This is a genomic window from Pseudomonas coronafaciens pv. oryzae str. 1_6 (assembly GCF_000156995.2).
Taxonomy (GTDB): domain Bacteria; phylum Pseudomonadota; class Gammaproteobacteria; order Pseudomonadales; family Pseudomonadaceae; genus Aquipseudomonas; species Aquipseudomonas tremae.
In genome coordinates this window covers 3,512,047-3,627,389 of the sequence record NZ_CP046035.1, presented here as the reverse complement: position 1 = coordinate 3,627,389, position 115,343 = coordinate 3,512,047, and the positions used below count along the sequence as shown (strand labels likewise).

Here is a 115,343-nt window from a genome sequence, read left to right as displayed (position 1 = left end):
CTGGAACACGAAACTGCCGGTTTCGGGACGGTAGATTTCCGTGCCGGTGATGTCGGCGGGCAGCAGGTCGGGGGTGAACTGGATGCGGTGGAACTGCGCTTCGATGCCTTCCGCCAGTTCCTTGATGGCCTTGGTCTTGGCCAGACCAGGGGCGCCTTCGACCAGCATGTGGCCGTCCGCGAGCAGGGCAATGAGCAGGCGTTCGATCAGCTTTTCCTGGCCCAGGATCTGCGTTGAAAGAAATGTTCGCAGCGCTATCAGCGCTTCACGATGCTCCATCGGTGACGGTTCCTGGCAGGATTATCAGCTGTGTCGGGTGACCGCTGAGCTGGGGGCGATACTTTAATCCATCCAGGCAGGTATCGACTAACGGCTCCAGCGTTTTTTATCGCATTTAGAGACTGGTACGTCACTTATTTAAGAATTGTCCTACGTGTTTTGTCGACATCGCGTAGGGCTGGCAGCGCTTTCACCCCAGACGATAGAAGTTTGCCGCGTTTTCCCAAAGAGCCTGCTGGGCGCCATTTTCGCCTAATGCATCTGTCAGCAACTCGATATCGTCGGCCTGGAAAGGACGCGGCGCCCGGGTCGATGGCAGGTCGGTGCCAAACATCAGGGCGCAGGGGTTGGCGGCATGAATGTCTCTGAGCGCGTCTCGAACAGGGAAGTCCACGCGACCGAAGCCGCAGGCCTTGACGCGCACGCCGCGTTCAGCCAATCGCAGCACGATGGGCAGTCCTTCGGCGCTCAATCCAAGATGATCAATGCTGATTGCCGGCAGTCTCAGCAAGCGCGCTTCTATTTCAGCCAGCTCACGAGAGTCTATGTACAGTTCCGAATGCCAGCCAACGCGCTCATGAACGCGCAGGGCGAGGGCTTCAAGCTGGTCGAGTTGTTCAGAACCGCCACGTTTCAGGTTGAAGCGCAGCGCACGCACCCCGGCCGCATTCAGGGTATCCAGTTCGGTATCGGTCACGCTGGCCGGCAACTGGGTAACGCCGACGAAGGCTGGGCCGAGGCTGTTCAGCGCGGCGAGCAGATAGCCTTGATCGAAGCCTTGAAAGGAGCCGGACACCACCGCGCCACCCTGAACACCCAGCGGTTTGACGCTCGCCAGGTAGTCGCTGACCCCGAACGAGTCCGGTAGATAGCCGTTATTGGCGATCAGGGGGAAGCGTGGGTCAATGATGTGGCAGTGGGCATCGAAGATCATGGTCAGCTCCTTGATGTAGAAGTCCTCACTCTAGCGGCTTTTCCTCGTCAATCGACTTCGCTGACGTATTCACCTACGTTGGTCATGATGATGTGTAACGTTCTGTGAACCTCTGCCAGTTCGTCCGCGTCTGTACCGTGGATGATTTCGAATTGTTCGTGGCCCTTCAGTTGCCTGGCGTCTGCGGGTGCGATTTCCACCAGCAGACGCTGGGCGCCGAAGGTGACTTTCAGGTTGGAGACGTTGTGCGATGTGTCATCGCCGACGGTTATTTCCACTTTATTTTCATCCGGGAAACGAGTCAGGGAGAACAGATCGCCGCCTTCTCCGTGGCAGCACAGCAGTGCCATGTTGTCGTATTCGTCGTCGCAGGCATTGGCGATGAGGGTGACCGTCTTGATTTGCATGTGTTTTCCAGTGCTGTTGAGCGGGCGTAAGGTGGGTTTTGCCAGCACCGGCCCAGAATTGTCGGCCTGTGTTGGCACTGCTGCGCGTATCTTAGCGTGGGTCGATGACCGAATATGTCGCAGCTTCGTAAGCAGTGTGCGGTCAGCTCTCGTTAAGCTGCATGGCAGACGAGTGGTGTACGGTGTCCGCCATGTGTACGTTTTTTTATCCCCGCATTCAAATGTGACTACCCTGACACAGCGGGCGTTAGTACTTTAGCCTTACACTCGACCAGGAGGGTCCACGCAATTGAGTGCGCAGAAACCCCCGGTCTCAACACCTTCTTCAAGCCTCCCCAATAAAAGCCAAAGCGGAGTACCACAGATGGCGTTCTTCACCGCAGCCAGCAAGGCCGACTTCCAGCATCAACTGCAAGCGGCACTGGCTCAGCACATCAGCGAACAGGCACTGCCACAAGTGGCGCTGTTTGCCGAGCAATTCTTCGGCATCATTTCCCTTGACGAGCTCACCCAGCGGCGCTTGTCCGACCTGGCAGGCTGCACCTTGTCTGCGTGGCGTCTGCTCGAGCGTTTCGAACATGCTCATCCGCAGGTACGCGTCTACAACCCTGATTACGAGCGCCATGGCTGGCAATCGACTCACACCGCCGTCGAAGTGCTGCATCATGACCTGCCGTTTCTGGTCGACTCCGTCCGCACCGAGCTGAACCGTCGCGGCTACAGCATTCATACCCTGCAGACAACTGTGCTGAGCGTGCGCCGTGGTGCTGGCGGCGAGCTGATCGAGCTGCTGCCCAAAGGCACTACAGGCGAGGACGTGCTGCAGGAGTCTCTGATGTATCTGGAGATCGACCGCTGCTCCAACGCCAGCGAGTTGAACGTGCTGGCTCGCGAGCTTGAGCAGGTGCTGGGCGAGGTGCGTGCTGCCGTTGAAGACTTCGGCCCGATGAAGGCGCGTTTGCACGATTTGCTGGCAAGTATCGATGCCAATGAGTCGAATACTGACGTCGAAGAGAAGGCCGAGATCAAGGTTTTCCTGGATTGGCTGGTGGACAACCACTTCACCTTTCTGGGTTACGAAGAGTTCGAAGTGCGCACCGACGCCAATGGCGGCCAGCTGGTGTATGACGAATCCTCTTTCCTGGGCCTCACCAAGCTGCTGCGTCCCGGGCTGAGTCAAGAAGAGCTGCACATCGAAGACTACGCGGTGAAATACCTGCAGGAGCCGGTGTTGCTGTCGTTTGCCAAGGCTGCGCACCCGAGCCGTGTTCATCGTCCGGCATACCCTGACTTCGTCTCGATCCGGCAGATCGACGCCTCTGGCAAAGTCGTCAAGGAATGTCGCTTCATGGGCCTCTACACCTCGTCGGTGTACGGCGAAAGCGTGCGGCAGATCCCGTATATCCGCCGCAAGGTTGCCGAGGTCGAGCGTCGCTCCGGCTTCGATGCCAAGGCGCATCTGGGCAAGGAGCTGGCGCAGGTGGTCGAAGTGTTGCCACGCGACGACCTGTTCCAGACACCTGTGGACGAGCTGTTCACCACGGTCATGTCCATCGTGCAGATTCAGGAGCGCAACAAGATCCGCGTGTTCCTGCGCAAAGACCCGTACGGTCGTTTCTGCTACTGCCTGGCCTACGTACCGCGCGACGTCTATTCCACCGAAGTGCGTCAGAAGATCCAGCAGGTATTGATGGATCGTCTGAAGGCCAGCGACTGCGAGTTCTGGACGTTCTTCTCCGAGTCGGTGCTGGCGCGGGTGCAGTTGATCCTGCGTGTAGACCCGAAGATCAATCTGGAAATCGACGTTGCCCAACTGGAAAACGAAGTCATCCAGGCCTGCCGTTCGTGGAAAGACGACTACGCCAGCCTGGTCATAGAGAGCTTCGGCGAAGCCCACGGCACCAACGTACTGGCTGATTTTCCGAAAGGCTTCCCCGCCGGCTACCGCGAGCGCTTTGCGGCGCATTCGGCGGTGGTCGACATGCAGCATGTGCTTAGCCTCAGCGAAACCAACCCGCTGGTGATGAGTTTCTACCAGCCGCTGGCCGGTGGTCGTCAGCAGCTGCATTGCAAGCTGTATCACGCCGACACGCCGCTAGCGCTGTCCGACGTGTTGCCGATTCTTGAAAACCTCGGCCTGCGCGTGCTGGGCGAGTTTCCTTACCGTCTGCACCATGCCAACGGGCGTGAGTTCTGGATTCATGACTTCGCCTTCACCTACGGCGAAGGTTTGAGCCTCGATATCCAGCAGCTTAATGACACCCTGCAGGACGCATTTGTGCACATCGTGAGCGGCGACGCCGAAAACGATGCGTTCAACCGACTGGTTCTGACTGCCGGCCTGCCATGGCGTGATGTGGCTCTGCTGCGCGCCTATGCGCGTTACCTGAAGCAGATTCGCCTGGGCTTCGACCTGGGCTACATTGCGACCACGCTCAATAACCACACTGACATCGCCCGCGAGCTGACGCGTCTGTTCAAGACCCGTTTCTACCTGGCCCGCAAGCTGGGTTCGGACGATCTGGACGACAAGCAATTGCGTCTGGAACAAGCCATTCTGACCGCACTGGACGATGTTCAGGTGCTCAACGAAGACCGCATACTGCGTCGCTATCTGGACCTGATCAAGGCAACGCTGCGGACCAACTTCTATCAAGCGGACGCAAACGGGCAGAGCAAAAGCTATTTCAGCTTCAAGTTCAACCCGCGCCTGATCCCCGAGCTGCCAAAGCCTGTACCCAAATTCGAGATTTTCGTCTACTCGCCGCGCGTCGAGGGCGTGCATCTGCGCTTCGGCAATGTGGCCCGTGGCGGCCTGCGCTGGTCGGACCGCGAGGAAGACTTCCGCACCGAGGTGCTTGGTCTGGTGAAAGCCCAGCAGGTGAAAAACTCGGTCATCGTGCCGGTCGGCGCCAAGGGCGGTTTCGTGCCGCGTCGCCTGCCGACCACTGGCAACCGTGATGAAATTCAGGCCGAAGCGATCGCCTGCTACCGCATCTTTATTTCCGGCTTGCTGGACATCACCGACAACCTCAAGGAAGGCGTGCTGGTACCGCCGGTCAACGTGGTGCGCCACGATGACGACGATCCGTATCTGGTGGTGGCTGCCGACAAGGGCACCGCGACCTTCTCGGACATTGCCAATGGCATTGCCATCGATTACGGATTCTGGCTGGGTGATGCATTCGCGTCCGGCGGTTCGGCGGGTTACGACCACAAGAAGATGGGCATCACTGCCAAGGGCGCGTGGGTCGGTGTGCAGCGTCACTTCCGTGAACGCGACATCAATGTCCAGCAGGACAGCATCAGTGTGATCGGCATCGGCGACATGGCCGGTGACGTATTCGGCAACGGCTTGCTGATGTCCGACAAGCTGCAACTGGTTGCAGCGTTCAACCATCTGCACATCTTCATCGACCCGAACCCGGACCCGGCCACCAGCTTCGCCGAGCGCGAGCGCCTGTTCAATCTGCCGCGTTCGTCCTGGACCGATTACGACACCAGCATCATGTCTGCCGGCGGCGGGATCTTCCCGCGCAGCCTCAAGAGCATCGCCATCACCGAGCAGATGAAGGCGCGTTTTGACATCAAGGCTGACAAGCTGACCCCGACCGAACTGCTGCACGCGCTGCTCAAGGCGCCAGTCGATCTGTTGTGGAACGGCGGTATCGGTACTTACGTCAAGTCCAGCGAAGAGTCGCATGCCGATGTGGGCGACAAGGCCAACGACGCGCTGCGTGTCGACGGCAACGAGCTGCGCTGCAAGGTAGTGGGTGAGGGCGGCAACCTGGGCATGACCCAACTGGGCCGTGTCGAGTTCGGTCTGAACGGCGGCGCGACCAACACCGACTTCATCGATAACGCCGGTGGTGTGGACTGCTCCGACCACGAAGTGAACATCAAGATCCTGCTCAACGAAGTGGTGCAGGCTGGTGACATGACCGAGAAGCAGCGTAACCAGCTGCTCGAAAGCATGACCGACGAAGTGGGCCACCTGGTACTTGGCAACAACTACAAGCAGACGCAGGCGTTGTCGCTGGCTGCACGCCGGGCCTATGAGCGGATTGCCGAATACAAGCGTCTGATGAATGACCTTGAAGCGCGTGGCAAGCTGGACCGTGCCATCGAGTTTTTGCCCGCCGAAGACCAGATAGCCGAGCGCATTGCGGCCGGTCAGGGGCTGAGCCGCGCCGAGCTGTCGGTGCTGATTTCCTACAGCAAGATCGATCTCAAGGAAGCGCTGCTGGAATCCCGCGTGCCGGATGATGACTATCTGACGCGTGACATGGAAACCGCGTTCCCGCCGTCACTGGGCGCCAGGTTTTCCACTGCCATGCGTGGGCATCGCCTGAAGCGCGAAATCGTCAGCACCCAGATTGCCAACGATCTGGTCAACCACATGGGCATCACCTTCGTGCAGCGGCTCAAAGAGTCGACCGGCATGAGCGCGGCGTCTGTGGCGGGTGCTTACGTGATCGTGCGGGACATCTTCCACCTGCCGCACTGGTTCCGTCAGATCGAGGCGCTGGACTACAAGGTTCCGGCTGAAATCCAGCTGGCGCTGATGGACGAGCTGATGCGTCTCGGGCGTCGTGCCACTCGCTGGTTCTTGCGCAGCCGTCGCAACGAACTGGATGCCGGACGTGACGTCGCGCACTTCGGTCCGCACCTCGCCGCGCTGGGTCTCAAGCTTGACGAACTGCTGGAAGGTCCGACACGTGAGGTCTGGCAGGCGCGTTATCAGGCTTATGTCGAGGCCGGTGTGCCGGAATTGCTGGCGCGCATGGTTGCCGGTACGACTCACCTGTACACGCTGTTGCCGATCATCGAAGCCTCCGACGTCACCGGGCAGAACGCTGCCGATGTGGCCAAGGCTTACTTCGCCGTAGGCAGCGCGCTGGACATTACCTGGTACTTGCAGCAGATCAGCAGCCTGCCCGTGGAAAACAACTGGCAGGCACTGGCACGTGAAGCGTTCCGCGACGATGTCGACTGGCAGCAACGGGCGATCACTGTTTCGGTTCTGCAAATGGCGGAAGGTCCATCGGAAATCGATGCGCGTCTGGCCCTGTGGCTGGAACAGCATTCGCTGATGGTCGACCGCTGGCGTGCCATGCTGGTCGAGCTTCGTGCCGCGAGTGGCACGGACTACGCCATGTATGCTGTCGCTAACCGCGAACTGCTGGACCTGGCCATGAGCGGGCAGAGCCTCACGGTCTGATCCGCTTGTAACGGGTAGGCCCCTAAAAAACCGCATCGAGAGATGCGGTTTTTTTGTGGGTGCGCCAAGCATGGCGCGTTGCCCTGAGCGCAACCAGCTTGGCTGTGGTGGACACGCAAGTCCTCTACGCACCCGGCAAGGGGAAGTGTTAGCCGGAGGCAAGGGTGTCGCGGGTGACTGCGAATCTGAAGGAAGCCCGAGGCAAAATGCTGGCCTGACGAACAGGAGGCGGATGAGGCGGCACAGCGGGGTAAGGCGGCCGCAATCGTCAAAGCCCAATACTTGCACGGAACGCTGTGAAGTTCTGACAGGCACAAGCAGGAAGGTCGTGCGAATTACCTTGAGATATCTGCACGCTTGCCATTGTGCTACCGAGCGTCGAGAGGCGACGGGATGAGCGTGCAGGAGTCAGCTGAAGCCGTAGTAAGTGACGAATAACCCCGTCCAAGGGGCTGAACAGGTTATGCCGCCAGTAGGCTTTCACCCCATGTCCGGGGCGGTACTGTAAGCACTTCGTCCATGATCATCTTGGCCGTGATGCTTCCTTCAGGATGTCGTCTGCGTTCTACTTGGTGGCTGTGATGGGTGTTTTTTGGTGACGCTGGTAGGCAACCTTAGGACCTAAAAGGATCAGGTTCCTCGGCACACTGTTTTAAACGAGCAGTAACATCATGGTCAGTCGCAGCAGTGTCGATTCCACCTTTATCATCAAGGTAGATGTCTATCGTTGCCCAGCGCTTAGGTGTGATGTCGATGCATTTTCGTAAACCTCTGTCGGTCCACCAAAAGAACACCATGAAGAAGTTCTCATCAGGAAATACATGACCAAACTCCGATGTCGCTTCCCCCGGTAGCATTCGCTGCCGTGTGATCTGGTCGTGAGTGTTCCAAATTAAGCGCAGTTCGTCCGTGGCTTCTTTAGGGTAGTAAACAATTACGCCGGGTGCAGCAAAATACCAAGCCACCAGCGGAGCTATTAATAGAAAAATGAACAAATAAGGGACCTTAATTTTCTTTGCAATTGTGCTCAATGACGCCTGCTCCCCCCCATTCTTGGGGGGCTGGTTGGCAACTTAAAACCGGAAAGGATCAGCGTCACCCTCACATCGCTTCAAACGAGCAATAACGTCAGGGCCAGTTTTAGCAGTTTCGATGCGGCCACTGCCATCGAGGTAGATGTCTATCGCGTCACCCCATTTTGGCATAATTGCTATACACCTCCGCAGACTCTTTTCATTCCACCAATCAAAGTTCATAAAGAATTTATCATTGGGGAAGATATGCCCGATATCGTATGTGCCCTGACCCGGAAGCATTCCTTCTTTATGAATGTTGTGCTGGATATTCCAGATCACACGAAGCTCGTCTGTAGCTTCTTTAGAATAATGGACACGAACGACAGGGATCGCCACGTACCAGAACAGCGCTGGAAGAATTATGAATGCCCCAATAAGATACCGGGCCTTAATATGTTTCACAGATATGGACACTGACGCCATCTCCCCATGTTGACGGTGTGATCGCGAGTACTTCGTCCATGATCATCCTTGCAGTAACGACTTCGTTTGGATTTTCATGGAAGAGTTTCACGCCAATGCTAATAGAAATCCGATCTGGGACGTCATCCCATGCGCGCATCCCTTCTACGCCCTCAGTGGCATGAGGTCCTTTGAGTCTCTGATCTTCTTTGGCTTCGAATATCTGCTCTCTCCACCGTCGTAATTGATCTGAAACAAGCTGCTCGATACCTGCGCCGTCTAAAAGTGCGCTCTCACTGAGTCCTCCGGCCATACCCACATAGCCGTAATGAATGTTGGACCAAATATCGTAGTAGTCGTACTTGCCTTGCCTATGGCGATACCTGCCAAACTTCGCGTGGATCTTTGGTTTGTGGTCCCAATCACGACCCTGGCCTACTCGGTCAGTCCAAAGGATCATGGCTGCCGCCACGTTTGAGGCGCCGATAGCTTGAGGGCTGGTGTTCCCTATTTGGGCGTACCAAGGCAGGTCCATTTTTTACGAGTCTCTTCCGCAACGTCATAGCTGAGCAGCTCTTTAATCTACAAGACGGAGGAGTGGTGGATATTGTTATTTATCTCGTCTGCGATGTAGGTCGCCAGCTTCTCCATCATGTTCGGATGCGTGCAGCCTTCAGGTCCATCATTTGGTACGGCTTCCTCTTCAGGCTTCTCACGGGCTGCATTTGGATTCACCAAAGCGTTTGCCGCCAAGGCTTTCTCCTCAAGCTTCGGGTCAGCCAAAAAAGTCGCTATCTTCTCGTCATCCACGGAACCGTCTGGCCGGAAGGCCCCCAGCGCCATGAAGTTAATAATGGTCGCGCCACCAGCGTCACCCATGACGAAGCCGCCACCGACATTACTGGAGCCCGTGATGATTGTCCCGCCGTGGCTGGTTGGGCTTCCCAGGTGGGCCATGGGACGGCCATTCACTTGAATAGAGGGGAAACCTGAAGTGATGACCGCCCCGCACCCGCAGGTATCACCCACACGTGCCGCGCCCATGCTGTTGATGTTGACGTCACCGGATGCAGAAGCGATAGGGGTTGTACCGTGACCCGGCAGTGGGCAGGCGTGCTTGTCGCCCAATCGAGCTGAAGAAATCATTGCAGGCCGGCCTTATGTCTTTGATCCGTAAATAATAACCAGCGTTTAGTTGACGCATGGGAGGCTATTGGAAACGTGAAAGGCGGTCTGTAGGAGAAGTCTTAACTTTCGCGTAGTGCCCTGAGAATCTGATCGGGATGTTATCTATATTTCTGCCTGTGGAGGGTGACATCGTCGTAGTGGTAACAAATCTTAGTGCCTGAAAGGGTCTGGCTGACCGGGGCAGGACTCCAACCGGGCAATGACGTCAGGGTCTGTTTTGGCTGTGTCGATCCTGCCGATATCATCAAGATAGATGTCTATCGTACTTCCCCATTCAGGCGTGATGTCGATGCACCTCTGAAAACCCTTGTCGGTCCACCAATCGAACATCATGAAAAAGTCCTTGTCAGGGAATATGTAGCTGAACTCTACGGCTGAGCCGCCGTGCCTGATATCACCCCTGTGGATTCTGTCTTGAGTGTTCCAAACGTATCGAAACTCCTCCTTGCTATTCGGAGAAAAATTGACCGCTACGACCGGGGAGGAAAAATACCAAAAAGCCACAGGAAGGATGACGAGTAGAAGAAGCATCCAGCGGCCATATCGGATCTTGGGTTTATTGACAGACATGTAGTTGGACCCCTTTAACCCATGCCTGGAGCGGTACTGCAAGCACTTCGTCCATGATCATCTTGGCCGTGATGCTTCCGTTGGGATTGAGAATCTGATCGGGATGTTATCTATATTTCTGCCTGTGGAGGGTAACATCGTCGTAGTGGTAACAAATCTTAGTGCCTGAAAGGGTCTGGCTGGCCGGGGCAGGACTTCAACCGGGCAATGACGTCAGGGTCTGTCTTGGCAATATCAATCTTACCGCTCCCATCAAGATAAATGTCCAACGTGCTCCACCGTTTGGGTGTGATGTCGATGCACCGTGGCGGGGTCTTATCAGCCCACCAATTGAACATCATAAAGAAATCTTCGTCGGGCAAAATATGACCGGCGTCACCGGTTGTATCACCTGGCATCAAGTCTCGTCGCAAGATCGAATGCTGCGTATTGAGCACGTAATGAAATCCATTTGAACCATCGGCTGAGTAATAAATGACGACCTTTGGCAGTGCCAAATACCATCCTGCGATCAGTAAGCAAGCGAAGCCTGTAATCCACCTTGCCAAGTAGGCCTTTTTCTCACTTGCAGACATGTGGTTGGACCCCTGTCGCCCAGTCGCCTATAGGTACGGCCAACACTTTGTCCATAACGATCTTTCCGGTAAGGCCGCCGTTTGGATATTCCTTGTAAAGATTCATCCCTATAATTATCGAAACCCTATCGGGGGTGTCATCCCATGCACGCATACCCTTAACTCCCTCAGTCTTTCGCGGGCCATCAAATCTCTTAGGGTTTTTTATGAGCCGCCAAGTGTCTGACCCAATCTGCTCAACGCCCGCACCGTCCAGTAAGACACTTTCAGAAAACCTACCTGCCACGCCAACGTAACCGTAGTGAACGTTTGACCAGATATCATAGAAATATTCATACCCTCCTTGCTTGTGCCATATCCCACCGAAAAGCTTCGTCAGTATCGGTTTATGGTCCCATGGCCTGTCTTGGCCGACACGCTCAGCCCAAATGGCAAACGCTTTGGTCTTTTTCACCAGTGCCATAGTGTAAAAATCCGGCCCTTGACCGAGTCGCAGGTAAAATGGCAGTGCAGCGTATCCACGTGTTTCCTCATCAGGATCAAAGCTGTTCAGTTCTTGCATCTGCCGAACTTCAAGACTATTGATGTTGGCGTTCATCTCGCCAGCTATATAGCTCGCCAGCTCCTCCATTTTGTCAGGATCTTTGCAAACAACAGATTCCGCTGTTAACTCCGGCTTCACCTCTGACTCCCTACCGGCTGCCCTAGGGTCAACCAAAGCGTTTGCCGCCAAGGCTTTCTCCTCAAGCTTCGGGTCAGCCAACAAGGTCGTCATCTTCTCGTCGTCCACGGAACCGTCTGGCCGGAAGGCCCCCAGCGCCATGAAGTTAATAATGGTCGCGCCACCAGCGTCACCCATGACGAAGCCGCCACCGACATTACTGGAGCCCGTGATGATTGTCCCGCCGTGGCTGGTTGGGCTTCCCAGGTGGGCCATGGGACGGCCATTCACTTGAATAGAGGGGAAACCTGAAGTGATGATCGCCCCGCACCCGCAGGTATCACCCACACGTGCCGCGCCCATGCTGTTGATGTTGACGTCACCGGATGCAGAAGCGATAGGAGTTGTACCGTGACCCGGCAGTGGGCAGGCGTGCTTGTCGCCCAATCGAGCTGAAAAAATCATTGCAGGCCGGCCTTATGTCTTTGATCCGTAAATAATAACCAGCGTTTAGTTGACGCATGGGAGGCTATTGGAAACGTGAAAGGCGGTCTGTAGGAGAAGTCTTAATTTTCGCGTAGTGCCCTGAGAATCTGATCGGGATGTCATTTATATTTCTGGCTGTGGAGGGTGACATCGTCGTAGTGGTAACAAATCTTAGTGCCTGGAAGGGGCGGGCTGGCCGGGGGGACGGTGGTGTGAGAGGGCGGCGGGTGTGAACCCGCCCCCTTAATCGATTCTGCGTTTATAGGTCTCGGGCCGTCAATCAGGCGGCCGCAGACAAGTGCTCGTAAAGAATTGTCGCGCCGACCACGATCAGTACGATGCCGCCAACGATTTCAGCTCGTTTGCCGACCATGGTGCCGAGCACGCGGCCCAGCATCACACCGATAGTGACCATTACGGTGGTTGCCAGACCGATCGCCAGGGCAGCGACCATGATATTGACGTCGACAAACGCCAGGCCGACGCCGACCGCCAGGGCATCGATGCTGGTGGCGAACGCCGTGACGGCAAGAATCCAGAAAGAGTGTGAGCCGGGTTTTTCCTGCTCCTCATCATCATCGTGCTTGAGGCCGTTGTAGATCATGTGCAGACCCAGCACCAGAAGCAGCGTGAAGGCGATCCAGTGGTCCCAGCTTTCAGCGAAGCGGGCGGCCACCTGACCAATGCCCCAGCCGATCACCGGGGTAATGGTTTCGATAGCACCGAATATCAGGCCTGTGCGCAACGCTTCGATAAAACGCGGCTTATGCAGGCTTGCTCCTTTACCAAGGGCCGCAGCAAAGGCGTCCGTGGACATGGCAAGCGCGAGAAAGAGGAGGGAAATCGGGTTCACGGTTATATCCAGTCGGGCTATGAGTCAACGACGCAACCACACGCCCGACTTTAGGCATGGATGCATCGTTGGTCTCGCCAACCAGAAGGTGTTCGCACCACGGCATGCTGCCGAGAATGTTGATACGAACGCTCTGTGACCGGAGTCAAGAGCAGGCTACTCCCCAACAAGGGCGGCCACTATAGCCATGTAAATGTGAAAAATATATGTACAGAATTGCACGACGGCAAAAAGAACCCCATCACGAGGATGGGGTTCTTTTAATGCTTCGTCTCGTGCTTACACTTGCAACGCCGGGATGTTGGCGTTTGCAGCGGCTTCACGGAACTCTGCGATCTGATCGAAGCTCAGGTAGCGATACACGTCCGCCGCCATGGTGTCGATCTGATTGGCGTAGCCCATGTACTCTTCCACAGTCGGCAGGCGACCCAGAATCGAAGCTACGGACGCCAGCTCGGCCGAGGCCAGGTAGACGTTCGCGCCGTCACCCAGACGGTTTGGGAAGTTACGGGTTGATGTCGACACCACGGTCGAGTTCGGCTCAACGCGTGCCTGGTTACCCATGCACAGCGAGCAGCCCGGCATTTCCATGCGCGCGCCAGCCTTGCCGTAGATGCCGTAGTAGCCTTCTTCGGTCAGTTGGTGAGCGTCCATCTTGGTAGGCGGCGACAGCCACAGACGCGTTGGCAACTGGCCCTTGACCTGCTCCAGCAACTTGCCCGCTGCGCGGAAGTGGCCGATGTTGGTCATGCACGAACCGATGAACACTTCGTCGATCTTCTCGCCCTGTACCGAAGACAGCAGGCGCGCATCGTCCGGGTCGTTCGGCGCGCAGAGCACAGGCTCCTTGACGTCGGCCAGATCGATTTCGATGATTTCAGCGTACTCGGCGTCAGCGTCGGCTTCGAGCAGTTCAGGGTTGGCAACCCAGGCTTCCATCGCCTGAGCACGACGCTCCAGGGTGCGCGGATCACCGTAACCCTGTTCGATCATCCAGCGCAGCAGGGTGATGTTCGAGTTGAGGTATTCGATGATCGGCTCTTTGGCCAGCTTGATGGTGCAACCGGCAGCCGAACGCTCGGCAGAGGCGTCAGACAGCTCGAACGCCTGTTCGATGCTCAGGTTATCGAGGCCTTCGATTTCCAGGATGCGGCCGGAGAACGCGTTCTTCTTGCCTTTCTTCTCTACGGTCAGCAGGCCAGCCTGGATCGCGTAGTAAGGAATGGCGTGAACCAGGTCGCGCAGGGTGATGCCAGGTTGCATCTTGCCCTTGAAGCGAACCAGGATCGATTCAGGCATGTCCAGTGGCATGACGCCAGTGGCAGCGGCGAACGCCACCAGGCCGGAGCCGGCCGGGAACGAGATGCCGATCGGGAAGCGGGTGTGCGAGTCACCACCGGTGCCGACGGTGTCTGGCAGCAGCATGCGGTTCAGCCAGCTGTGGATGATGCCGTCGCCCGGACGCAGCGAAACACCGCCGCGGGTCATGATGAAGTCAGGCAGCGTGTGGTGCGTCTTGACGTCGATCGGCTTCGGGTAGGCTGCCGTGTGGCAGAACGACTGCATGACCAGGTCGGTCGAGAAGCCCAGGCACGCCAGGTCTTTCAGCTCGTCGCGAGTCATCGGGCCAGTAGTGTCCTGGGAGCCGACGGTGGTCATCTTCGGCTCGCAGTAGGTGCCAGGACGCACGCCTGTTACGCCGCATGCCTTGCCAACCATCTTCTGCGCCAGGGTATAACCCTTGGTGCTTTCAGCTGGCTGGTCAGGGGTCTTGAACAGGTCGAATTCCGGCAGGCCCAGTTCGGCGCGAGCCTTGCTGGTCAGGCCGCGACCGATGATCAGCGGGATACGGCCGCCAGCGCGGACTTCATCGAGCAGCACCGGGGTCTTCATTTCAAAGGTGGTGATGACTTCGTCGCTGTCGTGCTTGCAGACCTTGCCGGCATAAGGGTAAACGTCGATCACGTCGCCCATGTTGATGTTCGAGACATCGAATTCAATCGGCAAAGCGCCGGCATCTTCCATGGTGTTGTAGAAGATCGGAGCGATCTTGCTGCCGAAGCAGAAACCACCGGCACGCTTGTTCGGTACATAAGGAACGTCGTCGCCGAAGAACCACAGCACCGAGTTGGTGGCCGATTTACGCGAAGAACCTGTACCGACCACATCGCCGACGTAGGCGATAGGGAAGCCCTGGCCGCGCATTTCTTCGATCTGCTTCATCGGGCCGATAGAGCCCTGAACGTCAGGAACGATACCTTCACGGGCCATTTTCAGCATGGCGAGTGCGTGCAGCGGGATGTCCGGGCGGGACCATGCATCAGGTGCCGGGGACAGGTCGTCGGTGTTGGTTTCGCCGGTGACCTTGAAGACGCGCAGGCTGATCTTGTCGGCCAGCGTCGGGCGCTTTTTGAACCACTCGCCGTCAGCCCAGGACTGAAGGACAGCCTTGGCGTGGGCATTGCCGCTCTTGGCTTTTTCGGCCACGTCGTGGAAGGCGTCGAACATCAGCAGGGTGTGCTTGAGTTGTTCGGCAGCGACTGGCGCGAGGGTGGCGTCGTCGAGCAGTTCGACCAGGGTGACGATGTTGTAGCCACCTTGCATGGTGCCCAACAGTTCGGTCGCGCGTTTTTTGTCAATCAGGGGGGAAGTGGCTTCGCCCTTGGCCAGGGCAGACAGGAAACCGGCCTTGACGTAGGCGGCTTCGTCAACGCCTGGCGGAACGCGATTGGTGATCAGGTCGACAAGGAAAGCTTCTTCGCCAGCCGGGGGATTTTTCAGCAGCTCGACCAGGCCTGCAGTTTGCTCGGCGTTAAGCGGCTGGGGCACGATACCCTGGGCGGCACGCTCTTCGATGTGTTTACGGTAGGCTTCAAGCACAGTATTAACCCTCATCAGTGGTCCCAAATGGGTGTCCGGGACGCTCATCCAGAAACCGTCCGCGCCCACGCAAGGCTTATTGAACCTTGTTGGCAGGGTGTCGGCGGTTCCTAACAGAAGCTGTTTTCAAAGTTTTACGCCTGCAGAACGGGGGGAGTGACGGTCGACACGGCCATTCTTGATGAGGGAATGGCCTGTCGACGCCGCGATGCGGGGTTAACCTGACTGTGCTCGTGACGCTTTGAAAACAGCTTCCAACGGACATTGGCGCCTTAAAAGGCTCGCTGATTCTACGCCAAAACTTCGTTAAAGGTAAGTTAGACCCTACATCTTCGGGGGTGAACTTGCTTAGACAAAGGGCTAACATACCTGCCTGTTTTGCCTTCCGCAGTCCTGCCTGCCATGCCCGATTACATCATCAAAACCCCCTGCGTCGGCCTTTGCTCCACTGTTTACGGGGACCTGGTGTGCCGTGGCTGTAAACGGTTCCATCATGAGGTCATCCACTGGAACGGCTACAACGAGGACGAAAAAAGAGCCGTCTGGCTGCGTCTGGAGCAATTGCTGGTTCAGGTCATGACCGCCAAGCTCGAAGTCTTCGATGTCGACAAGCTGCGCACGCAGCTCACCCAGCGCAAGATCCGTTTCGTGCCGCACCAGTCCGAGTATTGCTGGGCCTACCAATTGATCGCACGTGGCGCACGGGTCATCAGTCAGGTCGAGGCCTACGGTTTCGTGCTGTTGCCGGAGTTCCGCGACTGGACGTTGCCCGAGCTGCGCGACGCGATCGACCGGGAATTCTTCCTTTTGTCAGAGGCGCACTATCAGCGCTACATCGCTCCGGGCTTTCTGCGTGACGCATTCGGAGCCTGACCCTCTGCCGCATGCATTTGTGTCGCGAGTCCCCGGTCCTGCTCGTATAATGTCGGGCCGTGCCTTTCTGTCATTCTGTGAGCTTATGTACCCGATCCCTGAAATCGAAGCCTTTCTGCTCTGCCGCACTCCCGACAGCTGGGTTCAGGCCGCATTGAACAACCTGGATATCCTGTTGATCGATCATGCGAACAACGAGAAGAAAGCCGCCGGTGCAGCGTTTCAGTTCATGTTCCAGTACAACGACAAGTTCGACCTGTTGAGCAAGATGTCGCGTCTGGCCCGTGAAGAGCTGCGCCATTTCGAGCAGGTGATCAGCATCATTCGCAAGCGCCAGATCCCGATGGCCAATATCAGTTCAGCACGCTATGCCGGGGCGCTGCGCAAACTGGTGCGCAATCACAACCCATACCGATTGACCGATGCCCTGATCGTGGGTGCCATTGTCGAAGCCCGCTCTTGCGAACGCTTTGCTGCGCTGGTGCCGCACCTCGATGAAGAACTGGCCAAATTCTATGGCGGTCTGCTGAAGTCCGAAGCCCGGCATTTTCAGGATTACCTGAAGCTCGCCTACAGCTATGGCGACAAGGCGGATGTGGACGCCAAGATCGAAGAGATCCGTCTTGCCGAGCGCGAACTGATCGAAAGCCCGGATGAAGAGTTCCGCTTTCACAGTGGCGTACCTGTCGCCGCCTGAACCTGCCCGCACTCCAAAAAACGACCGTCTTGCCAACGGTCGTTTTTTTATGGGTATTTAGTAAGCAAGCTAATAAATGCTTTGACAACGGCTGTCTAGGCAGTAATATTTCGCAATCACTGCCTAAGCAGCTATCAAGGTGTTTCCTTGAAACATTTCACTCCTGAAAATTTCGATTCCACGCTGATCGGCTTGTTGGTCGGACGTACCAATGCGCTCAAAGACCGCGCGCTCGACAAATACCTGCTGCCTTATGACGTGACGTTTGCGCAGTTCAAGGTGTTGATCATCATTGCTCAGTTCGCCACTGATACGCCGGTGGAGTTGTGTCGGCACCTGTCGCTGGACAGTGGCTCAATGACGCGCATGCTGGATCGTCTGGAGCAGAAAGAGCTGATCGTGCGGACGCGTTCGGCGACGGATCGTCGTCAGGTTCGCCTTGCGCTGACCGAGCAGGGGCAAAAGCTCTCCGACCTGTTGCCACAGATCGGTGCCGATGCCATGAACGAGATCTTCGCCACGCTCGACGCGGAGGAGGTTGCGACCCTGCAGCGGATCCTCACCAAAGTGCTGGTGGCCGCTGATGACCACATCACTCTCACTCGTTTGAGCTTCAATCCCAAAGCCAAAAGCTGAACGGCACGACAGGGCGAGCACGCGCAAGCCTGTTCGCAGCCACAGCCCTGACCGGGCGCTGGCCACTGTCACGCCGTCGCTGACTACAAGGTAATCGTCATGGCTACTGCCGCCACCGAAAACACATCAGAATCGTCGCAAGAGAAAGATGCGCATCCTGGCAAGCGCAAGTTCCTGTTGATCGGGCTTGCAATCATTGTCGTGCTTTGCGGGCTGGGCATCTGGGCCTGGTACGAGGTCTATGGACAATGGAGCGAAGAGACCGACGACGCCTACGTGAACGGTAACGTGGTCGAAATCACACCGCTGGTGACCGGCACCGTTATCAGTATTGGTGCCGATGATGGCGATCTTGTGCGCGAAGGGCAGGTTTTGCTCAAGTTCGACCCTAGTGATGCCCAGGTCTCACTGCAAAGCGCCGAGGCCAACCTGGGCAAGGTGGTGCGTCAGGTGCGTGGTCTGTACAGCAACGTCGATGGCATGAAAGCCCAGATGGCCGCGCAACGTGCCGCCGTGCAGACCGCTCAGGACAACTACAACCGTCGCCGCAGTCTGGCAGCGGGCGGCGCGATTTCTCAGGAAGAACTGTCCCACGCCAGAGACAGCCTGACCAGCGCGCAAAGTGCGTTGAACAACCTTCAGCAGCAGTTGAGCACCAGTGTGGCTCTGGTCGATGACACGGTTGTTTCTTCGCATCCCGATGTGAAGGCTGCTGCAGCCCAGTTGCGCCAGGCCTTTCTGGCCAATGAACGTTCGACGCTGGTGGCGCCAGTGACCGGTTATGTGGCCAAGCGGTCTGTGCAGTTGGGGCAACGCATCCAGCCGGGCACCGCGACGATGGCAGTCATCCCGCTGGATCAGTTGTGGATCGATGCCAACTTCAAGGAAACCCAGCTGGGCAAGATGCGTATCGGTCAGCCGGTGGAAATAAGCTCTGACCTGTACGGCAGCGATGTGAAGTACAGCGGCACCATCGACAGCCTGGGCGCAGGCACCGGCAGTGCCTTCGCGCTGTTGCCCGCACAGAACGCAACCGGTAACTGGATCAAGATCGTCCAGCGCGTACCGGTGCGGGTGCATATTAACCCTGAAGAGCTGGTGCAGCACCCGCTGCGCATCGGTCTGTCGACTACCGTCGAGGTCAATCTGCACGATCAGAGCGGCCCGGTGCTGGCGCAACAGCCGCGTAAACAAGCGGCTTTCAGCACCCAGGTGTATGCCGAGCAACTGGCCGACGCCGACGCGCTGATCACTCGTCTGATTCATGAGAACAGTGCTTCCGGCGGCAAGAACTCCGCGCAGCGCTGAACCGCCAATCCGTGAACTCCGGCCGGCTGGCCGGGGAGACGCACTTGCTTCCAGGGATTCGCGATGAGCAACAACGCCCCCGCTTCTTTTACGCCGCCGAGCCTGTTGATGTGTACCATCGGCTTGTCGCTGGCGACCTTCATGCAGGTGCTCGACACCACCATTGCCAACGTGGCGCTGCCGACCATCGCAGGCAACCTCGGGGTCAGCTCGGAGCAGAGCACCTGGGTCATCACCTCGTTTGCTGTCAGCAACGCAATCGCACTGCCGCTGACCGGCTGGCTGAGCCGTCGGTTTGGTGAGGTCAAACTGTTTCTGTGGGCCACCATCCTGTTCGTGATCGCGTCGTTCCTGTGCGGTATTTCCCAGTCGATGCCTGAACTGGTAGGTTTTCGCGCGTTACAGGGCATGGTGGCCGGGCCGCTGTATCCGATGAGCCAGACACTGCTGATCGCGGTATACCCACCTGCGAAGAGGGGGATGGCATTGGCGTTGCTGGCGATGGTGACGGTGGTTGCGCCAATCGCCGGGCCGATTCTGGGCGGCTGGATTACCGACAGTTACAGCTGGCCGTGGATCTTCTTCATCAATATCCCGATCGGCCTGTTCGCTGTGATAGTGGTGCGTACGCAAATGGCCAAAAGACCGGTCAGCACAGCCCGCCAGCCACTCGATTATATCGGCTTGCTGGCGTTGATAGTGGGCGTCGGTGCGTTGCAGGTCATCCTCGACAAGGGCAATGACCTGGACTGGTTCGAATCGAATTTCATCCTGTGTGGTTCATTGATTTCCGTGGTCGCGCTGACGTTCTTCGTGATCTGGGAAATGACCGACAAGCACCCCATCGTCAACCTGAGGCTGTTTGCCTACCGCAACTTTCGCATCGGTACGCTGGTGATGATCGGTGGCTATTCCGGTTTCTTCGGCATCAACCTGATATTGCCGCAGTGGCTGCAGACCCAAATGGGCTACACCGCTACCTGGGCCGGATTGGCGGTGGCACCGATCGGCATCCTGCCGGTGCTGATGTCACCCTTTGTCGGCAAGTACGCGCACAAATTCGATCTGCGCTTGCTGGCAGGGCTGGCGTTTCTGGCGATGGGGCTGAGTTGCTTCATGCGTGCAGGCTTTAATACCGACGTGGATTTTGAGCACGTGGCGATGGTGCAGCTGTTCATGGGCATCGGTGTGGCACTGTTCTTCATGCCGACCCTGACCATCATGCTGTCCGATTTACCGCCTGATCAGATCGCCGATGGCTCGGGGCTGGCGACGTTTCTGCGGACTCTGGGCGGAAGCTTCGCAGCCTCTCTGACCACCTGGATCTGGATCCGTCGCGCCAACCAGCACCATGCCTACCTGAGTGAAAATATCAGCACTTTCGACCCGGCCACCCGCCACGCCCTCGACAGCCTGGGCGGCGCCAGCCCGCAGGCCTATGCGCAACTGGAACGGACTCTCAATGCGCAGGCTTACATGATGTCCACGGTGGATTACTTCTACCTGTTGGGCTGGATCTTTGCCGGTCTTATGCTGCTGGTCTGGCTGGCCAAGCCACCGTTCGCCGCCAAGGCCGGACCCGCGACTGCGGGAGGGCACTAGTTTTTTATGCGTTACGTGCAGCCGCTGCCAAAGAAGTGCTTTTCGACCACGATGGTACTGGCGACGCAGAACCGCCGTGTGACGCAGAGCGTGACGAAAGGCGCTGCAACGCGGGGCTTGGGAGCGAGAACCTGAGCCGAGCACCAATCCACCTCAGTTCAGCAGCGCAACCGTCTCGGGCACAAAATCGAATGAGCTGAGGTTCATGCCCTGTTCATCGACCTGCAGCACCCAGCCCTGACGGTCCCAGTCACCCAGCACGATGCGTTTGGCGGCCTGGTCGCCGATCTGCAATTTATGAATTGCCGGGCGGTGGGTATGCCCATGTATCAGAGTGCGCACGCCAAACTGTTGCATGATCCTCGGCACCTCGTCCGGGGTCACGTCAACGATATCGTTGGCTTTCATGCTGGTTTTGGCGCGGCTTTCGTTACGCAGCTTGCGCGCCAGCTTGTGGCGAGTACCCAGCGGCAGATGGCGCAGTATGAACAGCGTCAGCGGATGGCGCAGGTAGCGGCGCATCCGGATGTAACCTTCGTCGCGAGTGCACAGGCTGTCGCCGTGCATCAACAGCACCGGCTCGCCGTTCAACTGCACAACACTGGGATCGCTCAGCAGGGTGCAACCCGCTGCCTTGCAGAACCCCTTGCCGATCATGAAGTCACGGTTGCCATGCATCAGAAAAATTCGTGTGCCGCTGTCGCTCAAGTCGCGCAGGGCCTTGCATATTAAAAGCTGAAACGGCGACATTGCATCGTCACCGATCCAGACTTCAAAAAAATCCCCAAGGATGTACAGCGCCTCGGCAATGCGGGCGCGGTCAGCAAGGAGATCCAGAAACGCCCGGGTAATGTCCGGGCGCTCCTGTTCAAGATGCAGATCGGAGATCAGCAGTATCACTCAACGATCTCGGCTTTCTCGATGATCACGTCTTCTAACGGTACATCTTGGTGACCGACTTTGCTGGTGGTGGAGACGCCTTTGATCTTGTCGACAACTTCTGTGCCTTCGATCACTTCGGCGAAAACAGCGTAACCCCAGCCCTGATTGGTCTTGGCGCTGTGGTTCAGGAAGGCGTTGTCAGCCACGTTGATGAAGAACTGCGCAGAGGCCGAATGCGGCTCCATGGTGCGGGCCATGGCGACGGTGTACTTCTTGTTCGGCAGGCCGTTGTCGGCTTCGTTCTGGATGCTTGGGCGCTTGTCTTTCTTCTCTTTCATGCCAGGCTCGAAACCGCCACCCTGGATCATGAAATTGCCGATCACGCGGTGAAAAACGGTGTTTTCGTAGTGGCCAGCGTTAACGTACTCGAGGAAGTTGGCTACGGTCAGTGGCGCCTTTTCTGCGTTCAGTTGCAGAACGATGTCGCCGTGGTTGGTGGTCAGCTTTACTTTGGACATTTGGAAAGTCGCTCTCTAGTCATGCATGAATGGGCACATTATGACCCTGACGCGCAGTTTACAGACGAGGTTACATTTTTCAGCGCTTTTGCAGCTTTTATGCCGTCAAATACGCAGTCTGTTGTCAGGGACTTGACAGCTTCGGCTATGATAAGCGCTTTGATTTAGTCGGCCTACCCTGGCCGCGCACGTATGCCCAAGGATCTTATGAGCAAGCCCACTCCAGAACCCGCTGCCAATTCAAAGGCAGGCCCCGCCGTACCGACCAATTTCCTGCGTCCGATCGTGCAGGCCGACCTGGATTCGGGCAAGCACAGCAAAATCGTGACGCGCTTTCCGCCGGAGCCCAATGGTTACCTGCACATTGGCCATGCCAAGTCGATCTGCGTGAATTTCGGTCTGGCACAGGAGTTCGGTGGCGATACGCACCTGCGTTTTGACGACACCAACCCGGCCAAGGAAGACCAGGAATACATCGACGCCATCATGAGTGACGTCAAGTGGCTGGGTTTCGAGTGGGCCGGCGAAGTGCGCTACGCCTCGCAGTATTTCGATCAACTGCACGACTGGGCGGTCGAGCTGATCAAGTCCGGCAAGGCCTATGTCGATGATCTGACCCCGGAGCAGGCTCGCGAATACCGCGGCACTCTGACTGAGCCAGGCAAGAACAGCCCGTTCCGCGAGCGCAGCGTCGAAGAAAACATCGACCTGTTCGCGCGCATGAAAGCTGGGGAATTCGAAGACGGTGCTCGTGTATTGCGCGCCAAAATCGACATGGCCTCGCCAAACATGAACCTGCGCGACCCGATCATCTACCGCATTCGTCATGCGCATCACCACCAGACCGGTGACAAGTGGTGCATCTATCCGATCTATGACTTCACCCACGGTCAGTCGGATGCCCTTGAAGGGATCACCCATTCGATCTGCACCCTGGAGTTCGAAAGCCATCGTCCGCTGTATGACTGGTTCCTCGATAACCTGCCGGTGCCGTGCAAGCCGCGTCAGTACGAATTCTCGCGTCTGAACCTGAACTACACCATCACCAGCAAGCGCAAGCTCAAGCAACTGGTCGACGAGAAACACGTCAATGGCTGGGATGATCCTCGCATGTCGACGTTGTCGGGCTTCCGTCGTCGTGGTTACACGCCGAAGTCGATTCGCAACTTCTGCGAAATGATCGGCACCAACCGCTCCGACGGCGTGGTCGATTTCGGCATGCTCGAGTTCAGCATCCGTGATGACCTGGACCACAGCGCCCCGCGCGCCATGTGCGTGTTGCGACCGCTGAAGGTCGTGATCACCAACTACCCGGAAGGCCAGGTCGAGAAGCTGGAGCTGCCGCGTCACCCGAAAGAAGATCTGGGCATGCGCGAGCTGCCGTTTTCCCGGGAGATCTACATTGATCGCGACGATTACATGGAAGAGCCACCTAAAGGCTACAAGCGCCTCGAGCCCAATGGTGAAGTGCGTTTGCGCGGCAGTTATGTGATTCGTGCCGACGAGGCAATCAAGGACGCTGACGGCAACATCGTCGAGCTGCGTTGCTCCTACGACCCTGACACCCTGGGCAAGAACCCCGAAGGCCGCAAGGTCAAAGGCGTGGTTCACTGGGTGCCAGCGGCAGAGAGCGTTGAATGCGAAGTGCGTCTGTACGATCGCCTGTTCCGTTCCCCGAACCCGGAAAAAGCCGAAGACGGGGCGAGCTTCCTGGACAATATCAATCCGGATTCCCTGCAAGTACTGACCGGTTGTCGTGCCGAGCCTTCACTTGGGCAAGCGCAACCGGAAGACCGTTTCCAGTTTGAACGCGAGGGTTATTTCTGCGCGGACATCAAGGACTCGAAGCCTGGTCGACCTGTCTTCAACCGCACGGTGACGTTGCGGGATTCCTGGACCTGATGCTGTACGTTTGAGGGGGAGCCAGTGCTTTCTATCTACAACACGCTCACCAAGAGCAAAGAAGTTTTCAAACCGCTGGATGGCAACAAGGTACGCATGTATGTCTGCGGGATGACCGTGTATGACTACTGCCACCTGGGCCACGGGCGCAGCATGGTCGCGTTCGATCTGGTCACCCGCTGGTTGCGTTTCAGCGGTTATGAGCTGACCTATGTACGCAACATCACCGACATTGACGACAAGATCATCAACCGTGCGCGTGATAACGGTGAGTCGTTCGATACCCTGACGGCGCGCATGATCGATGCGATGCATGAGGACGAGGCGCGCCTCAACATCCTCAAGCCGGACATGGAACCGCGTGCCACCGACCATATTCCCGGCATGCACGCCATGATCCAGACCCTGATCGACAAGGGCTATGCCTACGCGCCGGGTAACGGCGACGTGTATTACAGGGTTGGCAAGTTTCAGGGTTACGGCAAGCTGTCGCGCAAAAAGATCGAAGACCTGCGCATCGGTGCGCGTATCGAAGTGGACGAGTCCAAGGAAGATCCTCTGGACTTCGTGCTCTGGAAAGGCGTCAAGCCCGGCGAGCCTAGCTGGGAATCGCCATGGGGCGCCGGGCGTCCGGGCTGGCATATCGAATGCTCGGTGATGTCCACCTGCTGCCTGGGTGACACCTTTGACATTCATGGCGGCGGCAGCGACCTCGAGTTTCCGCACCATGAAAACGAAATCGCCCAGAGTGAAGCGGCTACCGGCAAGCCTTACGCCAATGCCTGGTTGCACTGCGGCATGATTCGTATCAATGGCGAGAAGATGTCCAAGTCCTTGAACAACTTCTTCACCATTCGCGACGTGCTGGAGAAGTATCACCCGGAGGTGGTGCGCTACCTGCTGGTGTCGAGCCATTACCGCAGCGCGATCAACTATTCCGAAGACAGTCTGCGTGAATCTAAAGCAGCGCTGGAGCGCTTCTATCACGCGCTCAGGGGCTTGCCGGTAGCCGCCCCTGCGGGTGGCGAGGCGTTCGTCGAGCGTTTTAGTACTGCCATGAACGATGACTTTGGTACGCCTGAAGCCTGTGCAGTGCTGTTCGAGATGGTCCGCGAGATCAACCGCCTGCGCGAATCCGATGTGCCTGCAGCAGCGGGGCTTGCAGCGCGTTTGAAGCAACTGGCCAGCGTGTTGGGGGTCTTGCAACTGGAAGCCGACGACTTTTTGCGTGCCGGTGCAGAAGGGCGTGTCGATGCGGCAGAAGTAGAGGCGCTGATTCAGGCGCGTCTGGCGGCGCGTGCAGCCAAGGACTGGGCCGAATCTGACCGAATCCGCGACCAGATCACCGCCATGGGCGTGCTGCTGGAAGATGGCAAGGGCGGCACGACCTGGCGTCTGGCGGACTGATCGAGGCAGGCCGAGCCCGGAAAGGAACTCTGCCTGCCGGGTAATAATTTATCTTCGGTCTTACAACTCCCACGCTCAGCGCTGTACACAAGTCCTGAAGTGCCTGGACTATAGGGATTTCAGGCTTCTGCGCGGCGTGGGAGCGAACTTTTCCGCGAAAGCGGTAGTTCAGCGATGTATTTTTGGAGGATGTAGCGGCTTTTTCGTGGACAAGTCCCGCTCCCACAAAAGCCCTCTTTTCGCTGTCCTCCATATTTTTGTATGTTTTGTATGACGCAAAACATTGGCACGAGCGCCAAAAACTAAACGATCCTCTGTTCACGCAACCGCTTGTACAGCGTATTGCGACTGACTCCCAGACGTTTGGCCAGCTGTGAAATGTTCCCGCCTGCCGCTTGAAACAGTTGGCCGAGGTCTGGCGTCGAGTGAAGGCGCACGGCGGATTCCTGGGTACTGGCCAGGTCACTGCATTCTTCATCCGCTCGTGCATCAAGCAGAAAGTCTTCTGGCAAATGTTCGGCACTGATCGGCTGCTCGTCCGCCAGCGCAAGTGCTACCTGAATCACGCTGTTGAGCTGGCGCAGGTTGCCCGGCCAGGGGTGGCGCTCAAACAGCTCGAGGACATCTCTGGAAAAACCCGCCCGCTGATGCGGCTCTCGGTGTCGTTCCCAGATACGCTGGATCAACGCCTGTTGATCGGTGCGTTCGCGCAAGGGCGGCAGCTCGATGCTCAGGCCGCTTATCCGGTAATACAGATCCTGACGAAAGTGCCCCGCCAGTACCTGTTCGCGCAGGCTGCGATTGGTGGCAGAAATCAGTCTGACGTCAACCGGATACAACTCGCTGCTGCCCAACGGCTGAACACAGCGTTCCTGCAACACGCGCAGCAGACGCGCTTGCACCGACAGAGGCATGTCGCCGACTTCATCGAGAAACAGCGTGCCTTTGTCGGCCTTGCGAATCAGCCCGATGCTGCCTTTCTGATTGGCGCCGGTGAACGCGCCTCGCTCGTAGCCAAACAGCTCGGCCTCGACCAACTCAGCCGGAATGGCCGCGCAGTTGACGGCGATCAACGGTTGGCTGGCCCTTGAGCCTGCCTGATGCAGCGCTTTGACGAAGACTTCCTTGCCGACCCCGGTTTCGCCATGGATCAGCAGCGGGATGTCTTTTTCCTGCAGGCGCAGGGCTTGAAACACGGCTTTCTCGACTTTTGCATCACCCAGGCTGATCGCCTCGAGGTCCAGGCTTCTTGGCGCAACAGGCGCCTGAGCTTGCTGAACGCTATGCAGTTTGAGCGGCTTGCGGGATGGGCGCTTGAGCAAACATTGAAACCGATTGTTGCCAAATGCATGCAGCGCGAACGGCCGAGCTTCTGTTTCGCTGAGCAGTTGCAGAATAGGGCACTTGAACAGCGTTTCGATATTGACCCCTGACAGCCTGGCGCCCAGCAAATTGTCAGCGCGACGATTGGCACAGAGAATCCGGCCGCTTTCATCGAAGATCAGCAGGCCCGCCCACTGACTGTCGAGATTGTTCAGGCCGGTGTTGAAAATCAACTGGAAATGGGTGTCGCGAAACTGATCGAGGATCAGACGGTTTTCCACTGACTGGCTCATCATCTTGACCATGCCCAGTGTGTGCGAGGGCGGCAGGAAGCTGTCGCTGGATACATCCAGCACGGCAATGATTCTGCGTTCGGCATCGAAGATCGGTGACGCAGACCCAGTCATGAAGCGATTGGCTTTTAGAAAGTGTTCGTCAGGCTCTATATGGATGGCCTGCTCGCAGGCAAGTGCGGTGCCGATCGCGTTGGTGCCCGTGCCGCGTTCGCTCCAGCTGGCGCCAGCCATGAACCCTTGGGTCTGCGAGGGCTCGACGAAGCGCTGAGTGCCCCATGACTTGAGCAATTGACCTTGGGCGTCTGCCAGCAGGATCAGGCAGTTGGAGTTGCTGAGGATGTTTTCATAGACCGGCAGCACCTCTTGATGGGTGGTTTGCACCAACGCGTGATGGCGCTCCAGCAGGCGTGAAACATCAGCGCCCGGCAGTTGGCCGAACGATGGGCGCGTCTGATGGCTGAGACCGAAGTCCAGACAGCGGGTCCATGAATCCTGAATGATGATGTCGTGGGCAATCGAAGCGCTGGATTGAGACATGAGGATGCCTGCGAATATGACGTGTTGTTTTTGTTTTTAGTCCCGTCAGCGTGACCATCCTTGCCCGCAACGTTCGTCCAGTGTCGTTCAGAACTGTTCAAAGTCAATGTTCATTTTGTTCAGTTGTTCATTATTTACTGTTCATTTTTGTTCAGCTACGAAGTTGCTTTCACGCCGTGAACATCCCGTAAATACGGGTGATCGCTCTGTTTCGCGCCTCGGCGGGAGAGTTGCTGACCTGGCACGAATGTCGCTATCTGCAATCAGTCACGCATTCACCCTTACAAAAAAACAACAAAAGGGCACGCCATGTCACTCACGCTGGAGCATGTCAGTCGCGCGGTCGATGGTCAGGTATGGATCGACAACGCTTCCCTGAGCTTCGAGCCAGGATCATTCAACGTTTTGCTGGGGCGAACCTTGTCCGGCAAGACCAGCCTGATGCGCCTTATGGCCGGGCTTGACAAGCCTGACAGCGGGCGGGTGCTGATGAACGGTGTCGATGTCACAAACCGCCCGGTTCGTCTGCGCAATGTCTCGATGGTCTATCAGCAATTCATCAATTACCCCAGCATGACGGTGTTCGAAAACATCGCATCTCCCCTGCGTCAGGCCGGCCTTTCCAAAGAGGTGATACACAGCCGCGTGCAGGAAACCGCGAAGATGCTGCGCATCGAGAAATTCCTGCAACGCCACCCCCTGGAACTGTCCGGCGGCCAGCAGCAGCGCACCGCAATGGCCAGGGCGCTGGTCAAGGATGCCGAGCTGATCCTGTTCGACGAGCCCCTGGTCAACCTTGACTACAAGTTGCGCGAAGAGCTGCGTCAGGAGATGCGCGAGCTGTTTGCGGCCCGTCATACCATCGCTATCTACGCCACCACCGAGCCCAATGAAGCGCTTGCGCTGGGCGGTACGACCACCATTCTTCATGAAGGTCGAGTGGTACAAAGCGGCAAGACCCCTGAGGTTTACCATCGCCCGGCAACAGTGCTGGCCGCCGAATTGTTCTCCGAGCCACCTATCAACCTGATGCCGGGGCGCATAGAAGGCAATGAAGTCAGCTTCGCCAATTTTGTGCATTTCCCGCTCAACGTCGATTTGCGCGCAGTCGGCGATGGCGACTACCGCTTCGGGGTACGCCCCAGTCATTTGAGCCTGGTGCCCTCCAACGACGACGATCTGGAACTGGCCGTGACGGTCGAACTGGCAGAAATCAGCGGCTCGGAAACCTTCCTGCATGTGCGCAACGAACTGTTTTCGCTGGTCCTGCACCTGCCTGGCGTGCATGCCTACGACGTTGATGCGTCGATCCGGGTGTACATCCCGACCCACAAACTATTTGTATTCGATCTGCAGGGCGGCCTGATTCAGGCGCCGGGCCTGCGCATGGCGAGGGTTGCCTGATGGCCGAGATCCGTTTGCAGAACCTGGCGCACAGCTACAGCGCCAAACCCGGTCCGGATGACTATGCGATTCGGGAAATGAGCCATGTCTGGGAGCAGGGCGGGGCTTACGCGCTGCTGGGCCCTTCCGGATGTGGCAAATCGACATTGCTCAACATCATTTCGGGCTTGCTCAGTCCGTCCCAAGGGCAAGTGCTGTTCGACTCCAAGGTAGTCAACGAGCTGCCGCCGGAGCGGCGCAATATCGCTCAGGTTTTCCAGTTTCCGGTGATCTACGACACCATGACTGTGTTCGACAATCTGGCCTTTCCCTTGCGCAATCAGGGCATGGACGAAGCAAGAATTCTCACCAAGGTCAACGAAATCGCTGACGTGCTGGACTTGCAATTGCTGCTGAAGAAAAAGGCACGCAACCTGTCGGCGGACGAGAAGCAGAAGGTTTCCATGGGGCGCGGGCTGGTCCGCGATGACGTTTCGGCGATCCTTTTCGACGAGCCGCTGACAGTCATCGACCCGCACCTGAAGTGGAAGCTGCGGCGCAAGCTCAAACAGATTCATGAGCAGTTCAACATCACTATGGTCTACGTCACCCACGATCAACTGGAAGCGTCGACCTTCGCCGACAAGATCGCAGTGATGTATGGCGGGCAGATCGTCCAGTTTGGCACTCCCCGCGAGCTGTTTGAAAAGCCTTCCCACACCTTTGTCGGTTATTTCATCGGCAGCCCCGGCATGAATCTGATTGACGTCACGCCTCAACCAGGTGGGGTCGGTTTTGCCGATATTCATTTGCCGCTGCCTGAGTCGCTGCAGCAAAAGCTCGCCAATACCTCTTGGAAAATCCTGAAAGTGGGCATTCGTCCAGAGTTCGTGCATGTCTGGGACGGGCCTTACGACGATGCGATGTGCGCTGACGTGACTTACGTCGAGGACCTTGGCACCTACAAGATCATCACCCTGAAGCTGGCCGGTCAGTTACTGAAAGTTCGTCTGCAGGAAGACAAACCGGTGCCGCAAGGTCAAGCCTGGATCAGTTTTCCGGGGCAGTGGCTGATGCTGTATGCCGATGATTACCTGCTTGAAGCTGGTCCTGCGAGTGAGGTGCCTCATGCGTAAAGTGCAGAACAACAAAGCCTGGTGGCTGGTGATGCCGGTGTTTCTGCTGGTTGCATTCAGCGCCATCATTCCGATGATGACCGTGGTCAACTATTCGGTGCAGGACATCTTCGACCAGTCCAGCCGCTATTTCGTCGGCACCGACTGGTTCAGACAGGTCCTACAGGACCCGCGCCTGCACGATTCGCTGTTGCGCCAGTTCATTTACTCGGGCTGCGTGTTGCTGATCGAAATTCCGCTGGGCATTGCGATCGCCCTGACCATGCCCACCAAAGGCCGCTGGTCGTCGTTATGTTTGATCGTGATGACCATCCCGCTGCTGATTCCGTGGAACGTGGTCGGCACCATCTGGCAGATATTCGGGCGTGGCGACATCGGTCTGTTGGGCTACACGTTGAACAACGTGCTGGGCATCAACTACAACTACGCCGCCAATGCGTCTGATGCCTGGGTGACAGTGCTGATCATTGATGTCTGGCACTGGACCTCGCTGGTCGCGCTGCTGTGCTATTCAGGCCTGCGTGCCATCCCGGATGTGTACTACCAGGCGGCGCGTATTGATCGTGCTTCCGGCTGGGCAATCTTCCGACACATTCAGTTGCCAAAGATGAAAAGTGTCCTGCTGATCGCAGTGATGCTGCGTTTCATGGACAGCTTCATGATCTACACCGAGCCGTTCGTGCTGACCGGTGGCGGTCCGGGCAACTCCACCACGTTCCTCAGCCAGACCCTGACCACGATGGCGCTTGGTCAGTTCGACCTGGGGCCTGCGGCGGCGTTCTCGCTGGTGTACTTCCTGATCATTCTGTTGGTGTCATGGGTGTTTTACACCGCCATGACTCACAGCGAAAAGAATTGAGGGGCTGGTCATGAGTCTGCGAAAAATCATACCGCTGTGGATTTACCTGCTGTTCCTGCTCGTGCCGATCTACTGGCTGGTCAACATGTCGTTCAAGACCAATACCGAGATCCTCGGCGGCCTGACCCTGTGGCCGCAGGACTTCACCCTGGCCAATTACAAGGTGATCTTCACCGACGAGAGCTGGTACAGCGGTTACCTCAATTCGCTGTATTACGTGTGCCTGAATACGGTGATATCGCTGAGCGTCGCCTTGCCGGCAGCCTATGCCTTTTCACGCTATCGTTTTCTTGGCGACAAGCACCTGTTTTTCTGGCTGCTGACCAATCGCATGGCGCCACCGGCAGTGTTTCTGCTGCCGTTTTTCCAGCTGTATTCGTCTATCGGGCTGTTTGATACGCACATCGCCGTTGCTCTGGCGCACTGCCTGTTCAACGTCCCGCTGGCGGTATGGATTCTGGAGGGCTTCATGTCCGGCGTTCCCAAGGAAATTGACGAAACCGCCTACATCGACGGTTACAGTTTCCCCAAGTTCTTCGTGAAGATTTTCATCCCGCTGATTGGCTCGGGCATCGGCGTCACTGCATTTTTCTGCTTCATGTTTTCCTGGGTCGAGTTGCTGCTGGCGCGCACTCTGACATCGGTCAACGCCAAACCGATTGCCGCGGTGATGACCCGCACGGTGTCAGCATCGGGTATCGATTGGGGGGTGCTGGCAGCGGCAGGGGTGTTGACCATCCTGCCGGGCATGCTGGTGATCTGGTTTGTTCGCAACCACGTGGTCAAGGGCTTTGCTCTTGGTCGTGTCTGAGGAGTCGGGAAAATGGAGTGGATGTCCTGGACACTGCCAACGGCAGCTTTCTTTATCGGTATCGGGTTGTTGCTGGTGGGCATGACCGTATGGGAACTGCGCTCGGCCAGCATTGAGCGTCGAGGTTTCCTGCCGATTGTCACCACGCGTGGCGATCGCTTGTTCATCGGGCTTTTGGGCAGCGCTTACCTGCATCTGCTGGTGATCGGTGTCACTGAATGGAGTATCTGGATCGCTTCAGGGATATCCCTGGTGTGGTTGTTGGTGGTGATGCGGTGGGGTTAGAGGGCGGCCGGGCGCGATTACCGAAGTGATCCGGTCGGCAGTATTCGAAAGCGGGACTACATAAAAGCAACACTGGAGATGACTATGTTCAATAAGAAAAACAAGCTGCAACATAGCGTGACGCTGGCAACCATGATCATGCTCAGCGGGTTGAGTGTGTCGGCATGGGCGGATCAATACGAGGATGCGGCGAAGAAGTGGGCGGCCAGTGAATTCAAGCCGAGTACGCTTTCCGATGCTGAGCAGTTGAAAGAGCTGGAGTGGTTCATCAAGGCCGCTGAGCCGTTCCGAGGCATGGACATCAAGGTGGTGTCGGAAACCTTGACCACCCACGAGTACGAATCGAAAACCCTGGCCAAGGCATTCACTGAAATCACCGGCATCAAAGTCACTCACGATTTGCTGCAAGAAGGTGATGTGATCGAAAAGCTGCAGACGGCCATGCAGTCGGACAAAAGCATCTATGACGGCTGGGTGAACGACTCTGACCTTATCGGTACACACTTCCGGTACGGCAAGGCGCTTTCTCTGACCGATCTGATGGCCAGCCCGGAAGGCAGTAAAGTCACTTCTCCTACGCTGGACCTGAAAGACTTCATCGGCACGTCATTCACTACTGCGCCTGACGGCAAACTCTACCAACTGCCCGATCAGCAGTTCGCCAACCTTTACTGGTTTCGGGCCGACTGGTTCGAACGTCCTGACCTGAAAAAGAAATTCAAGGACAAATACGGCTACGAGCTGGGTGTTCCGGTCAATTGGTCAGCCTATGAAGACATCGCCAAATTCTTCAGCGAAGACGTCAAGGAAATCGATGGCAAGAAAGTTTACGGCCACATGGATTACGGCAAGAAGGACCCCTCGCTGGGCTGGCGCTTCACTGATGCCTGGTTCTCCATGGCGGGCAGCGGCGACAAGGGCCTGCCTAACGGCCTGCCAGTGGACGAGTGGGGCATCCGCGTCGAAGACTGCCATCCGGTCGGTTCCAGCATCACCCGCGGCGGCGACACCAACGGACCAGCAGCAGTCTTCGCCACCCAGAAATACATTGACTGGCTGAAAGCCTATGCGCCGCCGGAAGCGGCGGGCATGACCTTCTCCGAATCCGGTCCGGTGCCTTCGCAGGGTAACGTTGCGCAACAGATCTTCTGGTACACCGCCTTTACCGCTGACATGACCAAGCCCGGGTTGCCGGTCATGAATGCCGATGGCACGCCGAAATGGCGCATGGCGCCGTCGCCGAAGGGTCCTTACTGGAAAGAAGGCATGAAGCTCGGTTATCAGGACGTAGGCTCCTGGACCTTCCTCAAGTCGTCCGATGAGAAAAAGCGTCTGGCGGCCTGGCTGTACGCGCAGTTTGTGACCTCCAAAAGTGTTTCGTTGAAGAAAACCATCGTCGGCCTGACGCCGATTCGCGAGTCTGACATCAACTCCAAGGAGATGACCGCGCTGGCACCGAAACTGGGTGGTCTGGTGGAGTTCTATCGCAGCCCGGCTCGTGTGCAATGGTCGCCAACCGGCACCAACGTGCCTGATTATCCGAAGCTGGCTCAGTTGTGGTGGAGCCACGTTGCCGAAGCGGTCACTGGCGAAAAGACCGCTCAGCAGGCGCTGGATGGTCTGGCCAAGGATCAGGATGCAATCATGACGCGCATCGAGCGTTCCAAGGTTCAGGAAGCCAGCAAGTGTGCGCCGAAGATGAATCCTGAGACGACTGCAGAAGAGTGGTACTCCAAGGCAGAGCAAAGCGGTGGCAAGTTCCTTGCGCCGCAACGCAAGCTGGCCAACGAGAAACCGAAGGGTGAAACCATTGCCTATTCGGACCTGCTGAAAAGCTGGGAAGATGGCAAGAAGTAAGGTGTTTTGGATGTCATGAAAACGGCACCCTTGAGGTGCCGTTTTTATTGGGCGCGTGCTGATCAGTCGTGCAGGGTTTCCGCCGCATACAACGTGTTTTCCAGCAGGCAGGCACGGGTCATCGGGCCAACGCCGCCAGGGACCGGGGTAATCCAGCCGGCGCGGGGCAGGGCGGTTTCGTACACCACGTCGCCCACCAGCTTGCCATCTTCCTGACGGTTGATGCCGACGTCGATCACAATGGCGCCGGGTTTGATCCATTCGCCCTTGACCAGGCCGGGCTTGCCCGCGGCAACCACCACCAGATCGGCACGGGCCACATGGCCTGCCAGGTCCTTGGTAAATCGGTGGGTTACGGTGACGGTGCAGCCCGCCAGCAGCAGTTCCATTGCCATCGGGCGACCGACGATGTTCGACGCGCCAACCACCACGGCATCCATACCGTACAGGTCGACACCGGTGCTTTCCAGCAGGGTAATAATGCCCTTCGGCGTACACGGGCGCAGCAGCGGAATTCGCTGGGCGAGGCGACCGACATTGTAAGGGTGGAAACCGTCCACATCCTTGTCCGGGCGAATGCGTTCCAGCAGCAGGGACGCATCGAGGTGTGCAGGCAAAGGCAGTTGCAGCAAAATGCCGTCCACAGCGGGGTCTTCATTGAGACGGTCGATCAGATCCGTCAGCGCCACCTGAGTGGTCTCGGCGGGCAAGTCGTAGGCCTGGGAAATAAAGCCGACTTCTTCACAGTCTTTGCGCTTGTGCGAAACGTAAACCTGAGAGGCGGGGTCGCTGCCCACCAGAATCACCGCGAGGCCCGGCGTACGCAAGCCTTGCTGGCTACGTTCGGCGACACGTTTGGCGATCTGCTGGCGCAGGCTGGCGGCGATCGCTTTGCCGTCGATTAGTTTTGCAGTCATGACGCGTGATTAACCATCGAGAGGAAATAAAATGAGCGCGCATTCTCGCATGACATGGCGCGAGGGCAAAGGCGCATGCGTTGCAAATTCCGCTAACCCCTTTATCTAGCTGAATTTTTTTCAAAAAAAGGTTGACGACCCCAGGGGCCGTCTATAAGATTCGTCGCACTTGCCGGGCAGAGCCCAGCACTGGTTAAGCTAGCACTGGTTGATAAGGTCAGGCAGAGTTGCAAATCAGCTCGGTGTGATTGAAAGCCCTTTAGTTTGTTATCGCAAGAATACAAATTATATAAGTGCCCGTAGCTCAGCTGGATAGAGCATCCGCCTTCTAAGCGGATGGTCGCAGGTTCGAGTCCTGCCGGGTGCGCCATTCAAGGCAGCTTTGGCACAGCAAGTAAGATGCACATGTCACATGCAATATGGTGGGCGTAGCTCAGTTGGTAGAGCACAGGATTGTGACTCCTGCGGTCGTGGGTTCGAACCCCATCGTCCACCCCATATTCAAAGGGCGCCAGATTCATAGTCTGGCGCTTTTGCTTTAAAAGTTTGAAATGCGGATGTGGTGGAATTGGTAGACACACTGGATTTAGGTTCCAGCGCCGCAAGGTGTGAGAGTTCGAGTCTCTCCGTCCGCACCAGATTTACTTTTGCCAGGTTTCATTGAAAACCGCAAAAGCCCAGAGAAGCCCGCCCAGTGCGGGCTTTTTGTTTTGTCGAATTTCTTATTTTCAGTTATTTCGCTGCCCAGCAGGCTGGGCAGGTCTCGTGCTGGTTATTCAATGACAAGCAGTACTTTCGTCTGGCAAAGAAGGGAAGAGTTTTCGCCCGGGATTTCGGTGACTACGCTGTAACCACCGGACTCCAGCGAGGACAAATCTGCCGTGAATGAAAAGCCTGATTTCAGAAGCTTTTCATTGCCGAATACTTTTATCAAATCCGGACGGTCAATGATGGACGGGTCCTTGAAGGTGACAGGGGTTCCCTTGTAGCCGGTCAGACGAAGTCTTATTTCCTGTGGTGCGCTTTGGTGGGCGGTATCGATCGCCCATCCGATGAACGTGACCATGCCTTTGGCGACATATACCGTTGCGCCAGTCTTTCCACCGATTGAGTCAATCGCGCATTTGTCGGAAGAGTAATGAGTGGTTTTGGTGTTTGCTGCCGTTTCTTTGCTGCCTTCTTTTTCATTACACCCTGTGAGGGTTGCTGAAGTCATGGCGAGAAAACCTAAAGCAGCAATCATTTTGTACATGGTCTTTCCTGGGTGATTTTGAGTTGCCGCGGCAGTGTCAGCGCCGGGATTATGGGGCGATCAGCTTTGCTGCACAAGGGTTTGGCAGAGTAAGCAGGGCGCACTGCCGCTGCGAGAACGATTGATCGTGCCGGTGATGCAGCATCTGTCACTCTTTGCCAATCAAGGTGCATCTGCCGTGTGGGTGAGCGTTTCAATGGTGCTTAAGGTGTCAGGGCAGTATCGAGCGTTTGTGCTGTGCGGCTGTCGCTGTTCTGCAAAGGTTCCTCTTCGCAGGGGCACAAGATTAGTTGGCCGGAAATTTTCAATCTGTTCAATTGCTTGCAATGGGTGGCGTACCCCGGCTGCGTTGTGTACGATGCGCGCCGGGTTGAATCAGTCTGAAGGCTGCACTGTGCTATTGGGCCAGTACCGCAAAAAGTCATTGATTTGCAGTGTTGAGGGTAAAGCCTCTTCCAGCAGGCGGCTGGTTGATTTCCAGTTGTGCAGCTGCCCGAATGCAATGGCTTGATTGAAAATGCTTTAGCTGAAAAAAGCCGCCTTGAGCGGTTTTTTTGTTTCAACGTATTCGTTTACCGTTTCGCTGGGCCGGTCATTTGCCGTTGGTCGAGCGAAACGTGCTGTGTAGAAGGAGTCGGTCATTGTCCGGTATGGATGCTTCTTTATATAGAAGCCGTGCCAGACGCGTCGCGAGTGGTTCCGGGTATTTCCCTTTGTCCTCCGGCTGCCGGCTGGTTCCTTCTTCTTAATCCACCCTTTTCAGTAGGGTGACTTCTTGAGTTTGACCCACTAGAATGCATGCCCTTGATTCTGGGGTCGGAAACGGCCGGCTAACGTCTGTGCAACGAGGAATATCCATGCAAGTTTCTGTTGAAAATACTTCCGCTCTTGAGCGCCGCATGACCATTGGCGTGCCTGCCGAACGCATCGAGACTGAAGTCAACAAGCGTCTGCAGCAGACCGCGCGCAAAGCCAAGATCCCGGGCTTTCGTCCTGGCAAGGTACCGATGAGCGTTATCCGTCAGCGTTACGAAGACGGCGCACGTCAGGAAGCACTGGGCGATCTGATTCAGGCTACCTTCTATGAAGCTGTGGTTGAGCAGAAGCTGAACCCGGCCGGCGCTCCTGCTGTAGAGCCAAAGTCTTTCGAAAAAGGCAAAGACCTGGAATACGTGGCTACTTTCGAAGTATTCCCGGAATTCACCGTTGCCGGTTTCGATACCATCGCGGTAGAGCGCCTGTCTGCCGACGTGGCTGACAGTGATCTGGACAACATGCTGGAAGTGCTGCGCAAGCAGAACGTCCGTTTTGAGGTGACCGATCGCGCCGCCCAGAACGAAGACCAGCTGAACATCGATTTCGTGGGCAAGGTCGACGGCGAAGTATTCGCTGGCGGTTCCGCTACCGCTACCCAGCTGGTGCTGGGCTCCGGTCGCATGATCCCGGGCTTTGAAGACGGTCTGGTTGGCGCCAAGGCCGGTGAAGAGCGCGTTCTGAACGTGACCTTCCCCGAGGATTACCAGAACCTCGAGCTGGCTGGCAAGGCTGCCGAGTTCACTGTGACCGTCAACACGGTTTCCGAGCCTAAGCTGCCTGAGCTGAACGAAGAATTCTTCAAGCAGTTCGGTATCAAGGAAACCGGTATCGATGGCTTCCGCACCGAAGTTCGCAAGAACATGGAGCGCGAGCTGCGTCAGGCGATCAAGTCCAAGGTCAAGAATCAGGTAATGGATGGTCTGCTGGCCGCCAACCCGATCGAAGTGCCCAAGTCGCTGCTGGAAAACGAAGTCAACCGTCTGCGCGTTCAGGCTGTTCAGCAGTTCGGCGGCAACATCAAGCCCGATCAGCTGCCTGCAGAGCTGTTCGAAGAGCAAGCCAAGCGTCGCGTCGAGCTAGGCCTGATCGTTGCCGAGGTGGTGAAGCAGTTTGATCTCAAGCCTGATGACGCTCGTGTCCGCGAAATGATCCAGGAAATGGCGTCCGCCTACCAGGAGCCAGAGCAGGTCGTGGCGTGGTACTACAAGAACGAGCAGCAAATGAACGAAGTACGTTCTGTTGTACTTGAAGAGCAAGTTGTAGATACTGTTTTGCAGAAAGCTAGCGTGACCGACAAATCGGTCTCCTACGAAGAAGCTGTCAAGCCGGTGGAAGCTCCAAAAGCCGACTGATTTCTCTTTTCGTGCGAAAACACCCACAAGCCAGCCTTCGCGCTGGCTTGTGCGTATTCAAGACTCGACTATTTGGGAGTGAATGCAGGACATGTCCCGCAATTCTTATATTCAGCAGAACTCTGACATCCAGGCCGCTGGCGGCCTGGTCCCGATGGTTATCGAGCAGTCCGCCCGTGGCGAACGCGCCTATGACATCTATTCGCGCCTTCTCAAGGAGCGAGTCATCTTTATGGTGGGCCCGGTAGAGGACTACATGGCCAACCTTATCGCGGCGCAACTGCTTTTCCTTGAAGCGGAGAACCCGGACAAGGATATCCATCTCTACATCAACTCGCCGGGCGGTTCGGTGACTGCAGGCATGTCGATCTACGACACCATGCAGTTCATCAAGCCAGACGTTTCGACCATCTGTATCGGTCAGGCTTGCAGCATGGGTGCATTCCTGCTGGCCGGCGGTGCCGAGGGCAAGCGCCATTGCCTGCCTAACTCGCGGATGATGATTCACCAGCCGTTGGGCGGTTTTCAGGGTCAGGCGTCGGATATCGACATCCATGCCAAGGAAATCCTGCACATTCGTCATCGCCTCAACTCGCTGCTGGCGCATCACACCGGTCAGAGCCTTGAAACCATTGAGCGTGATACCGAGCGTGACAACTTCATGAGCGCAGAGCGTGCGGCTGAATACGGCCTGATCGACTCCGTGATCAACAAGCGTCAAATGCCTGCCTAAGCAGCTCAAAATGTAGGGGGTCGGCACAACCGACCGCCTGCGGACTTGAAAAAGCCCGCAATAGCCTTCATCTTGTGTTGCAAGCCTACCGGATTGGATCGATCGAATGACTGACACCCGCAACGGCGAGGACAACGGCAAATTGCTCTATTGCTCCTTCTGTGGCAAAAGCCAGCATGAAGTGCGCAAATTGATTGCCGGCCCCTCGGTCTTTATCTGCGACGAGTGCGTCGACCTGTGCAATGACATCATCCGCGAGGAGGTGCAGGAAGCCCAGGCCGAAAGCAGCGCGCATAAATTGCCTTCGCCTAAAGAAATCAGCGGCATCCTTGACCAGTACGTAATCGGTCAGGAACGTGCCAAAAAGGTTCTCGCAGTAGCGGTGTACAACCACTACAAGCGCCTGAACCAGCGCGACAAGAAGAACGACGATGTCGAGCTTGGCAAAAGCAACATCCTGCTGATCGGCCCTACGGGCTCCGGCAAGACGTTGTTGGCCGAAACTCTGGCCCGCCTGCTCAATGTGCCGTTCACCATTGCTGACGCCACCACCCTGACCGAAGCTGGTTATGTGGGTGAGGACGTCGAAAATATTATTCAGAAGCTGTTGCAGAAATGTGATTACGATGTCGAGAAGGCCCAGATGGGTATTGTCTACATCGATGAAATCGACAAGATTTCGCGCAAATCCGACAACCCTTCGATCACTCGTGACGTGTCCGGCGAAGGCGTGCAACAAGCCTTGCTGAAGCTGATCGAGGGTACTGTGGCATCCGTGCCTCCTCAGGGCGGGCGCAAGCACCCACAGCAGGAATTCCTGCAAGTGGACACGCGTAATATCCTCTTTATATGCGGTGGCGCCTTCTCGGGCCTGGAAAAGGTCATTCAGAACCGTTCCACCCGTGGCGGCATCGGTTTCAACGCCGAAGTTCGCAGTAAGGAGGAAGGCAAGAAGGTTGGCGAGTCCCTGCGTGAAGTCGAGCCTGATGATCTGGTCAAGTTCGGTCTCATTCCGGAGTTCGTGGGTCGTCTGCCAGTGCTTGCTACCCTGGACGAACTGGATGAAGCTGCTCTCATCCAGATCCTGACCGAGCCGAAGAATGCGCTCACCAAGCAGTACGCCAAGCTGTTCGAGATGGAAGGTGTGGACCTCGAGTTCCGTACTGATGCGCTGAAATCGGTAGCCCGTCGTGCGCTTGAGCGCAAGACCGGTGCCCGTGGCCTGCGTTCTATCCTTGAAGGCGTATTGCTCGACACCATGTACGAGATCCCGTCGCAGAGCGATGTGAGCAAGGTGGTGATCGACGAGAGCGTTATCGATGGCACGTCCAAGCCGCTGCTGATCTACGAAAACAGCGAGCCACCTGCCAAGGTCGCTCCTGACGCGTGAACCACTGCTGTGTGTTTGCGTGTGAAATGACACAGAAGGGGGCCCTTAAGGTCCCCTTTTGCATTTTTAGCCTGTTCATTCGTCTTGTATGAAGAATCTGATCTTGGCGGGGTGTCTCACTAGAGCTTGTTTTTTTTGAACGCTACCCCCATCTTGGCTTCAAGCTAATTCCATCTGTCCCGGCCGATTGGCCGCTGTAGAGGCGAAATCATGACGACCACAATTGAATTGCCTCTTTTGCCATTGCGTGATGTCGTGGTTTATCCGCACATGGTTATCCCGCTGTTCGTGGGGCGCGAGAAGTCTATCGAAGCCCTTGAGGCGGCAATGACAGGCGACAAGCAGATCCTGCTGCTCGCGCAAAGAAACCCGGCTGACGACGATCCTGACGAAAAGGCGTTGTACAGCGTAGGCACCATTGCGACTGTCCTGCAGTTGCTCAAGCTGCCTGATGGCACCGTCAAGGTGCTTGTTGAGGGCGAGCAGCGTGGCTCAGTCGAGCGGTTCATCGAAGTCGACGGTCATTACCGTGCCGACGTCGCACTGATCGACGAGGTTGATGCGCCGGATCGCGAGTCCGAAGTGTTTGTGCGCAGCTTGCTTGCCCAGTTCGAGCAGTATGTGCAGTTGGGCAAGAAAGTCCCTGCAGAAGTCCTGTCATCGCTCAACAGCATCGATGAGCCCGGTCGCCTGGTCGACACCATGGCTGCGCATATGGCGCTCAAAATCGAGCAGAAGCAGGAAATCCTCGAGATTATCGATCTGTCCGCGCGTGTCGAACACGTGCTGGCCTTGCTGGATGCCGAAATCGACCTGTTGCAGGTCGAAAAGCGCATTCGCGGTCGTGTGAAGAAACAAATGGAGCGCAGCCAGCGCGAGTACTACCTGAATGAGCAGATGAAGGCCATTCAGAAAGAGCTGGGCGATGGCGATGAAGGTCACAACGAAATCGAAGAGCTGAAAAAGCGCATCGATGCTGCCGGGCTTCCCAAGGACGCTCTGACCAAGGCAACGGCCGAGCTGAACAAGCTCAAGCAGATGTCACCTATGTCGGCCGAAGCGACCGTTGTACGCTCTTACATCGACTGGCTGGTTCAGGTGCCGTGGAAAGCACAGAGCAAAGTGCGTCTGGACCTTGCTCGCGCCGAAGCCATTCTTGACGCCGATCACTATGGCCTTGATGAGGTCAAGGAGCGCATCCTCGAATACCTCGCCGTACAAAAGCGCGTGAAGAAAATTCGTGGCCCTGTGCTGTGTCTGGTAGGGCCTCCAGGTGTGGGTAAAACATCCCTGGCAGAGTCCATTGCCAACGCGACCAATCGCAAATTCGTGCGCATGGCCTTGGGTGGTGTGCGTGACGAGGCTGAAATTCGTGGTCATCGCCGAACATACATTGGTTCGATGCCAGGAAGATTGATACAAAAGATGACGAAGGTGGGTGTTCGCAACCCGCTGTTCCTTCTCGATGAAATCGACAAGATGGGCAGCGACATGCGTGGCGATCCGGCGTCCGCTTTGCTTGAGGTCCTGGACCCTGAGCAGAACCATAATTTCAACGACCATTACCTAGAGGTCGATTACGACCTTTCTGACGTGATGTTTCTGTGTACGTCGAACTCGATGAATATTCCGCCAGCGTTGCTGGACCGGATGGAAGTCATTCGCCTGCCGGGCTACACCGAAGACGAAAAGATCAACATTGCCGTCAAATACCTTTCGCCCAAGCAGATTCAGGCCAACGGCCTGAAAAAAGGCGAAATTCAGTTCGACGAGGAAGCGATTCGCGACATCATCCGTTACTACACCCGTGAAGCGGGCGTGCGCGGTCTTGAGCGTCAGATCGCCAAGGTCTGCCGCAAGGCGGTCAAAGAGCATGCCACGGAGAAACGCTTCGCCGTGCAGGTCACAGCTGACATGCTTGAGCACTTCCTGGGCGTACGTAAGTTCCGTTACGGGCTGGCCGAGCAGCAGGATCAGATCGGTCAGGTAACAGGTCTGGCGTGGACGCAGGTGGGTGGTGAGCTGCTGACCATCGAGGCGGCGGTCATTTCGGGCAAGGGCCAGTTGATCAAGACCGGTTCACTGGGCGATGTCATGGTCGAGTCCATCACTGCAGCGCAGACCGTGGTGCGCAGCCGCGCCCGTAGCCTGGGCATTCCAGCGGACTTCCATGAGAAGCACGACACCCATATTCACATGCCTGAAGGTGCTACTCCGAAAGACGGGCCGAGCGCTGGCGTGGGCATGTGTACCGCTCTGGTGTCGGCACTGACCCAGATTCCGGTGCGTGCAGATGTGGCCATGACGGGTGAAATTACCCTGCGCGGTCAGGTGCTGGCGATCGGCGGTCTGAAGGAAAAACTTTTGGCCGCGCACCGTGGCGGAATCAAGACGGTGATCATTCCGGAAGAAAACGTGCGTGATTTGAAGGAAATTCCTGACAACATCAAACAGGATCTGCAGATCAAGCCCGTTAAATGGATTGACGAAGTCCTGCAAATTGCGCTGCAATACGCGCCGGAGCCATTGCCGGATGTAGCAACTGATCTGGTCACAAAGGATGAAAAACGCGAGTCTGACTCTAAGGACAGAATTAGCACGCATTAAGACTGGACAGGCTTCCTTGACAGCTTTTTAGGGCCCTTGTTATAAAGCGGCTCTTTAAAGCAATCACCAGCAAGCCTTCCAGCGCTCGTTTTGCTTAACACCTAAAACTTAGAAACGTACTCAAAAATAGAGATAAGGGGACTTAGAGTGAACAAGTCGGAACTGATTGATGCTATCGCTGCATCTGCTGATATCCCGAAAGCTGCTGCTGGCCGTGCGCTGGACGCAGTGATCGAATCCGTCACTGGCGCTCTGAAGGCTGGCGACTCGGTTGTTTTGGTTGGCTTTGGTACGTTCTCCGTTACTGATCGTCCTGCTCGCGTCGGTCGTAACCCGCAGACCGGCAAGACGTTGCAAATCGCTGCTGCAAAAAAACCAGGTTTCAAAGCCGGCAAAGCCCTCAAAGACGCTGTCAACTAAGCCTCTCGATGTCTATGCTCGCTGGGTCGGGTTTTTCTTGGCCCGTTAGCGGAGCGGTGGTGCATTCGGTTGCGACACCGAAGGGTTCGAGCCCTCCCGCTTCGTCAGTTACGAGAAGGCGCATCCTCGGATGCGCCTTTCTTCTATCCGCTTTCTACCCACGCTCCGCGGTTGGTTAGTCAGTACCACCGTTTTGGGGGACGCAATGCTGCAGAACATCAGGGACAATTCACAAGGCTGGATTGCCAAGACAATTATCGGAATCATCGTCGCGTTGATGGCCTTCACCGGCATCGAGGCAATGTTTACCGCTACCAGCAACAAGCAGAATGCAGCTGAAGTGAACGGCGAGGACATCTCTCAGAACGAGTTGAGTCAGGCCGTTGACATGCAGCGCCGTCAGTTGGCTCAGCAGCTCTCGCAGCAGTTGGGCAAGGATTTCGATCCTGCATTGCTGGATGAAAAACTGTTGCGTGAATCAGCCCTCAAGGGCCTGATTGATCGCAAGCTGTTGCTGCAAGGCGCATCCGATGCCAAATTCACGTTTACCGACGCCGCACTCGATCAGCAGATATTGCAGACGCCCGAGTTTCAGGTGGACGGCAAATTCAGTGCTGACCGTTTCGATCAGGTAATCCGCCAGCTGGGCTACAGCCGTATGCAGTTCCGTCAGATGCTTGGCCAGGAAATGCTCATCGGTCAGGTACGCGCAGGTGTTGCGGGCAGTGCCTTCGTGACCGATGCGCAGGTTGAAGCCTTTGCTCGTCTGGAAAAGCAAACGCGTGATTTCGCCTCGCTGACCCTGCCGGCCGATACGTCTGCAGTCAAGGTGACCGATGACGAGGTCAAGGCTCACTACGACCAGCACGCCAAGGAATTCATGAGCCCTGAGCAGGTGGTGCTTGATTACATCGAGTTGAAGAAGTCTTCCTTCTTCGACAAGGTGCAGGTCAAGGACGAGGACTTGCAGGCGGCTTATCAGAAAGAGATTGCCAATCTCTCCGAACAGCGACGTGCCGCGCACATCCTGATCGAGGTGAATGACAAGCTCAACGACGAACAGGCCAAGGCTAAGATTGAAGAAATTCAACAGCGCCTGGCCAAAGGTGAAGATTTCGCGGCGTTGGCCAAGGAGTTTTCCCAGGACCCGGGTTCGTCCAGCAAGGGCGGTGATCTGGGGTACGCTGGCAAGGGCGTATACGACCCGGCTTTTGAAGAGGCGCTGTATGCCTTGAACAAGGACCAGGTCTCACAGCCAGTACGTACCGACTTCGGCTGGCACCTGATCAAGCTGCTGGGGGTGGAAGCGCCTTCGGTGCCCACGTTCGCAAGCCTGAAGGGCAAGCTGACCGACGAGCTGAAGTCTCAGCTGGTTGAACAGAAATTTGTCGAAGTGACCAAGCAACTGGAAGACTCTGCGTTCGAATCGTCAGATCTGTCTCAGCCGGCGCAGGACCTGGGCCTGAAGGTTCAGACCACTGCACCGTTTGGTCGTGAAGGCGGTGAAGGCCTGACAGCCAACCGTGCGGTCATCCAGGCTGCATTCAGCCCTGAAGTGCTGGAAGAAGGCTCCAACAGCAGCACATTGGAACTGGACCCCGAGACCGTTGTGGTTGTGCGCTCCAAAGAGCACCTGCAACCGCAGCAATTGCCGCTTGCAAGCGTCGCCGACAAGATTCGCGCTCAACTGGTGAAGGAACACGCTACTGCGGCTGTGAAGGCCAAGGGCGAAGCTCTGCTGGCCGGGCTGCGCGATGGCAAGATTCCATTGGCTGCCAAGCAGGACGGGCGTGAGTGGAAAGTGATGGAAGCGGTTACCCGCAGTCAGGAGGGCGTTGATCCTGCGGTTCTGCAAACGCTGTTCCGTATGCCCAAGCCAGTTGGCAAGGACAAGCCGGAATTCGCCAGCATTACCGCATCCGATGGCAGTTTTGTCATTGTGCGTCTTAATGGTGTAAATCAGGCGGCCGCGCCGACCGATGCAGAGAAAGCGCAGTATCGCCGCTTCCTTGCATCGCGCGCAGGGCAGCAGGATTTTGCGGCGTACCGTGCACAGTTGGAAAGCAAAGCGAAGATCGAGAAGTTCTAATCTCGAAATCCGATCAAAAAGAAGGCCGCTCATCGAGCGGCCTTTTTTTGTGCATTGAAGCTGTTCGCGGGAAAGTGCCGCTCGCAAGGAGCGGCGCTTGCCGTCTTACTCTTCCATGCTGCCCATTGCAGTGGTATTGAAACCACCGTCAACGTACATGATTTCACCGCTGATGCCCGACGCCAGGTCCGAGCACAGGAACGCGCCGGCGTTGCCGACTTCGTCGATGGTCACGTTGCGGCGCAGAGGGGTCTGCGCTTCGTTGGCAGCCAGCATCTTGCGGAAGTTCTTGATGCCCGAAGCTGCCAGTGTGCGGATCGGACCGGCCGAGACGGCATTGACGCGTGTGCCTTCCGGACCGAGGCTGCCTGCCAGATAACGAACGCCGGCTTCCAGGCTGGCCTTGGCCATGCCCATGACGTTGTAGTTCGGCATGGTGCGCTCGGCGCCCAGGTACGACAGGGTCAGCAGGCTGCCGTTGCGGCCTTTCATCATTTCGCGACCGGCTTTGGCCAGGGCCACGAAGCTGTAGGCGCTGATGTCGTGAGCGATGCGGAAACCTTCGCGGGTGGTGGCGTTGGTGAAGTCGCCATCCAGCTGGTCGCCTGGTGCAAAGCCGACCGAGTGAACGATGACGTCCAGGCCGTCCCACTTCTTGCTCAGCGCTTCGAAGACCTTGTTGATCTCTTCGTCACTGGCCACGTCGCAAGGGAAGCACAGCTCAGGGCCCGAGCCCCAGCCTGCTGCGAACTCTTCGACGCGCCCTTTGAGCTTGTCGTTCTGGTAGGTGAAAGCAAGCTCTGCACCTTCACGATGCATGGCGGCGGCGATACCGGATGCGATGGACAGTTTACTGGCGACACCGACGATCAGTACGCGCTTACCGGCGAGAAAACCCATGTGTTGTTCCTCTTCAGGTTCAGGTTAATCGACAGCTACCGGCGCCAGAAAGGCGGCCTCCAGCAGCTGCTGTGTATAAGGATGTTGCGGTGCGGCGAAGATTTCCTGCGCTGCACCCTGTTCGACCACTTGGCCTTGCTTGACCACCATCAACTGGTGGCTCAGCGCTTTGACGACAGCCAGGTCATGGCTGATGAACAAATACGTCAGGTTGTACTTGGTTTGCAGCGAGCGAAGCAGCTCGACCACCTGGCGCTGCACTGTCCGGTCGAGGGCCGAAGTCGGCTCGTCCAGCAGAATCAGCGCCGGTTTTAGCACCAGCGCCCGTGCGATGGCGATCCGCTGACGTTGACCGCCGGAGAACTCATGGGGGTAGCGGTGCCGGGTATCCGGGTCAAGCCCCACCTCCCTGAGTGCTTCGATAATCGCCGTCTGTTGCTCGGCTGCCGTGCCCATGCCGTGTATCCGCAGGCCTTCGCCGACAATTTCTCCCACCGACATGCGGGGGCTCAAACTACCAAACGGGTCCTGGAAAACCACCTGCATCTGCCTGCGCAGCGGACGAATCTGCTGCTGCGACAGGGATTCTAGCGCGTTGCCCTTGAAACGTATGGTGCCCTGGCTGCCGATCAGGCGAAGAATCGCCAGCCCCAGCGTCGATTTGCCAGAGCCGCTTTCACCTACAATGCCCAGCGTTTGGCCTTCGGGCAGGCTGAAACGGATGCCATCCACCGCCTTGACGTGATCGACGGTCCGCTTGAGCAGGCCTTTCTTGATCGGGAACCAGACTTTCAGGTCCTCGACTTCAAGCAGCGGTGCTCCTGCAGGATTGGTCGATGGGCCGCCGCTGGGCTCTGCGCTTAGCAAAACTTTGGTGTACGGGTGTTGCGGCGACCGGAACAATTCTTCGCACGATGCCTGTTCGACGATGCAACCGCGCTGCATGACACATACTCGATTGGCTATTTGCCTTACAACGTTGAGGTCATGGCTGATCAGCAGCAACGCCATGCCCAGACGCGCCTGTAATTGCTTGAGCAATTCGAGGATTTTCAACTGCACGGTCACGTCCAGTGCCGTGGTCGGTTCGTCGGCGATCAACAACTCTGGCTCGTTGGCCAGTGCCATGGCGATCATTACACGCTGGCGCTGGCCGCCTGACAGCTCGTGTGGCAGCGCCTTGAGCCGTTTGCGAGGCTCTGGGATGCCTACCAGATCAAGAAGCTCCAGCGTCCGCTCAGTGGCCGCCTTGCCGGTCAGGCCCTTGTGCAGGCCCAGTACCTCGTTGATTTGCTTTTCAACTGAATGCAGCGGGTTCAGCGAGGTCATCGGTTCCTGGAAGATCATCGCGATACGGTTGCCGCGAATCGAGCGCAGTTTTTTCTCCTCGACTTTCAGCAGGTCCTGGCCTGCATAGTGAATGGTGCCACTGGGGTGGCTGGCGATCGGGTAGGGCAGCAGGCGCAGGATGGAGTGCGCTGTGACGGACTTGCCGGAGCCGCTTTCGCCCACCAGCGCCAGTGTCTCGCCACGGCGAATGTCGAAGCTGATGTTCTCGACCACACGCTGTCGCGATTCGCCCGTCACGAACTCGACCGCCAGATCGCGGATTTCGATCAGATTGTCATTGTTCATCTTATTTCCTTGGGTCGAATGCATCGCGGGCGGATTCGCCGATGAACACCAGCAGGCTGAGCATGATGGCCAGTACCGCAAAGGCGCTGATGCCAAGCCACGGCGCCTGCAGGTTGGATTTACCCTGCGCCACCAGTTCACCCAGCGAAGGCGAGCCTGCCGGCAGGCCGAACCCGAGAAAATCCAGAGCGGTCAGCGTGCCGATGGCTCCGGTCAGGATGAACGGCAGGAAGGTCATGGTCGAAACCATCGCGTTGGGCAGGATATGACGGAACATGATGGCGCCGTTTTCCATACCCAGCGCGCGTGCAGCGCGCACGTATTCCAGGTTGCGGCCGCGCAGGAACTCGGCACGCACCACGTCCACCAGGCTCATCCAGGAAAACAGCAGCATGATGCCCAGCAGCCACCAGAAATTGGGCTGCACAAAGCTGGCGAGAATGATCAGCAGGTACAGCACTGGCAGGCCGGACCAGACCTCCAGAAAACGCTGGCCAAGCAAGTCGACCCAGCCGCCGTAAAAGCCCTGCAAGGCACCGGCGATGACGCCGATGATCGAGCTGAGGATGGTCAGCGTCAGGGCAAACAGGACGGAAATCCTGAAGCCGTAAATCACCCGTGCCAATACGTCACGGCCCTGATCGTCGGTGCCCAGCAGGTTGTCTCGCGAGGGCGGGGCGGGGGCGGGCACCTTCAGGTCGTAGTTGATGCTCTGGTAACTGAACGGAATCGGTGCCCACAGCGTCCAGCCATCCTTTGCGGCGAGCAATTCCTTGATATAGGGGCTCTTGTAGTTGGCTTCCAGTGGGAATTCGCCTCCGAAAGTGGTTTCCGGATAGCGCTCCAGCACCGGGAAGTACCAGCTGCCGTCGTAGCGCACCGCCAGCGGTTTATCGTTGGCGATTAACTCGGCACCCAGGCTCAGGCCGAACAGGATGAGGAACAGCCACAGGGACCACCAGCCGCGTCTGTTGGCTTTGAAACGTTCGAAGCGGCGGCGATTGAGAGGAGAGAGCTTCATATCAATGCTTCCTGCTTTCAAAGTCGATACGCGGGTCTACGAGGGTATAGGTGATGTCGCCGATCAGCTTTACCACCAGCCCCAGCAGGGTGAAGATGAACAGCGTGCCGAACACCACCGGGTAGTCCCGATTGATAGCGGCTTCGAAACTCATCAGCCCCAGGCCGTCCAGCGAGAAGATGACTTCAACCAGCAGTGAGCCGGTAAAGAAGATACCGATGAACGCCGACGGGAAACCGGCGATCACCAACAACATCGCGTTGCGGAACACATGGCCGTAGAGCACCTTGTGGTTGCTCAGGCCCTTGGCTTTGGCTGTGGTGACATATTGCTTGCTGATCTCGTCCAGAAAGCTGTTCTTGGTCAGCAGGGTCATCGTGGCGAAGTTGCCGATTACCAAAGCGGTTACCGGCAGCACCAAGTGCCAGAAGTAATCGAAGATCTTGCCCGCTGTACTCAGTTCGTCGTAATTGTTCGAGGTCAGACCGCGCAGCGGGAACCAGTTGAAATAGCTGCCGCCGGCAAATACCACGATCAACAGGATGGCGAACAGGAAGGCCGGGATGGCATAGCCGACGATGATCGCCGAGCTGGTCCATACGTCGAACTGGCTGCCGTGGCGGGTAGCCTTGGCGATCCCCAGCGGGATTGACACCAGGTACATGATCAGCGTGCTCCATAACCCGAGGGAGATGGACACCGGCATCTTTTCGACAATCAGGTCGATCACCTTGGCATCACGAAAGAAGCTGTCGCCGAAGTCCAGCGTGGCGTAGTTCTTGATCATGATCCACAGGCGTTCCGGCGCAGACTTGTCGAAACCGTACATGCGCTCGATCTCCTTGACCAGCGCCGGGTCCAGGCCTTGCGCGCCACGGTAATTGGAGCCTGCCACCGCCACCTCGGCGCCTCCGCCGGCAATCCGGCTGGTGGCACCATCGAAGCCTTCGATCTTGGCGATCATCTGTTCCACTGGGCCGCCGGGAGCCGCCTGGATGATGACGAAGTTGATCACCAGGATGCCCAGCAGGGTCGGGATGATCAGCAGCAGTCTTCGCAGAATATAAGCCAGCATATTATTGCTCCGCGTCCGCAGGGCTGGCCTGATCAGAGGCCGGTTGGGCGGCCGTGACCGGTTTTACATCCGGCTTGGCCCACCACGTTGTCAGGCCGATGTCGGACAGCGCCTTGGCCTTGGGGTGATCAATATGATTCCAGTACGCAACCCGCCAGGTCTTGATATGCCAGTTCGGAATGACGTAGAAACCCCACAGCAATACCCGGTCCAGTGCCTTGGCATGGTTGATAAGATCCTTACGTGAATCCGCGTTGATCAGACCGTCCACCAGCGTATCCACTGCCGGGTCCTTCAGGCTCATCACATTGCGGCTGCCCGGATTGTCGGCGCTGGATGAATTGAAATACACGCGTTGCTCGTTACCGGGCGAGCTGGATTGCGGGAAGCTGCTGACGATCATGTCGTAGTCCCGCGAACGCAGGCGGTTGATGTATTGCGAAACATCGGCCCGGCGTATCACCAGCTCGATACCCAAGTCACTCAGGTTTCGCTTGTAAGGCAGCAAAATGCGTTCGAATTCGGTCTGCGCAATCAGAAACTCCAGTTTTACCGGGTTGCCCTGAGTGTCCACCATCTTGTCATCGACGATTTTCCAGCCCGCTTCCTGCAGCAGCTGAAACGCGCGACGCTGTTGCGGGCGAATCATGCCGCTGCCATCGGTGACCGGCAACGTAAAGGGTTCACTGAAGACCCGGTCCGGAATCTTGCCGCGCAACGGCTCGAGGATTTTCAGCTCTTCGGCAGAAGGCAGGCCGCTCGAGGCCATTTCCGAGTTATCGAAATAACTCTTCGTGCGGCTGTAGGAGCCGTTGAACAGCTGCTTGTTGGTCCATTCGAAGTCCAGCAGCAGGGTCAGTGCCTCGCGAACTCTGGCATCTTGAAACACTGGCTTGCGCAGGTTGAAGACAAAACCCTGCATGCCGGTCGGGTTGCCGTTGGGCAGCTCTTCCTTGATCAGCCGACCGTCTCTGACTGCTGGCGTATCGTAGGCAGTTGCCCAGTTCTTGGCGCTTATTTCGCTCCAGTAGTCGAACTGCCCGGCTTTGCCGGCTTCCAGTGCGACAGTGTTGTCGCGATAGTAGTCGGTGGTCAGGACGTCAAAGTTGTAGAACCCCTTGTTGATCGGCAGGTCCTTGCCCCAGTAGTCCTTGACCCGCTCGTAGCGCACTGAGCGCCCGGCCTTGACCTCGGCCACCTTGTACGGTCCGCTGCCCAGCGGGAAATCCAGGTTGCCCTTGCTGAAATCGCGGTCTGCCCAGAAATGTTTGGGCAGGACTGGCAGTTGGCCAAGGATCAACGGCATTTCGCGGTTGTTCGAATGCTTGAATTTGAACAGCACCCGCAGCGGGTCTTCGACAACCACCTGATCGACGTCTGCGTAGTAGCCCTTGTACATCGGCGACCCGTGTTGCATCAGGGTCTTGAAGCTGAACTCGACATCTTCGGCCCGAATCGGATGGCCGTCGTGAAAGCGCGCTTCGGGGCGCAGGTAGAAGCGCACCCAGCTGCTGTCAGGCGCTTTTTCGATCTTGCCCGCAATCAGTCCGTATTCGGTGAAGGGCTCGTCCAGGCTCGCGCGGGCCAAGGTGTCGTAGATCAGACCGATGTCATCTGCCGGGACGCCCTTGTTGATGAATGGGTTGAGGCTGTCGAAGCCGCCAAACCCGGCCTGACGAAACGTGCCGCCCTTGGGCGCATCCGGGTTCACATAGTCGAAGTGTTTGAAGTCTGCAGGGTATTTGGGTGCTTCATCGTACAGCGTCACGGCATGCTGGGGAGCAGCCTGGACCGTGCAGGCCAAGCTGACCAGCAGCAGGCCGGCTGCCCGTGAGCGCAGGGAAAGCGATGGGTTCATCGGGGCTTCTCCAGAGTCTTGAGCCACCACGCGCGCAGCCCCAAGGTGTAGGGCGGGGTGGTGACCATGGCGAATCGATTGCGATAGGCAAGGCGATGATTGTTCAGGTACCAGTTGGGAATGCTGTAGTGCTGGGACAGCAAGACGCGGTCCAGCGCACGTGCTGCTGCGACTTGGTCATCACGGGTCTGCGCGCCCAGCAACTTGTTCAGCAGCGCGTCGACCACCGGGCTGGCCACGCCGGCGTAGTTCTTGCTACCGTTTACCGAAGCCTGACTGGAGTGAAAGTATTGCCACTGCTCCAGGCCTGGGCTCAGGGTTTGTGACAGCGTCATGAGGATCATGTCGAAATCGAAGCGGTCCAGACGCTGTTTGTACTGGGCACGGTCGACCGTGCGCAGCCCCGCATTTATACCCAGCCGCCGCAAGTCTTCGATGTAGGGTTGCAGGATGCGTTCAAGGTTTGGGTTGACCAGCAGAATCTCGAAACGCAACGGTTGCCCGGCCGCGTTGAGCAGACCCTGGCCGGTCAGTGTCCAGCCTGCATCGCCCAGCAGTTTGAGGGCCTTGCGCAAGGTTTCACGCGGTATGCCGCCGCCATCGGTCTTCGACGGAGTAAACGGCTGGGTGAACAGGCTGGCTGGCAGTTGATCCCGATAGGGCGAGAGCAGCAGCCATTCGGCGCCGATCGGCAGGCCGATTGCGGAAAACTCGCTGTTGGGGTAATAGCTGATCGAGCGGTCATACGCGTTGCTGAACAGCGTGCGGTTGGTCCATTCGAAGTTAAACAGCAACCCCAATGCCTCACGTACCCGGATGTCGGCGAACGCGGCGCGTCGGGTGTTCATGAACAGGCCTTGAGTCTGGGTCGGAATGCGGTGCGGTATTTGCGCCTTGATCACTTTACCGCTGGTAACTGCCGGAAAGTCGTAGCCAGTTGCCCAGTTCTTGGCCTGATGCTCGATGTAAATATCGAACTCGCCAGCCTTGAACGCTTCGAAAGCCACATCGCTGTCGCGGTAGAACTCGACTTCGACCCGGTCGAAATTGTATTTGCCACGATTGACCGGCAAGTCCTTGCCCCAATAGTCCTTGACCCTCTCGAACACCAACTGGCGCCCAGGCTGAACGCGGGTAATGCGATACGGTCCGCTGCCCAGTGGCGGTTCGAAGGTCGTGGCCTTGAAGTCCCTGTCTTTCCAGTAATGCTGGGGTAACACAGGCAACTCGCCCAGGCGCAAAATCAATAGCGGATTGCCGGAACGCTTGAAGACAAAACGGATGCGGTGTCGATTGAGGATGTCGACACGCTGCACTTCCTGCAAGGCTGTGCGGTACTGCGGATGACCGTCCTTGAGGAGTGTCCTGTAGGAAAATGCCACGTCGTAGGCCGTAATCGGCTTGCCATCGTGAAAGCGCGCCTGCGGGCGGAGGTTGAATACCACCCAGCTACGGTCTTCGCTGTACTCCACGGACTGTGCAATCAGCCCGTAACTGGAAGCCGGTTCATCGCCAGAGGGGTCGTACTGGCCAGTGCCGGCCATCAGCGGCTCATTGAGCTCGCTGACACCGTACTGCAGGAAATTACCCGTCGAGACCGGGCTGGTGCCCTTGAATGTATAGGGGTTGAGCGTATCGAACGTACCAAATGCCATCATTCTCAAGGTGCCACCTTTCGGCGCCTCGGGATTGACCCAGTCGAAATGCGTGAAACTGGCTGGGTACTTGAGAACGCCAAATTGCGCATAGCCATGACTTTCGGTGATGGCTGCGTTGGCACAAAAACTCAAGGCCAGACTGACTATTAGCAGGAAGGGACGTATCACGATCCAGGCGACTTGGGCTTTCGGGTCGCTAACAGTAACAGCTTGTCCCGGCAGGAAAAAGACTGCGGGTGAGGCCGGCACCAGGACTGCACCGGCCACTTGTCCCAAGGTCATTCCCGGGCAAGTGGCCGGCGTCATCAATGCGGCAGGTAGACGGTCAACGTCTGGCCGGGCTTGAGAGCCTGGCCGCTACGCGGGTTCCAGCGCTTGAGATGTTGCATCTCGACGTTGAAACGCTTGGCGACCAAGTACATCGAGTCGCCTTTCTGGATCTTGTACTGCATGGATTTCTTTTCGCCGTCTTTGGCACTTGCAACCGACTTGCTGCTGGTTTTGCCGGCTGCCTTGGTGTTGTCCTGCATGACCAGCGTCTGTCCAACCTTGAGCTTCTTGCCGGTCAGTTTGTTCCAGTGTTGCAGGTCTTCGACATCTACCTTGTTGGCCTGGGCAATGGTGGTCAGGTTGTCACCGCTCCTGACCTTGTAGGTACGGGTACGGGTCGGCTTATCGTTACTGGCCAGCTCTTCGAATACAGGCTGTGAGGACCTCACACCCGGTTTGACCGGAACACTGAGCGACTGGCCGATCTTCAGGCGATTGCCGGCCAGCGTGTTGTTGCTCTTGAGCGAGCTGACCGTCACTTGATAACGGCTGGCCAGGCTTTCAAGCGTATCGCCCTTGCGTACGCGATAAGGCTGCCAGGCGACCATTTCTTCCTGCTTCATGGTCAGCAGGCTGGCGGTCAGCAATTGCGCCTTGGACGTGGGCACCAGCAGATGCTGGGGGCCGTCGATGGTCAGGCGTTTCTTGTAGGCCGGATTGAGCTGGATAAGCTCGTCTTCGTCGATATCGGCTGCGCTGGCGACTTTGGAGAGGTCGACACGCTTGTTGAGTTCGACCACTTCGAAGTAGGGCTGATTGGCGATCGGGTTGAGGTTGACGCCATAGGCCTCAGGCGACAGCACGACCTGGGACAGCGCCAGGAGCTTGGGCACGTAGTCGCGGGTTTCCTGCGGCAGCGGCAGGTTCCAGTAATCGGTTGGCAGGTTGAGCTTGTCGTTTCGTTCGATGGCACGGCTGACCGTCCCTTCGCCAGCGTTATAGGCGGCGAGGGCCAGCAGCCAGTCACCGTTGAACATGTCGTGCAGACGCGTCAGGTAATCCAGCGCAGCGACGGTGGAGGCCTGAATATCGCGACGTCCGTCATAAAAGCTGGTCTGGCGCAGGTTGAAATAGCGCCCGGTAGACGGGATGAATTGCCAGAGGCCGACGGCCTGACTGCGCGAGACAGCCATCGGGTTGTAGGCGCTTTCGATTACCGGGAGCAGGGCAAGCTCCAGCGGCATGTTGCGTTCTTCAAGGCGTTCGACGATGTAGTGCATGTACAGGCTGCCGCGCTCGCCTGCGTTTTCCAGAAAGGATGGATTGTTGGCAAACCAGAGGCGTTGTTGATCGATTCGTGGGTTCTGGTCGTTGCCTTGCTGCAGCTGAAAGCCCTGGCGCATGCGTTCCCACACATCCTGAGGCGGTGCTAGGGGAGTGACAGGCTTGTGGGTCAGAAAAATGGGTTTTTGCTTGATGCCGGCCGCCAGGTTGGGCGATCGGTGATTGTTGATGGTGTCGACGCTTGCGGTGCTCTGGCAACCGGCCAATAGGGCACTCGCTGTTACGGCCACGGCCTGAGCCAACCGAGTCAATGCGTCCGAATGTAGAGGCTTGCTGGTAGATGACGACATTGTTCGGGGGGTACATCCAGACGAAAATGTCGAGCGATTCTAGGAACCAGCATGCCGTCGGTCAACCTTTCAGAATTTTATTGCGGTTTGAGGGTCGTGTCAGAACTTATCTTTCCAGGCTCTCAGCTGAGCAAAGACCTCACTTTGCGAGGTGTTTTGGCTGCCGATCCGTTCGTCCGCTTTTTCTTTAACAGATGTTTCACGAGTACGCAGGAAGGGATTTGTGCGTTTTTCAAGCGCCAGGCTGGACGGCAGGCTGATGCGGCCTTCGCTACGCCACTGCGTCACTTGAGCCAGGCGCTCGGCGATGTCCCGGTTGTCGGGTTCGACAGCCTGGGCAAAGCGCAGATTGCTCAGCGTGTATTCATGCGCGCAGTAAATAAGTGTGTTGTCCGCAAGGGTGGCAAGGCGTTCGAGCGACGTGTGCATCTGATCGGGCGTACCCTCGAACAGGCGCCCACAGCCAGCGGCGAACAGTGTGTCGCCGCTGAACAGCAGCGGTTGTGACGCGTCTTCGTGATAGAAAGCTATATGGCCCAGCGTGTGGCCGGGGACCGCATGCACCACGAAGTCGAGACCGAGCACAGTGAGCTTGTCATGATCATTCAGCGCGATATCGCGCGCGGGAATGTTCTCGGTTGCCGGCCCCAGCACGCGTGCCTGGCTGGCTTGCTTGAGTTCGACCACGCCGCCTACATGATCATGGTGATGATGGGTGATCAGGATATCGGTCAGCCGATAGTCGGGATTCTGCCTGAGCCATGCCAGTACCGGCGCCGAGTCGCCCGGATCGACGACAGCGCAATGCTGGCTCGAAAGGTCTTGTAACAACCATATGTAGTTGTCACTGAAAGCGGGGAGGGCATGGATCTGTATCATGGCGCAGTTCGCATAGCGGCAGACAATGGTGCATCTTAGAGTCTGTTGCCGCTGTTAGCGAGCACCTCTGGAGGAGAACTCATGACCGATGAAGCGTTCGCTCAGGCTGATCCTGAGTGGCTTGCATTGATCCGCGCTGCTCGTGAATGGCTTTCGGGGCCACTCGGACAGCTTCTGCTCGAAGAGGAACGGCGGGTACTGGACGAAGAACTCGGGCGCTATTTCGGCGGTTATCTGGTGCATTACGGCCCGTCGGCTGAAACCCCGCCGGTCGCTCCGCAGGTACGACGCAATGTACGGCTAGGCGCGCCGCTGCCGGGGGTCGAGATTGTCTGCGAAGAACAGGCCTGGCCATTGAGTGAACATGCAGCCGATGTCGTGGTGCTGCAACACGGTCTGGATTTCTGCCTGTCGCCCCATGGTCTGTTGCGCGAAGCGGCGAGCAGCGTGCGTCCGGGCGGCCACCTGCTGATCATCGGCATCAACCCCTGGAGCACCTGGGGGGTACGGCATGTATTTGCTCGCGATGCCTTGCGCAAGGCACGTTGCATCTCATCCTCACGGGTCGCCGACTGGCTGAACCTGCTGGGCTTCGCGCTGGAGAAACGGCGCTTCGGGTGCTATCGTCCGCCCCTTGCTTCTGCGGGATGGCAGTCGCGCCTGATAGGCCTTGAAAGCCTCGGCGAGGGACGGCAGAGCCCCGGTGGCGGCTTTTACCTGCTGGTCGCACGCAAGCTGGTGGTGGGCCTGAGGCCCGTACGTCCAGTGCGTCGTGACCCCATCGGCAAGCTGATCCCCCTGCCAATGGCCAAGGTCAGTCGCGAGTCTCAGGATTCCTGAACACTGCCATTGCGCATACGAAGCCCATCATTCTGGAAAGGTAGCAATGAGCGATAGCGTTGAACTCTTCACCGACGGTGCCTGCAAGGGCAATCCTGGTCCGGGCGGGTGGGGCGCCTTGCTGGTATGCAAGGGAGTGGAAAAAGAGCTGTGGGGCGGCGAGGCCAACACCACCAACAACCGGATGGAGCTCACCGGCGCCATCCGCGGACTCGAAGAGCTCAAGCGTCCCTGCGAGGTAACGCTGGTGACCGACTCGCAATACGTGATGAAGGGCATCACCGAGTGGATGGTCAACTGGAAGAAGCGAGGCTGGAAAACAGCTGCCAAAGAGCCGGTCAAAAATGCCGATCTGTGGCAGTTGCTGGACGAGCAGGTCAGCCGTCATACCGTGAAGTGGCAATGGGTGCGCGGTCATATTGGCCATCCCGGCAACGAGCGTGCCGATCAACTGGCTAATAGGGGTGTCGACGAGGTGCGCGGCATCAAGCGCACCTAGCCTGGTTGGCTCCGGCGTCGTATTCAAAGGCTCTGCACAAAATCGAGAATCACGTTACCTGCTGCGTGCGGTTCAACGAGGACCCGCCCCGGTGCCTCGCTGTGCGGGACTTCGTTACGTTCGAGAATCTCACGCAACGCAGAAAGACGAGTGGTGTGCAGCTTGATCGCAATCGCATGAGGTCCTTCCAGAGCACGTCTGGGCAGTTCGATGTCCGGAAACTGCCTGGCCGCTGTCGTCACATCGATGGCCCGCAATACGCCGCACCGCGTGTTCGCTTGCAGAACCGTGCCATCAAAGCTCACTGCATCGCCATAGATGGCCCGCCAGCGAGGCTCAAGCTGTGCGGGGTCTGCCAGGTAGGTGATCGCCAGAATCCCGTCTGCACCATTCGGGTGGTCCTGCCAGCCCGGCACCCAGATCAACTCCGGGCGATGCTGATGGCAGATGAAGTTGGACGCGTCCGGGAGTTTCGGATCAATGAACAGCGCCAGCGAGACAACAGCTTCATCGTCACGACCGTCGGGGAGTGTCATTTTTCGACGAAAATCGATCCGCCCTTGGCTTTCGAGCCCCGCCTGCACCATGCGCGCATAGTCAGCGTCGGCATCTTTACTGTGCAGCGCCACCAACGAAACGCCTTCCTCGCCCCGCTCAAGGAATTGACCCAGTTGACGTCCGAAGCAGAAACCGTTTACCGAGCGCGTACCGAATTTTGAAGGGTCTTCAACGCCGATCAACTCGATAAAATTACTCGGGAACATCATCAGCGACGTCACGGTTCCCCACGGGTGATAGCTGACCGATGAGGGCGCAAACCCCATTCTGCGATACCGCTCCAGCACCTCGGCGTGATTGCGTACGGTGACCAGCGGGTGGTCGATGCCTTGCGGGAATTGAGCAGTGGCTGTCATGTGCGTAGCTCCTGGTTAGCCCTTGGCTTTTGTTGTGAAGGTGGCGAGCGCGGCCGGGGCGTTGCCGACTACTTTTGCTGGCGTACCGGCAACCACCGTTCCTGCGGCCACGGGTTTGAGCACGACGGAGTTGGCGGCGACGATGGCGTTGGCGCCCACTTCGATGTTGCCAAGCACGGTTGCGCCAGCACAAATAAGTGCGCCTCTGCGGATTTTCGGGTGCCGGTCGCCTGCTTCGGCCAGGGTGCTGCCCAGGGTGACGCCGTGCCAGAGACTCACTTCATCTTCGACGACTGCTGTTTCTCCGATGACCAGGCCAATGCCATGATCGACAAACAGGGCGGTGCCGAGCCGGGCCGCCGGGTGGATATCGATGCTCCAGGTGTTGGCCGCCCAGTTCTGCACCAGCACTGCGCTCTGTACATCGCCTTCGGTCCACAAGGCATGGGCGATGCGGTATGCCTGAACCGCCTGGATGCCGCGAAAGGTCAGAAAGGCCGTGAGGTGATCCGGACAGGCTGGATTGACGATTTCGAGATGGTTGATATCTGCAGCCGCTGCCTCAGCGATGGAAGGGCAGGCCTTGAGGATTGTCTTGAACCAGCTTTCCAGCGCCACATCGCTCGCCTGAGCCTGCATCTGCCGGGCAAGGTTTGCCGCAAGCGCATCCTCGAAAGTCTCATAAGCCAGCAAGTGGCTTGTCGCGTAATTGCCTAATACCGGGTTGCGCTCGGCCAACTGCCGGGCTTGATCGCGAAGGCGCTGCCAAAGAGGGCTCATGTCGATCTCCTGTTCCTGATGAGCCGAGTATGGGCACCCGGCAGATGCACCGGCAATAATCGAACATTCAAACTTTGTTGCCTTTATCGCAACTCAGGACATCAATGGAGTCGGTGCAGAATCGGCGATGTGGTTATTTGTCAGGGCTGTACCGTTTGCCAATTGGTCCGACGATTGTGCGGCGCGCCGAGCAATCGTCTATGTTCATGAAAGCAGACCCGCCGACGAATTCTCGTTCGTTCCCGGGCATATCCGGCAGGCTTGCAACGGCTACGGCGTGTTAGAATCGCCGCCGGTAAATGAGGCAAGAGTCAAATGGCAGTGCAAAACCTGGATAACAGATCAATCGTTCTCGACACCGAAACCACCGGCATGCCGGTGACCGACGGTCACCGCATCATCGAGATCGGTTGTGTCGAACTGATCGGTCGTCGCCTGACCGGGCGGCATTTTCATGTGTACCTGCAGCCCGACCGCGAGAGTGATGAAGGCGCGATTGGCGTTCACGGTATCACCAACGAGTTTCTGGTCGGCAAGCCTCGCTTTGCCGAAGTCGCCGATGAGTTCTTCGAGTTCATCAAGGGCGCGCAGCTTATCATTCATAACGCGGCGTTCGACGTAGGCTTCATCAACAACGAATTTGCGTTGATGGGCGATCAGGACAGGTCTGACATCACTCGGCACTGTTCGATTCTCGACACCCTGATGATGGCCCGCGAGCGCCATCCGGGTCAGCGCAACAGCCTGGATGCCCTGTGCAAGCGTTACGGCGTCGATAACTCCGGCCGTGAGCTGCACGGCGCGCTGCTCGACTCCGAGATTCTGGCAGATGTTTATCTGGCGATGACCGGCGGGCAAACCAGCCTGTCGCTGGCTGGCAATGCTTCCGATGGCAATGGCTCAGGCGAGGGCTCCGGCAATCGCGGCAGCGAAATTCGCCGCCTGCCAGCCAATCGCAAGCCTTGCCGGGTGATTCGTGCATCGGAAAGTGAACTGGCCGAGCATGAGGTGCGTATGAGCACCATTGCCAAGGCTTCCGGTGCGTCTGCCCTGTGGGTTCAGATGCTCGAAGCCGGTACGCAGACGTGACAGCAATCGGCTTAGGGTGACATGACCGTGGCAAACCCTGTCTTGAGCATTCGTGTCGCAGACGAGTGCTTCGAGGACTACATCCTAAATAGCGATTTCACCTTCACAGTGCTGGGTTATGCCCAGCCGCGCATCGGTGAGCGTGTTGACTCCTGGCAGGTCGAGCTGGTCGAGCCTTACAGCAAGAACTACGGTATCGACTCTCAGGAATTCGCCGATCATCGTGACGCGGCCTCAAGCTCGGTAATGGTCGCGTGGCTGGATGATCAGCCAGTGGGTCACATCGTGATGAGTACTCACTGGAGCGGTTTTGCCTACATCGATGAGCTGGCCGTCGATGATGCAGCACGCCGTCACGGTGTTGCCCGGTCATTGCTCGAGGCTGCGAGATTCTGGGCTATGAAGCGCGAATTGCCTGGCATCGTTCTGGAAACCCAGAACAACAACCTCGGCGCCTGCAGGCTATACGAGCGGTGCGGCTATGTGGTGGGTGGTGTCGATCACATGCGCTACAGAGGCATTGATCCGAACACTCGCGAGACGGCGATCTTCTGGTATCTGGTTTTTTAAACCCGGCAACTGTTCACCCGGCAACTTCCCGCTCGCATCGATCGTTCAAGCGGGAGTCGATTGCTGCTTCAGCTGGATGTGCGAGTCATCTGTACACCAGACTGAACGAGTTCGAAATTATCCCCGCCAAGATGTCTGACCCGGTCGCCGATTGCCAATCGATAAGTGATGACCGGCTGACCGCCTTGCGCCTCATCAGGCTGCGATTCTTGGAACTCATGCACCGGGTACACGCGACCTTCGGCGTCTCTGGCATGAAATTGTCCGACGAGAACTGAAGCCATTTGCTTTGTAACCTCTGAAACTGAATATAACTGCTGGTTTGAAAAAAACCATCGAGGCTTGTAGACCACTGATCTATAGGGGAGTTTGCCCGCCTGGAAAAAATAATCCGGGCTGTTTGACGGTGCCGGGGAATTGCGCAGCGCCAGGGTCGTCTAAAACTCGCTTTCATTCTATACCTAACCCACCTCCCACTTGATGACGGATATTTTCATGAGCCAGGTTCATACCATTGCCGTATTGGTCGGCAGTCTGCGAAAAGACTCCATCAACCGCAAGATTGCCCTTGCTCTGGCAGAGCTGGCACCTGCGAATCTGCAACTGAAGATTGTCGAGATCGGCGATCTGCCGCTGTACAACGAAGACATTGATGGCGCGACGCCGCCACCTGCGTACAGCGCCTTTCGCGAACAACTCGGCGCCGCCCACGGCGTATTGTTTGTTACACCCGAGTACAACCGTTCGGTGCCTGGGGCCCTGAAGAACGCTATCGACGTGGGCTCGCGGCCTTACGGCAAGAGCGCGTTCAGTGGCAAGCCCGGCGCGGTAATCAGCGCTTCTCCAGGGGCTGTCGGCGGTTTCGGCGCCAACCATCACTTGCGTCAGTCGCTGGTGTTTCTCGATGTGTTCTGTCTGCAACAGCCTGAAGCCTATCTGGGCGGCGCCGGAAGCTTTTTCGATGAGGCTGGCGTGCTGTCCGAGAAAACCCGACCCTTTTTGCAGACATTCATTGATGCTTTCGCAAGCTGGGTAGAAAAACACAACAAGGCCTGATCCGGGCGCAGGCCTGCGGATAAAATTGCGTTATGTAACGCAGACGCTTCGGCCTGCTTCAATAAGCTGCTTCCTTTTCCTCCGCCACGTGCTCAGCGCAGTGCGCGATGAGGCTTTATCCAAAGGAAGCAGTACATGCCAGCAGCAGTCCCCTATTTTTCCAGCGAGTCCCTGCGCGAACAATTCGTGCAGGACATCCACTATGCCGCTGGCAAAGCCCTGATTAACCGCGAAGAGGCGCAGTGGTTGCTGTTGCTGGTTGCCAGCGACGCTGACTCAGATACGGATACCGATACGAACCTTCCCAGAGCCGACAGGCTGGTGTTGAGCAATGGCCTGGCTGGCAACGCCGAACTGGCTGGAGCGTTGCTCATCAGTGATTCCGATAACAGTGATACGGCTGTTTTTCTGAGTACGCTGGCCTTCGGCATAGAGCGATTCGCGAGCCGCACGACGTTACTTGACGCTTTGCAACAAAGGTTTTACGAGGTCAGCGCCTCGTCGATTGTCGAAGTCGAACGTGTCGACGGTCCGCTGTTCGACGCGTGTACGGTGGCGGTTCTAGGCCAGCAGGTCCACTACCTGGACGAACTGTGGACACGGCTGGAGGAGTTGCCGGACTTGCGGGCGGCTTCAGGCAAGGCCTTGCAGACGCTGTTGTCGGCAGAAGGGCAGGGAGATGGTATCGAGGTCTTCAGTCAGATTGTGCAGATTCTGGAAACCGAGCCTGTTGCCAATCCGGGGCCGCCTGCAATCGCGGGCACCCAGTACCTGGCCGATGCCGCTGTGCAGACGGTCATCAGCGGGCCGCTTCCGGCAGGTCTGGCACGGCGGTTTCTGGATGCGCAGGGGTTGACCTTATCTCAGGCCCGGTCAGGCCTTTTCGAGCAGGCGCTGTCCGACACTGCTTCGGGAGTCGGTACTGCGTACGAGCAATTGCTGTCTGACTATTGGGCGTTTCCAGGGGCCGACGGCCGGACGGCGAAGGACTTTGCCACTCACGTACTGGCAGAAAGCTTTCGTCAGCATCTGCTGTCGAGCCGGGTATCCGGAAAGATGCCGGAGGCAGAGTATCAACTATTGCTCACCTTGCTGCCTTCGTGTCCCGACGCATTCGATCCGCAATCCATCATGGTCCGGAGATTGTCCGTTTTCGTCCCCGGACAGGAACCGGTCAAGCTGGTCGGTGTGGTCCTGATCGAGTTTCCGGGGGATGAGTCGGCGGGAACATACCTCTACTCTTCGCAGCCGGGATTTCTGCGCGTCACCGATTCGGACAAAGCGATCGAGCAAATCCTGAGCGATCGTTCACGTGCCGGGCTGCTGTTTTATTCGTCATTGAATGATCACGCCGCCATCCAGATGCAAGGACATCTGGAGCTGCGTCAGGACACGCTCACATCGGAGTTTTTCAGTGACTTCGTCGAGTCCGTCATCGCCTTGCAGAAACGCAATCTGCGTTATGCGCTGGCACTGCCAGCCATTCAGGACGAAAAAATGACGTTCCGGATTGATGATGCGCTAGACATCCGTGGCCTTCTGGACAGCCGATTGTTTCGCCTGCACGACTCTGGACGCTGGCGCTCGGAGCGACTGACCTGGGGAGCCTCGGTTCAGGGTAGCAATGCGCAACCAGACCTAATTATCGAGCCTTCCTCTAACTGGATCGACAAACTGAGGAAGCTTGATGCGATGCTTGAGCGTGTCGATGCACTGCATGCCGGCGTTGACGGTTGCATGCGTCTTGCACTGAACCGCTACCTGGCAGTGATTGGCGGGCCGCATTTGGATGCATGGGCGCTCTGGGTCGTGCCTGATGATGAAGGCGCACGGCCTGTGCGCTTGCTTTCTTTGGCTCTGGACCTCGTCTGTGGTCATGCACAGACGTCGCTGTCGGGCGGCTTGGTCCTTGCCGGTCTGGGAACGCCGGTTCTGGATCTGCCCGTGCAACGTATGTCATCGGGGTTGATCGAACAGATACTGGTCTGCGTGCAGATGGAGTTTGCGCGGCGCTTCGAGAAGCAGATAAGCGAATTCTATTCCCGTTCTATTCGTCACCTGGATACCAGGCTGGCCCCCGGCGTAATAACCGGGCTGGTGCGGGAATACTCGCTGCGCCTGGAAATGCTTGCTGAAAAGCGCACCGCCAAGCTTCCGGCACTGGTTATCGAAAACGTCTTGCAAGTATTGGACAGGCCTCTGCCTGCTCTGAGGGAAACACTGGGCGAGGCGTGTGTCGATGCGTTTGCCGTCTCGGTTCGATATGACCCTGATTCACCCGCTATCAAGATACCCAATGCATTCGTGATCAATGACCGGCGTGCTCACAGCCAACCAGCTCTGTGGGTAATGAACAGGGGGCTCGTGAGCTTCGCAACCCGGCAGGCGCTGGACGAATATGTCGCTGCGCTGCTGATCCGCAGTGGGCTGGTCTCGCACATGTCAGGCGTGCTTGCCGAGCCGGACAGGCAGACACTGCTCGCCTACCGTGCCAGAACCGGCACTCTCGATCTCAAAGTCATATTGCGCGGCATCGAAGGGCATTTTATCCAGGCCTTGCAACGCGATGAAATAGAGCGCCAACGACGTACAGTGGCGGAATTGTATCGGCAGGCTATTGCATGGCGCGTGCCGTCAGAGCTTTTCGTCAACCTGTTGGGAGCGGCTGAACGGGATGATCGAAATCGCCAGATCCTCGGTTATCTGGGCGTTGCCATACAATTCATCATCTACAGAGCGATCGTGCCTACGTGGATCAGCGACGCATCGAAGGCCGATCAGATCACGCTGGTCCATGCCCTGCAGCGTTTCTATGTGACCTGTGCTGCACAGAAGGACTTTCTGTTTGATGTCCCCAGCCTTTATGAATACTCCTGCAAGCAACTGACGCTAAGGTTCAACACCGATTTCACCGAACCTCGCCCTGACCCAGAGAACATCCTGGCCACGCTGACGCACTACGTTCCGGTCCCGGTCGCGCCGGGGCAGATACCTCAGGCGATACCGGCGGCCACGCAAGCAGTAAGCGAGAACCTCGTAGAGTTTGCTATCAACCGTTTTCTGGCGAGGCAGGACGGGGTCATTCTGCTCTCGTCGCGGGATCATAAGCCGCTGAATGCGTCGCTGACGCCAGTGTATGTGCGCGAACTGGTGACGTCGCTGGACATCGCCGCAGGCTACCGGGCGATGCTGGAGTCGCTGCTGACAGTCACCTCTGCGGACTACCTCGAGCGCCGCAAGCTGTTTGTCGAGCAGGTCCCTTCGCTCGATATCCTTCGAGCGTTTGCGCTCAAGCTGAAGGGCGAGCTGTCCGGGCAGGCCTATCGATTGATCGAAAACGTACTGGGCATGCCTGATGCCATCGCAAGACTTCCGGTGGATGGATGCAAAATGGTGCTGAGTGCCTTGAAGTTGCTGCCGGCCAAGGAAGGCTGGGAGCCGACTGTGGTACTCAACACCTACTTGATGGGCCCGTTGGACAGCCAGCCGGGACCGTGGGTGCTTTATGCTCCGTTGCATGATGCGTTCGCCTTCAAGGAATACCCGGACCAGTCTGCGCTTCTGCATGACATTCACACGTCCGCAAGTCTTCAGACCTACATTCTGGATCGTGTTGATCCCGGCCTGCGCAAGCTCTACGACAACGGCGGCTTTGTGGAACCGCACCTGCCGTTCAGCGCAGAGTCCTCTTTTGATCTGCCTTTTGAAACACCAGCACCGGTGACCCTGCAGATCGACCCGTATGGCGGTAACTGTCTGCTGCTGATGTTTGAGGGCGCTCTGAATATCCTGAAGCTGCAGGTGAAACAGAGCAGCATTACCAATGCCGAACATCGCAGTGCTGCTTCCAGATACCTGTTCACTTTGGGTGCCGAGCAAGTCATGGCGCTGATGCCAGGGCGTCTGGGTACCTTGATTGGCATTGTCCAGGGGCAAGCGCTGTTGAATCTGTCGGTCATCTCTGCCGGAGACCAGCGTTGGGGCAAGGCGTTGTCGGAATTCATGGCCGCACTCAGTGTAATGATCTCGTCTGGACAGGCCTCCTCGATCATTCCTTCGCGAGCAGTTGACGAGGCTGGCTATTGGTTGGAGGACGCAGCTTTTTCTGACCCGCTTGTGCAACCTGATGATGCGGCTGACGTGCCCGAGTTTTCCTGGAGCAATAGCTCTTTGACGCAACAGATACGGGAGCGCCTGCGCCAGTTCGAAATCCATGACATTGCTTTGAATACCCTGCAAAAAGACGAGCTGTTGAACACCTACCGCGACCCGGTCACTGGCAGCACGTATGCCGCCATTGGTGGCAAGACTTACGAATTACGCTTTGATGGGGACGGCTGGTTCATCGTTTCGAGGGAAAGAGTCGGACCTCCGGTCAGTCTCGACAAGGATCAGCAATGGACGCTTGATATCCAGGGTGGCTTGAAGGGTGGGGGTGGTGCACTGACCCACATGGAAGGCAGCCTGGTAGACGATCTGGTCAACGAGATAATTGTTGTCAGTGCTCGCGGTATGCCCGAGATACGACGTTCATACCGCGAGATGGCCCAGTCCATCGAGGACGCACATGCGCAGGCACAGTGCTATCTGGAAAACTGCCTGGCCAACCTGACAAGGCCGTTGCCCGAAGTGGAGGTCGAACCCCGTGCGGAAAAGATACTCGCTGAGTTCTTTGGGCAAAAAAAACCGGATGATCGACTGTATGAGGTCACCCGAAAAGCGGTGACCGACATTTATCAGGAGTTGATGACCCCTTCGCTGTCGCCCATCGATTCCTCACGCTACGTGGTGGGCTTCAACCGGGCAGGTAATGAGGCCTCCAGTGCATTTATCTTTGAAGCTGATCCGTGGAAACGGGTTTTTCTCACTGAACAGTTCTTTCGCCTGCCTACTTACCGCTTCAAACTCAGCGCCATTCGCTCGGGCGAGTTCAAGCATGGCCCGCATTATCGAGCGGCTATCCTGATTCACGAGTTGTCTCATATGGTGCTCAAGACGGACGATATCGCTTATGTCGATTCTCAGGCACCGTTCGTAGACCTTATCGAGGATACGTCGACTTATCGGATGCGCATCAAGAACGAACTGATATTTCAGCAACAGAGAACCCTGTCTTACCTGACTGACCGCGACAAGCTATTCCGGCAGCTGGATGAAGACACTTGGCGTGACCTGAAACGAGCGGATGGTAATGAAAAGCAGACGATTCTGCGGGTTAGCGGCAAGCGTACACTCGACGAGGCCCGTGACGTGTTTTACGAAAATGTTCACAAGCGTGTCGATATCATGCTTAAAAATGCTGATTCAGTCGCGCTGCTGGTGACACTGCTGGGGCGCGAGCGGTTCGTGAGACGCTGACTGCAAACCCCGGCGACGTGTGGCGCCGGGGCACTTGCACTGTCAGACCAGATAATGGCGCAGTTCGCGCGCTATCAGCAGGCGCTGGATCTCACTGGAACCTTCGTATATCTGGGTAATGCGGGCGTCACGGTAATAGCGCTCGACGGGGTAATCTTCGAGATAGCCGTACCCGCCATGAATCTGGATTGCCTTGGAGCATACCCACTCGGCCATTTCTGATGCGAACAGCTTGGCCTGAGACGCTTCCGACAGGCATGGCTGCCCGGCGCTGCGCAAACGTGCGGCGTGCAGGGTGAGCAGGCGGGCGGCGTTGATCCGGGTGTGCATATCGGCCAGCAAATTAGCGATGCTCTGGTGCTCGATGATGGGCTTGTCGAACTGCACGCGTTCGCGGGCGTATGCCAGTGCGGCTTCGAAGGCGGCGCGAGCTATCCCGAGGGCCTGTGCTGCGATTCCGATCCGGCCGCCCTCCAGGTTTGACAGGGCAATCGCCAGGCCCTTACCGCGCTCGCCCAGCAGGTTGGCGGCAGGAATGCGGCAGTCACTCAGCGTGACTGCACAAGTGTCGGAGGCCCGTATCCCCATCTTGTGCTCGCTTCGGTCTACCACAAAGCCCGGGTTTATCGTCGGCACCAAGAACGCGGACAGGCCTTTCTTGCCAAGCTCCGGGTCGGTCACAGCGAACACGATGGCCAGCTCGGCGCGCTTGCCGTTGCTGACGAACTGCTTGGCACCATTGATGACCCACTCGTCGCCCTGCAATTCTGCGCGGGTGCGCAGGTTGTGCGCTTCAGAGCCGGCGTGCGGTTCGGTCAGGCAGAAACAGCCGATCACGCGACCAGTGGCGAGCTTTTCCAGCCAAGTGTGTTTCTGCTCATCGGTCCCGAAGTTGAGGACCGGCCCGCAGCCCACCGAACTATGCACACTCATCAGCGTACCGGTGGCTGCGTCGGCAGCGGAGATCTCCTCGACCGCCAGTGCATACGCGACATAGTCGACGTAAGTGCCGCCCCATTGCTCAGGCACCACCATACCCAGCAAGCCCAGCTCACCGAGTCTGGCGACCAGCGCATCGTCGATCCAGCCAGCTTTTTCCCAGGCCTGGGCGTAGGGGGCGATTTCATTACGGGCAAAGTCTCGCGCCATGTCGCGGATCATCACCTGCTCTTCACTCAATTCAAGATCATGCATGACTCAGTTCTCCAAGCCGCTGAAGAAACTCTGCACATGCCCGGCACTGATATCCTGCACGCTGCTGTGTTTCCATTGCGGTTTCTTGTCTTTATCAATGATCAGCGCGCGTATGCCTTCGATCAGGTCGCCACGTTCGAACCATTGCCGGTCCAGGTGAAGCTCCATTGCAAAGCAGGTCTGCAATGACAGGTGACGGCCGCGGCGCAGCATTTCCAGTGTCACGGCCATGGCCAGCGGCGAGTGCTGTTGCATGCGGCTTGCCGTCTCCAGCGCCCATTGGCGGGTGTCGGCGATTGCCACTTCCTGTAACTGTTCGATGATGCCGGGGATGTCCTGACGGCCAAAAAAGTAATCGATGGCCGGGCGCAATGCCTCCAGAGGTGGGGAGGGCAGGCGCTGGGTGGCCAGCTTCGCCAGCGCACCCTGCAGGTCCTTGAGCGGGGTCGATTTCCATTTCAGGTGGTCGAGCATATGGTCGAGGCGCGGCAGCATTGCGCTGTTCATCGACCAGTTTGCAAGGCCGCAGTAGAGCGCGTCGGCAGCGCCTATCTGCGATCCGGTGACGCCCAGCCAGGTGCCGATTTCGCCAGGCAGCCGCGACAGAAAGTAGCTGCCTCCCACGTCCGGAAAGTAACCGATACCGACTTCCGGCATGCCAAGCCGGGTACGCTCGGTCACTACGCGCAGGTCGGCCCCCTGAACCAGCCCCATGCCGCCGCCCAGTACCAGACCGTCCATGAGGGCCAGCACAGGCTTGCGGTAGCGGTGAATGGTTAGATCGAGCTCGTATTCTTCGGCGAAAAAGGTGTAGTGCAGATCCTGACCGCTCTGGTGGCTTTCATAGAGGGAGCGGATGTCGCCCCCGGCACAGAACGCTTTCTCGCCGGCGCCGCGCAGGACCACGGCATGAACGGAGTCGTCATCAGCCCAGTTGTCCAGTTGACGCTTGAGGGTGCGGACCATGTCCAGATCGATTGCGTTCAGGCCCTCCGGACGATTGAGGGTCAAGTGGCCGATGTGGTTACGCACGTTGACAACAATCGCATTGCGGCTGGCAGGCGGCCTGACCGGGTGGATGTGGGAAACCTGTGAACTCATTCTGAACTCCTTGTTCTACTGCGCTTTCTTCTTGTTAGAGCGTCGCAGAAGATCCTATCAGTGCAAATGTGCAAAGCAAAACTGCGTTTAAGCATAGCCTGAAGTTTCAAATACCCCTCATTCAAGCGTCTTCCGGCCCTTGAACACTATGTTATGGGACAGACCGGACGAAACATGCTCGGCTTCTTGAGTATTGTGGCTGTCGTTAATGTCACACAAAAGAATTCCTCACGCAGCGGCCATAAAAAAGTAGCGCTTATGAAAAGTATGTTTCATGCCCGGTCTCTGCCATGACTGACAAGTATGCTCCGCGTGATTGGGCCGCGCACGAACGCCCGACCATGCCGGGCTCGCCTTCGACGCCGCTGCATTCCGATGCCCGCCGCTGGGCATTTGCGCTTGTAGGCGTCATCATCGCGCTGACCGGTGGCCTCGGCAACGCGCTGGTGATCGCCAACCTGCCTTATCTGCAGGGTGCCCTCGGCGCAACGTCGCAGGACATCGCCTGGCTGCCCGCGGCCTACATCATGACCAACGTGTCGATGAACCTGCTGTTGGTGAAATTTCGCCAGCAATTTGGCCTGCGGGCGTTTACCGAGTTGTTTCTGGTGCTTTATGCGCTAGTGACCCTGGCGCACCTGTTCGTCAACGATATCGACTCGGCAATTGCCGTGCGTGCGGCACACGGTATGGTCGGCGCTGCGCTCAGCACACTCGGGCTGTATTACATGATTCAGGCCTTCCCGCAGAAGTGGCGGCTCAAGGCGCTGGTGCTAGGGATTGGCACTGCCCAGCTGGCCACGCCACTGGCCAGGCTGGTGTCCGAAGATTTGCTGCAGATTGCTCAGTGGCGCGGCCTCTACCTGTTCGAACTGGGCATGGCACTGCTCTCGCTGGGCTGCGTACTGATGCTCAAATTGCCACCCGGCGATCGTTTCAAGGCCTTTGAGAAGCTGGATTTCCTGACGTTCGGCCTATTGTCCACCGGCTTTGCGCTGCTGTGCGCGGTCTTGTCGCTGGGGCGGATCGAATGGTGGCTGGAGGAGCCCTGGATAGGCGTTGCTTCTGCAGCGTCGATTGCGCTGATCTGCGCGGGCCTGGCCATTGAGCACAACCGCTGCAATCCGCTGTTGATTACTCGATGGCTGGGCAGTGGTGCGATTTTGCGTCTCGGCCTGGCCGTCATTCTGTTTCGCGTCGTGCTGTCCGAACAGTCCGTCGGCGCTGTCGGTTTTCTCCAGGCACTGAACATGGGCAGTCAGCAGCTGCATACCTTGTATCTGGTGATGCTGCTGGGCAGTGTGGCCGGGCTGGCGGTCAGCGCGCTGACGATCAACCCCGCGCATTTGATCAAGCCGTTGCTGATTTCTTTGGCGATGATGGCGATGGGCGCCTGGATGGACAGTCATTCGACCAACCTGACGCGTCAGTCGAACATGTACCTGAGCCAGTTTCTGCTGGCCTTCGGTGGCACGTTCTTTCTCGGCCCCACGCTGGTGCTGGGTATCAGCGGTGTGCTGGCCAACCCGCGCAACATGGTAAGTTTCTCCGTGCTGTTCGGGATAACCCAGAACATCGGTGGCCTGATCGGAGCTGCCGCCCTGGGGACCTTTCAGGTGGTGCGCGAGAAGTTTCACTCCAGCCATATCGTTGAACATCTGACCCTGATCGACCCGCTGGTTCAGGCGCGGCTGCTAGGCTATAGCGCCAGTTACAGCTCGGTCATCGCCGACCCTTCATTGCGCAACATCCAGGGCATCCGCGCGATGGCCACTGCGGCGACACGAGAAGCCAATGTGCTGGCCTACAACGATGTATTCATGCTGATCGCACTGATTGCCGTGCTGACCATGATCTGGATATCGCTGCGCATGCTGTGGCTGAAAATGACCACCCAACCTCTGGCGCTGGCCCCTGTTGCACCTGCCGCTTCGCCTTCCGTACCTTCTTCCGGCGTTAGACCTTCATGACCGAATCAACCACCACCGATAACGAAGCCCCACGCAGTTCGCCGTCACCGGCCCCGGCACCGTTGAAGTCCCCGATCACCAGCCGACCGCGCCCGACCCGCAAGCGTATCGTCTCTTCATTGATTTTCGGTGCTGTGGCGTTGGTCGGTGTGCTGGTGGTGTTGTATGCCTGGGAATTGCCGCCGTTCGGCAGCCCCATAGAAAGTACCGAGAACGCGCAGGTGAAAGGCCAGACCACGTTGATCGGGCCACAGTTGAGCGGCTATGTGTACGAAGTGGCGGTGCAGGACTTTCAGTTCGTCAAGGCGGGCGACCTGTTGGTGCGCCTTGATGACCGTATCTATCGTCAGCGTCTGGAGCAAGCCGTTGCGCAACTGGCGATGCAGAAGGCTTCGCTGGCCAACAACCTGCAACAGCGTCGCAGTGCCGAAGCCACGATCGGTCAGCGTCAGGCCGAGCTGCAGAACAGCATTGCGCAGAGTCGCAAGAGTGCTGCCGATCTGCGTCGCAATCAGGCGCTGGTGACCGATGGTTCGGTGTCGAAAAGCGAGCTGGACGTTACCCGCGCTGCCGACGCCCAGGCCAACGCCGCTGTTGCAGAAGCCAAGGCGGTATTGCAGATAGCCCGCGAAGACCTGCAAACCGTGATCGTCAACCGTGGCTCGCTGGAAGCCTCGGTTGCCAATGCGCAAGCCGCCATCGAGCTGGCGCGCATCGATCTGGACAACACCCGTATTGTTGCCCCGCGTGACGGGCAGTTGGGGCAGATCGGCGTGCGTCTTGGTGCCTACGTCAACTCGGGTGCGCAATTAATGGCGCTGGTGCCCGAGCAGCGCTGGATCGTGGCCAACATGAAAGAGACCCAAATGGCTCATGTGCGTCTCGGTCAGCCAGTGAGCTTTACTGTCGATGCGCTCGACGATCGCGAAATGCACGGTCATGTGCAGCGAATTTCGCCTGCCGCAGGTTCGGAATTCAGCTTGCTGCCTGCCGATAACGCGACCGGCAACTTCGTGAAGATTTCCCAGCGCATTCCGGTGCGTATCGTGGTCGATGCCGATCAACCGATGCTTGAGCATCTGCGTCCGGGCATGTCAGTGGTCGTGAGTATCGATACCAGCGCCGAGGGGGATGAGACTCGGGATCATTGAGGCACAGCAGTTGCGGGGGGTGTGGCCGGGAAACAGATTTAGCGAGCAAGCTCGCTCCCGCAAACGCCGGTTACTCATGGCTTGGCGATCGCTGATGAATCGCAGTTGCGGGAGCTTGCTTACAAAAGCGCAGAGCCAAGAGCGTCAGAACAGCTTGCTGAACACCCAGTACAGAGAGCCCGAGAGCAAAATGGCTGCTGGCAGGGTCAGCACCCAGGCGGTCGCCAGGTTGCGCAGGGTGCGCATCTGCAGCCCCGAGCCGTTGGCAACCATCGAACCCGCCACGCCCGAGGACAGCACGTGTGTGGTGGACACCGGCAAGCCGTACATATCCGCCGCACCGATGGTGAACATGGCCACGACCTCAGCTGACGCGCCTTGGGCGTAGGTCATGTGAGTCTTGCCGATACGCTCGCCGACTGTCACGACAATACGCTTCCAGCCCACCATAGTGCCCAGCCCCAAGGCGATGGCCACGACAATCTTGACCCAGGTCGGAATGAAGCGTGTGGCACTGTCGATCTGCCCCTTGAAGGCTTCGAGTTTGGTTTTGGTCTCTGCGTCGAAATTGCCTACCTGGTTTTTTTCCATGACGCGGATGGTTTCCGATGTCAGGTACATGTCGTTACGCACGTTGGTCACGGCTTCGGCAGGCACCTTCGACAGCGAACCGTAACTGGCGACCTGATCGCCGATCTTGCCAGCCATGACCGCCAGCGCGGGGATCAGGTCCGGGCTGGCTTCCTTGCTGACCAGGTAATCCGACAGGGTCTTGCGTGCATCGCCAGGGGCCGGTTGAGGCACACTGCGGATCAACGCCTGCTGGGTTACTTCAGCCACTGCAGCGAACTGGGTAGCCTGTTCGGCAGGCATGGTGCGGTTCAGCGCGTAAGCCATTGGCAGGGTTCCGACCAGAATCAGCATGATCAAGCCCATGCCTTTCTGCCCGTCGTTGGAGCCATGCGCGAACGACACGCCGGTGCAGGTAACGATGAGCATCGCGCGAATCCACAAAGGTGGTGGCGCGTTACCTTCCGGTGCCTTGTACAGCGCACGGTTCTTGATGAACATGCGCATGGCGATCAGCAGCAATGCAGCACAGCCGAACCCGACCAGCGGCGAGAGCAGCAGTGAATAACCGATTTTAGTGGCTTGGGACCAATCCACGCCGCTTGTGCCGTCACGGCCGTGCATCAGCGCGTTGGCAACACCGACGCCGATGATCGAGCCAATCAAGGTGTGCGACGAAGATGCCGGCAAACCCAGCCACCATGTGCCCAGGTTCCAGATGATTGCAGCAATCAGCAGGGCGAATATCATGGCGAAACCGGCCGAGGAACCGGTTTGCAGGATCAGTTCTACCGGCAGCAAGGCGATGATGCCGAATGCCACTGCGCCGCTGGAAACCATCACACCGAGAAAATTGAAGAACCCCGACCAGACCACTGCAAAGCCGGGCGGCAGGGAGTGGGTGTAGATCACCGTCGCGACCGCGTTGGCGGTGTCATGAAAGCCGTTGACGAACTCGAACCCCAGCGCGATCAACAACGCTACGCCCAACAGTACGAAAGGGGTCCAGGTGGTAACCACCGTACCCATGTCGTCGACGTCCTGTTTGAGGCTGTAGCCAGTGAACAGCAAGCCTGCGATGAGTATCGTGAAAAAAAGAATAATGGTCATTCGGCTGGGCTTGCGACCGAATTGACTCGCTGACAGGCTCGCCTTGCCGAGAGCGTCGGGTGACATTGCGTTTGTAGCCATGTTCACAATCCTGGATTGAAAGAATATTGACATGGTCATTGCAAAATGTGACAGCGGTGAGACATGTAACAATTGATTGCGCTTTTGCGCCGGTTTTCTGACAACCGGCGGGTCGAGATGCATATTCAGTAGTCGCCGCGTTTGCGAAACGCCCAGCGCCCTGCGACCAACGTAAAGGTTGCCACCAGCGCCACCAAAATCCAGAAACCCTCCGGGTCGGAAGCCAGCGGCACGCCGCCCACGTTCATGCCAAAGAAGCCTGCGACGATGTTGATCGGCAGCGCCAGCACCGTTACCACGGTCAGGGTAAACAGGGTTCGGCTGCTTTGTTCATTGAGGTTGGCAGCAATTTCTTCCTGCAGCAGCTTGATGCGTTCGCCCAGCGCCGTGAGGTCGTTGATCACCAGTGACGATTCTTCTATGGACTGGCGCAAAGCTTGCGCATCCTGCTCGCGCAGCCATTGCGGCGGGCGATGCAGCAGGCGCATCAGCGAGCCTGGTTCGAGTGCCAGCAGGCGTTGCAGGCGCACCAGCACCCGGCGCATGGCGCCGAGTTCGGAGCGGTTGTTACTCAGCCGCTGTGACAGCAACTGATCTTCGATACGGTCAACATTGACGCTGGTCTTGCGCAGGAACTGAGTGAGTACTTCACCCTGATCGCTGAGCAGGTGAGCCAACAGCTCCAGAGGTGAATCGAATTGCTCGCCACGCTTGACCGCCGAACGCAGTTTGTCCACCGAGCGCAGCGGTTGCAGCCGTGCGGTGATCAGCAAACGCTGGCGCGCACACACCCATAAAGTCGAGATGTCAGTCGACAGCCTGTTGAAATCGAACACCACGTCGTTGACTACCGCCAGCAGCGTGGCGTCGACGTGTTCGATGCGGGTCGAGCGGGAACCTTCGTGCAGGGCTTCGAAAAACTCTTCCGGAAGGTCGAGCGTGGTTTTCATCCAGCGCTCGCAGGCCGCATGCGACAGGTTCAGGTGCAACCAGATGAAGTCGTTTTCATCAGGCGGATTTTGCAGGTAATCCAGCGCTGCAGCCGAGTCTATCTCCTGACCGCTTTCGCCGTGGCGAAAACGGAAGCCGTAGAGCAGGCCGAAAAGGTCGGAATCCTGATGGTTTACGATACTGTGGTTCATGGCTGTCCACATGCGGCCTGGCCCGGGCGGGGGAGGCGAAGGCCGCATGATGACAAGGCGTTATTTCATATTTGTGACAGCTTGTTGCCGAGTGTTTCTTTATCAAGCCCATCGCCGGTCGCGTTCAGCACTCATTCAGCCGACCGGTTTTTTGCCGCTGTTGCTTGGGCATCAAACCATCGCCAGAGGCACTTTCCGGGTTGGGGCGGGCCAGGCCAGATCAATGTCTGCCAAATCCCGTTCCGTCAAACGGATCTGCTCGGCTGCGATGTTCAGCCGGATATGCTCCGGATTGGTCGCTTTGGGAATGGCAATCAGGTTCTCCTGACGAAGCACCCATGCCAGCGAGATCTGCGCCGGAGTTGCTTCATGGCGTTTGGCGATTTCATGCAGGGCAGGGTGATAAAGCAGGTCGCCAGCCTGGCCGATCGGGCAGTACGCCATCAACGGCAAGTGACGATCCGCACTCCACAGCATGAGATCAAACTCAATGCCGCGTTGCTCAGGGTTGTACAGCACCTGATTGGTCGCACAGCGCGGGTTGTTCAATTCGATCATGTCCGGCACATCGAAATTGGACACCCCCCACGCGCCGATCTTGCCGGCTTCACGCAGACGCTCGAAAGCTTCGACTGTCTCGGTCAGCGGGTACTGGCCCCGCCAATGCAGCAGATAAAGGTCGATGTAGTCGGTATTCATCCGACGCAGGCTGGCTTCGCACGCGGCCGGAATGCCGCTGCGGCTGGCATTGTGCGGGTACACCTTGCTGACCACGAAAACCTTGTCGCGCTGTCCGGCAATGGCTTGCCCGACGATTTCTTCCGCCGCGCCATCGGCATACATCTCGGCAGTGTCGATCAGGGTCAGGCCCTGTTCGATGCCCAGGCACAGCCCGGCTATTTCTGCCGAGCGCAGATGGCCTTTTTCACCCATGTGCCAAGTGCCCTGACCCAGCACTGGTACGGTACTGCCTGCCAATTCCAGTGTGCGCATGTGACCCCCGCTATAAGTGAGCTGTAAAGTAAGCAGGTCTCAGGCAACACATCACGCATGAGGTTCCGTGCGCCACCGCCTGATGAAGATTTAAACCTTGAACTGTTTCAGCAGCGCGCTCAATTCTTCACTCAACTCTCGCAGATGCTGGCTGGCCGAGGTGGACTGCTCGGCAGCCATTGCAGTGCTCTGGGATAGCTGCGCCGCCTGCGTGACGTTTTGGTTGATGTCGTCCACCACGTGCGTTTGTTGCAGTGTGGCACTGGCGATGGACGCATTCAGGCTGTTTAGGTTGCGCAGGGCCTGGCTTATGGAGGTCAGGCTCTGACCGGCCTGATTAGCCTGTTCGATGGTCAGTTGCGAGGAGCGACTGCTATCGCCGATCACCTTGACGGCGGCATCGGAATACGTTTGCAGGCGTTCGATTATGGCCTGGATTTCTGCGGTGGATTTCTGGGTGCGCTGGGCCAGCAGGCGCACCTCATCGGCTACCACGGCAAAGCCGCGGCCCTGTTCACCTGCGCGTGCTGCTTCGATGGCGGCGTTCAGCGCAAGCAGGTTGGTCTGATCGGCAATCGAACTGATTACCTCCAGTACGCTGCCGATCTTTGTGCTTTCGCTCGACAGGTTGTGCATCACGTCAACGGCCTGACCGATAGTGCCGGAGAGGTGCTCGATCTGACGCAGGCTGTTGTCGATGTTGATCTGCCCCTGCTGCGCCCGCGATTCGGCGTCGCGCATTTCGCTGGCCGCATGCTCGGCGTTCTTGGCAACGTCCTGGACGCCATAGGTCACTTCATTGACAGCAGTTGCCACCAGGTCCATCTGCTGCGATTGCTGCAGGCTGCGGTTCTGCGCCTGCTCGGCATTGCTGCCCGACTCGCTGGCAGCAATGCCCAGAGCCATCGAAGAGTTCTGCAGCAGGCTGACAACGTTGCGCAGTTTGGCGACGAAAGCGTTGAAGTGCGTACCCAGTTCGGTGATCTCGTCCTTGCCGTGGGTTTCCAGGGTGCGGGTCAGGTCGCTTTCACCGCTGGCAATATCGGCCATGGCGCCCACAGCGGCTTTCAGCGGACGAACGATGCTGCGTACGATCAGGGTCAGCAGCAGCACCATGACCAGCACGATACCTGCAATGAATAGTCCGGTGCTCAGCAGCTGGGCCTCGAACTCGGCGGCTACGTCGTCCACGTAAACGCCGGACCCGAGAATCCAGCCCCACGGCTGGAACAGTTGCACATAAGAGGTCTTTTTCACCGGTTCGCTGGCGCCCGGTTTCGGCCAGCGATAGTTGACCATGCCGGCGCCCTGGCTTTTGACCAGGGTGACCATTTCATTGAACACCGCAAAGCCATCCGGGTCCCGGATGGCCGAAAGGTTTTGCCCATCGAGCTTGGGGTTGGTGGGGTGCATGATCATCACGGGCTGCAGATCATTGATCCAGAAATAGTCGCTCTGGCTGTAGCGCAGCCCTTTGATCTGTTTCAGCGCCTGCTGCTGTGCAGCCTCACGCGTCAGGCTGCCAGCCGCTTCAAGGCCCTGGTAGTAACCGAGTATGCCGCTCGCTGTCTGCACCACGTGCATGGTTTTTTCAGCCTTCGCGCGGTACAGGTCATCATGTGTCTGTTTGAGCAGGGTGGCTGCGAGAATCAGAAACATCAGCACAGAAACCACAAGGATCAGCCACAAGCGGCGGCTGATGGACACACTGCGCATATTCATGATCTTCATCCCTAAGATTATTTTTCTTGTTGCGAGCTGAGTAACGCAAAGCCCGAAAGCCGAGCCTTTCAAGCATCTCGGCGCCTGCCCGGTAAACATGAGACGTCAGTCACATTTTTCTCGAATGCAAGCAGATATGGCGAAAGGCTTACATCAAGAGACGCCATTGGCTCTATCGACTGACATCGGGTCCATGTAGGATCCAATTCAACAGCTGCAGCGAAGGAACGCCGCAGTGATCAGGGAAGATCGACCATTGCCAGGAGGCTACTGACAGGATGTCGGAATGGTCATGTTGCAAAACCACCCGCTTCGGCGGGTTTTTTGTGTCTGCACGAAAGTCGCTGCTCGGCTTCCGGCCTTGATTGTGCGGTGCGGCGCAGACTTTTTGACGCGTAGCGTCACGAAGTGCATGCCAACGCGCATTGGCACGATAGTCAGTCAGATGTGAACGATCAGCGGTGGCACGAGTATCAGGTCAGCGATCCGGCTCACATCCTTTTAGCACCAGCCTGAGAATGGTCTGCGTGGCGGCCTCGTAATCAGCGTCTTGCAGTTTCGTTTTGCCGGTGACCATTGCGATCTGCCAGTCAAAATCGGCGTATGTCTGGGTTGCAGCCCAGATGGTAAACATCAAGTGGTGAGGGTCCAGCGCTGCAATCTGCCCGCGGTCTATCCATGCCTGAATACATTCGATGTTATGCCGGGCCTGGCCGTTGAGCTGTTCGATCTGCTCCGGCGTCAGATGTGGGGCGCCGTGCATGATTTCGCTGGCAAATACTTTCGAAGCGAAGGGCAGGTCTCGGGAAATCTGGATTTTCGAACGTATGTAGCGGCTGAGCACTTCGGCCGGAACACCCTCGGGGTTGAACGGCGTCGACGCTTGCAGAATGGGCGCGATGATGCTTTCCAATACCTCGCGGTAAAGGTTGTCCTTGGATTTGAAGTAGTAGTAGACATTCGGTTTTGGAACGCCGGCCCTGGCTGCGATATCGCTGGTCTTGCTGGCGGCGAAGCCCTTGTCGGCGAATTCCTCGCTGGCAGCGCGCAGGATAAGTTCTTTGTTGCGCTCGCGAATGCTGCTCATGACCCGGTTATTCCCTTGCCTGCATGGCGGTCGCGCATGGTAGCACCGGGTTTGCGCAGCGCTCAATATTGGCGCGATGCAGTGCATCGCGGGCAGATTCAGGCGGGTCTTCTCGCCGTCCGGCCAGCGCTCGCACCGCTCATGCGTGAGCGCCTGACCGAATCAGGCGTTCATCAGTTCCTGAACACGAGAGGTCAGCGCATCGATGGCGAACGGCTTGGTCAGCACCCGCATTCCCGGCCCGAGTTGCTCATCACCGATGGCCGCATTTTCTGCGTAGCCGGTGATGAACAGGGTTTTTAGCTGTGGACGAACTTCTCGCCCGGCGTCGGCCATCTGCCGCCCGTTCATGCCTCCCGGCAGGCCCACGTCGGTGATGAGCAGATCGATATGCACGTCCGAACGCAGCAGTTTAAGGCCGGCCAGGCTGTCCGCTGCCTCGATCAGCGTATAGCCGAGATCACCGAGGGAGTCGGTAAGCAGCATGCGCACGGTCGGCTCATCATCCACGATCAGAATCGTTTCTCCGGACTGCGTGAACTCGCCGGGTGGGATGAGTGCATCGCTCTCGTCCCTGACCGCAGCACCGTCGTAACGAGGCAGGTAAATGAATATCGAGGTTCCCTTGCCGACTTCTGACTGAATGCGCACCTGACCGCCGGACTGATTGGCGAACCCGTAGATCATCGACAGGCCAAGGCCCGTGCCCTGACCGATCGGCTTGGTGGTGAAGAAAGGGTCGAATGCCTTGGCCATGACCTCCGGGGTCATGCCGGTGCCGGTATCGGTGACACACAACGACAGATACTGCCCTTCAGGCAGGTCGTGTACCTGCGTTGCGCCATCTTCCACCCAGCGGTTGCTAGCATCGATGGTGATGCGCCCGCCATCCGGCATCGCATCACGGGCATTGATGCACAGGTTCAGCAGCGCATTTTCGAGTTGGCTGGCATCCACCAATGTTGGCCATAGCCCAGGCGTGCCGATGGTTTCGACCAAAATGCTCGGACCGACCGTGCGCTGGATCAGATCGGTCATGCCCTTCATCAGCCGGTTCACATCGGTAGGTTGCGGGTCCAGCGTCTGGCGTCGCGAGAAGGCAAGAAGCCGGTGCGTCAGGGCAGCCGCCCGTTTTGCCGCACCCTGTGCGGTGACAATGTATTTGTCGACATCGCTCCAGCGCCCTTGCTCGATCCGGGTACTCATCAATTCCAGTGCGCCGGAAATGCCTGCCAGCAAATTATTGAAGTCATGGGCCAGACCGCCGGTCAGTTGACCCACGGCTTCCATTTTCTGCGACTGACGCAGTTTTTCTTCAGCTTGCATGAGTTCGGTGGTACGCGCCGCGACACGCTGTTCAAGGGTGTCGTTGAGTGAACGCAGCGCTGCTGTAGCACGGTCGCGTTCTGCAGCGACGGTGCGTCGTTCATCGACGTTGATGAGAACACCTGGGAAACTCAATGGCGTGCCGTCCTCGGCACGGTCGACACGGCCATTTGCCTCGATCCAGTAGTAGATGCCGTCGGCACGGCGAACCCGGTACTGATGCGCGTAAAGACTCCCTTCAGTAATGACCGCGTTGATTGCTTCGATCAGACCTGGCCGGTCTTCGGGGTGAACAGTGGCAATGACCTGTTCCAGGCTCAGGCCTTCATGGCCCAGGGCTGGCTCAAGGCCAAAGGCCCTGGAGAAGGCTTCGTCAACCGCGAAACGGTCGGAGAGCAGGTCCCAGTGCCAGGTGCCGATGATCGCTCCAGCGGCCAGCGCGAGCTGAACACGCTCGACGTTTTCGCGCGAGATTGCTTCGCTGGTGCGCAGACGCTCCTCGGCATCCCGGCGTGCGGTCACGTCACTGAACATGACTGCGATTTGCCGATCAGCCGGTTCACCGACACGTACAGCCTTTACTTCAAACCAGCGTTCAAAGGCCTTGGCATAGTTCTCGAAGCTGGCGGGCTCTCCGGTTTTCGCGACGTGACCATAGGCTTCGAACCAGAAACGCTCCAGGTCCGGAGCGAACTCGGTCACCCATTTCCCACGCAGGTCCACACCCGCCTGGCGTTCAAAGGCAGGGTTGGCCTCAATGAAGCGATAGTCCACCGGGCTGTCGTCGGCATCGAACCTGACTTCGATGATGGCAAAAGCGGCTTCGATGGTTTCCAGCATGGTTCTTGAGCGTTCTTCGCTGCGACGCAACGCCATCTCGGCTTTGCGCATCTGGGACATGTCTAGCATCGCGCCGATCATGCGTGCAGCGCTGCCTTCTGCGTCACGGATCACATGACCACGGTCGAGGATATCGGCATAGGACCCGTCCAGGCGACGAAAACGGTATTCATCAGTCCAGGCGGTGCCATTGCCGTCAATCACTGCATGGATGGACGCGTAGATACGCGCACGGTCATCCGGGTGGATCTGGGCGATCCACCAGTCACTCGAGGTGTCCAGCGTAGCAAGTGGATGGCCATAAGCCTGTTCCAGCGCGTCATTCCAGAGAATGTAATCGGCTTTCAGGTCCCAGTCCCAAATGGCATCGTTGGTTGCCTTGGCGGCTAATCGGTAACGCTCCTGAGCTTCTTCAATCGCTCGGCCCGCCAGGTGCTCGTCGGTACGGTCGCGCAGAATTTTCACAAAACCGATGTGAGCGCCTTTGGCTCCGCGCAACGGCATCATCTCGCCTGACGCCCAGAACAACTGACCATCCTTGCGCACGTGCCAACGCTCGTCGGAGGCCCGACCCTGACGCAGGGCGAGGTGCATTTCATAATCGATCTGACCGCTGGCCCGATCCTGGGGCGTAAAAAAACGCTCGGCACTCTGTCCCGACATTTCCTCGGCAGTCCAGCCGAGTACCTGCTCGGCACCCGGGTTCCAGTCAGTAATGACCCCGTTCGTGTCGGTCAGAATCATGGCAAAGTCCATCGCACTGACAAAAACGGCGCGCTGGCGTGCTTCACGGCTGGTCACCGCGGCTGGAACGTCATTCGGCTCGGGTTCTATCCGGGCTTGTTCAAGCAAACTGCGCAGGTGCAGCACCTGCGCCTCCAGCTCTTCTCTTGTCAGTTCTTTCAGGGTGCCTCCGGCTCACATAAAGACTTGTTTGGCAGCGCCCTCGAGAGTCTCCGCGGCCTGCGTTGCGCAATGGAATCAAAAAATATCGGCATCTGCGTTTTTATGGCGATCGCAATATAGCGCAACAGTATTCAGCTATGGCAATCCGGAAAAGTTATTCGGATTGACCGGAGCTCGTTACATTCGCCAGGCATTGAAACGTATTCAAACCCTGAAAGCATCGGCTTGCGAACATGTTTCTTTAGGGCAGCCGACGTTATGCGTGACCGGGCCTGGATCGCTTGACTGCAATCATGAGGCCGTCAGCAGGTATTTTCCGATTTCCTTCTGGCTGCGTGCTAGGATTTCGCTTTTAAATAGGTGCGGCAGAGCATCTTGGGCTGTCAGTGATCCAGTATTTCAATTCGGATGACGGGCAAGAAGGAGCGGAGACCGTGATGCGAAAAGTGCTATCCCCATGCCTGTGAACTCCGGCGAATCCGCTGCAACCAAGACCGCCGGGCGCCGCCGACTTCCCAAAGGCGAGATGCGCAAGGGCGAGATCATTCAGGCGGCGATGATCATTTTTGCTCGCGATGGATACGCTGGCGCCTCGTTGACGAATATCGCCAAGGTTGCCGGTCTCTCTCAAGTCGGTTTGCTGCACCACTTCCCGAACAAGCTTGCCCTGTTGCAGGCGGTTCTTGAACATCGAGACCAGTATGTTGCCTCCCGATTGCAAGACGCCCATCAGGACGGGTCTCTGCAAGGCTTCATGTCATTTCTGAAGCATGTCATGGGTTTCAGTATCGAAGATGTGGCTGTCAGCCAGGCGTTGATGATCATCAACACGGAAAGTCTTTCGGTCACTCATCCGGCACACCGCTGGTTCAGCGAACGTTCCGGGATCATTCATCATCATCTTCAGGTCCAACTGAGTTCGCTGGTTGAGGCAGGTGACATTCGGCCAGACGTCGATGTGAAGCAGATCAGCCTCGAGATCGCTTCGATGATGGACGGTATGCAGATTCAATGGCTCAGGTCGCCGGGTGACGTTCAGATAGAACAGGCGTTTGCAAGGTTTCTGGAGCGGTTGGCTGGGGATCTGGCGGGGCTTTGAACGGCGGGGTGTACGTGAAAGTGCAATCGGTGGTCTCTCGACCACCGATTGCTGCTACCTAGTAAGCCTGTTCCGGCTTGACCTGCACTGCGTTGCGCAGCGGGATTGGCAGAGGGTTGGAATCGCGGGTGGTCAAGCGTTCCGGATAGAGCGCAACCACGGTGCGATCAAGCGCCAGGTTTTCCGAATCCTTGCCGACGAGGACCTTGAATTTGCCAGGGTCAACGTTCCAGCTCACCGAGTCCGGCGAGTAGTAAGCGAACGAGCGTGAATCCAGCGCTATCGTGACTGTCTTGCTTTCGCCAGGCTTCAGGTAAACCTTGGTAAAGCCCTTCAGTTCTTTCTCCGGGCGATCAACCTGAGGCTTGGAAGGCTGGACGTACAGCTGAGCCACTTCAAAACCGGCCTTGTCGCCTGTGTTGGTGACGGTGAAGCTGGCTTGAATGGTTGCGCCGGGAGCCAGCACATTGCTCGACAGCTTCAGATCGCTGTACGCGTAAGTGGTGTAGGAAAGCCCGAAGCCGAACGGGTACAGCGGCTTGGTGTGTTTCTTGTCGTAACCGCGGTAGCCCAGGTACAGCCCTTCGCTGTAGGTCATCTCAGTGGGCGGGTTAGGGCTGCTGAAATAGTACGGCACCGGGTTCGAAAACGACGCGTAGCTCGGGTTGTCCTGCGCTTTCTTGTCAAGCGTGATAGGCAGTTTGCCCGACGGGTTGACCTGGCCGTACAGAATCTCGGCCAGCGCCTGACCGCCTTGCTGGCCCGGGAACCAGGCATGCAGAGAGGCTGCTACCTTGTTGGCCCACGGCTGCATGTCCATACCGCCACCGCCATGCATGACAACGATGGTCTTGGGGTTGGCTTTCTGAATGAAACCGATCAGCTCGGACTGGAACTGCGGCAGTTCGAACGGGTGATCGAGAGATTCGCCTTCGTATTCGAAGTTGCTGCCAGCCGCGACCACAACAGCATCGTAGTCGGCCAGATTCTTCGGTGGACGCAACGACGCCCAGCTCATCTGCACACCGTTCATGCCACCTAGAACCGGAGTGAAGTTGCCCTTCATGCGGCGATATTCCAGACGCACGTTGTACTCGGTGCCGGCTTTGAGGTCCGGTACCTTGACGGTGCGCGGAACCACCGGGATCAGGTCAAACGAGACTTGCGAGCCTTCGTCTTCCAGCACCAACTGGTCGTTGACCCAGAGCTTGTAGGCACCGTCGGCGCGGACCTTGAACACATGGGCGCCAGTGATCGTCGGCTTGATCTTGCCGGTGAAACGGGCGGAGAACGAACCTGCCGAAGGGGTGTAGCCGCTGACCGTGCCGGCACCGTTATCAGTGAGGTTGGTGTTGGTGATCCAGTCCAGGTTGACGCCGGGCTCTACACGGGTCGCCACCGGATCGCCCGACAGCGAAGTGTTGGAGTAATACTCGGCTTTTACGCCTGCGTTGCTGATCGGCTGTTTTTCTGTGCCTGGCTGATACCAAACGGACGACTTCGGATTCAGGCTCATCTGCGGCAGATAATCGACATTCGATGCATTCGATGCCAGTTGCTTCAGCCCGCTTAATTCAGTGACGTAGCTGGCCGGTGCCGAGTACGCGGTACCAAAAGGTGCCGTTGGAGGCTGCACGGCCATATCACCAATCACGGCAATTTTGGCGTTCCGAGGCAGCGGCAGCAGAGGCTTTTGCCCGTCTACGGGTTCATTGCGCAGCAGCACGATAGCTTCCCGCGCGACGTTCAGTGCAGCCAACTGGCCGTATTCACGATGCTCGAGTGGCTGCGCCTTGTTGATGCCTTTGTCAAAGCCGTAGCTCACCAGCGCACGCAGGTTTCTACGGACCTTGTCGTCGATCACATTCTGGTGCAACTGGCCGTTCCAGACATAAGGCAGCAGCTTGGCCTCGGTAAACTGAAGCCCGCTCGGCATGTCGATATCGGTCCCTGCCCAGGCACCCTTGAAGGCGTCCTGAACCGAGTTGAAGTCGCTCATGACGTTGCCTTGAAAGCCCCATTGGCCTTTCAGAATGTCTGTGATGAGGTGATGGTTTTCACATGCGTATTCGCCGTTGATCTTGTTGTAACCGCACATGATCGAAGCGATGTTGGCGTTCTTGACCAACGATTCGAAGCCGGGCAGATACAATTCCTGCATCGCGCGCTCGTCGATCTTCACATCCAGATAGTGACGATTCGCTTCCTGCTCGTTCATCAGGTAATGCTTGGCCGCTGCTTGTACGCCTTGAACCTGAATACCGTTGGTGACCGCCGGCGCCAATACCGCGCCGAGGAACGGGTCCTCACCACTCATGTACTCGGCTGCCCGGCCGTTGAAAGGCGTCCGGTACAGGTTGATGGCGGGCGAAAGCATCTGCTGACCGCCCGCGATGCGCGTTTCATAGCCGATAGCCAGACCGAATTCCTTGGCCCGGTTGATGCTCCAGGTGGCTGCGAGCGCGGACGGGGAAGGGTACTGCGCGCCGAACGTCTTGCCGCCGACCAGCACGCCCATCGCCGAGTCGTAGGCGACTGTGCCCTGGAGATTGAATTTATCGAGTTTGGGGATCATTCGCCCGTCGTCGACGCGCGAGAAGTTGATCTTCTCCGACTGAGTCATGTTGTCGAGCATGGCGCCTACTCGCGCCTCGACTTCATTGCCAGTCATCGGCGTAACAGCAAAAGCGCTGCCTGCCTGGGCGATACCGAGCGCCAACAGGCTCAGGCCAAGGCCTTGTTTGATAATGGACACGGAGCTATTCCTTACGTAATGCCTTGGGGAGGTGTTGTGCGTCATCGGCCGGCTCAATGTTTTTCATCGCCAGCAGGCGCGTCTGTGGTGTCGATCGGCGCGTCGACAATCGTTTGCGCTCCGCCGGATGTTTTTTGTGTAGCAAGGTCGGCGCCGGTGATCTGTTGGCGCTTGGCATCAACCGCAACGCGGCGTTCGCTGGAGGTTTGAGGCAGCGGGTTTTCCGTGTCAGCGGCTGAGACTGAAAGCGCGGCTAGGCAGGTCAGTAAAGCGGCAGCAGCAGGCAGCAAGTGTCTGGCCATCGGGAGAATCTCCAAATAGAGGCGTAAGGCAAGGGAGCACATCTGCCAGCAGTCCAACGCCGCTGGCAGGCAGTTTCAAAAGTTTTGATTGATCAAGAAACACCGTCGATAAAAATACACGAGTGCGTTTTTAAATAATCTAAAGTATTGTTTTTCTTGTATTTAAAATCTGACTTTTTATGGTTTTTATCGTTATTAATTAGAATATTTAAGCAATAAAATATGATTTATTGTTGTTTATGAAGAATAATTACTCTTTTTCTAAAGCAGAGTGATCGCTCTGTTTTGGTGTTTTGCAACTTTTGAATTCACAGGTGTCATTGCTAAGTGCCATCATCACCAGCGCTTGAATACTTGCAGCCAAAGCCAGGGTCAAGGTCAACAGCTCATTGCGGGGTCCATCGTAAAGCACTTGAACGCTGCCAAAAAATACCGGTGCAAATGCATAACAGCCTTGTGCAATGGCAACAATCAACGTCACCACCCGCGTTACTTGCTGGCGGGGAAATTCGGCTTGGGCAATCAGCGGCGGCAAGGACGTCGCATTGCCGATGCCCAAGCCAAAAAGAACCATTCCGACCCATAGCCAGGCAGCATCGATATTGATGAGCATCAATACCATGCAGCCCAGCAACTGACAGCCATAACTCAGGCAGGCCACATTGCGGCGGTTGAGGCTTGTCTGCATCAGTCTGGCTGACAGCAACCTTCCAGCGATGGCGCTGACAGTGGCGATGCCCATTGCCAGTCCTGCACGCTGTTCAGCGACGTGATCTACCAGCAGCATGAATAGCTGGCTGATCAAGCCGATCTGTGCGAAAAGCCCTAGCGACATGGCAGCGGCCAGCGTGATGAGCTGCCGGTTACCTCGCAGCGTTATGGGCGTTGCGTCTTGTGGTTGAGCCAAATCATTTGCTGGGTGGTGAATACCATCGGGGTGCTGACCCAGATGTTCAGGCCTGAACCTGAACACGGTCAAAGCGAGGAGGGCAATGATGGCGATGGAAACCACGCCTACCACGATTGCAGCGAGGCTGAACCCGAACCGGCCGATCAGGTACACCCAGCCCGACGAAAAGATCACGCCGCCAATGCTCGCGCCGTTGTAAGCCATTGCCAGCGCTCCGGGACGCTTGCTGACAAATCAGGGCGAGATGGCTGTATTGACCGCTGCAGCGCCCATCGTCACCCAGCCGAACCCGCTGAGGACCGCGGCAAGAAACAATTGATAGGGCTGCGTGGCAATCGTCCATCCGAAAATGCCGACAGCAAGAATTCCTGCACCTGACACAGTGGTCCAGGGAAAACCGACGCGTTTGTAGAGTGCGGGCAGGTTGATGACTACCAGGGTTCCCGCCAGAAAATGCACAGTGACCGCCGCCGAGCAAAGGGCAGCCGACCAGCCGGTTTTTTGAATTACGGCGTGCATGAATATCGGTGGACCGTAGAAGCCGATGCCCCAGCCAAAAACAGCCATCACAAACGTTGCCGCGACAACTTTTCTGCCAAAAAAACTCGATTTATGCATTTGGTGAATCCCTTCAAGTGGTTTGGCATCAGTATGATGAGTGCCTACGAGAACACTTCGGGGAGGGTTGAACTATGGAAGTCGAAACGGCCGATCTTTCGCTGGCAGCAGTTGCGGGTGCCATTGCCGATCCGGCCAGGTCCCGAATGCTCTGTGCGTTATTGGACGGGCACGCACGGACGGCGACCGAGCTGGCGGCGCTTGCCGATATTGGCGCATCAAGCGCCAGCGGCCACTTTGTTCGTTTGCGCGAGCAGGGTCTGGTGGAAATGCTGGTGCAGGGGCGACATCGTTACTATCGACTGGCCAATGCGCAGGTGGCGCGAGCGCTGGAAGCCTTGCTGGCGCTGACTCAGCACAGTGCTGCGCCATTCCAGCCCAACACGCCTTCTGCGTTAAGGCAGGCCCGGACCTGTTACGACCATTGCGCCGGCGAAATTGCCGTCAGGCTGCACGACGCCTTGCTCAAGGCGGGTTGGCTGATCGAGCAGGGCAAGGATTATCAGGTCAGTGGGAAAGGTATCGGATCGTTGAACGCGTTGGGCATTGACGTCGAAGCAATGCTTGTTCAGCGCAGGCGTCTTGCCTACGCCTGCCTGGACTGGAGCGAGCGTTCCCCGCACATCGGCGGTGCATTGGGCGCAGCTTTGCTGGAGCTGATGCTCAAGCGGGGCTGGGTAAGCCGGCACCTTGATTCCAGAGCGCTGGATCTGACGTCCAAAGGGTTGGGCGGTATGGCGAAAGCATTTGGGTGGTAGGGCCGTGCGATATTTGCGTCGCTACCGAGCTTGCCCGGTAGCGACGTGCTCGTTGGTCAGAAACTGTATTTGGCTGTCAGTGCATAGCTGCGCGGGTTGCCGTAGACGTCGGTAGAGCCCCATACCGAACTGGCGCCAATCGCGGTGTAGTAGGTACGGTCGAAGATATTGTTGGCATTCAACTGCAGGTCCAGGTGTTTGTTGACCTGATAGCCTGCCATCAAGTCCGCCACCGCGTAACTGCCTTGTTCCAGCCGATAGCTGCCGTCGGTGAGGGCAATGTCGTTGTACATGCGGCTCTGCCAGTAGACGTTGCCGCCGACACGCATTTTTTCCAGTGCGCCCTGCAGGCGGTAGACCGTCGAGAACTTGAACAGGTGCTCGGGCGTATCGGTGTCGAAGCGCTGATTCTCTTTCGCTGGATCGAAATCCTTTAGGTAGTGGGTGCGGGCGTAGGTGTACCCCGCGCCGACTTGCCAGTTCTCGGTCAGCGCGCCCTGCAGCTCCAGGTCGATACCCTGACTGCGCACCAGCCCGGCTGCGTCGTAGCACGTGAGCACTGCACAGCCTGCCTGAGTCGGCGCTTCGGTCTTGAGGTTTTCCTGATCGATCTGGAACACCGCCAGGCTGGCGTTGAGAGCGCCGTTGAAATACTCGCCTTTGATACCGACTTCATAGTTCTTGCCCACCACCGGGTCGAGCACTTTGCCGGACAGGTCCTGATAGTTCTGCGGGTTGAAGATATCGGTGTAGCTGGCGTACAGGGAGTAATGGTCATCCAGCTTGTAGATCAGGCCCGCATAACGCGTCAGGTTGCGGGTGACCTTGAAGTCCTCGTCGCCTGAACGGTCGTCGTAGTCGTACCAGTCCAGACGACCACCGAGAATCAGAGTCAGCGGGTCGGCCAGGCTCAGGCGCGTGGTGAGGTAGATGGCGTCCTGGGTAGCAATATTGTGGGTTTTACCGTCCCGCACAAAGTTCGGTTTTGGCGCGCCGATAGGCAGCCCGGTGTCGTAGGGGCTGTATTCCTTGCTGGTCTTGTCGTAGACGCGCCTGCTGCTGCCGATCACTACTTCGTGGGTGCGGCCAAACGCTTCGACCGGTCCACTGGCATAGACATCGAGTGCTGCCTGCTTTTCATCCGGCTTCGACTGATAGGCCGTGGTCTCCAGCGGGCCGTTGTAGCGCGAGAGGTAGGTGCCCGAGAACACGCCGTCCAGAGTAGAACTCGAGCCCGCAACGCGCAGTTTCCAGTCGTTGTCGAAGCGATGTTCAAGTTCACCGAACACAGTGTCGATCTGGATCTTCTTGTTTTCCCAGTCCGTACCGGGGTAGGTCGAGCGGGACAGGTTCAGATGGTGACCATCGCTGCCAAGCGGCAGGCCGCCCCAGAAAAAGTTGGTTTGATCTTCCTGACGAGACAAGCCGAAGGTCGCTGTCGTTGCATCGCTCAGGTCGGCTTCGAGCACGCCATAGAAAACGCCGTGATCGCTTTTTTCCTTGTCACGGAAGCTGTTCGCATCCTGGTAGGAACCGACTATCCGGCCGCGCACAGTGCGGCTGTCGTTCAGAGGGCCAGAGGCATCGAATACGCCACGGTAATCGTCCCAGCTGCCGACGGTGCCGGTGAGGCTTACCTGCGGATCGGCGGTAGGGCGCTTGCGCACCATGTTGATCGCTGCCGAAGGATTGCCTGAGCCTGTCGTCAGACCGGTAGCGCCTCTGATCACTTCGACATGGTCAAACATGGCCAGGTTGGGCTGCACGCCGGCCGTGTAACCCGAGTACGAGGCGGGCAGGCCGTCGTACATGATGTTGTCGATATCAAAGCCGCGTGATGTATAGGTTTGACGGCCAGGCCCGCTGGACTGGTCGAGAAATAGACCGGGCGTGTACCTGACCACATCGTTGATGCTGGTCATGGCCTGATCGTCCATGCGCTGACGGGTGACGACAGTAACGGCCTGAGGGGTTTCACGCATGGTAAGCGGCAATTTTGTGGCTGTCTGCATGGCGCCAGTGGTGTAAGACCGGCTGCCCTCGGTGGTCGAACCGAGCTGGTCACTGCTGATTTCCGTTGCGCCCAGTTCCATCGTCACAGGCGGCTGCGCGTCTGCGGAAAAGGCGGGCTGTGTCGCTGCTGCCCAGATGCCCATCGCCAACAGGCAAGGTGTAAAACGATTACGGCTTTGCGAATGTTGCCCCGGCATGAATCCGACACTCCCTGAAGCCGTCCGTGGCTGGATGATAATAATGTTGATAACGGTTCGCATTAGTGTGACAGGTTGTTTCTGCCAGAAGAAGACGCTTCGGCCAAATACTTAACAAAATTTTCACATTCGCGGGCGGGAAGATGGCTGGAATGGCCAATGGAGTTTTGCGAGACAGGCAGAGCCTGTTCTGACGCTAGCAGGCGTGAATCGGCGCGGTTACGCTTAGCAGGTGTCTGGATGCATACGACATGCGCAAAAAACCGCTATGAAAAACTTGTACAAAAATCTACATTGGTACAACTTTTTTGTCGCGGAAGCCACTCATGTCGACTACTTACCGACTCCATCTTGTCCTCGGCGACCAGCTCTCTTTCGACCTGGCGTCCCTGCAGGACATGCATCCCGAGCACGACACAGTCCTGCTGGTCGAGGTCATGGAGGAGGCGAGTCATGTGCCGCATCATCCGCAGAAAATTGCGCTGATCTTCAGTGCCATGCGTCATTTCGCCGAAGCGTTGCGTGAGCGTGGGGTTCGGGAGCAGTACGTCACGCTGGATGACCCGGAGAACTCCGGCTCGATACCGGGCGAGCTTTGTCGCTGGCAGGCTCTGTTGGAGGCGCAGGAGTTGCACGTGACCGAGTGCGGCGACTGGCGCCTGGAGCAGTCGATCAAGGACTGCGGGCTGCCGATTCGGTGGCATGCCGACACGCGCTTTCTGTGTTCCCGTGACGAGTTCTCGGCATGGGCGCAGGGCAAGAAGCAACTGCGCATGGAGTTTTTTTATCGCGAGATGCGGCGCAAGAGCGGGCTGTTGTTGAATGGCGACGGTACGCCGGTCGGTGGCGCCTGGAACTTTGATGCCGAAAACCGCAAGGCGCTGCCCAAGGGCGTGGCTGCACCGTACCCGATGCGCTTTTCCGCCGATGCGATTACCCGCGATGTGCTGGCGCTGGTGGCGGAACGTTTCGCCAACCATTATGGCTCGCTGGAGGCTTTCGACTATCCAGTGACGCATGCAGATGCTCAGGCGCTGTGGGAGTATTTTCTGGATTTTGGCCTGGCGGGTTTTGGCGATTATCAGGACGCGATGGCGACAGATGAGCCTTTTCTGTTTCATGCGCGAATCAGCGCGGCGCTGAATATCGGTCTGCTGGACCTGCGACAGATCTGCAGCGATGTTGAGTCTGCTTATTGGTCGGGCAAGGTGGCGCTGAACGCTGCCGAAGGTTTTATCCGCCAGTTGATTGGCTGGCGCGAATATGTGCGCGGCGTCTATTGGTTGAAGATGCCTGACTACGCCAGCGGTAATCTGTTTGGCAACAGCAGGCCGCTTCCGGAGTTTTACTGGACCGGTGAAACAAAGATGAACTGCATGAGCCAGGCGATAGGCCAAAGCCTGAAACATGCCTATGCCCACCATATTCAGCGCCTGATGGTCACCGGAAACTTTGCGCTGCTCGCCGGCATCGTGCCGGAGCAGATCTGCGAATGGTATCTGGCGATTTACATGGACGCGTTCGACTGGGTCGAGCTACCCAACACGCTGGGTATGGTGATGCACGCCGATGGCGGTTATCTGGGCTCCAAGCCTTATTGCGCAAGCGGTCAGTACATCAAACGCATGTCTGATTACTGCCGTGGCTGCGCGTACAAAGTGACTGAAAGCACGACCGACGATGCCTGTCCGTTCAACGCGCTTTACTGGCATTTTCTGATGCGTCACAGCGACCTTTTACGCCGCAACCAGCGCATGGGCATGATTTACAAGAACCTTGATCGCATGGTCGCACCCAAGCAGCAGGCACTATGGGCGCGGGGCGAGCATTTGCTGGCCAGACTGGACGCCGGAGAAGCACTTTGAAAAAGACCGAGCTGCCGGTAAAAAACTGCGTGGTCTGCGGCCTGCCGTTTACATGGCGCAAGAAGTGGGCGCGCTGCTGGGACGAGGTTCGCTATTGCTCCGAGCGCTGCCGTCGCAACAAGGCATTAACCCGCCCGTAAAGCTTTCAAAATATTTCGAAATGAAATGCGCTGAACTATCCGTTCCGCAACGTGATCCTTCCTTATGCGCAGTCAGCGCGACCCCGACAGGCGAGTGCAATCCGCATTGAGCCTTGATCCAGGGTCGCCGAACGATAAGGAGCCGTCATGACCGTTACCCCCCATCCCGTCTACCGCTGCACGCCAGGCCCGCTACACGCGACCCTGCTTGCTGGCACCGTTCCACTATTCCTCGGTGGATTGCTGAGTGATATCGCCTACTACCAGACGTTCCAGATCCAATGGAGCAACTTTGCTGCCTGGCTGATTGCCGGCGGCTTGCTGTTTTGCGGGTTGGCGCTGTTGTTTGCACTGGTGAACCTGATCCGTGCGGATCACAAGGCTGGACGTCCTGTGGCGTATTTTCTGCTATTGCTGGTGACTTGGGTGCTTGGCCTGGTCAACGCTTTTGAACATGCCAAAGATGCCTGGGCGGTCATGCCGTCGGGCCTGATCCTGTCGGTGATTGTCACCCTGCTGGCCTGCGTCGCGACGTGGACAGGGCTGACGAGCCTGCGCTCCGGAGGTGCAAAATGAGAAATATCCACGCACTGACTGCATTGAGTATGGCGTTGTTGCTGAGCGCCTGTGGTGGCGAGGCTGACAGCACCCAGGCTCGTGGTCCGGACCCTAAACTGCCAGAACCGCAACGCGGCCTGCTGCCGAGCATGAAGATTGCCGAACCTGTTGCATGGGGTGATCAGAAGCCGACCGTACCGGAGGGTTTCAGCATCACGGCGATTGCCACTGACCTGAGCATTCCGCGTCAATCAGTGGTTCTGCCCAATGGCGACATCATCATTGCCGAGGGGCGCGGCGGCAGTGCTGCCAAACTCAAACCCAAGGATGTGATCGCCAGTGTCATCAAGGCGCAGGGCAATACCAAAGTCAAAGGCGGTAATCGTCTGACGCTGTTGCGTGATGCCGATGGCGACGGCAAGTACGAATTGAAGACGGTGTTCGCCGAAAACCTCAATGCGCCATACGGCTTGGCTTTCGCGAATGGCAAACTGTATGTCGCCAATCAGGACGCTCTGGTCAGTTTCGACTATCAGGACGGTCAGACCAAGGCGGGCGGCGAACCGGTTAAGGTGACGGACCTGCCTTCAGCGATCAATCACCATTGGACCAAAGCGCTGACCGCCAGCCCTGACGGTCGCTTCCTGTACGTCGGTATTGGTTCGAACAGCAACGTGACCGAGCGCGGCATGGAGGTCGAGATCGACCGTGCAATGGTCTGGCAAATCGACGCCGCGACGGGCGCTCACAAGCCGTACGCGACCGGTCTGCGTAACCCGACCGCGCTGGCGATCCAGCCGGGTACGGGGCAGTTGTGGACGGTGGTCAACGAACGCGACGAACTGGGGCCTGACCTGGTTCCGGATTACCTGACTTCGGTGAAAGAGGGCGCCTTTTATGGCTGGCCTTACAGCTATTGGGGCCAGAACGTCGATCCGCGTGCTCAACCGCAAAACCCGGCCAAGGTCGCTGCTGCGATCAAACCTGATTACAGCCTGGGCTCACACGTCGCCGCACTGGGCGTGTCGTTCTCCATCCCGGCCATGGGTGACAAGTTTGCTGACGGCTTGTTCGTCGGCGAGCATGGCAGTTGGAACCGCGATAATCCGGTTGGCTACAAGGTGATCTTCGTGCCGTTCGCCAATGGCCGTCCTGCGGGCGAGCCCGTGGACTTCGCGACAGGTTTCCGGGGTGAAGACGGCAAGACTCGCGGCCGGCCAGTGGGGGTAACCGTTGATCCCAAAGGCGCGCTCATCATTGCCGACGACCTGGCCAACACGGTCTGGAGAGTGACCCGCAACAAATAAGCTGACGACCACGGGGCGAATTCATTCACCCCGTTTCGTTAGCCTCATCATCCATTGATGCCCTGCGTCCTCTCGTGCGACGCAGGGCGTCGAGACCTGCATTCGGGGTAGATTCAATAACGCCTTACACGTTAGGGTTGTGCGCTTACATGCGCTGGCCAGAAGGGCCAGTCGCGAAAAAAACTGAATTCTGGAACCGCTGTGAGTCGCTTTGAAACCGCTGGAAACCTCGAAACACAACCTGCTTCATGGTGGGCCGTCGGCAGCGTATCCCTTGGATCGTTTGCTACCGTTACCACGGAATTTCTTCCTGTAGGGCTGTTACCCGATATCGCCCGTGACCTTGGCACCAGTGTCAGTCACGCTGGCTTGATGATGGCCGTCCCCGGTGTCCTCGCGGCGATTTCCGCACCGTCCTGCATTGCGCTGTTCAGTCATGTCGACCGTAAGCGTCTGCTGCTCTGCCTGCTGTCGATATTGCTGGTGTCCAACCTGATCGTCGCATTATCGGAACAGTTCTGGCTGACCCTCACCGGCAGAGCATTGCTCGGCTTCGCCCTAGGGGGATTCTGGACCATTGCCGGGTCTTTGGGGCCTCGGCTGAGGCCGGGCAAGGAGGGCGTGAAGGCGACCGCGTATGTGCTGGCGGGCGTTTCGATTGGCACAGTAGCCGGCATACCTGCGGGTACAGTGATCGGCGAAGCATTTGGCTGGCGGGCTGCGTTTGAAACCGCGGCGGTTGTTACCGTTGCTGTAGGCCTGTTGATCGCCACGCTTCTGCCTGCATTGCCGGGTGAGCGCTCTGCCGGTATCGGGCAGATGCTTTCGTTGGCGGGTGAGCAAAAAATTCGCCGGATGTTTGCTGCCGCGCTGTTGATCTATGTCGGCCACTTCGCGGCCTACACCTACCTCGCACCCTTCGTCATGGAGTCCGCCAACATTAAAGGCCAGGCGCTAGGCGTGTTGCTCTTTGCCTTCGGTCTGGCAGCGGTAGCGGGCAATCTGGCTGGTGGTGCGTTGGCGGCCAGAAATGCGCCGTCCTCGGTATTGATCATGACCCTGCTGATGCTGGGCTCACTGAGCGCATTACTCATGTTTGTCGGCAACCCGTGGCTGCTATGGCCGGTCACTCTGGTCTGGGGATTTGCCTTCGGAATGATCCCGATCACCACGCAGATATGGTGCTTCGACGCCTCGAACGGGCGTGTGGAAGGCGTTCAGGCGCTGCTGGTCTGTGTGGTCAATCTGTCGATTGGCGGCGGGGCATTTATAGGCGGGCTGGTGTCCGAAAGCGCGGGCTTTACGGCTGCGATCGTGACCGGCGCGGTATGCGCCGCGCTGTCTATGGCAACAGTGGCGTGGTCGCTGCGCAGGTCACCAGCGGTAACCTGCGCGGACTGATACGGCCTGTTTTCAGCCAGCTTTGAAAAACGCCACCTTTTGCGTCAGGCGGTCCGCTAGCAACGCCAGATCCTCACTGGCGGTTGCCACTTGCTGGGAGCCGCTGGCGGACTTGAGTGTCGAGTCGTGAATACTGTTGATATTCATCGCGACCTCTTCGGCCACCGCGCTTTGCTGAGTTGACGCACTGGCGATTTGCGCGTTCATGTGATTGATTGCGCCTACCTCTTTGCTGATTTTCGACAGCGCGCTCTGTGCATTGCGGGTCTGTGCAACTGCCTTGTTGACCAGCTCGCAGCTGTCACGCATGTTCTGCGCGGCGGTTTCTGTGCCGCCTTGCAACGTGCTGATCATTGCCTGAATTTCCTGCGTCGACTGCTGGGTGCGTGTCGCCAGCGAGCGCACTTCATCCGCCACCACTGCAAACCCTCGCCCATGTTCGCCCGCACGAGCGGCTTCGATGGCAGCATTAAGGGCCAGCAGGTTGGTCTGGGAGGCGATCGAGTTGATCACTTCGATGACTGTTTCGATCTGTTCACCGTGCCTGGATACCTGCTCTACAGTGCTGGTCGTTTCCACCAGCGTTGCAGCCAGTTGTTCAATGGCCGCGGTAGTCCCTTCTACCAGACTGTTGCCGGTTTCCACTTCGGTGTCCGCCAGACGCGCTGCATCTGCTGCCTGTGCCGCATAGCCGGCAACTTCGTTGACTGTGGCAGCCATCTCACTGATAGCGGTTGCCACCTGTTCGGCTTCGCGAGTCTGCACCATGACCTGAGCATTGTTGGTGGAGGACGCAGCCGACAGCACGGTCGATGACTGGCTTACTTCCTGAGCGGCCTGTCGTACTTGAGTGATCGTCTCGGAGAGGCGACTCAGCGCGGTTTTCAGCACGCCCATCACGCTCTCGGGGTGTTCGGTGGAAATGTTCTGCTGCAGATCACCGTCGGCCAGCCGCCTGATGGCCTGCGCGACGTCTACCGGCTCTGCGCCGAGCGTTCTTTTGACAAAGCGGATGATGACCATCGACAGCACAATGCTGAGCAGCACGGCGAACGCCGTTGCCATGAGCATCAACCCGCGAAACTGGCCAGCCGTTGCCTGCACGCTGTCGAGTTGTGACCTGATTGAGGCTTCCTCGTGGTCGATAAGCGCGTTGACGCGTTTCAGCCATTCGCTGTAATCACCGGAAACCTGGCGCAATAAAAGCGCTTGGGCGCCGGCAATATCACCTGCACGACGCAGCGCAATCACGCTCTTGGTAGAGGCGAGTGTCTGCTGTTCGATTTCCTTGATGGCGCTCAGCAACTGACGCTCTTCGCCCGTTACGCTGGGTCTGGTATACAGCTGATCCATTGGCACAGCCGAGTCGACGTAGTCTTTTTCCAAACGGGTCATCTCTGCCAGATGAGTGGCCAGATCCTGGTCGTTGCTGACCAGTACGGCATCCCGCAGGGCGATTGCCCGGTTGTGTACGCTGCCGCGAAAGTTGATCGCGTAGCGCTGCACTTTTGCTGCGTTTTCTCCGACGTCCTCAAGCGTAGTGTCGATAAACCCCACCCGCTGGATACCCACCGCAGTGATCAATATGAGCAGCGACACGATTGCGGCAAAACCCAAGCCGATACGCGTCGCCAGAGAAACCGGTTTTTTCATGAGAAAAGCTCGTAAAGGAAAGGTCGGTTGGTCGCCATAATCGTGGCGCCAGCTAATAGCGAATGGCCAGACAGTATGCTTGAGTCGCACAGGCGCCAAATAGATATTTACACGCAATCGGATAGACAGTTGTTATTGCAGAATTTCGGGTCAGCCACGACCGGCCAAATGTCATCCATCATGCTTCCGGGCGCGGGCCAGCAGCGTCTGCTGCCGACCGAGCGTTCGAACGTGTCAGGCAAAACCGGTCACTGCATGAGGCACATACGGGGCTTCAAGTTGGCTGATGTCCTCGTCACTCAGCACCAGGTCGAGTGCTGCGATGGCATCGTCCAGTTGCGATGCTTTGGAGGCGCCGACGATCGGGGCTGACACACCGCGTTTGGCAAGCACCCAGGCCAAGGCTATCTGCGCCATCGGGACGCCTCGCTCGCCGGCGAGCTTTTCCACTGCATCAATGACGCGACCGTCTTCCTGCTCAGTGGCTTCATAAAAAGACTGCCCGGAAATATCGGTCCTGGTGCGTTCTGTCTGTTGACCATGAGGCCGTGTCAACCGGCCACGCGCCATCGGGCTCCAGGGCATAAGACCGACGCCCTGATCGAGACACAGCGGGATCATCTCGCGCTCTTCTTCCCGGTACACCAGGTTCAGATAATTCTGCATGGAAACAAACCTGCTCCAGCCGTTTGCCAACGCAACCTGTTGCGCCTTGGCGAACTGCCAGGCATACATGGACGACGCTCCGATGTACCTGGCTTTGCCTGCCTTGACCACGTCGTGCAAGGCTTCCATGGTTTCTTCGATGGGCGTGTCGTAGTCCCAGCGGTGGATCTGGTACAGGTCGATATAATCGGTGCCCAATCGTTGCAGGCTCGCATCGATGTTGGCCATGATCGCTTTGCGGGACAGTCCCTTGTCGTTGGGCCTGGTGGAGCCTTCCCACATGTTCGCCGGGAAGAACACTTTTGTTGCAATGACGGTTTCTTCGCGGCGGGTGAACTCCTTGAGGAGTTTCCCTACGATGGTTTCCGACGTGCCCGCCGAATAGCTGTTGGCTGTGTCGAAAAAGTTGATGCCTTGCTCCACCGCGTGCCTGATGATGGGCCGGCTTGCTTGCTCGTCCAGTGTCCAGGGATGTGTGCCGGCATCAGGCTCACCGAACGTCATGCACCCGAGGCACAGTCTGGAGATATCCAGCCCCGTACTGCCAAGCTTCACGTACTTCATGGAATCCTCCATCAATCATTTGATAGGCCCGTTACCTGTCGAGTATCAACGCCCGAAGGGTATCGATCCGGCCTTGCCATTTATCAGACCGCTCGTGAACTCATCCGTTGAAGAAATGTATCTTGCAGGCATCTTCAAGTGATGAAACGTCCTCTGGGAGCAGCAATCATGACCAAGCTGGAACACGCAGGTTTTCTGGGTTTTGACGTATTCGGCACTGTCGTGGACTGGCGAAACGGTGTGGCCAGAGCCGCGGCGCCTTTCCTCGAACAGCACGCCATACAGATCGATCCACTCGACTTTGCCGATCAGTGGCGAGGGCTCTACCAGCCGTCCATGCAGCGCGTACGTTCAGGCGAACGGCCCTTCGTGACGCTCGACGTCTTGAACCGGGAGAATCTGGAAACCGTACTGGCCAGGCTCAATGCAGACTTTGGCAGTATCCACGATGCTGAGCTGGCGGAGCTGAACAAAGCCTGGGAAAAACTGGACCCCTGGCCTGATTCCGTTGCCGGCCTCACCCGGCTAAAGCGCAGGTTTTCGATCGGTACGCTGTCAAACGGGCACATTGCAGGAATGCTCAACCTTGCAAAGTTCGGTGGGTTGCCATGGGATGTGATTGTCGGTGCGGAGATCGCAGGCACCTATAAGCCCAACCCTCAGACCTACCTGAAGTCTGCCAGGGCAGTGGGGTTGGCCCCGGAGTCGATGGCGATGGTCGCCGCGCACAATTCCGATCTGGCAGCAGCTCGCGCCAATGGCTTCAAGACCGTTTTCGTTCGAAGGCCATCCGAACACGGGCCTGGCCAGACCTCTGATCTGGCTGCGGAGCAGGACTGGGATGTCGTAGTCAATTCACTGACTGAAGCAGCACAAGCGCTGGGTTGCTGATGCCTGCGGGGCGGCTTCAGGGACGTCGCCCGGTATGGGTGATTAGTCCCGCAAATCCTTCCACATATGCACCTTCGAAACGAACCCGCCACCCACCGACACTGCAAGGGGTTCCAGGCCGAATGGCACAAAGCCCATTCGCTCGTACAATGCCTGAGCCCCGGCGTTGCCTTGGGTCACGGTGAGCTGGACGACCAGCAGTTGCGTTTGCGATGTTGCATACGCCAGCACGTTGTTCATCAGCTGCTGACCGATGCCTCGTGCCCTGTGCGCAAGGGGCACGTACATGCCGAACAGGGTGCATTTGTGACGGGCCTTTTTTCGGGTTTCCATCGACAGCCCCACGGTGCCGAGCAAGCGGCCATCCTCCAGCGCCGCGAACACGGCATCGCTGGCCGAGGGTGCGTTATCGAGCCTGTTTTGCCACCACGAGATCGGCAACGCTTCACGCTCTGCCACATCCGATGTGAAAGCATCCGGGTGCAGCGTGTAGGCCTCGAGCATCAGCGCCCGATAGGCGACGGCATCGTCTGGAGCAAGTCGGCGAAAGGTGAGGGGCATGGCCGGTATCCGCTGTTTTCTGAAGGGGAGTCTCGCACTGAAAAGCGTGCCGTTTGACGGACATTTTCCCGGTTTATAACTTTTTGTTTGCCTCGCTGGCAAAATTGATGATTACTGTCCCTCGGCGCCAAGGGTCAAAAACCCAGCGCCATTGATTGCCCTGGGGCTACCGCTCCGGCAATCACAGCCGATTGGGTTCACCCTGGCGCTGATACCCCTGCACAGGACGTTCCCCGTCGTTGACCCTCAAGCGGAAGATGAGGTTTCAAGTGGTCACGCGGTCTGCAAACTTCAGCTCCATGGGCACTGCAATGGGTCTCGTCAACGAGCCAGCCAGTCCCTCGTCCACTCGCGAGTCGCGCCTTGTCGCGCTCGGCGCCCACTCTCAAAACCTTGTGCATGGCCTTGTCATGTCTGGCAATGACGTGATCCCCAGAGCGCGCGCCGCACCCTCTCCCTAAGCCTCATGCATGCTTGCCGGCGTTCTCGACGTCGGTCCTGGCGGGCGGATGCCATGGCTTTGCCTTCCCGTAAAACAATCTGTTCATGGACGGTAGTTGTTGATGGTCGACATATTTTCCTCGCACGGGACGGGCTTCGTTCGTCCTGATACTGAGCCGCACTTCGACGAAAACCAGTCAGTGCATGGACTGTTCGAGGCTCAGGTGCAGCGCGCGCCTCAAGCCGTTGCCGTCAGGTTCGGCAACCAGTCGCTCGATTATGCGGCGCTGAACACTCAGGCCAATCGACTGGCGCATCACCTGCGCGGGCTCGGCGTCGGTCCGGATGTGCGTGTCGGCATTTGCCTGGAGCGCTCGCTGGACATGCTGATTGGCGTGCTGGCAGTGCTCAAGGCAGGCGGTGCCTATGTGCCCCTTGACCCCGCTTACCCGCAGGCACGGCTGGCGCATATGCTGACGGACAGTGCGCCGCGGGTGCTGCTGACCCATGACCTGGCGCGTCCAGCCATGCTGGCGGCACTGGCAGGATGCGCTGAAACGCCAACGCTGCTCGACATGGCAGATACCTGCCTGTGGGCCGGGCAGCCAGCCCACAATCCCGACCCGCATGTCATCGGCCTGACGTCTCGTCATCTGGCGTATGTGATCTACACCTCGGGCTCTACCGGCGTGCCGAAGGGCGTTATGGTCGAGCATCGCGGTTTGATTGCGGTCAGCGCAGCCTGGGAGCAACTCTACGCACTGAGCACGCCTGTCAATCATCTGCAGATGGCCGGGTTTTCCTTTGATGTGTTCAGTGCCGATCTGATCCGCGCACTGGGTTTTGGCGGCACCCTGGTGCTGTGCCCACGTGACACCCTGATGGACCCGCCCGCGCTTTACCGCCTGATGCGCGAGGCGTCCATCGGCTTCGCAGATTTCGTGCCGGCGGTGCTCAACTTGCTGCTGGCCTGGGTGGAAGAGACCGGCCACGATCTGTCATTCATGCGCAGCGTGGTCTGCGGTTCGGACATATGGACCGCGCACAGCGCCCGTCAACTGCGCAGCTTGTGTGGTGACCACGTGCAAATCGTGCAGGCTTACGGCGTCACCGAGGCCAGCATCGACAGCACCTGTTTTGAGTTCGATGCTGCCAGCCAGGTCGACGGCGTTCTGCCGATTGGCAGGGCGTTGGCCAATACCCGGATTTACCTGCTTGATGATCAAGGTGTACCGGTTCCCGAAGGCGTTGCAGGTGAGCTGTACATTGGCGGCGCTGGTGTTGCACGCGGCTATCTGAACCTGCCGCAACTGAGCGCCGAACGGTTTATCGACAGCCCGTTTGTGCCGGGTGAGCGGCTGTATCGCAGTGGTGACATGGCTCGCCAGCGGGACGATGGCAATTTCGAGTTTCTCGGCCGCAACGACACGCAGGCCAAGCTGCGCGGTCTGCGCCTGGAACTGGGAGAAATCGAGGCGCGTCTGGCCGAGATTCCTGGCGTGCGTGGAAGCGTCGTGTTGCTTCGCGAAGACCGCCGCGGTGTGTCGAGGCTTGTTGCCTACTTTCATGCACTCGGCAACCGCGAACCTGGTCAGGTAGCTCTGACCCCGCGTGCGCTACGTCAACAACTGCAAACCAATCTGCCTGACTACATGATCCCCGCTGCATTCGTGCGCATGGACGCAATGCCGCTGACGGCCAACGGCAAACTGGATCGCAGTGCATTGCCCGAGCCGCAGGCCGATGCTTTCAATCAACACGACTTCGAAGCTGCCGAAGGTCCACTGGAAAAGGCTATCGCAGCTATCTGGGCCGATGTGCTGGGTATTGAACAGGTCGGCCGTCAGGATCACTTTTTTGCGCTCGGTGGCCACTCCTTGTTGGTGATGCGGGTACTGGCGCAGGTCCGTCAGCAATTGAACCTGGATGTTTCACCGGCTGCCTTATTTGCAGCGCCGGTGCTGCGACAGTTCGCCGAGCGGCTGGTCAGTGCGCAGGGCAACGCGCGCCTGGCGATCACGCCGGTGGAGCGCTCGGCTGCTCAGCCGTTGTCGTCCGCTCAACAGCGCCTGTGGTTTCTGGCGCAACTTGAAGGTGGCAATGCGGCCTATCACATGCCACTCAACCTGCGCCTGCGCGGGCCTTTGCAGGTGTCGGCGCTGGAAAGCAGCTTCAATCAGCTGGTCAACCGCCACGAAGCCTTGCGCACCACGTTCATGGATATTGAAGGCGAAGGTCGGCAGTGTGTTGCAGTCGCCGGTCAGCGCCTGCCGCTGCCCGTTATCGACCTTCAGGGCTACCACGATGCCGAGGCCCGTCTCGGCGAGTTGATGGAGGAAGAGGGCGCCAGGCCTTTCGACCTGACCACCGGACCGCTAATGCGCGTCAGCCTGGTAAAGCTGGCGGATGATGAGCATGTGTTGCTGCTGACCCAGCACCACATTGTTTCGGATGGCTGGTCGATGGGCGTGCTGACCCGCGAACTGGGCCTGCTGTACGAGGCGTTCTTGCAAGGGCGCGCCGATCCATTGCCGCCGCTGCCGGTGCAATACGTCGATTACGCAGTCTGGCAGCGTCGCTGGCTCAGTGGAGAGGTGCTGGAAACGCAGCGTCGCTATTGGCATGAAGCCCTCAGCGGCGCGCCGTTGCTGCTGGAATTGCCTGCCGATCACAAGCGTCCGGCAGTGCAGGATTATCAGGGCGGCTTTGTGCCGCTGGTCATCGATAGGGCGCTTACAGCAAAGCTGAGAGCGCTGGGAGCGGAGCACGGCACCACACTGTTCATGAACCTGCTGGCCGCCTGGTCGCTGCTGCTGATGCGTCTGTCCGGGCAGGCCGACGTGGTTATCGGCGTTCCCTCGGCCAATCGCAGCCAGCAGGAACTGGAAGGGCTGATCGGCTTCTTCGTCAATACTCTGGCCTTGCGCATGACCCGCAATGGCGACCCTACAGTGGCCAGCTGGCTGCAGCAGGCGCGCGATGTCGCACTTGCCGCGCAGGAGCATCAGGACCTGCCGTTTGATCAGGTGGTGGAGTTGCTCAACCCGCCGCGCAGCCTGGCCCACAGCCCGGTCTTCCAGGTGTTGTTCGCCTGGGAGCAGAATCAGGATTCAGACCTGCTGCTCTCGGGGCTTGAGGTCAGCGAGCTGCCGAGCGCTCGGCAGGTCGCCAAATTTGATCTGCAACTGGCGCTCAGCGAACGCGACGGAGAGATCATCGGAGGGCTGGAGTACGCCTCGGGGTTGTTCAGGCGCGATACCGTTACGCAGATCGGTGAGTACCTGCGTCACGTTCTGCTACAGATGGTCGAGGGCAGCGAAAAACCACTGGCTGCCATCGAGCTGTTGAATGCCGAGCAACAGCGGCGGATGGTGCATGACTGGAACCGCACCCGGCGCGACACCTCGGCAATGCCCGATTGCATGGCGCGCTTTGCCGCTCAGGCGCAGCATGCGCCCGACGCCGTGGCATTGCTCGCCGACGGACAGAAACTGACCTACGCCGAACTGAACCAGGCGGCCAATCGCCTTGCGCACTATCTGATCGAACAGGGCGTGCGACCCGAGCAGAGCGTCGGTCTGTGTCTTGAGCGCTCGCCGCAGATGGTCATCGGTTTGCTGGCCATCCTCAAGGCGGGTGCGGCCTACGTGCCGTTCGACCCGGCGTATCCGGCCGAGCGTCTGGCGTTCATGTTCGAGGATGCCGCCCCGGCCCTGTTGTTGACGCAACGCTCGCTGCGCGATGGCCTGCCAGCACAGTGCGCGGTCTTGCCGGTGTGCTGTCTGGATGTGCATGTCGAGCAGTGGCAGCGCTGTCCAATCAGCGAGCCGCAGGTCGCGGTAAGCCCCGCCAACCTTGCCTACGTGCTGTACACCTCCGGCTCGACCGGGCGACCCAAGGGCGTGGCACACAGCCGTGCGGCGCTGGACAATCTGATCGCCTGGCAACTGGATCAGGCGCCAGCGCCAGCACGTGTACTGCAATTCGCCTCGCTTAATTTCGACGTGTCATTTCAGGAAATCTGCAGCACGTTGTGTCAGGGCGGCAGCCTGTTGTTGATGAGTGAAACCAGCCGCAAGGAGCTGGCTTCTCTGCGTCCGCTGCTGGTGAGCGAGGGAGTCCAGCGCGCGTTTCTGCCGTTCGCCGTGCTTCAGCAGCTGGCCAGCCTCACTGAGGCCGATGCGCCAATGCCGGCAGGCGGCTGCGAGATCATCACCGCGGGCGAGGCGCTGCACGTCAATGACGAGCTGCGCGCCTTCGTTCTGGGCCTGGGTGGCACGCACCTGCATAACCAGTATGGCCCGACCGAGACTCACGTCGTTAGCCAGTACAGCCTGACGTGCAGCGACGCCGCGCAGTGGCCGGACGCTCCGCCGATTGGTCGTCCTATCGATAATGCGCGGCTATACGTGCTTGATGACGATCTGAACCCGCTGCCGGTCGGTGTAGCGGGGGAGCTGTACATCGCCGGCTCATGTCTGGCGCGTGGTTACCTGAACCGTCCGGCCCTGAGTGCCGAGCGCTTTTCGCCAGACCCGTTCGACCCGCAACCCGGCGCACGCATGTACCGCAGTGGCGATCTGGCGCGCTTTCAGGCCGACGGCAATGTGCAATACCTCGGGCGTATCGACCAGCAGGTCAAGCTGCGCGGTTTTCGCGTCGAACTCGGCGAGATCGACAGCCTTCTGCACCAGCAACCCGGCGTACAAGACGCCGTTGTGCTGTTGCGCGAATACACCCCGGGCGACAAGCGTCTGGTGGCCTACGTGGTCGGCCCGGCCTCTGTCGAGACGCTGCGCACCGAGCTGCGTCAGCACCTGCCGGAGCACATGATCCCCAGCGCCTGGGTGGCATTGGCGCAGTTGCCGCTGACCCGCAACGGCAAACTTGATCGTCAGGCCCTGCCGGTACCGGAGCGACAGGCGACAACCACTTATGTGGCTCCGCGTGATGAGGTCGAACGGCAAATGGTGGCGATCTGGGCCAAGGTGCTCAAGTGCGGGCAGGTCGGCGTCGAAGACAACTTTTTTGACTTGGGCGGGCACTCGCTGCTGGCCACTCGAATGATCTACATGATCAATCAGCGCATGGGCGCGCAGCTGTCGCTGAGCAGCCTGTTCAAGACCCCCGTGCTGTCTGAACTGGCTGAGCAGGTCAGGAACTCATGGCAGGCAGGTGGCAAGGTCGAAACTCCGTTGGCCCTGATCGAAGCGGACCGCGAGGCACGCTATGCGCCATTCCCGCTGACCGACATTCAGCAAGCGTACTGGTTTGGCCGTGAAGCTTCGGTCAGCCTCGGCGGCGTCAGTGCGCACGGCTACGAAGAACTGCGTATTCCCGGCTTGGATGCGTCGCGTTTCGAGCATGCCCTGAACCGCATGATTCAGCGCCACGACATGTTGCGCGTGATATTCCTTGATGATGGAACGCAGCAAGTCCTGCAACGCGTGCCGATTTATCAGATGCCACGCAGCGACCTGCGCGGCCTGGCGGGCGAGGCGGTACAACAGGCGTTGCATGACACGCGCGAACGGCAGTCTCACCAAGTGCTGGATGCCAGTCGCTGGCCGTTGTTCGAGTTCAGCCTGTCGTTGCTCGACGATGACATCAGCCATCTGCACATCAGCCTCGACGCATTAATTGTTGACGCGGCGAGCACGCAGATCCTGGCGCGCGAACTGATGGCGTTTTATGCCGATCCGCAGCTCGACCTACCTGACCCTGGCCTGACCTTTCGCGATTATGTGCTGGCCGAACATCGGCTGCGCAATGAAGGCCGCTATGCGCAGGCGCTGGGCTACTGGCGCGAGAAGGTCACCTCGCTGGCGCCTGCGCCGGACCTGCCGCTGGTGCGCCAGCCGGAAAGCATCGTCCGGCCGCATTTCACGCGCCGTGACCGCGATATTCCAGCTGCGCAATGGTCGCGACTCAAGGACCTCGCCAGACAGTTCGCGGTAACGCCTTCAGTCATGCTGCTGACCGCGTTCAGCGAAGTGCTGGCGTTGTGGAGCCGACAGCCGTGTTTCACCTTGAGCCTGCCGCTGTTCAACCGCATGCCGCTGCACCCGGATGTCGATGACATCATCGGCGACTTCACCTCGCTGGTCTTGCTGGAAGTCAGTATCGACGGCGCCGCAAGCTTCACCGAAAAGGCCCGCGCGGTGCAGGCCCGATTGTGGCAGGACATCGATCATTCTATGGTCAGCGGCGTGCGGGTGCTGCGCGAGCTGTCCCAGGCACGTGGCGTTCAGCAGACCGCCATGCCGATTGTGTTCAACAGCACGCTGTCGGAAGCCGCACCGGAACTGGCCGAGTTCAATCTGGCCGATGCGCTGAATGCCGAACACATGCACAGCATCACCCAGACCCCGCAAGTATGGCTTGATCACACCTTGCTGGAGCTGGAAGGACGTCTGTTGTTCAACTGGGACAGCATCGACGAATTGTTTCCGGCAGGCATGATCGAGCAGATGTTCGTTGCCTATAACGCGTTGCTGGATCGCTTGCTGGAACCCGCTGCCTGGAGCGCAGACACCCCGCAACTGCTGCCGATGGCGCGCTTGCCAGTGCCTGCCGAGAGCCCTGTCGAGTCAGCGTTGATGCACGAGCTGTTTGACCGCCAGGCGCTTGCCACACCAGAAGCGCTGGCAGTGATCGGCACCCAGCGCCAGTTGAGCTACGGCCAACTGCGCGACGAAGCGCGGCAACTGGCGGCGATTCTGCAGGCCAAAGGTGTGCTGCCCAATCGTCTGGTCGCAGTGGTCATGGAGCGAGGCTGGGAGCAGGTGCTGGCAACCCTGGCGATTCAATACGCAGGCGGTGCCTATCTGCCGCTCGACCCCGCGCTGCCAACGGAACGTCTGGAGCATATTCTGCAGCGTGCCGAAGCGAGTCTGGTGCTTACCCAGCCAGCACTTCTGACCCGCGTCGAGTGGCCGTCGCACGTTGAAACAATTGCCGTCAGCGACCAGAGCATTGCTGCTGCGCCCGAGTTGCACAGCGTCGATCTCAAGCCGGACGATCTCGCCTATGTCATTTACACCTCGGGGTCGACCGGCATGCCCAAAGGCGTGGTCATCGACCATCGCGGCGCAGTCAATACCTTGCTCGACATCAACCGCCGCTTTGCCGTTGGCCCGCAGGATCGGGTATTGGCCATTTCCTCACTGAGTTTCGATCTGTCGGTCTACGATTTCTTCGGCACCCTGGCGGCAGGGGCAGCGGTCGTGATGCTCGAACCGCAACTTGCCCTTGATCCGGCTCACTGGCTGAGCCTGATCGAGCGGCATCGTATCAGCCTGTGGAATTCGGTACCTGCCCTGTTCGGCATGTTGCTGGAGTACGTCGAAGGCGAGCAGGGCACATTGCCATCGAGCCTGCGTGTGGCGATGCTTTCGGGCGACTGGATTCCCCTGACGTTGCCGGAGCGCGCCTGGGCCTTGCAGCCCGCACTGCGACTGATCAGTCTGGGCGGCGCCACCGAGGCCTCCATCTGGTCGATTCAATACCCGCTGCAAACCATCGACCCGGCGTGGCGCAGCATTCCGTATGGCAAGGCGCTCGATCAGCAACGCTTTTACGTGCTCGACAATGCCTTGCAGGTGCGGCCGACCTGGGTTGCGGGGCAGTTGTACATTGCAGGTATCGGGCTGGCCAAAGGTTACTGGCGCGATGAAACACTCAGCGCAGGGAGCTTCTTTTGTCACCCGTTGACCGGCGAGCGACTTTACCGTACCTGCGATCTGGGACGTTTGCTGCCAGATGGCAATATCGAGTTCCTGGGGCGTGAGGATACCCAGGTCAAGGTCCAGGGCCATCGTATCGAACTGGGCGAAATCGAGGCCGCGCTCAATCGCCATCCCGGCGTGCAAAGCGCGGTGGTTCGTGTGCTGGGCGACACGCTGGGCGAGAAGCGTCTGGCGGGGTATGTGCTCAAGGCCGATCCGTCGTTGCAGGCAACTGATTTCACGCAGTACCTGGCGGACAAATTGCCTGCCTACATGGTGCCGTCGTCGTTCACCTTTGTGCTGGAGTGGCCGTTGTCGTCGAACGGCAAGGTCGACAAGAAGCGTCTGCCTGAGCCATCGGCTATTGAGGCATCCGGCCCGGCGCTGCAAGTGCAGGGGGCAGACGAGCAACAACTGGTGACCATTGTGCAGGACGTGCTCAAACGTCCTGCAATTGCTGCCGACGCCAACCTGCTGAATCTGGGGGCGACTTCGATTGATATCGTCAGGATCAGCAACGCGTTGTCCGGCCAGTTGCAGTTCCGGCCCAATGTCGGGCAGTTGCTGGCGCAGCCGACGCTGCTCAATCTGCTGTCGCTGTATCGACAGAATCGGGCCGAAGGCACTGCGCTCGATAGCGTCCGGCAAAAGGCCGACAAGCCCGAACAGGTGCTGGAGGACCCGCAGCAGCGCGCCCGTTTCAAGGCCGATCAGCATGGCCGCCGGCGCTTCGACGCAAGCACGCCTGCGATAGAGCTGCCTCGCCCTGGCGATGCGGAGTTTACCCGGCGGTTCAGCGATTACCGATCGGTACGCCAATATGCCTCGCGGCCAGTCCCGAGCGATGCTTTTGCCGGGCTGCTGGCTGCGCTTGCGCAAGGGACGCTGGACGATGAAGTGAAATATCAGTTCCCATCGGCTGGCGGCGCCTACCCGATTCAAGCCTACCTGTACGTCAAACCCCAGCGGGTCAGCGGTGTACCCGGCGGTGCCTATTACTATGACCCGTTGCTGCACCGGTTGCTGGCGCTGGACAGCGGCGCGCTGGACCCCGACACCTACGACTACTTCGTCAACCGCCCGGTTTACGAAAACGCCGCGTTCTCATTGTTCTTCGTGGCCGACATGGCGGCGATCCGCCCTTTGTACGGCGAGCGCAGTCGCGATTTCTGTCACATCGAAGCGGGGGGCATGGCGCAATTGCTGACCATGACCGCCGTCGAGCAGGGCATTGGTCTGTGCGGCATGGGCTCTCTCGAAGAGCAACAATTGCCTGCATTGTTCGATCTGGGCGCGGAGCACTTGTTGATCTACTCGATGGTCGGCGGGTTGCGCACGGCCGATGAAGCACATAGGACTCAGGTAGAAGCATTCGCACGCGCACCGGTTGAACTTTCGGACGACGACAGCGACATGGAGGAGATAGAGATATGAATGCCTATCAATTGCTGGAGCTGTTCGGACGTCATGCCGTGGTTCTCGAAACAGACGGTGACAAGCTGCGCTGCAAGGCCCCCAAGGGGTTTCTCGACGACGAAATGCTGCAAGCGCTCAAGCAGCACAAGGCCGAACTGATTGCCTTGTTGAGCGACACTGACCCGACCGCCATCACACGCCGTGCGGCCGATCAAAGCGCCTGCCCATTGTCGTTTTCGCAACGCCAGCTGTGGTTTCTCGACCAGATGGAGCCGGGCAATGCGTTTTATAACGTGCCATCGGCGGTCACATTGCGAGGCTCGCTTGACGTGGGCGCGCTGGAGAAGGCTCTGAACGGGCTGATCGTACGTCATGAGATTTTGCGCACCACGTTTTGCAGCGTTGATGGCGAGCCGCGCCAGGTAATACACCCGGCCATTACATTATTGCTGCCGGTCACCGACCTGCGACACCTGACTCCGGCAGAACGCGAAGAGCACGTCGGCAACGCGGTCGAGCGGGACGCCAGGACACCGTTCGATCTGGCCAGTGGCCCCTTGCTGCGTGCTTCATTGCTGCGCCTGGCTGACGACGAATATCTGTGGCTGTACAGCGTGCACCACATCATTGCCGATGGCTGGTCGATGGGCGTGATCGCACAGGAAATCGCTACCTTGTACGCGGACTTTCTGCTCCGGCAGCCCTCCAGCCTGGCGCCGCTGGCTGTGCAATACGCGGATTACGCCTGCTGGCAGCAACAGCGCCTGAGCGACGCAGCGCTTGAGACCCAACTCGATTTTTGGCGGCACACCCTGGCCGACGCGCCCGCCTGCCTGAACATGCCCGTTGACCGACCGCGTCCTGCTGTACAGCGCTACGTCGGTGCAACGTTCAGTTCATCGCTGGACGGCGCCACCCTGCGTGCACTCGGTGCGCTGGGCAGACAAACCCAAGGCACGCTGTTCAACGTGCTGATGGGTACGCTGGCAGTGCTGTTATGGCGGCACAGCGGGCAGCAGGACCTGTGCATCGGCACGCCGTTCGCCAACCGCAGCCGTCCCGAAATCGAGCCGCTTATCGGGCATTTCGTCAATACCCAGGTCATCCGTCAGCGTCTTGATCCGCAGCAGACATTCGCCCAATTGCTGCGCGAGCTTCGCGCCACGCTGCTGGCGGTGCACGCCCATCAGGATGTGCCGTTCGACCGGGTGGTGGAGGCGCTCAACCCGCCGCGTGACAGCGCCTATTCACCGTTGTTTCAGGTGATGATGGTGCTGCAGAACACGCCGGGTGCGACGTTGCAGATGCCGGGGCTGAGCATGACGCCATATGGCACGGGCAGCGCCACGGCCAAGTTCGACCTGGCCTTCGAGTGGGTCGAGCGCGACGGCTTGCTGCACCTGTTGGTGGAGTACAACACCGATCTTTTCGACCGGTCGACCATCGAGCGTCTGAGCGGGCATTACCGGCACTTGCTCGAGCAGGTTGCTGCCGATGCCAAGCAACCGATCGGTGCACTGGCGCTGATGGCGGACGCCGAGCGCGAGCAAATGCTGCACCAGTGGAACTGCCCGGCACCGCTGGCACAGCCCATCGAATGCGTGCACCGTCTGATCGAAGCGCGTGTCGCACGCCGGCCCGACGATTGCGCGGTGGTCTTCGAAGGTCAGTCGTTGAGTTACCGTGAACTGAATTGCCAGGCCAACCGGCTTGCTCATCACCTGCGTCAACTGGGCGTCGGCCCGGATGTGCGCGTGGCTGTCTGCATCGAGCGCTCGCTGGAGCTGCCGGTGGCGCTGCTCGCGGTACTCAAGGCAGGCGGTGCCTACGTGCCACTGGACCCGGATTACCCGCAAGGCCGCCTGAGCCACATTCTCGATGATGCCTGTCCTGCGGCGGTGCTGACCTTGGGAGCCACGCGAGCCATCCTGCGTCAGGCGCTGCAAGGGGCAAACCGTGAGGTACCCATCGTCGACCTGCAGGCCGACGCCGTGCTCTGGGCCGATTGCCCGACGGACAATCCTCAACCCGCACACGTGGGCGTGACTGACGAACACCTGGCCTATGTGCTTTATACCTCCGGCACCACCGGCCTGCCCAAAGGGGCCATGGTGACCCATCGCGGGCTGAGCAATCTGCTGCTGTGGTGTCAGCAGTTCTGTGGCGAGTCCGGGACGATGCTGCACAAGATCCCGTTCGGTTTCGATGCGTCGGCCTGGGAGACATTCTGGCCGCTGGTCACCGGTGGGCGCCTGATCATCGCTCGGCCCGGTGGGCATTTCGAGCCGGGCTATCTGGCGCAGGTGGTGCGCGAGCAGCAGGTCACGGCGATGGTCTTCGTACCAGCCATGCTGCAGTTGTTTCTGGAAGCCGACGAAGTCCGCGACTGTCGAGGGCTGAAAGATGTCTTCAGCGGGGGCGGCGAACTTTCGCCTGCACTGGCGCGGCTGTTTCAGGAGCGGCTGCCACATGCCCGTCTGCACAACGTCTATGGCCCGACCGAAACCACGGTGATCAGCAGCATCTGGACGCTTGAGCCCGGGGCCGAGGTTCCGCAGCGCCAGTTGCCGATCGGGCGGCCTATCGCCAATACGCGTTTTTACGTACTTGATCAGCATGATTCACCCGTGCCGGTCGGCGTCAGCGGGCAGTTGCACATTGGTGGCTTTGGCGTTGCACGCGGCTATCTGGGCCTGGCCGAACTCAGCGCCGAGCGCTTCATCGACAATCCTTTCATTGTCGGTGACAGGTTGTATCGCAGCGGCGATCTGGCGCGTTACCGTGCGGATGGCCAGCTGGAGTTTCTCGGTCGCAATGATTTTCAGGTCAAGCTGCGCGGTATGCGTCTTGAGCTGAGTGAAATCGAAGCGCGGCTCGATCTGTTTCAGGGCGTCCGCGCCAGCGTGGTGTTGATGGTTGGCGACAGCGCGCAGACCCAGCGGCTGGTGGCCTGCTGCGTGGTGGATCAGGCGCCGGATGAGTCGGCTGTGCGGGCACATCTGGCCACCACCTTGTCCACAGCGGTATTGCCCAGTGCCTACTTATGGCTGGATGCCATGCCGTTGACAGTCAATGGCAAGATCGACCGCCAGGCGCTGACCGCGCTGGCTGATCAGGATCTGGTCGCCAGGCAGGTCAATCTCGGCAGCCCGCGGGACCACATTGAGCTGGCGCTGTATCAAATCTGGAAGGACCTGTTGCTGGTGCCGCAAATCGGTATTCGCGACAATTTTTTCAACGTCGGCGGAACGTCGATCGCGGCGATCAAGATGGCTTACCAGATTGGTCAGACGTTCGCGGTCAAGATGCCGGTCCGGGTCATCATCGCCCACCCGACCATCGAAGCGCTGGGCGGCTGGTTGCGTACCGGTGCCAGTCTGGCTGCCGCGCAGAGCAACCTGATCGAGTTCCGCCGTGGTGCGGGACAGCGCAACGTGGTGTGCATTCACCCTGCGGGCGGCACGGCCTTCTGCTACTTGTCGCTGGCCAAAGAGCTGCCTGAACACATCGGGGTATACGGTGTGCAGTCACCGGGGCTGAACCCGGGGGAAAGCACCGAGCCGACTGTCGAAGCCATGGCCGAGGCCTACCTGCAACGTATCGCTGCGCTGATCACGCAACCGCTGATTCTCACCGGGCTGTCGTTCGGCGGCCTGGTGGCGTATGAAATGGCCAGGCGCCTGACTGCGGCAGGCCATCGGCAGGTCACGGTTGTGCTGCTCGACACGCAGGGCTCGGAGGAGGCTGGGTTCCGGGAGCAGATCGGTACGGTGGACATGGCCGAGTTCCGCGACAAGCTGGTGCGCTTCAATGGCATGTATCCCGGTATCGAAGACGCTCAGGTCGAGCGCTACTTTCATCTGTATAACCACAACCGCCTGGCCATGGCGGCCTACGAGTGCGAGCCGCAGGCCGGGCGCATCGTGCTGATCCAGGCGCGTGAAGGGTTCAGTCGTCAGCAGTTGCACGAATTGCGCCGGTTCTGGCGGCTACGTGCCAGCGACGGTTACCGAGCCAGGCTGGTGCATGGCGGGCATTGGGACATGCTGGAAAGCGCCGAGGTGCATCGGGTTTCGCAGACACTCAGGCAAGAGCTGCAACGTTTCGATTCGCAGGAGGCGCGCTGATGAGCCGTTACGATGGCGAGCCCCAGAACCAGACCCAGACCCCGGCAACGCTGCTCGCGCGCTTTGCCGAACAGGTGCGCCATACCCCGCAGGCCCTTGCCGTGCTGGATCAACAGGTTCGCCTGAACTATGCGCAACTGGCCAGTGCCAGCGAGCGAATTGCCAGCGGGCTGTTGCTGCAAGGCGTCAACCCCGGCGACTCGGTTGCCGTGTGCCTGCCGCGCTGCTGGCAATGGGTGGCAACCATTCTGGGCGTATTGAAAGTGGGGGGTGTGGTGGTGCCGCTGGATCGCGCGAGCCCGCTGCAACGCCGCCAGTTGATGCTGGCCGATGCCGGTTGTACAGGGCTGGTAACCCTGAGCGATGAGCCTGAAATGTCGGTAGCGGCGGGAGTCTGGCATGCATCTGTCGAGACGTTGCTGGATAACCCCGATCAGCCGCCGCAGCCGGTCCGCGATGTATTTGCCGAGCTGATGTTCCTGTTTTACACCTCGGGAACCACTGGTACGCCCAAAGCCGTGGAAGTCGGCGAACGCGGTCTGCTGCGTCTTGCCCAGCCCGGCGGCTATATCGATATTCAGCAGGCGGAGCGCTTCGCCTGCCTTTCCAACCCGGCGTTCGATGCCTGCAATTTTGAACTGTGGGCGCCGCTGCTCAATGGCGGCTGCTGCGTCATGATCGCGGACGCCGATGTGCAGGACGCACAACGTCTGGGCGCAGTGCTG

The 115,343-nt window shown here is 58.2% G+C and carries 79 protein-coding genes, 3 tRNA genes, 3 pseudogenes and 1 riboswitch (2 of these 86 only partly in view); of the genes and pseudogenes, 42 read left to right on the top strand and 43 right to left on the bottom strand.

Annotated elements, in window-relative coordinates:
• The 3 genes from POR16_RS16150 to POR16_RS16140 all read right to left on the bottom strand — a co-directional run.
• Positions 1–279, bottom strand: partial view of an AAA family ATPase gene (locus POR16_RS16150; protein WP_002554476.1) — the beginning only. Its footprint begins 681 nt before the window's first position; the window shows 279 of its 960 coding nt (coding positions 1–279); its start codon is at positions 277–279; its stop codon lies off the left edge, out of view.
• Between the two features lie 190 nt (positions 280–469).
• Positions 470–1,219, bottom strand: a complete 750-nt coding sequence (locus POR16_RS16145; RefSeq protein WP_042932408.1) for an amidohydrolase family protein — start codon at positions 1,217–1,219, stop codon at positions 470–472.
• Positions 1,220–1,260: 41 nt separating this feature from the next.
• Positions 1,261–1,620, bottom strand: a complete 360-nt coding sequence (locus tag POR16_RS16140) for a hypothetical protein (protein WP_005892395.1) — start codon at positions 1,618–1,620, stop codon at positions 1,261–1,263.
• A gap of 364 nt (positions 1,621–1,984) precedes the next feature.
• Here POR16_RS16140 and POR16_RS16135 point away from each other — a divergent pair, with 364 nt between their 5' ends.
• Complete coding sequence (locus POR16_RS16135; RefSeq protein ID WP_024669748.1) at positions 1,985–6,841, top strand: NAD-glutamate dehydrogenase; 4,857 nt, start codon at positions 1,985–1,987, stop codon at positions 6,839–6,841.
• 614 nt (positions 6,842–7,455) lie between these two features.
• Here POR16_RS16135 and POR16_RS16130 read toward each other — a convergent pair.
• The 8 genes and pseudogenes from POR16_RS16130 to acnB form a co-directional block, all read right to left on the bottom strand.
• Positions 7,456–7,836 carry a hypothetical protein gene (locus tag POR16_RS16130; protein ID WP_032618812.1) on the bottom strand — a complete coding sequence of 127 codons (381 nt, stop codon included), beginning with the start codon at positions 7,834–7,836 and terminating at the stop codon, positions 7,456–7,458.
• A gap of 78 nt (positions 7,837–7,914) precedes the next feature.
• A complete protein-coding gene (locus POR16_RS16125; RefSeq protein ID WP_050586598.1) occupies positions 7,915–8,340 on the bottom strand; it encodes a hypothetical protein in 426 nt (141 codons plus the stop codon).
• Positions 8,306–9,465 (bottom strand): annotated as a pseudogene (locus POR16_RS16120) (polymorphic toxin type 44 domain-containing protein). Before POR16_RS16120 ends, POR16_RS16125 begins: the two are co-directional and overlap by 35 nt.
• Positions 9,466–9,657: 192 nt before the next feature.
• Positions 9,658–10,077, bottom strand: coding sequence for a hypothetical protein (locus tag POR16_RS16115; RefSeq protein WP_005904426.1), 420 nt, complete (start codon positions 10,075–10,077; stop codon positions 9,658–9,660).
• Positions 10,078–10,235: 158 nt separating this feature from the next.
• Positions 10,236–10,652, bottom strand: a complete 417-nt coding sequence (locus tag POR16_RS16110) for a hypothetical protein (RefSeq protein WP_024669050.1) — start codon at positions 10,650–10,652, stop codon at positions 10,236–10,238.
• Entirely contained in the window at positions 10,639–11,778 is a 1,140-nt protein-coding gene (locus POR16_RS16105; RefSeq protein ID WP_154897061.1) for a polymorphic toxin type 44 domain-containing protein, read from the bottom strand. The genes POR16_RS16110 and POR16_RS16105 overlap by 14 nt, the downstream gene beginning before the upstream one ends.
• 301 nt (positions 11,779–12,079) lie before the next feature.
• The gene (mntP, locus tag POR16_RS16100; RefSeq protein WP_005897358.1) at positions 12,080–12,652 is read right to left on the bottom strand and encodes a manganese efflux pump MntP; all 573 of its coding nucleotides are present in this window, start codon (positions 12,650–12,652) and stop codon (positions 12,080–12,082) included.
• A 6-nt stretch (positions 12,653–12,658) separates the two neighbouring features.
• Positions 12,659–12,824: riboswitch (yybP-ykoY riboswitch) on the bottom strand.
• Positions 12,825–12,931: 107 nt separating this feature from the next.
• A complete protein-coding gene (gene acnB / locus POR16_RS16095; RefSeq protein WP_005897356.1) occupies positions 12,932–15,532 on the bottom strand; it encodes a bifunctional aconitate hydratase 2/2-methylisocitrate dehydratase in 2,601 nt (866 codons plus the stop codon).
• Between the two features lie 402 nt (positions 15,533–15,934).
• On the opposite strand from acnB, the gene POR16_RS16090 reads away from it, so the two are divergent.
• The 5 genes from POR16_RS16090 (at position 15,935) to POR16_RS16070 (ending at position 20,648) form a co-directional block, all read left to right on the top strand.
• Positions 15,935–16,405 carry a DUF1289 domain-containing protein gene (locus tag POR16_RS16090; protein ID WP_005897353.1) on the top strand — a complete coding sequence of 157 codons (471 nt, stop codon included), beginning with the start codon at positions 15,935–15,937 and terminating at the stop codon, positions 16,403–16,405.
• Positions 16,406–16,490: 85 nt separating this feature from the next.
• Entirely contained in the window at positions 16,491–17,102 is a 612-nt protein-coding gene (locus POR16_RS16085) for a MiaE family protein (protein ID WP_024668895.1), read from the top strand.
• Between the two features lie 147 nt (positions 17,103–17,249).
• A complete protein-coding gene (locus POR16_RS16080) occupies positions 17,250–17,738 on the top strand; it encodes a MarR family winged helix-turn-helix transcriptional regulator (protein WP_005897348.1) in 489 nt (162 codons plus the stop codon).
• A gap of 99 nt (positions 17,739–17,837) precedes the next feature.
• Positions 17,838–19,046, top strand: a complete 1,209-nt coding sequence (locus POR16_RS16075; protein ID WP_005897346.1) for an HlyD/EmrA/EmrK family protein — start codon at positions 17,838–17,840, stop codon at positions 19,044–19,046.
• A 63-nt stretch (positions 19,047–19,109) separates the two neighbouring features.
• The gene (locus POR16_RS16070; RefSeq protein WP_005897343.1) at positions 19,110–20,648 is read left to right on the top strand and encodes a DHA2 family efflux MFS transporter permease subunit; all 1,539 of its coding nucleotides are present in this window, start codon (positions 19,110–19,112) and stop codon (positions 20,646–20,648) included.
• A gap of 153 nt (positions 20,649–20,801) precedes the next feature.
• On the opposite strand, the gene lpxH is transcribed toward POR16_RS16070, so the two are convergent.
• Both lpxH and POR16_RS16060 read right to left on the bottom strand, forming a co-directional pair.
• Entirely contained in the window at positions 20,802–21,548 is a 747-nt protein-coding gene (gene lpxH, locus POR16_RS16065) for a UDP-2,3-diacylglucosamine diphosphatase (protein WP_005897340.1), read from the bottom strand.
• The gene (locus POR16_RS16060) at positions 21,545–22,048 is read right to left on the bottom strand and encodes a peptidylprolyl isomerase (RefSeq protein ID WP_005897336.1); all 504 of its coding nucleotides are present in this window, start codon (positions 22,046–22,048) and stop codon (positions 21,545–21,547) included. The genes lpxH and POR16_RS16060 overlap by 4 nt, the downstream gene beginning before the upstream one ends.
• 207 nt (positions 22,049–22,255) lie before the next feature.
• Between POR16_RS16060 and POR16_RS16055 the strand changes: the two genes are divergently transcribed.
• Together POR16_RS16055 and cysS are read left to right on the top strand one after the other, a co-directional pair.
• Positions 22,256–23,950 (top strand): glutamine--tRNA ligase/YqeY domain fusion protein, encoded by a 1,695-nt coding sequence (locus tag POR16_RS16055; RefSeq protein WP_005897332.1) that lies wholly within the window; start codon positions 22,256–22,258, stop codon positions 23,948–23,950.
• A 24-nt stretch (positions 23,951–23,974) separates the two neighbouring features.
• A complete protein-coding gene (gene cysS / locus POR16_RS16050) occupies positions 23,975–25,357 on the top strand; it encodes a cysteine--tRNA ligase (RefSeq protein WP_005897329.1) in 1,383 nt (460 codons plus the stop codon).
• Positions 25,358–25,659: 302 nt separating this feature from the next.
• Here the strand turns inward: cysS and POR16_RS16045 are convergent, their stop codons facing one another.
• Positions 25,660–27,513, bottom strand: a complete 1,854-nt coding sequence (locus tag POR16_RS16045) for a sigma-54-dependent Fis family transcriptional regulator (RefSeq protein WP_005897326.1) — start codon at positions 27,511–27,513, stop codon at positions 25,660–25,662.
• Between the two features lie 309 nt (positions 27,514–27,822).
• On the opposite strand from POR16_RS16045, the gene POR16_RS16040 reads away from it, so the two are divergent.
• The 6 genes from POR16_RS16040 to POR16_RS16015 all read left to right on the top strand — a co-directional run bounded on the left by POR16_RS16040 (position 27,823) and on the right by POR16_RS16015 (position 33,844).
• Positions 27,823–28,917 (top strand): ABC transporter ATP-binding protein, encoded by a 1,095-nt coding sequence (locus tag POR16_RS16040; protein ID WP_024668890.1) that lies wholly within the window; start codon positions 27,823–27,825, stop codon positions 28,915–28,917.
• Positions 28,917–30,032 carry an ABC transporter ATP-binding protein gene (locus POR16_RS16035; RefSeq protein ID WP_005897318.1) on the top strand — a complete coding sequence of 372 codons (1,116 nt, stop codon included), beginning with the start codon at positions 28,917–28,919 and terminating at the stop codon, positions 30,030–30,032. Before POR16_RS16040 ends, POR16_RS16035 begins: the two co-directional genes overlap by 1 nt.
• The gene (locus tag POR16_RS16030; protein WP_005897316.1) at positions 30,025–30,891 is read left to right on the top strand and encodes a carbohydrate ABC transporter permease; all 867 of its coding nucleotides are present in this window, start codon (positions 30,025–30,027) and stop codon (positions 30,889–30,891) included. Before POR16_RS16035 ends, POR16_RS16030 begins: the two co-directional genes overlap by 8 nt.
• A gap of 10 nt (positions 30,892–30,901) precedes the next feature.
• Positions 30,902–31,702: a carbohydrate ABC transporter permease gene (locus POR16_RS16025; RefSeq protein WP_003376266.1), complete on the top strand. Its 801-nt coding sequence runs from the start codon at positions 30,902–30,904 to the stop codon at positions 31,700–31,702.
• Between the two features lie 12 nt (positions 31,703–31,714).
• Positions 31,715–31,987 (top strand): DUF2160 domain-containing protein, encoded by a 273-nt coding sequence (locus POR16_RS16020; protein WP_005897313.1) that lies wholly within the window; start codon positions 31,715–31,717, stop codon positions 31,985–31,987.
• Between the two features lie 84 nt (positions 31,988–32,071).
• Positions 32,072–33,844, top strand: a complete 1,773-nt coding sequence (locus POR16_RS16015) for an ABC transporter substrate-binding protein (RefSeq protein WP_024668887.1) — start codon at positions 32,072–32,074, stop codon at positions 33,842–33,844.
• A gap of 62 nt (positions 33,845–33,906) precedes the next feature.
• On the opposite strand, the gene folD is transcribed toward POR16_RS16015, so the two are convergent.
• Positions 33,907–34,761, bottom strand: coding sequence for a bifunctional methylenetetrahydrofolate dehydrogenase/methenyltetrahydrofolate cyclohydrolase FolD (gene folD / locus POR16_RS16010; RefSeq protein WP_005897307.1), 855 nt, complete (start codon positions 34,759–34,761; stop codon positions 33,907–33,909).
• 293 nt (positions 34,762–35,054) lie between these two features.
• Here folD and POR16_RS16005 point away from each other — a divergent pair.
• From POR16_RS16005 to POR16_RS15995, 3 genes are all read left to right on the top strand, one after another.
• Positions 35,055–35,131: transfer RNA gene (locus POR16_RS16005), tRNA-Arg, on the top strand.
• Between the two features lie 52 nt (positions 35,132–35,183).
• Positions 35,184–35,259, top strand: a tRNA-His gene (locus tag POR16_RS16000).
• 55 nt (positions 35,260–35,314) lie between these two features.
• Positions 35,315–35,399, top strand: a tRNA-Leu gene (locus tag POR16_RS15995).
• Between the two features lie 134 nt (positions 35,400–35,533).
• On the opposite strand, the gene POR16_RS15990 is transcribed toward POR16_RS15995, so the two are convergent.
• Positions 35,534–36,013: a hypothetical protein gene (locus tag POR16_RS15990; protein ID WP_005897304.1), complete on the bottom strand. Its 480-nt coding sequence runs from the start codon at positions 36,011–36,013 to the stop codon at positions 35,534–35,536.
• Positions 36,014–36,870: 857 nt separating this feature from the next.
• Between POR16_RS15990 and tig the strand changes: the two genes are divergently transcribed.
• From tig to POR16_RS15960, 6 genes are all read left to right on the top strand, one after another.
• Positions 36,871–38,181: a trigger factor gene (gene tig / locus POR16_RS15985; RefSeq protein WP_005897302.1), complete on the top strand. Its 1,311-nt coding sequence runs from the start codon at positions 36,871–36,873 to the stop codon at positions 38,179–38,181.
• 91 nt (positions 38,182–38,272) lie between these two features.
• On the top strand, positions 38,273–38,914 hold the full coding sequence (gene clpP, locus POR16_RS15980; protein WP_002552734.1) for an ATP-dependent Clp endopeptidase proteolytic subunit ClpP: 642 nt from the start codon (positions 38,273–38,275) through the stop codon (positions 38,912–38,914).
• A 106-nt stretch (positions 38,915–39,020) separates the two neighbouring features.
• Positions 39,021–40,304, top strand: a complete 1,284-nt coding sequence (clpX, locus tag POR16_RS15975) for an ATP-dependent Clp protease ATP-binding subunit ClpX (protein WP_002552735.1) — start codon at positions 39,021–39,023, stop codon at positions 40,302–40,304.
• Between the two features lie 210 nt (positions 40,305–40,514).
• Positions 40,515–42,911 (top strand): endopeptidase La, encoded by a 2,397-nt coding sequence (lon, locus tag POR16_RS15970; RefSeq protein ID WP_005897299.1) that lies wholly within the window; start codon positions 40,515–40,517, stop codon positions 42,909–42,911.
• 147 nt (positions 42,912–43,058) lie between these two features.
• On the top strand, positions 43,059–43,331 hold the full coding sequence (locus tag POR16_RS15965; protein WP_005897297.1) for an HU family DNA-binding protein: 273 nt from the start codon (positions 43,059–43,061) through the stop codon (positions 43,329–43,331).
• A 205-nt stretch (positions 43,332–43,536) separates the two neighbouring features.
• On the top strand, positions 43,537–45,420 hold the full coding sequence (locus POR16_RS15960) for a SurA N-terminal domain-containing protein (RefSeq protein ID WP_005897295.1): 1,884 nt from the start codon (positions 43,537–43,539) through the stop codon (positions 45,418–45,420).
• A 105-nt stretch (positions 45,421–45,525) separates the two neighbouring features.
• On the opposite strand, the gene fabI is transcribed toward POR16_RS15960, so the two are convergent.
• From fabI to gloB, 8 genes are all read right to left on the bottom strand, one after another.
• Entirely contained in the window at positions 45,526–46,320 is a 795-nt protein-coding gene (gene fabI, locus POR16_RS15955; protein ID WP_005897293.1) for an enoyl-ACP reductase FabI, read from the bottom strand.
• Between the two features lie 24 nt (positions 46,321–46,344).
• On the bottom strand, positions 46,345–47,955 hold the full coding sequence (locus POR16_RS15950) for an ABC transporter ATP-binding protein (RefSeq protein ID WP_024668883.1): 1,611 nt from the start codon (positions 47,953–47,955) through the stop codon (positions 46,345–46,347).
• A gap of 1 nt (position 47,956) precedes the next feature.
• The gene (locus POR16_RS15945; protein ID WP_024668882.1) at positions 47,957–48,976 is read right to left on the bottom strand and encodes an ABC transporter permease; all 1,020 of its coding nucleotides are present in this window, start codon (positions 48,974–48,976) and stop codon (positions 47,957–47,959) included.
• A 1-nt stretch (position 48,977) separates the two neighbouring features.
• Complete coding sequence (locus POR16_RS15940; protein ID WP_024668881.1) at positions 48,978–50,051, bottom strand: microcin C ABC transporter permease YejB; 1,074 nt, start codon at positions 50,049–50,051, stop codon at positions 48,978–48,980.
• Position 50,052: 1 nt separating this feature from the next.
• Entirely contained in the window at positions 50,053–51,909 is a 1,857-nt protein-coding gene (locus tag POR16_RS15935; protein WP_005897284.1) for an extracellular solute-binding protein, read from the bottom strand.
• Entirely contained in the window at positions 51,906–53,735 is a 1,830-nt protein-coding gene (locus POR16_RS15930; protein WP_024668880.1) for an extracellular solute-binding protein, read from the bottom strand. The genes POR16_RS15935 and POR16_RS15930 overlap by 4 nt, the downstream gene beginning before the upstream one ends.
• A gap of 137 nt (positions 53,736–53,872) precedes the next feature.
• On the bottom strand, positions 53,873–55,471 hold the full coding sequence (locus POR16_RS15925) for a LysM peptidoglycan-binding domain-containing protein (RefSeq protein ID WP_005897279.1): 1,599 nt from the start codon (positions 55,469–55,471) through the stop codon (positions 53,873–53,875).
• Positions 55,472–55,570: 99 nt separating this feature from the next.
• The gene (gene gloB, locus POR16_RS15920; RefSeq protein ID WP_055002966.1) at positions 55,571–56,350 is read right to left on the bottom strand and encodes a hydroxyacylglutathione hydrolase; all 780 of its coding nucleotides are present in this window, start codon (positions 56,348–56,350) and stop codon (positions 55,571–55,573) included.
• A gap of 81 nt (positions 56,351–56,431) precedes the next feature.
• Between gloB and POR16_RS15915 the strand changes: the two genes are divergently transcribed.
• Together POR16_RS15915 and rnhA are read left to right on the top strand one after the other, a co-directional pair.
• Positions 56,432–57,190: a methyltransferase domain-containing protein gene (locus POR16_RS15915; protein WP_005897273.1), complete on the top strand. Its 759-nt coding sequence runs from the start codon at positions 56,432–56,434 to the stop codon at positions 57,188–57,190.
• A gap of 46 nt (positions 57,191–57,236) precedes the next feature.
• Complete coding sequence (gene rnhA / locus POR16_RS15910) at positions 57,237–57,689, top strand: ribonuclease HI (RefSeq protein WP_024668878.1); 453 nt, start codon at positions 57,237–57,239, stop codon at positions 57,687–57,689.
• Positions 57,690–57,712: 23 nt separating this feature from the next.
• Here rnhA and POR16_RS15905 read toward each other — a convergent pair whose 3' ends face one another.
• A complete protein-coding gene (locus tag POR16_RS15905; RefSeq protein ID WP_005897267.1) occupies positions 57,713–58,603 on the bottom strand; it encodes a VOC family protein in 891 nt (296 codons plus the stop codon).
• Positions 58,604–58,618: 15 nt separating this feature from the next.
• A complete protein-coding gene (epsC, locus tag POR16_RS15900) occupies positions 58,619–59,383 on the bottom strand; it encodes a serine O-acetyltransferase EpsC (protein WP_005897265.1) in 765 nt (254 codons plus the stop codon).
• Between the two features lie 315 nt (positions 59,384–59,698).
• Between epsC and dnaQ the strand changes: the two genes are divergently transcribed.
• Entirely contained in the window at positions 59,699–60,472 is a 774-nt protein-coding gene (gene dnaQ, locus POR16_RS15895) for a DNA polymerase III subunit epsilon (RefSeq protein WP_005897263.1), read from the top strand.
• 21 nt (positions 60,473–60,493) lie between these two features.
• Positions 60,494–61,042, top strand: a complete 549-nt coding sequence (locus POR16_RS15890) for a GNAT family N-acetyltransferase (protein WP_005897261.1) — start codon at positions 60,494–60,496, stop codon at positions 61,040–61,042.
• A gap of 68 nt (positions 61,043–61,110) precedes the next feature.
• Here POR16_RS15890 and POR16_RS15885 read toward each other — a convergent pair whose 3' ends face one another.
• A complete protein-coding gene (locus POR16_RS15885; RefSeq protein ID WP_005897260.1) occupies positions 61,111–61,326 on the bottom strand; it encodes a hypothetical protein in 216 nt (71 codons plus the stop codon).
• A 211-nt stretch (positions 61,327–61,537) separates the two neighbouring features.
• Between POR16_RS15885 and POR16_RS15880 the strand changes: the two genes are divergently transcribed.
• Together POR16_RS15880 and POR16_RS15875 are read left to right on the top strand one after the other, a co-directional pair.
• Entirely contained in the window at positions 61,538–62,098 is a 561-nt protein-coding gene (locus POR16_RS15880; RefSeq protein WP_005897258.1) for an NADPH-dependent FMN reductase, read from the top strand.
• 135 nt (positions 62,099–62,233) lie between these two features.
• Complete coding sequence (locus tag POR16_RS15875; RefSeq protein WP_005897256.1) at positions 62,234–67,456, top strand: dermonecrotic toxin domain-containing protein; 5,223 nt, start codon at positions 62,234–62,236, stop codon at positions 67,454–67,456.
• 42 nt (positions 67,457–67,498) lie between these two features.
• On the opposite strand, the gene POR16_RS15870 is transcribed toward POR16_RS15875, so the two are convergent.
• Both POR16_RS15870 and POR16_RS15865 read right to left on the bottom strand, forming a co-directional pair.
• The gene (locus POR16_RS15870; RefSeq protein WP_005897254.1) at positions 67,499–68,650 is read right to left on the bottom strand and encodes an acyl-CoA dehydrogenase family protein; all 1,152 of its coding nucleotides are present in this window, start codon (positions 68,648–68,650) and stop codon (positions 67,499–67,501) included.
• A 3-nt stretch (positions 68,651–68,653) separates the two neighbouring features.
• A complete protein-coding gene (locus tag POR16_RS15865) occupies positions 68,654–69,751 on the bottom strand; it encodes an enoyl-CoA hydratase/isomerase family protein (RefSeq protein ID WP_024668873.1) in 1,098 nt (365 codons plus the stop codon).
• A 290-nt stretch (positions 69,752–70,041) separates the two neighbouring features.
• Here POR16_RS15865 and POR16_RS15860 point away from each other — a divergent pair, with 290 nt between their 5' ends.
• The gene (locus tag POR16_RS15860; protein WP_122381240.1) at positions 70,042–71,721 is read left to right on the top strand and encodes an MFS transporter; all 1,680 of its coding nucleotides are present in this window, start codon (positions 70,042–70,044) and stop codon (positions 71,719–71,721) included.
• The gene (locus POR16_RS15855) at positions 71,718–72,872 is read left to right on the top strand and encodes an HlyD family secretion protein (RefSeq protein ID WP_005897247.1); all 1,155 of its coding nucleotides are present in this window, start codon (positions 71,718–71,720) and stop codon (positions 72,870–72,872) included. Before POR16_RS15860 ends, POR16_RS15855 begins: the two co-directional genes overlap by 4 nt.
• A 144-nt stretch (positions 72,873–73,016) precedes the next feature.
• Here POR16_RS15855 and POR16_RS15850 read toward each other — a convergent pair whose 3' ends face one another.
• From POR16_RS15850 to POR16_RS15825, 7 genes and pseudogenes are all read right to left on the bottom strand, one after another.
• The gene (locus POR16_RS15850; protein WP_005897245.1) at positions 73,017–74,633 is read right to left on the bottom strand and encodes an inorganic phosphate transporter; all 1,617 of its coding nucleotides are present in this window, start codon (positions 74,631–74,633) and stop codon (positions 73,017–73,019) included.
• Between the two features lie 125 nt (positions 74,634–74,758).
• Positions 74,759–75,775, bottom strand: a complete 1,017-nt coding sequence (locus tag POR16_RS15845) for a transporter (protein ID WP_005897243.1) — start codon at positions 75,773–75,775, stop codon at positions 74,759–74,761.
• A gap of 171 nt (positions 75,776–75,946) precedes the next feature.
• The gene (locus POR16_RS15840; protein ID WP_005897241.1) at positions 75,947–76,768 is read right to left on the bottom strand and encodes an aldo/keto reductase; all 822 of its coding nucleotides are present in this window, start codon (positions 76,766–76,768) and stop codon (positions 75,947–75,949) included.
• A gap of 90 nt (positions 76,769–76,858) precedes the next feature.
• Positions 76,859–77,593 carry a methyl-accepting chemotaxis protein gene (locus POR16_RS27115; protein ID WP_371906419.1) on the bottom strand — a complete coding sequence of 245 codons (735 nt, stop codon included), beginning with the start codon at positions 77,591–77,593 and terminating at the stop codon, positions 76,859–76,861.
• Positions 77,594–77,716: 123 nt separating this feature from the next.
• Positions 77,717–78,427 (bottom strand): annotated as a pseudogene (locus POR16_RS27110) (cache domain-containing protein); the annotation flags it as partial.
• Positions 78,428–78,968: 541 nt separating this feature from the next.
• Positions 78,969–79,577 (bottom strand): TetR/AcrR family transcriptional regulator, encoded by a 609-nt coding sequence (locus tag POR16_RS15830; protein WP_005897237.1) that lies wholly within the window; start codon positions 79,575–79,577, stop codon positions 78,969–78,971.
• 162 nt (positions 79,578–79,739) lie between these two features.
• Entirely contained in the window at positions 79,740–82,610 is a 2,871-nt protein-coding gene (locus POR16_RS15825) for a PAS domain-containing hybrid sensor histidine kinase/response regulator (protein WP_042933089.1), read from the bottom strand.
• Between the two features lie 496 nt (positions 82,611–83,106).
• On the opposite strand from POR16_RS15825, the gene POR16_RS15820 reads away from it, so the two are divergent.
• Positions 83,107–83,748 (top strand): TetR/AcrR family transcriptional regulator, encoded by a 642-nt coding sequence (locus POR16_RS15820; protein ID WP_005897233.1) that lies wholly within the window; start codon positions 83,107–83,109, stop codon positions 83,746–83,748.
• Positions 83,749–83,806: 58 nt separating this feature from the next.
• Here the strand turns inward: POR16_RS15820 and POR16_RS15815 are convergent, their stop codons facing one another.
• The 3 genes and pseudogenes from POR16_RS15815 to POR16_RS15805 all read right to left on the bottom strand — a co-directional run bounded on the left by POR16_RS15815 (position 83,807) and on the right by POR16_RS15805 (position 88,333).
• Positions 83,807–86,548 carry a beta-glucosidase gene (locus POR16_RS15815; RefSeq protein ID WP_080267821.1) on the bottom strand — a complete coding sequence of 914 codons (2,742 nt, stop codon included), beginning with the start codon at positions 86,546–86,548 and terminating at the stop codon, positions 83,807–83,809.
• Positions 86,549–86,556: 8 nt separating this feature from the next.
• Positions 86,557–86,805, bottom strand: coding sequence for a hypothetical protein (locus tag POR16_RS15810; RefSeq protein WP_005897227.1), 249 nt, complete (start codon positions 86,803–86,805; stop codon positions 86,557–86,559).
• Between the two features lie 250 nt (positions 86,806–87,055).
• A pseudogene (locus POR16_RS15805) lies at positions 87,056–88,333 on the bottom strand (MFS transporter).
• Positions 88,334–88,407: 74 nt separating this feature from the next.
• Here POR16_RS15805 and POR16_RS15800 point away from each other — a divergent pair.
• Positions 88,408–89,091, top strand: coding sequence for an ArsR/SmtB family transcription factor (locus POR16_RS15800; RefSeq protein WP_005897224.1), 684 nt, complete (start codon positions 88,408–88,410; stop codon positions 89,089–89,091).
• 56 nt (positions 89,092–89,147) lie between these two features.
• Here the strand turns inward: POR16_RS15800 and POR16_RS15795 are convergent, their stop codons facing one another.
• Entirely contained in the window at positions 89,148–91,301 is a 2,154-nt protein-coding gene (locus tag POR16_RS15795) for a TonB-dependent siderophore receptor (protein ID WP_005897221.1), read from the bottom strand.
• A 326-nt stretch (positions 91,302–91,627) separates the two neighbouring features.
• Here POR16_RS15795 and POR16_RS15790 point away from each other — a divergent pair, with 326 nt between their 5' ends.
• From POR16_RS15790 to POR16_RS15770, 5 genes are all read left to right on the top strand, one after another.
• Positions 91,628–93,166 carry a cryptochrome/photolyase family protein gene (locus POR16_RS15790; RefSeq protein ID WP_005897217.1) on the top strand — a complete coding sequence of 513 codons (1,539 nt, stop codon included), beginning with the start codon at positions 91,628–91,630 and terminating at the stop codon, positions 93,164–93,166.
• Positions 93,163–93,306, top strand: a complete 144-nt coding sequence (locus POR16_RS15785) for a DUF2256 domain-containing protein (protein WP_005897214.1) — start codon at positions 93,163–93,165, stop codon at positions 93,304–93,306. Before POR16_RS15790 ends, POR16_RS15785 begins: the two co-directional genes overlap by 4 nt.
• Before the next feature lie 147 nt (positions 93,307–93,453).
• Positions 93,454–93,882 carry a DUF2231 domain-containing protein gene (locus POR16_RS15780; protein WP_005897210.1) on the top strand — a complete coding sequence of 143 codons (429 nt, stop codon included), beginning with the start codon at positions 93,454–93,456 and terminating at the stop codon, positions 93,880–93,882.
• Positions 93,879–95,171: a PQQ-dependent sugar dehydrogenase gene (locus POR16_RS15775; protein ID WP_005897207.1), complete on the top strand. Its 1,293-nt coding sequence runs from the start codon at positions 93,879–93,881 to the stop codon at positions 95,169–95,171. The genes POR16_RS15780 and POR16_RS15775 overlap by 4 nt, the downstream gene beginning before the upstream one ends.
• A 201-nt stretch (positions 95,172–95,372) precedes the next feature.
• Positions 95,373–96,572 (top strand): MFS transporter, encoded by a 1,200-nt coding sequence (locus tag POR16_RS15770; protein WP_005897203.1) that lies wholly within the window; start codon positions 95,373–95,375, stop codon positions 96,570–96,572.
• 12 nt (positions 96,573–96,584) lie between these two features.
• On the opposite strand, the gene POR16_RS15765 is transcribed toward POR16_RS15770, so the two are convergent.
• On the bottom strand, positions 96,585–98,225 hold the full coding sequence (locus POR16_RS15765) for a methyl-accepting chemotaxis protein (protein WP_024668860.1): 1,641 nt from the start codon (positions 98,223–98,225) through the stop codon (positions 96,585–96,587).
• Positions 98,226–98,459: 234 nt separating this feature from the next.
• Positions 98,460–99,455 (bottom strand): aldo/keto reductase, encoded by a 996-nt coding sequence (locus POR16_RS15760; RefSeq protein ID WP_005897197.1) that lies wholly within the window; start codon positions 99,453–99,455, stop codon positions 98,460–98,462.
• Between the two features lie 168 nt (positions 99,456–99,623).
• Here POR16_RS15760 and POR16_RS15755 point away from each other — a divergent pair, with 168 nt between their 5' ends.
• Entirely contained in the window at positions 99,624–100,346 is a 723-nt protein-coding gene (locus tag POR16_RS15755) for a haloacid dehalogenase type II (protein ID WP_042933087.1), read from the top strand.
• A 42-nt stretch (positions 100,347–100,388) separates the two neighbouring features.
• Here POR16_RS15755 and POR16_RS15750 read toward each other — a convergent pair whose 3' ends face one another.
• Complete coding sequence (locus tag POR16_RS15750) at positions 100,389–100,907, bottom strand: GNAT family N-acetyltransferase (protein WP_005897190.1); 519 nt, start codon at positions 100,905–100,907, stop codon at positions 100,389–100,391.
• Positions 100,908–101,470: 563 nt separating this feature from the next.
• On the opposite strand from POR16_RS15750, the gene POR16_RS15745 reads away from it, so the two are divergent.
• The 3 genes in view from POR16_RS15745 to POR16_RS15735 are tightly spaced (each overlapping or abutting the next) and all read left to right on the top strand, a layout consistent with a single transcriptional unit that may run on beyond the window.
• Entirely contained in the window at positions 101,471–110,509 is a 9,039-nt protein-coding gene (locus POR16_RS15745) for a non-ribosomal peptide synthetase (protein ID WP_122381241.1), read from the top strand.
• Positions 110,506–114,618 (top strand): non-ribosomal peptide synthetase, encoded by a 4,113-nt coding sequence (locus tag POR16_RS15740; protein ID WP_054997249.1) that lies wholly within the window; start codon positions 110,506–110,508, stop codon positions 114,616–114,618. The genes POR16_RS15745 and POR16_RS15740 overlap by 4 nt, the downstream gene beginning before the upstream one ends.
• On the top strand, positions 114,618–115,343 hold the 5' end (the start) of the coding sequence (locus POR16_RS15735) for a hybrid non-ribosomal peptide synthetase/type I polyketide synthase (RefSeq protein ID WP_162010102.1). It continues 8,448 nt past the right edge of the window; the window shows 726 of its 9,174 coding nt (coding positions 1–726); it begins with the start codon at positions 114,618–114,620; its stop codon lies beyond the right edge, outside the window. Before POR16_RS15740 ends, POR16_RS15735 begins: the two co-directional genes overlap by 1 nt.

What these genes read in the sequence shown, in the direction of transcription:
- POR16_RS16140 (WP_005892395.1), bottom strand. Translation starts at nt 1,620, where the DNA reads ATGCAAATCAAGACGGTCACCCTCATCGCCAATGCCTGCGACGACGAA.
- POR16_RS16135 (WP_024669748.1), top strand. Translation starts at nt 1,985, where the DNA reads ATGGCGTTCTTCACCGCAGCCAGCAAGGCCGACTTCCAGCATCAACTG.
- POR16_RS16125 (WP_050586598.1), bottom strand. Translation starts at nt 8,340, where the DNA reads ATGGCGTCAGTGTCCATATCTGTGAAACATATTAAGGCCCGGTATCTT.
- POR16_RS16115 (WP_005904426.1), bottom strand. Translation starts at nt 10,077, where the DNA reads ATGTCTGTCAATAAACCCAAGATCCGATATGGCCGCTGGATGCTTCTT.
- POR16_RS16110 (WP_024669050.1), bottom strand. Translation starts at nt 10,652, where the DNA reads ATGTCTGCAAGTGAGAAAAAGGCCTACTTGGCAAGGTGGATTACAGGC.
- POR16_RS16105 (WP_154897061.1), bottom strand. Translation starts at nt 11,778, where the DNA reads ATGATTTTTTCAGCTCGATTGGGCGACAAGCACGCCTGCCCACTGCCG.
- POR16_RS16090 (WP_005897353.1), top strand. Translation starts at nt 15,935, where the DNA reads ATGCCCGATTACATCATCAAAACCCCCTGCGTCGGCCTTTGCTCCACT.
- POR16_RS16085 (WP_024668895.1), top strand. Translation starts at nt 16,491, where the DNA reads ATGTACCCGATCCCTGAAATCGAAGCCTTTCTGCTCTGCCGCACTCCC.
- POR16_RS16075 (WP_005897346.1), top strand. Translation starts at nt 17,838, where the DNA reads ATGGCTACTGCCGCCACCGAAAACACATCAGAATCGTCGCAAGAGAAA.
- POR16_RS16070 (WP_005897343.1), top strand. Translation starts at nt 19,110, where the DNA reads ATGAGCAACAACGCCCCCGCTTCTTTTACGCCGCCGAGCCTGTTGATG.
- POR16_RS16060 (WP_005897336.1), bottom strand. Translation starts at nt 22,048, where the DNA reads ATGTCCAAAGTAAAGCTGACCACCAACCACGGCGACATCGTTCTGCAA.
- POR16_RS16055 (WP_005897332.1), top strand. Translation starts at nt 22,256, where the DNA reads ATGAGCAAGCCCACTCCAGAACCCGCTGCCAATTCAAAGGCAGGCCCC.
- POR16_RS16045 (WP_005897326.1), bottom strand. Translation starts at nt 27,513, where the DNA reads ATGTCTCAATCCAGCGCTTCGATTGCCCACGACATCATCATTCAGGAT.
- POR16_RS16040 (WP_024668890.1), top strand. Translation starts at nt 27,823, where the DNA reads ATGTCACTCACGCTGGAGCATGTCAGTCGCGCGGTCGATGGTCAGGTA.
- POR16_RS16035 (WP_005897318.1), top strand. Translation starts at nt 28,917, where the DNA reads ATGGCCGAGATCCGTTTGCAGAACCTGGCGCACAGCTACAGCGCCAAA.
- POR16_RS16030 (WP_005897316.1), top strand. Translation starts at nt 30,025, where the DNA reads ATGCGTAAAGTGCAGAACAACAAAGCCTGGTGGCTGGTGATGCCGGTG.
- POR16_RS16025 (WP_003376266.1), top strand. Translation starts at nt 30,902, where the DNA reads ATGAGTCTGCGAAAAATCATACCGCTGTGGATTTACCTGCTGTTCCTG.
- POR16_RS16020 (WP_005897313.1), top strand. Translation starts at nt 31,715, where the DNA reads ATGGAGTGGATGTCCTGGACACTGCCAACGGCAGCTTTCTTTATCGGT.
- POR16_RS16015 (WP_024668887.1), top strand. Translation starts at nt 32,072, where the DNA reads ATGTTCAATAAGAAAAACAAGCTGCAACATAGCGTGACGCTGGCAACC.
- folD (WP_005897307.1), bottom strand. Translation starts at nt 34,761, where the DNA reads ATGACTGCAAAACTAATCGACGGCAAAGCGATCGCCGCCAGCCTGCGC.
- POR16_RS15990 (WP_005897304.1), bottom strand. Translation starts at nt 36,013, where the DNA reads ATGTACAAAATGATTGCTGCTTTAGGTTTTCTCGCCATGACTTCAGCA.
- tig (WP_005897302.1), top strand. Translation starts at nt 36,871, where the DNA reads ATGCAAGTTTCTGTTGAAAATACTTCCGCTCTTGAGCGCCGCATGACC.
- clpP (WP_002552734.1), top strand. Translation starts at nt 38,273, where the DNA reads ATGTCCCGCAATTCTTATATTCAGCAGAACTCTGACATCCAGGCCGCT.
- clpX (WP_002552735.1), top strand. Translation starts at nt 39,021, where the DNA reads ATGACTGACACCCGCAACGGCGAGGACAACGGCAAATTGCTCTATTGC.
- lon (WP_005897299.1), top strand. Translation starts at nt 40,515, where the DNA reads ATGACGACCACAATTGAATTGCCTCTTTTGCCATTGCGTGATGTCGTG.
- POR16_RS15960 (WP_005897295.1), top strand. Translation starts at nt 43,537, where the DNA reads ATGCTGCAGAACATCAGGGACAATTCACAAGGCTGGATTGCCAAGACA.
- fabI (WP_005897293.1), bottom strand. Translation starts at nt 46,320, where the DNA reads ATGGGTTTTCTCGCCGGTAAGCGCGTACTGATCGTCGGTGTCGCCAGT.
- POR16_RS15950 (WP_024668883.1), bottom strand. Translation starts at nt 47,955, where the DNA reads ATGAACAATGACAATCTGATCGAAATCCGCGATCTGGCGGTCGAGTTC.
- POR16_RS15945 (WP_024668882.1), bottom strand. Translation starts at nt 48,976, where the DNA reads ATGAAGCTCTCTCCTCTCAATCGCCGCCGCTTCGAACGTTTCAAAGCC.
- POR16_RS15940 (WP_024668881.1), bottom strand. Translation starts at nt 50,051, where the DNA reads ATGCTGGCTTATATTCTGCGAAGACTGCTGCTGATCATCCCGACCCTG.
- POR16_RS15935 (WP_005897284.1), bottom strand. Translation starts at nt 51,909, where the DNA reads ATGAACCCATCGCTTTCCCTGCGCTCACGGGCAGCCGGCCTGCTGCTG.
- POR16_RS15925 (WP_005897279.1), bottom strand. Translation starts at nt 55,471, where the DNA reads ATGTCGTCATCTACCAGCAAGCCTCTACATTCGGACGCATTGACTCGG.
- gloB (WP_055002966.1), bottom strand. Translation starts at nt 56,350, where the DNA reads ATGATACAGATCCATGCCCTCCCCGCTTTCAGTGACAACTACATATGG.
- POR16_RS15915 (WP_005897273.1), top strand. Translation starts at nt 56,432, where the DNA reads ATGACCGATGAAGCGTTCGCTCAGGCTGATCCTGAGTGGCTTGCATTG.
- rnhA (WP_024668878.1), top strand. Translation starts at nt 57,237, where the DNA reads ATGAGCGATAGCGTTGAACTCTTCACCGACGGTGCCTGCAAGGGCAAT.
- POR16_RS15905 (WP_005897267.1), bottom strand. Translation starts at nt 58,603, where the DNA reads ATGACAGCCACTGCTCAATTCCCGCAAGGCATCGACCACCCGCTGGTC.
- epsC (WP_005897265.1), bottom strand. Translation starts at nt 59,383, where the DNA reads ATGAGCCCTCTTTGGCAGCGCCTTCGCGATCAAGCCCGGCAGTTGGCC.
- dnaQ (WP_005897263.1), top strand. Translation starts at nt 59,699, where the DNA reads ATGGCAGTGCAAAACCTGGATAACAGATCAATCGTTCTCGACACCGAA.
- POR16_RS15890 (WP_005897261.1), top strand. Translation starts at nt 60,494, where the DNA reads ATGACCGTGGCAAACCCTGTCTTGAGCATTCGTGTCGCAGACGAGTGC.
- POR16_RS15885 (WP_005897260.1), bottom strand. Translation starts at nt 61,326, where the DNA reads ATGGCTTCAGTTCTCGTCGGACAATTTCATGCCAGAGACGCCGAAGGT.
- POR16_RS15880 (WP_005897258.1), top strand. Translation starts at nt 61,538, where the DNA reads ATGAGCCAGGTTCATACCATTGCCGTATTGGTCGGCAGTCTGCGAAAA.
- POR16_RS15875 (WP_005897256.1), top strand. Translation starts at nt 62,234, where the DNA reads ATGCCAGCAGCAGTCCCCTATTTTTCCAGCGAGTCCCTGCGCGAACAA.
- POR16_RS15870 (WP_005897254.1), bottom strand. Translation starts at nt 68,650, where the DNA reads ATGCATGATCTTGAATTGAGTGAAGAGCAGGTGATGATCCGCGACATG.
- POR16_RS15865 (WP_024668873.1), bottom strand. Translation starts at nt 69,751, where the DNA reads ATGAGTTCACAGGTTTCCCACATCCACCCGGTCAGGCCGCCTGCCAGC.
- POR16_RS15860 (WP_122381240.1), top strand. Translation starts at nt 70,042, where the DNA reads ATGACTGACAAGTATGCTCCGCGTGATTGGGCCGCGCACGAACGCCCG.
- POR16_RS15855 (WP_005897247.1), top strand. Translation starts at nt 71,718, where the DNA reads ATGACCGAATCAACCACCACCGATAACGAAGCCCCACGCAGTTCGCCG.
- POR16_RS15850 (WP_005897245.1), bottom strand. Translation starts at nt 74,633, where the DNA reads ATGGCTACAAACGCAATGTCACCCGACGCTCTCGGCAAGGCGAGCCTG.
- POR16_RS15845 (WP_005897243.1), bottom strand. Translation starts at nt 75,775, where the DNA reads ATGAACCACAGTATCGTAAACCATCAGGATTCCGACCTTTTCGGCCTG.
- POR16_RS15840 (WP_005897241.1), bottom strand. Translation starts at nt 76,768, where the DNA reads ATGCGCACACTGGAATTGGCAGGCAGTACCGTACCAGTGCTGGGTCAG.
- POR16_RS27115 (WP_371906419.1), bottom strand. Translation starts at nt 77,593, where the DNA reads ATGGACCTGGTGGCAACTGCTGTCAATGAAGTGACCTATGGCGTCCAG.
- POR16_RS15830 (WP_005897237.1), bottom strand. Translation starts at nt 79,577, where the DNA reads ATGAGCAGCATTCGCGAGCGCAACAAAGAACTTATCCTGCGCGCTGCC.
- POR16_RS15820 (WP_005897233.1), top strand. Translation starts at nt 83,107, where the DNA reads ATGCCTGTGAACTCCGGCGAATCCGCTGCAACCAAGACCGCCGGGCGC.
- POR16_RS15815 (WP_080267821.1), bottom strand. Translation starts at nt 86,548, where the DNA reads ATGACGCACAACACCTCCCCAAGGCATTACGTAAGGAATAGCTCCGTG.
- POR16_RS15810 (WP_005897227.1), bottom strand. Translation starts at nt 86,805, where the DNA reads ATGGCCAGACACTTGCTGCCTGCTGCTGCCGCTTTACTGACCTGCCTA.
- POR16_RS15800 (WP_005897224.1), top strand. Translation starts at nt 88,408, where the DNA reads ATGGAAGTCGAAACGGCCGATCTTTCGCTGGCAGCAGTTGCGGGTGCC.
- POR16_RS15795 (WP_005897221.1), bottom strand. Translation starts at nt 91,301, where the DNA reads ATGCCGGGGCAACATTCGCAAAGCCGTAATCGTTTTACACCTTGCCTG.
- POR16_RS15790 (WP_005897217.1), top strand. Translation starts at nt 91,628, where the DNA reads ATGTCGACTACTTACCGACTCCATCTTGTCCTCGGCGACCAGCTCTCT.
- POR16_RS15780 (WP_005897210.1), top strand. Translation starts at nt 93,454, where the DNA reads ATGACCGTTACCCCCCATCCCGTCTACCGCTGCACGCCAGGCCCGCTA.
- POR16_RS15775 (WP_005897207.1), top strand. Translation starts at nt 93,879, where the DNA reads ATGAGAAATATCCACGCACTGACTGCATTGAGTATGGCGTTGTTGCTG.
- POR16_RS15765 (WP_024668860.1), bottom strand. Translation starts at nt 98,225, where the DNA reads ATGAAAAAACCGGTTTCTCTGGCGACGCGTATCGGCTTGGGTTTTGCC.
- POR16_RS15760 (WP_005897197.1), bottom strand. Translation starts at nt 99,455, where the DNA reads ATGAAGTACGTGAAGCTTGGCAGTACGGGGCTGGATATCTCCAGACTG.
- POR16_RS15755 (WP_042933087.1), top strand. Translation starts at nt 99,624, where the DNA reads ATGACCAAGCTGGAACACGCAGGTTTTCTGGGTTTTGACGTATTCGGC.
- POR16_RS15750 (WP_005897190.1), bottom strand. Translation starts at nt 100,907, where the DNA reads ATGCCCCTCACCTTTCGCCGACTTGCTCCAGACGATGCCGTCGCCTAT.
- POR16_RS15745 (WP_122381241.1), top strand. Translation starts at nt 101,471, where the DNA reads ATGGTCGACATATTTTCCTCGCACGGGACGGGCTTCGTTCGTCCTGAT.
- POR16_RS15740 (WP_054997249.1), top strand. Translation starts at nt 110,506, where the DNA reads ATGAATGCCTATCAATTGCTGGAGCTGTTCGGACGTCATGCCGTGGTT.